Source organism: Aminobacterium mobile DSM 12262 (genome assembly GCF_000526395.1).
GTDB lineage: Bacteria > Synergistota > Synergistia > Synergistales > Aminobacteriaceae > Aminobacterium > Aminobacterium mobile.
The window spans coordinates 807,010-922,352 of record NZ_JAFZ01000001.1 but is presented as its reverse complement, the minus strand read 5'-3'; the positions used below and the strand labels follow the sequence as shown (position 1 = coordinate 922,352).

104 protein-coding genes, 1 tRNA gene, 1 other RNA gene, 1 pseudogene and 1 riboswitch (2 of these 108 only partly in view) are annotated in these 115,343 nt (G+C 45.3%); of the genes and pseudogenes, 34 read left to right on the top strand and 73 right to left on the bottom strand.

Annotated features, from left to right (window positions below):
• The 8 genes in view from K360_RS0104425 to K360_RS0104390 are tightly spaced (at most 14 nt apart) and all read right to left on the bottom strand, a layout consistent with a single transcriptional unit that may run on beyond the window.
• Window positions 1-1,548, bottom strand: the 5' portion of a protein-coding gene (locus K360_RS0104425) for a proton-conducting transporter transmembrane domain-containing protein (RefSeq protein ID WP_024821980.1). 18 nt of this gene lie to the left of the window's left edge; the window shows 1,548 of its 1,566 coding nt (coding positions 1-1,548); it begins with the start codon at window positions 1,546-1,548; its stop codon lies beyond the left edge, outside the window.
• On the bottom strand, window positions 1,545-1,892 hold the full coding sequence (locus tag K360_RS0104420) for a sodium:proton antiporter (RefSeq protein ID WP_024821979.1): 348 nt from the start codon (window positions 1,890-1,892) through the stop codon (window positions 1,545-1,547). Before K360_RS0104420 ends, K360_RS0104425 begins: the two co-directional genes overlap by 4 nt.
• On the bottom strand, window positions 1,882-2,364 hold the full coding sequence (locus tag K360_RS0104415) for an MnhB domain-containing protein (RefSeq protein ID WP_024821978.1): 483 nt from the start codon (window positions 2,362-2,364) through the stop codon (window positions 1,882-1,884). Before K360_RS0104415 ends, K360_RS0104420 begins: the two co-directional genes overlap by 11 nt.
• Window positions 2,361-2,633 (bottom strand): hydrogen gas-evolving membrane-bound hydrogenase subunit E, encoded by a 273-nt coding sequence (gene mbhE, locus K360_RS0104410; RefSeq protein WP_024821977.1) that lies wholly within the window; start codon window positions 2,631-2,633, stop codon window positions 2,361-2,363. The genes K360_RS0104415 and mbhE overlap by 4 nt, the downstream gene beginning before the upstream one ends.
• A complete protein-coding gene (locus K360_RS0104405) occupies window positions 2,630-2,893 on the bottom strand; it encodes a Na(+)/H(+) antiporter subunit B (RefSeq protein ID WP_024821976.1) in 264 nt (87 codons plus the stop codon). Before K360_RS0104405 ends, mbhE begins: the two co-directional genes overlap by 4 nt.
• A complete protein-coding gene (gene mnhG / locus K360_RS0104400) occupies window positions 2,886-3,266 on the bottom strand; it encodes a monovalent cation/H(+) antiporter subunit G (RefSeq protein ID WP_024821975.1) in 381 nt (126 codons plus the stop codon). Before mnhG ends, K360_RS0104405 begins: the two co-directional genes overlap by 8 nt.
• A gap of 1 nt (window position 3,267) precedes the next feature.
• Window positions 3,268-3,510 (bottom strand): monovalent cation/H+ antiporter complex subunit F, encoded by a 243-nt coding sequence (locus K360_RS0104395; RefSeq protein WP_034326581.1) that lies wholly within the window; start codon window positions 3,508-3,510, stop codon window positions 3,268-3,270.
• A 14-nt stretch (window positions 3,511-3,524) separates the two neighbouring features.
• Window positions 3,525-4,010, bottom strand: coding sequence for a Na+/H+ antiporter subunit E (locus K360_RS0104390; RefSeq protein ID WP_024821973.1), 486 nt, complete (start codon window positions 4,008-4,010; stop codon window positions 3,525-3,527).
• 424 nt (window positions 4,011-4,434) lie between these two features.
• Here K360_RS0104390 and K360_RS0104380 point away from each other — a divergent pair, with 424 nt between their 5' ends.
• Window positions 4,435-5,361 carry a DMT family transporter gene (locus K360_RS0104380; protein WP_024821971.1) on the top strand — a complete coding sequence of 309 codons (927 nt, stop codon included), beginning with the start codon at window positions 4,435-4,437 and terminating at the stop codon, window positions 5,359-5,361.
• Between the two features lie 2 nt (window positions 5,362-5,363).
• Here the strand turns inward: K360_RS0104380 and K360_RS0104375 are convergent, their stop codons facing one another.
• The 10 genes from K360_RS0104375 to K360_RS0104330 form a co-directional block, all read right to left on the bottom strand.
• Window positions 5,364-6,065, bottom strand: coding sequence for a hypothetical protein (locus K360_RS0104375; RefSeq protein ID WP_024821970.1), 702 nt, complete (start codon window positions 6,063-6,065; stop codon window positions 5,364-5,366).
• On the bottom strand, window positions 6,062-7,957 hold the full coding sequence (locus K360_RS0104370) for a YgiQ family radical SAM protein (protein WP_024821969.1): 1,896 nt from the start codon (window positions 7,955-7,957) through the stop codon (window positions 6,062-6,064). Before K360_RS0104370 ends, K360_RS0104375 begins: the two co-directional genes overlap by 4 nt.
• A 92-nt stretch (window positions 7,958-8,049) precedes the next feature.
• Window positions 8,050-9,102 carry a hypothetical protein gene (locus K360_RS0104365; RefSeq protein ID WP_024821968.1) on the bottom strand — a complete coding sequence of 351 codons (1,053 nt, stop codon included), beginning with the start codon at window positions 9,100-9,102 and terminating at the stop codon, window positions 8,050-8,052.
• A complete protein-coding gene (locus K360_RS0104360) occupies window positions 9,099-9,836 on the bottom strand; it encodes an SIR2 family NAD-dependent protein deacylase (RefSeq protein ID WP_024821967.1) in 738 nt (245 codons plus the stop codon). The genes K360_RS0104365 and K360_RS0104360 overlap by 4 nt, the downstream gene beginning before the upstream one ends.
• 42 nt (window positions 9,837-9,878) lie before the next feature.
• A complete protein-coding gene (gene corA, locus K360_RS0104355) occupies window positions 9,879-10,949 on the bottom strand; it encodes a magnesium/cobalt transporter CorA (RefSeq protein ID WP_024821966.1) in 1,071 nt (356 codons plus the stop codon).
• Window positions 10,950-10,983: 34 nt separating this feature from the next.
• On the bottom strand, window positions 10,984-11,508 hold the full coding sequence (locus K360_RS0104350) for a chromate transporter (RefSeq protein WP_034326260.1): 525 nt from the start codon (window positions 11,506-11,508) through the stop codon (window positions 10,984-10,986).
• Window positions 11,508-12,038: a chromate transporter gene (locus K360_RS0104345; protein ID WP_024821964.1), complete on the bottom strand. Its 531-nt coding sequence runs from the start codon at window positions 12,036-12,038 to the stop codon at window positions 11,508-11,510. Before K360_RS0104345 ends, K360_RS0104350 begins: the two co-directional genes overlap by 1 nt.
• A gap of 16 nt (window positions 12,039-12,054) precedes the next feature.
• On the bottom strand, window positions 12,055-12,468 hold the full coding sequence (locus tag K360_RS10510; protein WP_034326259.1) for a hypothetical protein: 414 nt from the start codon (window positions 12,466-12,468) through the stop codon (window positions 12,055-12,057).
• Window positions 12,469-12,539: 71 nt separating this feature from the next.
• Complete coding sequence (locus tag K360_RS0104335) at window positions 12,540-13,364, bottom strand: UDP-2,3-diacylglucosamine diphosphatase (RefSeq protein ID WP_024821962.1); 825 nt, start codon at window positions 13,362-13,364, stop codon at window positions 12,540-12,542.
• Window positions 13,365-13,503: 139 nt separating this feature from the next.
• Window positions 13,504-14,397 carry a DMT family transporter gene (locus K360_RS0104330; protein ID WP_024821961.1) on the bottom strand — a complete coding sequence of 298 codons (894 nt, stop codon included), beginning with the start codon at window positions 14,395-14,397 and terminating at the stop codon, window positions 13,504-13,506.
• A gap of 180 nt (window positions 14,398-14,577) precedes the next feature.
• Between K360_RS0104330 and K360_RS0104325 the strand changes: the two genes are divergently transcribed.
• The 3 genes from K360_RS0104325 (at window position 14,578) to K360_RS0104315 (ending at window position 18,685) form a co-directional block, all read left to right on the top strand.
• A complete protein-coding gene (locus K360_RS0104325; protein ID WP_024821960.1) occupies window positions 14,578-15,627 on the top strand; it encodes a hypothetical protein in 1,050 nt (349 codons plus the stop codon).
• 239 nt (window positions 15,628-15,866) lie between these two features.
• Complete coding sequence (trkA, locus tag K360_RS0104320) at window positions 15,867-17,231, top strand: Trk system potassium transporter TrkA (RefSeq protein ID WP_024821959.1); 1,365 nt, start codon at window positions 15,867-15,869, stop codon at window positions 17,229-17,231.
• A 2-nt stretch (window positions 17,232-17,233) separates the two neighbouring features.
• Entirely contained in the window at window positions 17,234-18,685 is a 1,452-nt protein-coding gene (locus K360_RS0104315) for a TrkH family potassium uptake protein (RefSeq protein ID WP_024821958.1), read from the top strand.
• 163 nt (window positions 18,686-18,848) lie between these two features.
• Here the strand turns inward: K360_RS0104315 and K360_RS0104310 are convergent, their stop codons facing one another.
• Window positions 18,849-20,324: a potassium/proton antiporter gene (locus K360_RS0104310; RefSeq protein WP_024821957.1), complete on the bottom strand. Its 1,476-nt coding sequence runs from the start codon at window positions 20,322-20,324 to the stop codon at window positions 18,849-18,851.
• Between the two features lie 493 nt (window positions 20,325-20,817).
• Between K360_RS0104310 and K360_RS0104305 the strand changes: the two genes are divergently transcribed.
• Complete coding sequence (locus K360_RS0104305) at window positions 20,818-22,266, top strand: META domain-containing protein (protein ID WP_024821956.1); 1,449 nt, start codon at window positions 20,818-20,820, stop codon at window positions 22,264-22,266.
• Between the two features lie 193 nt (window positions 22,267-22,459).
• Here K360_RS0104305 and K360_RS0104300 read toward each other — a convergent pair whose 3' ends face one another.
• Complete coding sequence (locus tag K360_RS0104300) at window positions 22,460-23,758, bottom strand: hemolysin family protein (protein WP_156923341.1); 1,299 nt, start codon at window positions 23,756-23,758, stop codon at window positions 22,460-22,462.
• Between the two features lie 214 nt (window positions 23,759-23,972).
• Window positions 23,973-24,117: riboswitch (FMN riboswitch) on the top strand.
• A gap of 104 nt (window positions 24,118-24,221) precedes the next feature.
• On the opposite strand from K360_RS0104300, the gene ribB reads away from it, so the two are divergent.
• The gene (ribB, locus tag K360_RS0104295) at window positions 24,222-24,866 is read left to right on the top strand and encodes a 3,4-dihydroxy-2-butanone-4-phosphate synthase (protein ID WP_024821954.1); all 645 of its coding nucleotides are present in this window, start codon (window positions 24,222-24,224) and stop codon (window positions 24,864-24,866) included.
• Here ribB and K360_RS11340 read toward each other — a convergent pair.
• Window positions 24,835-25,059, bottom strand: a complete 225-nt coding sequence (locus K360_RS11340) for a hypothetical protein (RefSeq protein WP_156923340.1) — start codon at window positions 25,057-25,059, stop codon at window positions 24,835-24,837. The two genes, ribB and K360_RS11340, sit on opposite strands and share 32 nt — an antisense overlap.
• Window positions 25,060-25,189: 130 nt before the next feature.
• Complete coding sequence (locus K360_RS0104290) at window positions 25,190-25,441, bottom strand: zinc ribbon domain-containing protein (protein ID WP_024821953.1); 252 nt, start codon at window positions 25,439-25,441, stop codon at window positions 25,190-25,192.
• Window positions 25,442-25,663: 222 nt separating this feature from the next.
• On the opposite strand from K360_RS0104290, the gene K360_RS0104285 reads away from it, so the two are divergent.
• A complete protein-coding gene (locus tag K360_RS0104285; protein WP_024821952.1) occupies window positions 25,664-27,058 on the top strand; it encodes an MATE family efflux transporter in 1,395 nt (464 codons plus the stop codon).
• A 70-nt stretch (window positions 27,059-27,128) separates the two neighbouring features.
• On the opposite strand, the gene K360_RS0104280 is transcribed toward K360_RS0104285, so the two are convergent.
• The 7 genes from K360_RS0104280 to K360_RS10490 all read right to left on the bottom strand — a co-directional run bounded on the left by K360_RS0104280 (window position 27,129) and on the right by K360_RS10490 (window position 35,644).
• Window positions 27,129-28,805: a SulP family inorganic anion transporter gene (locus K360_RS0104280; protein ID WP_024821951.1), complete on the bottom strand. Its 1,677-nt coding sequence runs from the start codon at window positions 28,803-28,805 to the stop codon at window positions 27,129-27,131.
• A gap of 341 nt (window positions 28,806-29,146) precedes the next feature.
• Window positions 29,147-29,305, bottom strand: a complete 159-nt coding sequence (locus K360_RS11405; RefSeq protein ID WP_169728660.1) for a hypothetical protein — start codon at window positions 29,303-29,305, stop codon at window positions 29,147-29,149.
• 465 nt (window positions 29,306-29,770) lie between these two features.
• Window positions 29,771-30,901 (bottom strand): outer membrane lipoprotein-sorting protein, encoded by a 1,131-nt coding sequence (locus tag K360_RS11460; protein WP_024821950.1) that lies wholly within the window; start codon window positions 30,899-30,901, stop codon window positions 29,771-29,773.
• Window positions 30,898-32,172, bottom strand: a complete 1,275-nt coding sequence (locus K360_RS0104265; RefSeq protein WP_024821949.1) for an ABC transporter permease — start codon at window positions 32,170-32,172, stop codon at window positions 30,898-30,900. The genes K360_RS11460 and K360_RS0104265 overlap by 4 nt, the downstream gene beginning before the upstream one ends.
• On the bottom strand, window positions 32,169-33,551 hold the full coding sequence (locus K360_RS0104260; protein WP_024821948.1) for an ABC transporter permease: 1,383 nt from the start codon (window positions 33,549-33,551) through the stop codon (window positions 32,169-32,171). The genes K360_RS0104265 and K360_RS0104260 overlap by 4 nt, the downstream gene beginning before the upstream one ends.
• The gene (locus K360_RS10495; RefSeq protein WP_024821947.1) at window positions 33,544-34,422 is read right to left on the bottom strand and encodes an ABC transporter ATP-binding protein; all 879 of its coding nucleotides are present in this window, start codon (window positions 34,420-34,422) and stop codon (window positions 33,544-33,546) included. Before K360_RS10495 ends, K360_RS0104260 begins: the two co-directional genes overlap by 8 nt.
• Before the next feature lie 16 nt (window positions 34,423-34,438).
• Window positions 34,439-35,644: a hypothetical protein gene (locus tag K360_RS10490; RefSeq protein ID WP_024821946.1), complete on the bottom strand. Its 1,206-nt coding sequence runs from the start codon at window positions 35,642-35,644 to the stop codon at window positions 34,439-34,441.
• A gap of 563 nt (window positions 35,645-36,207) precedes the next feature.
• Between K360_RS10490 and K360_RS0104245 the strand changes: the two genes are divergently transcribed.
• From K360_RS0104245 to K360_RS11455, 6 genes and pseudogenes are all read left to right on the top strand, one after another.
• Window positions 36,208-37,002: a potassium channel family protein gene (locus K360_RS0104245; protein ID WP_024821945.1), complete on the top strand. Its 795-nt coding sequence runs from the start codon at window positions 36,208-36,210 to the stop codon at window positions 37,000-37,002.
• Between the two features lie 170 nt (window positions 37,003-37,172).
• On the top strand, window positions 37,173-39,674 hold the full coding sequence (locus K360_RS0104240) for an ATP-binding protein (RefSeq protein ID WP_024821944.1): 2,502 nt from the start codon (window positions 37,173-37,175) through the stop codon (window positions 39,672-39,674).
• A 93-nt stretch (window positions 39,675-39,767) separates the two neighbouring features.
• Window positions 39,768-40,937 carry an FprA family A-type flavoprotein gene (locus K360_RS0104235; RefSeq protein WP_024821943.1) on the top strand — a complete coding sequence of 390 codons (1,170 nt, stop codon included), beginning with the start codon at window positions 39,768-39,770 and terminating at the stop codon, window positions 40,935-40,937.
• A 180-nt stretch (window positions 40,938-41,117) separates the two neighbouring features.
• Window positions 41,118-41,474: a DUF488 domain-containing protein gene (locus K360_RS0104230; protein ID WP_024821942.1), complete on the top strand. Its 357-nt coding sequence runs from the start codon at window positions 41,118-41,120 to the stop codon at window positions 41,472-41,474.
• A 1,006-nt stretch (window positions 41,475-42,480) separates the two neighbouring features.
• Entirely contained in the window at window positions 42,481-43,782 is a 1,302-nt protein-coding gene (locus tag K360_RS0104225; protein ID WP_024821941.1) for an MBL fold metallo-hydrolase, read from the top strand.
• Between the two features lie 132 nt (window positions 43,783-43,914).
• A pseudogene (locus K360_RS11455) lies at window positions 43,915-44,285 on the top strand (transposase); the annotation flags it as partial.
• A gap of 242 nt (window positions 44,286-44,527) precedes the next feature.
• Here K360_RS11455 and K360_RS0104215 read toward each other — a convergent pair.
• The 6 genes from K360_RS0104215 to K360_RS0104190 all read right to left on the bottom strand — a co-directional run bounded on the left by K360_RS0104215 (window position 44,528) and on the right by K360_RS0104190 (window position 55,751).
• Window positions 44,528-45,946 carry a UvrD-helicase domain-containing protein gene (locus K360_RS0104215; protein ID WP_024821940.1) on the bottom strand — a complete coding sequence of 473 codons (1,419 nt, stop codon included), beginning with the start codon at window positions 45,944-45,946 and terminating at the stop codon, window positions 44,528-44,530.
• Window positions 45,943-47,670: an ATP-dependent nuclease gene (locus tag K360_RS0104210; protein ID WP_024821939.1), complete on the bottom strand. Its 1,728-nt coding sequence runs from the start codon at window positions 47,668-47,670 to the stop codon at window positions 45,943-45,945. Before K360_RS0104210 ends, K360_RS0104215 begins: the two co-directional genes overlap by 4 nt.
• Window positions 47,671-47,953: 283 nt before the next feature.
• Window positions 47,954-48,436, bottom strand: a complete 483-nt coding sequence (locus K360_RS10965) for a gamma-glutamylcyclotransferase family protein (protein WP_024821938.1) — start codon at window positions 48,434-48,436, stop codon at window positions 47,954-47,956.
• Window positions 48,437-49,159 carry a hypothetical protein gene (locus K360_RS10960; protein ID WP_024821937.1) on the bottom strand — a complete coding sequence of 241 codons (723 nt, stop codon included), beginning with the start codon at window positions 49,157-49,159 and terminating at the stop codon, window positions 48,437-48,439.
• Window positions 49,156-52,560, bottom strand: a complete 3,405-nt coding sequence (locus K360_RS0104195; protein ID WP_024821936.1) for an Eco57I restriction-modification methylase domain-containing protein — start codon at window positions 52,558-52,560, stop codon at window positions 49,156-49,158. Before K360_RS0104195 ends, K360_RS10960 begins: the two co-directional genes overlap by 4 nt.
• A 2-nt stretch (window positions 52,561-52,562) precedes the next feature.
• Window positions 52,563-55,751: a helicase-related protein gene (locus K360_RS0104190; RefSeq protein WP_024821935.1), complete on the bottom strand. Its 3,189-nt coding sequence runs from the start codon at window positions 55,749-55,751 to the stop codon at window positions 52,563-52,565.
• Window positions 55,752-56,016: 265 nt separating this feature from the next.
• Between K360_RS0104190 and K360_RS11320 the strand changes: the two genes are divergently transcribed.
• The 3 genes from K360_RS11320 to K360_RS10475 all read left to right on the top strand — a co-directional run bounded on the left by K360_RS11320 (window position 56,017) and on the right by K360_RS10475 (window position 57,002).
• Complete coding sequence (locus tag K360_RS11320; protein WP_156923337.1) at window positions 56,017-56,154, top strand: hypothetical protein; 138 nt, start codon at window positions 56,017-56,019, stop codon at window positions 56,152-56,154.
• 183 nt (window positions 56,155-56,337) lie between these two features.
• Window positions 56,338-56,538 carry a type II toxin-antitoxin system HicA family toxin gene (locus tag K360_RS0104185; RefSeq protein WP_211235516.1) on the top strand — a complete coding sequence of 67 codons (201 nt, stop codon included), beginning with the start codon at window positions 56,338-56,340 and terminating at the stop codon, window positions 56,536-56,538.
• An 80-nt stretch (window positions 56,539-56,618) separates the two neighbouring features.
• Window positions 56,619-57,002, top strand: a complete 384-nt coding sequence (locus K360_RS10475; protein ID WP_245587081.1) for a type II toxin-antitoxin system HicB family antitoxin — start codon at window positions 56,619-56,621, stop codon at window positions 57,000-57,002.
• A gap of 19 nt (window positions 57,003-57,021) precedes the next feature.
• Here K360_RS10475 and K360_RS0104175 read toward each other — a convergent pair whose 3' ends face one another.
• The 6 genes from K360_RS0104175 to K360_RS0104140 all read right to left on the bottom strand — a co-directional run bounded on the left by K360_RS0104175 (window position 57,022) and on the right by K360_RS0104140 (window position 65,927).
• Window positions 57,022-57,873 (bottom strand): ATP-binding protein, encoded by an 852-nt coding sequence (locus tag K360_RS0104175; RefSeq protein ID WP_024821933.1) that lies wholly within the window; start codon window positions 57,871-57,873, stop codon window positions 57,022-57,024.
• Window positions 57,870-58,775, bottom strand: a complete 906-nt coding sequence (locus K360_RS0104170) for a helix-turn-helix domain-containing protein (RefSeq protein ID WP_024821932.1) — start codon at window positions 58,773-58,775, stop codon at window positions 57,870-57,872. Before K360_RS0104170 ends, K360_RS0104175 begins: the two co-directional genes overlap by 4 nt.
• Window positions 58,776-59,550: 775 nt before the next feature.
• A complete protein-coding gene (locus tag K360_RS0104160) occupies window positions 59,551-62,808 on the bottom strand; it encodes an AAA family ATPase (protein WP_024821931.1) in 3,258 nt (1,085 codons plus the stop codon).
• 11 nt (window positions 62,809-62,819) lie between these two features.
• Window positions 62,820-64,061 (bottom strand): exonuclease SbcCD subunit D C-terminal domain-containing protein, encoded by a 1,242-nt coding sequence (locus K360_RS0104155; protein WP_024821930.1) that lies wholly within the window; start codon window positions 64,059-64,061, stop codon window positions 62,820-62,822.
• A gap of 527 nt (window positions 64,062-64,588) precedes the next feature.
• Complete coding sequence (locus K360_RS0104145) at window positions 64,589-64,984, bottom strand: rhodanese-like domain-containing protein (protein WP_024821928.1); 396 nt, start codon at window positions 64,982-64,984, stop codon at window positions 64,589-64,591.
• A gap of 199 nt (window positions 64,985-65,183) precedes the next feature.
• Window positions 65,184-65,927: an SPL family radical SAM protein gene (locus K360_RS0104140; RefSeq protein WP_024821927.1), complete on the bottom strand. Its 744-nt coding sequence runs from the start codon at window positions 65,925-65,927 to the stop codon at window positions 65,184-65,186.
• A gap of 559 nt (window positions 65,928-66,486) precedes the next feature.
• Here K360_RS0104140 and K360_RS0104130 point away from each other — a divergent pair.
• The 4 genes from K360_RS0104130 to K360_RS0104115 are packed head-to-tail and all read left to right on the top strand — an operon-like array spanning window position 66,487 to window position 70,164.
• Window positions 66,487-67,095: a TetR/AcrR family transcriptional regulator gene (locus tag K360_RS0104130; RefSeq protein ID WP_024821925.1), complete on the top strand. Its 609-nt coding sequence runs from the start codon at window positions 66,487-66,489 to the stop codon at window positions 67,093-67,095.
• Window positions 67,092-68,243, top strand: coding sequence for an efflux RND transporter periplasmic adaptor subunit (locus K360_RS0104125; RefSeq protein ID WP_024821924.1), 1,152 nt, complete (start codon window positions 67,092-67,094; stop codon window positions 68,241-68,243). Before K360_RS0104130 ends, K360_RS0104125 begins: the two co-directional genes overlap by 4 nt.
• On the top strand, window positions 68,240-69,451 hold the full coding sequence (locus K360_RS0104120) for an ABC transporter permease (protein ID WP_024821923.1): 1,212 nt from the start codon (window positions 68,240-68,242) through the stop codon (window positions 69,449-69,451). The genes K360_RS0104125 and K360_RS0104120 overlap by 4 nt, the downstream gene beginning before the upstream one ends.
• A gap of 2 nt (window positions 69,452-69,453) precedes the next feature.
• Complete coding sequence (locus K360_RS0104115) at window positions 69,454-70,164, top strand: ABC transporter ATP-binding protein (RefSeq protein WP_024821922.1); 711 nt, start codon at window positions 69,454-69,456, stop codon at window positions 70,162-70,164.
• Between the two features lie 105 nt (window positions 70,165-70,269).
• On the opposite strand, the gene ssrA is transcribed toward K360_RS0104115, so the two are convergent.
• The 4 genes from ssrA to K360_RS0104090 all read right to left on the bottom strand — a co-directional run bounded on the left by ssrA (window position 70,270) and on the right by K360_RS0104090 (window position 71,954).
• Window positions 70,270-70,621: a transfer-messenger RNA gene (gene ssrA / locus K360_RS11190) on the bottom strand.
• On the bottom strand, window positions 70,622-71,098 hold the full coding sequence (gene smpB, locus K360_RS0104100; protein ID WP_034326553.1) for an SsrA-binding protein SmpB: 477 nt from the start codon (window positions 71,096-71,098) through the stop codon (window positions 70,622-70,624).
• Between the two features lie 93 nt (window positions 71,099-71,191).
• A tRNA-Pro gene (locus K360_RS0104095) sits at window positions 71,192-71,269 on the bottom strand.
• Between the two features lie 43 nt (window positions 71,270-71,312).
• Window positions 71,313-71,954 (bottom strand): hypothetical protein, encoded by a 642-nt coding sequence (locus K360_RS0104090; protein WP_024821919.1) that lies wholly within the window; start codon window positions 71,952-71,954, stop codon window positions 71,313-71,315.
• 133 nt (window positions 71,955-72,087) lie between these two features.
• Here K360_RS0104090 and K360_RS0104085 point away from each other — a divergent pair, with 133 nt between their 5' ends.
• Together K360_RS0104085 and K360_RS0104080 are read left to right on the top strand one after the other, a co-directional pair.
• On the top strand, window positions 72,088-72,645 hold the full coding sequence (locus tag K360_RS0104085) for a hydrolase (RefSeq protein ID WP_024821918.1): 558 nt from the start codon (window positions 72,088-72,090) through the stop codon (window positions 72,643-72,645).
• A 27-nt stretch (window positions 72,646-72,672) separates the two neighbouring features.
• Window positions 72,673-73,917 (top strand): NAD(P)-dependent malic enzyme, encoded by a 1,245-nt coding sequence (locus K360_RS0104080; RefSeq protein ID WP_024821917.1) that lies wholly within the window; start codon window positions 72,673-72,675, stop codon window positions 73,915-73,917.
• A gap of 50 nt (window positions 73,918-73,967) precedes the next feature.
• On the opposite strand, the gene K360_RS0104075 is transcribed toward K360_RS0104080, so the two are convergent.
• A complete protein-coding gene (locus tag K360_RS0104075) occupies window positions 73,968-75,029 on the bottom strand; it encodes an NAD(P)-dependent alcohol dehydrogenase (RefSeq protein WP_024821916.1) in 1,062 nt (353 codons plus the stop codon).
• Window positions 75,030-75,325: 296 nt separating this feature from the next.
• Here K360_RS0104075 and fabG point away from each other — a divergent pair, with 296 nt between their 5' ends.
• A complete protein-coding gene (gene fabG, locus K360_RS0104070) occupies window positions 75,326-76,111 on the top strand; it encodes a 3-oxoacyl-ACP reductase FabG (protein WP_024821915.1) in 786 nt (261 codons plus the stop codon).
• A gap of 101 nt (window positions 76,112-76,212) precedes the next feature.
• On the opposite strand, the gene K360_RS10955 is transcribed toward fabG, so the two are convergent.
• The 8 genes from K360_RS10955 to K360_RS0104030 are packed head-to-tail and all read right to left on the bottom strand — an operon-like array spanning window position 76,213 to window position 81,861.
• Window positions 76,213-76,734, bottom strand: coding sequence for a methylated-DNA--[protein]-cysteine S-methyltransferase (locus K360_RS10955; RefSeq protein ID WP_024821914.1), 522 nt, complete (start codon window positions 76,732-76,734; stop codon window positions 76,213-76,215).
• A gap of 9 nt (window positions 76,735-76,743) precedes the next feature.
• Window positions 76,744-77,307: a methyltransferase family protein gene (locus tag K360_RS0104060; protein ID WP_024821913.1), complete on the bottom strand. Its 564-nt coding sequence runs from the start codon at window positions 77,305-77,307 to the stop codon at window positions 76,744-76,746.
• Window positions 77,297-78,352 carry a lysylphosphatidylglycerol synthase transmembrane domain-containing protein gene (locus K360_RS0104055; RefSeq protein ID WP_024821912.1) on the bottom strand — a complete coding sequence of 352 codons (1,056 nt, stop codon included), beginning with the start codon at window positions 78,350-78,352 and terminating at the stop codon, window positions 77,297-77,299. Before K360_RS0104055 ends, K360_RS0104060 begins: the two co-directional genes overlap by 11 nt.
• A 48-nt stretch (window positions 78,353-78,400) precedes the next feature.
• Window positions 78,401-78,967, bottom strand: coding sequence for a D-glycero-alpha-D-manno-heptose-1,7-bisphosphate 7-phosphatase (locus K360_RS0104050; protein WP_024821911.1), 567 nt, complete (start codon window positions 78,965-78,967; stop codon window positions 78,401-78,403).
• A gap of 4 nt (window positions 78,968-78,971) precedes the next feature.
• A complete protein-coding gene (locus K360_RS0104045) occupies window positions 78,972-79,565 on the bottom strand; it encodes a hypothetical protein (RefSeq protein ID WP_024821910.1) in 594 nt (197 codons plus the stop codon).
• 16 nt (window positions 79,566-79,581) lie between these two features.
• Complete coding sequence (locus K360_RS0104040) at window positions 79,582-80,547, bottom strand: GDP-mannose 4,6-dehydratase (protein ID WP_024821909.1); 966 nt, start codon at window positions 80,545-80,547, stop codon at window positions 79,582-79,584.
• A gap of 14 nt (window positions 80,548-80,561) precedes the next feature.
• On the bottom strand, window positions 80,562-81,296 hold the full coding sequence (locus K360_RS0104035) for a nucleotidyltransferase family protein (protein WP_034326254.1): 735 nt from the start codon (window positions 81,294-81,296) through the stop codon (window positions 80,562-80,564).
• The gene (locus tag K360_RS0104030; RefSeq protein ID WP_024821907.1) at window positions 81,286-81,861 is read right to left on the bottom strand and encodes a D-sedoheptulose-7-phosphate isomerase; all 576 of its coding nucleotides are present in this window, start codon (window positions 81,859-81,861) and stop codon (window positions 81,286-81,288) included. The genes K360_RS0104035 and K360_RS0104030 overlap by 11 nt, the downstream gene beginning before the upstream one ends.
• 151 nt (window positions 81,862-82,012) lie before the next feature.
• Between K360_RS0104030 and fliD the strand changes: the two genes are divergently transcribed.
• On the top strand, window positions 82,013-84,052 hold the full coding sequence (fliD, locus tag K360_RS0104025) for a flagellar filament capping protein FliD (protein ID WP_024821906.1): 2,040 nt from the start codon (window positions 82,013-82,015) through the stop codon (window positions 84,050-84,052).
• Between the two features lie 122 nt (window positions 84,053-84,174).
• Here fliD and K360_RS0104020 read toward each other — a convergent pair whose 3' ends face one another.
• Window positions 84,175-84,867 (bottom strand): response regulator, encoded by a 693-nt coding sequence (locus K360_RS0104020; RefSeq protein ID WP_024821905.1) that lies wholly within the window; start codon window positions 84,865-84,867, stop codon window positions 84,175-84,177.
• A 156-nt stretch (window positions 84,868-85,023) separates the two neighbouring features.
• On the opposite strand from K360_RS0104020, the gene K360_RS0104015 reads away from it, so the two are divergent.
• Entirely contained in the window at window positions 85,024-85,785 is a 762-nt protein-coding gene (locus K360_RS0104015) for a tRNA 2-thiocytidine biosynthesis TtcA family protein (RefSeq protein ID WP_024821904.1), read from the top strand.
• Window positions 85,786-85,988: 203 nt separating this feature from the next.
• Here the strand turns inward: K360_RS0104015 and K360_RS0104010 are convergent, their stop codons facing one another.
• The 4 genes from K360_RS0104010 to K360_RS0103995 all read right to left on the bottom strand — a co-directional run bounded on the left by K360_RS0104010 (window position 85,989) and on the right by K360_RS0103995 (window position 89,544).
• Entirely contained in the window at window positions 85,989-86,936 is a 948-nt protein-coding gene (locus tag K360_RS0104010; RefSeq protein ID WP_024821903.1) for a SufB/SufD family protein, read from the bottom strand.
• Window positions 86,923-87,663, bottom strand: a complete 741-nt coding sequence (locus tag K360_RS0104005) for an ABC transporter ATP-binding protein (protein ID WP_024821902.1) — start codon at window positions 87,661-87,663, stop codon at window positions 86,923-86,925. Before K360_RS0104005 ends, K360_RS0104010 begins: the two co-directional genes overlap by 14 nt.
• 135 nt (window positions 87,664-87,798) lie before the next feature.
• On the bottom strand, window positions 87,799-89,199 hold the full coding sequence (locus K360_RS0104000; RefSeq protein WP_024821901.1) for a glucose-6-phosphate isomerase: 1,401 nt from the start codon (window positions 89,197-89,199) through the stop codon (window positions 87,799-87,801).
• 108 nt (window positions 89,200-89,307) lie between these two features.
• A complete protein-coding gene (locus K360_RS0103995) occupies window positions 89,308-89,544 on the bottom strand; it encodes a glutaredoxin domain-containing protein (RefSeq protein WP_024821900.1) in 237 nt (78 codons plus the stop codon).
• Between the two features lie 274 nt (window positions 89,545-89,818).
• Between K360_RS0103995 and K360_RS0103990 the strand changes: the two genes are divergently transcribed.
• From K360_RS0103990 to K360_RS0103980, 3 genes are read left to right on the top strand one after another with little or no spacing between them, the layout of a single operon-like run.
• Window positions 89,819-90,652 (top strand): sulfide/dihydroorotate dehydrogenase-like FAD/NAD-binding protein, encoded by an 834-nt coding sequence (locus tag K360_RS0103990; protein ID WP_024821899.1) that lies wholly within the window; start codon window positions 89,819-89,821, stop codon window positions 90,650-90,652.
• Between the two features lie 3 nt (window positions 90,653-90,655).
• Window positions 90,656-92,074, top strand: a complete 1,419-nt coding sequence (gltA, locus tag K360_RS0103985; RefSeq protein ID WP_156923336.1) for an NADPH-dependent glutamate synthase — start codon at window positions 90,656-90,658, stop codon at window positions 92,072-92,074.
• 30 nt (window positions 92,075-92,104) lie between these two features.
• Window positions 92,105-92,320: a hypothetical protein gene (locus K360_RS0103980; RefSeq protein WP_024821897.1), complete on the top strand. Its 216-nt coding sequence runs from the start codon at window positions 92,105-92,107 to the stop codon at window positions 92,318-92,320.
• Between the two features lie 109 nt (window positions 92,321-92,429).
• On the opposite strand, the gene fusA is transcribed toward K360_RS0103980, so the two are convergent.
• From fusA to miaB, 11 genes are all read right to left on the bottom strand, one after another.
• Complete coding sequence (gene fusA, locus K360_RS0103975; protein ID WP_024821896.1) at window positions 92,430-94,511, bottom strand: elongation factor G; 2,082 nt, start codon at window positions 94,509-94,511, stop codon at window positions 92,430-92,432.
• 164 nt (window positions 94,512-94,675) lie between these two features.
• Window positions 94,676-96,148: an Asp-tRNA(Asn)/Glu-tRNA(Gln) amidotransferase subunit GatB gene (gene gatB, locus K360_RS0103970; RefSeq protein ID WP_024821895.1), complete on the bottom strand. Its 1,473-nt coding sequence runs from the start codon at window positions 96,146-96,148 to the stop codon at window positions 94,676-94,678.
• Window positions 96,148-97,617 carry an Asp-tRNA(Asn)/Glu-tRNA(Gln) amidotransferase subunit GatA gene (gene gatA, locus K360_RS0103965; RefSeq protein WP_024821894.1) on the bottom strand — a complete coding sequence of 490 codons (1,470 nt, stop codon included), beginning with the start codon at window positions 97,615-97,617 and terminating at the stop codon, window positions 96,148-96,150. Before gatA ends, gatB begins: the two co-directional genes overlap by 1 nt.
• A 1-nt stretch (window position 97,618) precedes the next feature.
• The gene (gene gatC, locus K360_RS0103960) at window positions 97,619-97,915 is read right to left on the bottom strand and encodes an Asp-tRNA(Asn)/Glu-tRNA(Gln) amidotransferase subunit GatC (RefSeq protein ID WP_024821893.1); all 297 of its coding nucleotides are present in this window, start codon (window positions 97,913-97,915) and stop codon (window positions 97,619-97,621) included.
• Between the two features lie 8 nt (window positions 97,916-97,923).
• Complete coding sequence (ligA, locus tag K360_RS0103955; protein ID WP_024821892.1) at window positions 97,924-99,945, bottom strand: NAD-dependent DNA ligase LigA; 2,022 nt, start codon at window positions 99,943-99,945, stop codon at window positions 97,924-97,926.
• Window positions 99,946-99,959: 14 nt separating this feature from the next.
• Window positions 99,960-101,480, bottom strand: a complete 1,521-nt coding sequence (gene lysS, locus K360_RS0103950) for a lysine--tRNA ligase (RefSeq protein WP_024821891.1) — start codon at window positions 101,478-101,480, stop codon at window positions 99,960-99,962.
• Window positions 101,465-102,511 (bottom strand): tRNA dihydrouridine synthase, encoded by a 1,047-nt coding sequence (locus tag K360_RS0103945; protein WP_024821890.1) that lies wholly within the window; start codon window positions 102,509-102,511, stop codon window positions 101,465-101,467. The genes lysS and K360_RS0103945 overlap by 16 nt, the downstream gene beginning before the upstream one ends.
• A complete protein-coding gene (locus tag K360_RS0103940) occupies window positions 102,483-103,256 on the bottom strand; it encodes a type III pantothenate kinase (RefSeq protein WP_024821889.1) in 774 nt (257 codons plus the stop codon). The genes K360_RS0103945 and K360_RS0103940 overlap by 29 nt, the downstream gene beginning before the upstream one ends.
• A 57-nt stretch (window positions 103,257-103,313) precedes the next feature.
• Window positions 103,314-104,738, bottom strand: coding sequence for a ComEC/Rec2 family competence protein (locus K360_RS10465; RefSeq protein WP_024821888.1), 1,425 nt, complete (start codon window positions 104,736-104,738; stop codon window positions 103,314-103,316).
• Window positions 104,735-105,397 carry a helix-hairpin-helix domain-containing protein gene (locus K360_RS10460; protein ID WP_024821887.1) on the bottom strand — a complete coding sequence of 221 codons (663 nt, stop codon included), beginning with the start codon at window positions 105,395-105,397 and terminating at the stop codon, window positions 104,735-104,737. Before K360_RS10460 ends, K360_RS10465 begins: the two co-directional genes overlap by 4 nt.
• The gene (gene miaB / locus K360_RS0103925) at window positions 105,390-106,715 is read right to left on the bottom strand and encodes a tRNA (N6-isopentenyl adenosine(37)-C2)-methylthiotransferase MiaB (protein WP_024821886.1); all 1,326 of its coding nucleotides are present in this window, start codon (window positions 106,713-106,715) and stop codon (window positions 105,390-105,392) included. Before miaB ends, K360_RS10460 begins: the two co-directional genes overlap by 8 nt.
• A 295-nt stretch (window positions 106,716-107,010) precedes the next feature.
• On the opposite strand from miaB, the gene K360_RS0103920 reads away from it, so the two are divergent.
• The 6 genes from K360_RS0103920 to K360_RS0103895 all read left to right on the top strand — a co-directional run bounded on the left by K360_RS0103920 (window position 107,011) and on the right by K360_RS0103895 (window position 113,125).
• Entirely contained in the window at window positions 107,011-107,526 is a 516-nt protein-coding gene (locus K360_RS0103920; RefSeq protein WP_245587080.1) for an NADH-quinone oxidoreductase subunit NuoE family protein, read from the top strand.
• Entirely contained in the window at window positions 107,504-109,411 is a 1,908-nt protein-coding gene (locus K360_RS0103915) for an NADH-ubiquinone oxidoreductase-F iron-sulfur binding region domain-containing protein (protein WP_024821884.1), read from the top strand. The genes K360_RS0103920 and K360_RS0103915 overlap by 23 nt, the downstream gene beginning before the upstream one ends.
• Window positions 109,408-110,175 (top strand): 2Fe-2S iron-sulfur cluster-binding protein, encoded by a 768-nt coding sequence (locus tag K360_RS0103910; RefSeq protein ID WP_024821883.1) that lies wholly within the window; start codon window positions 109,408-109,410, stop codon window positions 110,173-110,175. The genes K360_RS0103915 and K360_RS0103910 overlap by 4 nt, the downstream gene beginning before the upstream one ends.
• A 45-nt stretch (window positions 110,176-110,220) precedes the next feature.
• Entirely contained in the window at window positions 110,221-110,700 is a 480-nt protein-coding gene (locus tag K360_RS0103905) for a 4Fe-4S dicluster domain-containing protein (protein ID WP_024821882.1), read from the top strand.
• A complete protein-coding gene (locus tag K360_RS0103900; RefSeq protein ID WP_024821881.1) occupies window positions 110,700-112,508 on the top strand; it encodes an aldehyde ferredoxin oxidoreductase family protein in 1,809 nt (602 codons plus the stop codon). Before K360_RS0103905 ends, K360_RS0103900 begins: the two co-directional genes overlap by 1 nt.
• 107 nt (window positions 112,509-112,615) lie before the next feature.
• Window positions 112,616-113,125, top strand: coding sequence for a hypothetical protein (locus K360_RS0103895; RefSeq protein ID WP_156923335.1), 510 nt, complete (start codon window positions 112,616-112,618; stop codon window positions 113,123-113,125).
• Window positions 113,126-113,279: 154 nt separating this feature from the next.
• Here the strand turns inward: K360_RS0103895 and K360_RS0103890 are convergent, their stop codons facing one another.
• The 3 genes from K360_RS0103890 to K360_RS0103880 form a co-directional block, all read right to left on the bottom strand.
• The gene (locus K360_RS0103890) at window positions 113,280-114,038 is read right to left on the bottom strand and encodes a transporter substrate-binding domain-containing protein (protein ID WP_024821879.1); all 759 of its coding nucleotides are present in this window, start codon (window positions 114,036-114,038) and stop codon (window positions 113,280-113,282) included.
• Between the two features lie 213 nt (window positions 114,039-114,251).
• A complete protein-coding gene (gene rd / locus K360_RS11185; protein WP_084043867.1) occupies window positions 114,252-114,413 on the bottom strand; it encodes a rubredoxin in 162 nt (53 codons plus the stop codon).
• Window positions 114,414-114,528: 115 nt separating this feature from the next.
• Window positions 114,529-115,343, bottom strand: the 3' portion of a protein-coding gene (locus tag K360_RS0103880; protein WP_024821878.1) for a M24 family metallopeptidase. The gene runs 292 nt beyond the window's last position; the window shows 815 of its 1,107 coding nt (coding positions 293-1,107); its start codon lies beyond the right edge, outside the window; the stop codon is at window positions 114,529-114,531.

Here is a 115,343-nt window from a genome sequence, read left to right as displayed (position 1 = left end):
AATAGCGCCTATATACCCGCTCTGATCCACCAAGGCTTTCGCTGCCGGTTCAACCAAGTTGGAGAGTACCCAGGACGGGAAGAGAGAAAGCCCAAGAATAACGATGGTCAAGAGAGCCATGCCCATAAGCATACTCGCAGGCACTTCAGAAACCGAAGCATAACATTTTTTCTCCGGTCCCAGGAAGGCAGTTTGAAAGACCTTAACAAAAGAAGCAAGAGTAAGGACAGACGTTACAAGAGCCGCTACGGCAAGGAAAGGATGGAGCGCAAATGTTGACTCGTAGATCAGCAACTTTGACACAAAACCGTTGAAGGGCGGTAGGCCCGAAATCGCTGCCGCCGCTATAACAAACATGAAGGTGGTATAGGGCATCCGCCTGGCCAAGCCCCCAAGTTTATCCAAATCTCGGGTTCCCGTAGCGTAATAAAGAGATCCGGCGGTAAGGAAGAGCAATCCTTTATACATTGTGTAGTTGAAGATGTGGTAGATGCCACCCTTCATTGCCATAAAACCGTAGTCTGCCATAGTCTGGGGATTGCCGAGAGATAATAAGCCCACACCGAGAGCCAGAAGCATGTACCCTACCTGGGAAATGGAATGATATCCCATAAGTCGCTTGACTTCGTGTTGTACCACAGCCATGGAGACCCCAAAGAACATGGACGCCATTCCGAGAACAATAATGACCCACGGTACAAAAGAGCTTCCCATGGTGGTTCCATAGAGGGTATAACAAACACGCATCAATCCATAGAGAGAGGCCTGGCTCACCGCCACTAAAAGGCACGTTACGCCTGCCGGAGCCTCCGCATATGCGTCTGGCATCCACATATGCATGGGGAAGGCACCACACTTCATGGCTAAGGCTACAACGAGAAAAGCCAGAACTAATTTTTCCACCACTCCAAGATGGAGCATACTAGCGATACCAGCCATATTAAGGGCATTGTAACGACCATAAAGAGAGCCTATGGCGATGAGAACCATCATAGCGGAAAGCTGGGATACTAACATATATTTAAAGCTGGCTTCCACTGATTCCGGACGGTCTCTCCAAAAAGCCACCAAGCCAAAGGATGCCACTGACGATATCTCCAAAAAGACAAAGAAGTTGAAGAGGTCGCCGGTAACCATCATCCCGAGCATTCCTGCTGTTTGAAGGAAATAAAGAGATGTAAAACGGCTCAGGCCAGAGAAGCGATCCATGAAATGGATCGAGTACATAGCCCCCGCAAAAGAGGCAATAGACCCGGCAAGGGCCATGAAGGCGCTGAAAGCATCTATCTCCAGAATAATTCTAACTGGGTAGGCCATTCCGGAAGGTAAGGCCAACGTAGCCGTCTCAGCACCCATGACGTATACCAGAACGCCATTAACCGTTACAGTCCTCCAAATCAGGAAAGCCACGATCATTGTGATAAACGAAATACTGACCATCCAAACGTTCCGCAGGGTCTTCCCGCCTAAAGAAAACAGAGGCGTTGCAAAGGCTCCAAGAAGGGGAATGGCCAGGATCATTGCTGGAAGGTGTTCTTGCCAACTCATCCTCGCAACCTCCGTATCTCGTCAATATTCAACGTCCCATAATGGCGATATAACAGCATGATCAAAGAGAGCATCAACGCCGTTGTCGCCAAGGCAATAACAATTGCTGTCAACGTAAGAGCCTGAGGTGTAGGAAGAACCATAACGCCCTCACCTGCTGCTAAAAACCTCACAGGAACTGTGCCACCAGTGCGGTATCCCAAAACTATAAGGAACATATTCGTTGCTGATTCAATAATGCTTATACCGATAGCAATTTTCACAAGGTTCTTCTCCGTCAGCACGGCTATCAGACCCATAAGGAAGAGAACTCCTACTATGAGGAATGGGGCATTACCGATCATGGCCGCTCTCCTCTCCTATCTCGTAGTTATCGAACAGGTGAATTCCTTTAAACATGTAGACGAGAATCAAGGAAAGCCCTCCTGTCACCTCTATACCTACAGCTATATCCATTAAGGCAATAGTTCCCGAAGGAGGGATAATGCCGTGTCCGCTCTTCGCAACTTCAGCAGCGGGAATCGCTACAAAGTTATAAAAGAAGGAGGCGGGCATTCCCATAAATCCCAACACTAAAAAACACAAGAGGCCGAAGCCAAGCATAGCATTGTAAACGCTCTCCTGAAGCCAGAGTTTAAGCGTATTCCAGCCATAAGCCACGAGTAAAAACGCAAGGAATGTGGCCACCACAGCTCCTCCCTGGAATCCGCCCCCAGGCGTTACATCACCATGTATGATAACGTACGCACCGAAGATCACCATAAACCAGGCGAATAAATCACATCCAGTCCGAACAACAACAGAGAGAGGCTTCATTTCTTTTTGCCCCCTTCCCTGAACAAGGCGGTAACTGAGCACACAGCTGTAAAAAGAACGGCTGCTTCTCCGATAGTATCAAAGCCTCGAAAATCGAAGACTATGGAGGTAACCACGTTCTCGGCCGATCGATCAACAAGAGCATGGTCAATAAAATAATTGTCCATAGCCACCTGTCCTGGATCACCGAAGGGATGGATGGAATCCAGGCCTCCCCAAACAAGCCCGCCGAGAATCAATGCCGCAACTATAAAAAGAGTTTTTTTCACCGGATGTCACCTCCGGTTTTGCTCCGCGCTTTTCCGCACCCTCTCAATGCAATGATATAAATTGCCGTATTCAGGCCGGCACCAATAGCCGCTTCGGCAATGGCCACATCTGGCGCATGCAGAAGATAAAACTCTACAGCCATGACCAGACTAAAAACGCCTAAAGAGATGACAGAAGAGAGAAGATCTCGAAACCATACGGCGAAAAAAGCGGATAAAGTGAGCAGTACAAGGACGGCAAGATGGAAAATCTCACTCACTGACAACACCACCTTTACGTTCTTCTTCTTCCGCAAGACGATCAACCACTGCCATTTTGGGGACAATTCCACTTCTGTGCGCAGCCCGGGCAATGGCATGGGCTCCTGTAGCATTCGTTATGAGCAGAACCATCACCGCCACTACGGCGTGGATGATCAAAACTGTAAACCGACTCCCCCCACCTTGGTGTATACGGAAAGCAGCATACGCTATAACGGCCAACGACGTAAAAATGCTTCCAAAGGTCGTGCACTTCGTCGCTCCATGAAGTCTCGTATATACATCTGGAAATCTATAGAGCGAAATAGCCCCTAGCGTATTAAAAAAAAGCCCGATAGTAATAAAAATTCCAACGAGGTATTTCTCCAGCACCCTACATCCCTCCTTCTATGAAACGGGCAATAAACATCGTTCCCACGAAGGAAAGAGCTGCATAAACGATGGCCACATCTATCATTACTACTGAATCGAAAACAGCTGACAGCAAGATCATAATGGCCACAACGAGAGTGTTCACCGTATCGAGGGCAACAGCTCTGTCTGGAATCGTCGGACCAGCGATAAGACGACCGAAAATAACAATAGCAAGAATTCCGAGCACCATAGCTCCCCACATTAATAGCTGGATACTCAATCCGCCAACCTCCTTGCCCACCGAGCGAAAGAACCGTACACTTGTTCCTCCTCTGGAGAAACATCCAATACATTAATCCAATGGATGTAATAAGCCCCATCATCATCTACATCCACCGTTAATGTTCCTGGAGTTAACGTTATGGAATCAGCCAGAATGGTTTTGGCCACGTCGCTCTTCAGCCCTGGGTTTAGTTTCACGATCCCGGGATGTATATCTCCTGTTATAACTCGAGTCGCCACGTCGATATTAGCCTTAATGAGCCCTATGGCAAAAGGAACTAAAAGATAATAAAGAAAGGTTAACCATTTTAGAGGATTCAGCGCTTTAAAACTGAGCGGCTTAGAAGGGCTCCACGTGTGAGACGCAAAAGCGAGGATCGTCGCCAGAATCGCACCAATCCCTATCTCAACTAAACTAATGCTTCCACCAGACCACACGAGCAGCAAATACATCAGAAAGGAAGCTATAAAAATAAACACCTATGACAACCCCCCTTTTACTTGATGGAGAACAGTTTTTTCCCTGTCTCAAGATTGATATATTTCGCGCATACATTATACTCCGTGAAACTTTTCTTTGTAAATAAAAGTTTATCCCATATATCCCCCTCATTCCTCGCCAACACTAGCATATAACAACGGACATGTAGGAGGAGCAGCTCAAGCTCAACACCATTTCCCTCACTTCTTACTATTACCTGCGTGGAACCGCACTCAAACACCTTACGTACTGGCATGTAACCCTTTATTATCAACACTAAACATGAGATAATGTATCAAGATTTTGTTTTTGAAACTTTAGTTCACTTATCCTATGTTTTTTCTTGTCAGTTTTACGTTGTGCCTACAAACTCAAAAGATGCGACTCGTATTTTTCGTTTAAAATAGATGAGGAGTGACATGTATGTCTTTATTAACTCGATATAAAGTTTTATTTGCTGATAGCGCACTGGTTCTCATTGCCCTCTTTTGGGGCGTTGGTTTTGTGGCAATGAAAGGTGCCTTAGACAGCTTCCCTCCATTTTACCTTCTCTCTGTGCGTTTCACAGCCTCTTTTTTCATTTTAGCCCTTCTTTTTCGCAAGAGACTTGAAACGCTCACAATAAAACAGATTCGTTCCGGCCTCCTCGTAGGCGTTTTTCTCTTCCTGGGGTTCGTGACTCAAACTATAGGGCTAGAGTATACTACAGCGGGAAAACAGGCTTTCATCACCTCTACCTATGTTGTTATGGTACCTTTTCTTTCATGGGCGATACGAAAAATCTTCCCCGGAACTCTAACTTTTGTTTCTTCGTTCATCTGTCTCGTAGGAATGGGACTCCTCTCACTTCAAGGAGATGGGGAGGCTCTTTTAAATCTTAACAGGGGAGACCTCCTTACCATAGCTTGTGCATTTTTCTTTGCCTGCCATATTCTGGCCATTGAATATTTTGCAGCCTCCATTGACCCTCTCGCTCTAACCGCCCTTCAAATCGGGACGACAGCCGTATTGAGTATCTTTTGCGCCCTCTTTTTCGAGACTTGGCCTGTAGCTGTAGCCCCAAGCGCTTGGGGAGACATTGCTTTCACTGTGCTTCTTTGTACTGTCTTCGCCCTATCTGTGCAAAACGCGGCTCAGCAATTTACCCCCTCGTCTCACGCTGCTATTTTACTGAGCCTTGAATCTGTTTTTGGAGCTCTTGCAGGCATTTTACTTTTGAACGAAACCTTTACAGCTCACATGACTGCCGGCTGTGTCCTTATTTTTATAGCCGTACTTCTCACTGAAGCGGCCCCTCTCATATTTCAACGTTTTATCGCTGCCTCAGGAAAGGAAACAGCGAAAAGCTAATGCTATTCTTTGCCAGCATGCACATCGTCGGACGACACGTCGTCTGAGGTTATGTGCTTCTTTTTAGGGGGCTCCGACGGTAGCTCGCCAAATATCTTAACTCTATCTGCCGGCATAGAGAATTTTATAGTCACTTTATTGCCCTGCACGCCTAGTTCCGCTTCCTCTACTTCTGCAGCAATGCCTGGGAGAACGTCAAACGTTTCTTGCATAGCATCTTTTGCCTCTCCCTCTATAGATTCTTTAAGTTCCTTCCCCTTCTTAATGACACTATCAGCTACAGGAATAGAAACCATGTTTTCCTTTGATGCCTCTTTGGGACGTATATAGTTTTTTAGCTCTCTCAACTCTTCTTCCCGTGTTTTTTGTCGAGGGAGCAACGGAGAATCTGACGGAGATACAATGGCGTTTTCTATATCTTCCAGCGAGGTGGGCGTCGGTGCTGATGGTGTAGGTAATGCAGGCGTTGCAGGAGCCACCTGAAGAGCATCGTGTTGGGTATTCGTTCCATTTTCGTCTAAACCCATCTCTAAAACAGGTGGCTTAACAGGATGCTGAGGAGGAGAAACAGGGGGGGCATCCTCAGAAAAAGATTCACCAACGTCCCCCTGAGTAGCCAGATACCATAAACTTCCACATAAAGAAATACTAAGCGCTCCTATGCATATCAACACAAAGCGATAGGTTTTTAAAGGCTTTCTCACGGTTTTCTGCGCCTCCTATCACCACGCCTCTGGCGGCGGACATTCTTAGCCCCTTTCGAAGATCGAGAGGACGTAACGGGAGTTTTAGGCTGTGCGTGATCTTCGGGAGGAACTAAACAATTTTTTCCCCACCCTATCAGGTCTTCCCGATGCGCGATCGCTAAGGCCTCGCGAACAAGTCGGTGATTTGATGGCTTCCGGTACTGCAAAAGGGCACGCTGCATTTTTCTTTCTTCATTTGTTCGGGGGACGTATACCTCTTCCCCCGTTAATGGGTCTATACCCGTGTAATACATACATGTAGAAAGGCTCCCGGGCGTCGGTATAAAATCCTGTACCTGTTCTGGCATAAAATCAAGATCTCGCACAAACTCGGCAAGTTCAATAGCCTCTTTCAAGCCCGCCCCTGGATGACTCGATATAAAGTACGGAACAAGGTACTGCTTCTTTCCCAACTTTTTGTTCATGGCCTCATATTGATTCATGAACTTTTTATAGACATTCCCGCTAGATTTTCTCATAAGACGAAGCACTGTATCTGATACATGTTCTGGCGCAACTTTCAGCTGCCCGCTAACGTGATACCGACAAAGCTCTTCCAAAAAGTTTCCTTTTTTATCCGCCAATAAATAATCGAAACGTATGCCCGACCGAATAAAGACTTTTTTCACTCGGGGAAGTGCTCGTATCTGACGCAGAAGATGGATATACCCCTCATGATCTGCCTTCATGTTTTTACACGGTTCAGGGGAAAGACACTGCTTATTTTTACATGTGCCCCGCTCCATCTGGCTCTGACATGATGGAGAGTTGAAATTTGCTGTAGGGCCGCCTACGTCATGGATATATCCTTTAAAATCCGGAAGAGTGGTCAATAATTTCGCCTCTCGCAAAATAGACTCCTCCGAGCGACTTTGTATCATTCTTCCTTGATGAGACGCTATAGCACAAAAAGCGCAGTCCCCAAAACAACCGCGATGAGTTGTGATACTGAACCGTACCTCCTGAATGGCAGGAACTCCCCCGTCTTTAGCGTACATAGGATGCCACGTGCGCATATAAGAAAGCTCATATACTTCGTCTAATTCTTGCGTCGTCATAGGTAACACCGGCGGATTCTGTACCACATAAAAGGTCTCGTGACGTTGAACGACAATCTTTCCGCGAATAGGATCTTGCTCCAGATATTGGATACGAAACGCATCGGCAAAAGCTTTTTTATCTCGAAACACATCCTCAAAGGATGGACACTCTTCATAATCCCAGAGCCGCTCAAGAGTACGAGTTTTATAGCATGTCCCGGCTATATCTTGTATTTCAGATACAGGCAATCCCTTTTCAAGGAGGGATGCTACCTGGATTATCTGCTTTTCACCCATGCCGTACACTAAAATATCTGCTTGACTATCGATCAGGATTGAGCGGCGAACAGTATCAGACCAATAATCATAATGGGCAAATCGCCGCAAACTTGCCTCGATACCCCCTATAACAATAGGAATATCACCCCAGAGCTCGCGGATGCGGTTGCAATATACGATTGTAGCCCGGTCCGGTCGGTATCCCCGTTTCCCGCCAGGAGAATAGCTATCTGTACTCCTGCTCTTTTTCGAGGCTGTCAGCTTATTGAGCATAGAGTCGAGGTTCCCTGCCGAAACCATAACGCCGAGGCGAGGACGGCCGAGACGCTCGAAATCTTTTACATTATGCCAATCTGGTTGAGGGATAATTCCTACACGATACCCCTCTCTCTCAAGAATCCTGGTTATAATGGCATGACCAAAGCTTGGATCATCTACGTATGCATCACCGCTGATGAAAAGGAAATCCAGTTCATCCCAACCCCGGGCCCGCATATCCTTCTTGGATACTGGCAAAAAAGTCTGAGTCAAAAAAGTTTCTCCTTTCAAACATAGAAACAAAAAAGTAGTAAGCGTATTCTACCACAGACTTTTCTCTACCTTGACATACGAGACAGGGTATACTAAACATCGTTTCTCTTAGGAATTTTTTCAAGAATCGCCCGTTCAATATTTTCTATTTCCTGCCGTTCCTCTGGAAGGATCGTCTGCATGATCTCTTTACGAAAAGCCATAGACAGTGTTGTTCGAGGCCGTTCCCGCTCACTTCTCGGCATTATCTCTCCCCCTGGAACTTCTCCCCAGGAAAACTTTTTACGGTTATAGTAAAGATCAAGGTCTACAAAACGCTTGCCAGCCTCTGTATATTCGAGACCCATTAAAGCCCGCTTTACAATTTTAGGTTCCCAAAAAGTCAGAATGCGGATACAGTAGACAGAAACGGGCATAAGGATGTGGGCGTAGTCTTTTCCCCATCCTTCCCCAATAATCATGCCTATTTCCAAAGCTTCAAGAGCCAATCTGAGCCGGCGGCTATGGAGCCAATATTGCAGGTCTGCATCGTAGAGACGAATTTCCATTACGTTCCAATCCCGGTATCCCAAACCTGCATTGAAATAGTGGAGAGCCCTATTATTCAATCTGCGGAAGAGTTCTTCAAAAGGCATATCTATATAAAGTATGTCTTCAAAAACATCCCCCTTCGTTAATGCAATGCTCTTTTTCAAGGATTTTTCTGTAAAACAGACAGGGACTCCACTATTCTCCGACACAAAAAGCAGTTCCGGCCCAATTTTCCCTAAACGTCCGCCAAAATCATTTTGTATCTCTTTAATGACAGTGCGATAGTCCCCAAAGACCCGAAAAAAGATGACTCGCGGGAGCCTCTCCACGCATTCGATCATTTCGGTAGCATTTTCGTTGATAATGCGCTCTAAGATTTTATCTGGGTGACTTGTCGTAACGAGGATGGTAGGAAGAGTTCTCGAGGTATCACGACTATTGCTTACATAAAGAGCCGTTTCTTCTTGCTTCACGAAAGCAACCGTCTCTTCAAAAGACATATTCTGCAAAGAAAGTATAGCGGTGCCAAAACGCTTCTGAAGCCACGTTATAATCCGATCTTTATCCCCTTTTAAGATCAGGACGGGAGCCCCTTTCCGAATGAGGTTAATCATAGAGCGCCCCCTCTTTCTCTAAAAATAATTCTGTGGAGATGGACTAATACTTCCACAAGATTTTCCCGCACTACAAAAGAAGCCACGTCGTCATAGAGAGTCGGTTCCTGATTAATAATAATAAGCGTCGCTTTATGTCGAACCGCCTCCACAGGGAACAGGTTGGCAGGCGACACGTTGAGAGACGAGCCGAGAACGATAAAGACATCGCTAGTGGCAGTAAGTTTCTGAGCTTCATTTAAAGGTTCTTCAGGCAAAGCTTCTCCAAAAAGGACAACGCTTGGGCGAAGAAACCCTCCACAAAGGGGGCACGATTTTTCGTGCAACAAAAGATCGGAAGAACCCTCATGAGAACACTTTCGGCACCTAGCTCGACGCAGACTTCCATGAAGCTCCGCTACCGCTTTCGAGCCGGCTTCCTGATGGAGGCCATCTACATTTTGCGTAATGACCGCCTTCAAAAGTCCTCTTTTCTCCCAGTCTGCCAGCACATAATGAGCACGATTAGGCGCCGCTTTCTTTAAAGCCTTGATTCTGCAACGATAAAAGTCGAGGAACGCTCCAGGATTGTTTTCCATTGCATGGACAGATGCAAGCGCCATTGGGTCGTACTGTGCCCAGAGCCCTTTGGAAGACCTGAAATCAGGAAGCCCCGACTCCGTACTCATTCCTGCCCCGGAGAAGGCCACAAGGGAACGCGCTGAGCTGATGGTATCAGCTAAATTCCCGTACATGTTTACTGACACCTCCCTAAAAACAAACAGCCCCTTCAGAAGTTAAAACCACTTTTTGCGCTTAAACCACATACCCATCCCACTTATAATAAGGCCCATAAGCAACCAAACAAATATGTATCCCCACTTCCAATCGAGTTCCGGCATATATTTAAAATTCATGCCATATACACCTACTATAAAGGTTAGGGGGATAAAAAGTGTGGAGATGACTGTTAAAACGCGCATCACTTCGTTCATTCGGTTGCTTAAAGAAGAGAGGTAGAGATCAAGCATACTGGCAATTGTTTCCCGAAATGTTTCCACCGTGTCTATAACTTGAATAACATGATCGTAAAGGTCTTCGAAATAGGCCAACGTTTCTGGTTGTATCAAACGATTGTCTGTTTTTCGCAGCGAATTGACCGCCTCTCTCAATGGCCATACGGCATGTCGCAACGTCAGAAGCTCTCTCTTCCTCAGATAGAGGTCGTGTATGGAATGGGCGTCAGGATTTTCGAGCAAAGCCTCTTCTATCTCCTCTATACTCTCCCCTATGCACTCCAGAATAACAAAATATCTATCGACAATAGCGTCCATAAGAGCGTAAAGGAGGTAATCTGCGCCAAGACGCCTAAACCGTCCAGCAGCACTGCGAATTCGCTCTCGGACAGGATCAAAAACATCTCCTGGCTCTTCCTGAAAAGATAGGATGAGGTTATTTCCCAGAATAAGGCTGACCTGCTCAACTCGTATTTTCAAAGAGACAGGGTCTATATCGAGCATTTTAAGGATGACATATACGAATGCGTCATGATCTTCGGCTTTAGGGCGCTGCTCCGTGTTTAGAATGTCTTCTAACACAAGATGGTGAATGGAAAACCTTTCGCCAATAGATTCCACAACTGGAATATCATGTATCCCCATTATATCGAGCCATACCTCTGTGTCTTCTACGACATTTTTATCAAATTCATCAAGGCTGGATAAAGATTTTTCTGTAAATATATTTTCGCTATACTGCATGAAACGCAACGACGTCTGTCTCGTTTTCTGCTCACCTACATGTACGAGGCTTCCTGGCGGAAGCCCTGTCTTTGCAGTTCTGGGGTTGTGTTTCCCTTTTACGGTCATAACCCTCCTCCTTAGCCTGAATATGGATTTGATCCTATCGAAAAACAACCAAGCCTATAAGGCCGAAAAGTACGAACATCAACGGGGGGCGGTCTTTAAAGAACTTCGTCTGAAAAAGCGCAAGGCCTACTGCGAAAAGAACGGCGCCTTTCCACTGAGATAAAGCGGTTTTCATAAGGGGAATAACGGCTAACGTCAAAAGAGCCCCTACTGCCGGCCGCAAAGAAGCCTTAAAATGTTCAACGCCCCGATCTGAGCTCTTCTTCATAATAAGAAGCACTATGAGCAATATTGTCAATGGCGCTAAAACCACAGAGAGAGTTGCAACAAAAGCTCCTATAATCCCTGCCTGCTGAACCCCCACGAAGGTCGCTGCATTAATAGCTATTGGACCTGGAGTAACCTGGGCTAACGCTAGAACCTGGCTAAACTCGCTAGGGGAAAGCCAGCCATAATTGACCACAAGCTCGTGTTCGATAAGGGGGATAGTAGAGATCCCTCCGCCAAAAGCCCCCACTCCAATGCGAGCAAAGGCTAAAGCCAATAACAGAAGCTTCATTATGCCTTCCCCTCCTTCCTAAACCATTGGACAACCACTCCTGCGGCAATGGCAAAGAGAGGGTGAACATGGAGGTACGTAATGAGAAGGATAACGAGAGCATATGGAAGTAAATTTACTATATCGGGGAAAATTATATTTTTTAACTGGCGCGCCACCACATTAAAAATCAGAGCGGCCACGGCACAGATAACTCCAAGGAAAAAAGCTTTTAGAGCCGGGGAATGCTGATGGGCAAGAACGAAATTAGAGAGCAGAAGAATTACAGTAAAAGGGGGGACCAACACTCCTAGAATCGCCATTACAGCCCCTGAAATTCCACAATAATGTTTCCCTATAAGGAAAGAGGAGGAAACAGCGATAGGTCCAGGCATGGCGGCAGAAAGGCTAACAATGTCGAGCAAGGTTTTTTCGTCCATATCCCCTCGTTTCCGTATTTCCGTTTCAGCCATTCCCAAGATTACAACTCCGCCCCCAAAGGTGACTGAGCTTATTTTGAAAAACATTTTAAAGAGTTGCCAGGGCGTCATAATACGTCAGCTCCTTCTAAAGATGACTCCTATCGTTCATGATGCTTTCCATGTCTATTGTATTATCTTCAAACAAAAGGTTTTCATACCCTAGTTCGGGGACGTTCACCTTCAAGTGCCACTCGAACCAAGCCGCCACAATGCGACGGTGACAAAACTCGCCAGGTTTTTCCCAGCATAAAAGGATAGCTTCAGCACCTATTTCATTGTAGACGGTCCATGGATCAAGTGCGTAAAGCACTTCCTTAAAATAGCTTCGCGCGCAAAGAAGGGGTGATAGCGCATTTTTTTTGCAATAGAGGAGTAAATCCCAAGAGGGGGCCAATGGTGAGTAGATTCTTCCATGAAACCATTTGGGAACTCCGCGACAAATCGCCACTGCATGAGGATTCGCAATAATATTTTTATGAGCAAAATAAGACGTCTTCATTTTTCTTTACCCTCGGCAGAGATATTATTACATCCTCTCGTTAATATACAAAGCAATTTTACATAATAGTATTAACTTTTGCAGCTGAGGAAAGGTAACGGTATCTCTGACAACGGGAAAAGGCTTGTTATTTTAGGAAGATCCAACGCCTGTTGGGCTGGAGTAAAAAATGGACGCCAATAAAAAGATCTTAAGGCTCCGCTTCGATCTTCCACGACGGCAGAACAACTTTCAAGCCAATCTCCCGTGTTGCAGTATAAAATGTCTTTGATCCGCCTCATGGCAGGATAATGAATATGCCCGCAAATAATGCCATCTAACCCTCGCAGCTCTGCTGCTCTCAAAACTTTGTTCTCGTAGCCGCTCATACGTTTCACTATGGATTTCACTCCCCGTTTGAGGCATCGAGAAAATGACCAGCGAGGTCTTTTCCCTGCAAAAGAAAAGAGTCCGCTAATCCCTTCGTTAAACCATAACGTCGCTTCATATGCGACATTTCCCGCTCTGGCAAGCCAATGAGTATGACTGGACACGCCATCATATTCATCTCCATGCACAACCAAATATTTCCGACCATCAGCAGCAATATGCACAACCTCTCTGCGTATGTGTATTCCGCCCAAAGTTGTTCCTTCATATTGGTCAAGGAAATCGTCATGATTGCCGGGAATATAGATGATCTCCATCTTTTCTGACAACTTTAAAAGCAGCTGAAGGATGTAATAAGCCGAGCGACTCTTCAGAGCGTCGTGTTTAAATTTCCATCCATCGAGAATGTCCCCCACTAAATAGAGACGTTCACAAATAATAGAAGAAAGGAAAGAGGCCAATTCTTCAACTTTGCTCCATCTGCTTCCCAAATGTGCGTCTGAAATAAAAACAGAGCGGTATTCCATAATGTCTCATCTTCTCCTTTTCGTCCGGAATAAAAAGGCAAGCTCATCCCTCTTCTAAAGCCTCGCTTCCGAGAAAACTTCTTATGAAGCATCACACTCCGAGAGACCTACTTATGAGGCTTCGCTCCGAGAAATCTCCTTATGCGGCCTCACTTCGAGAGACAATATATATGCCAAGCAAAATTAACGCTCCTCCGCTATAAACAGCCTTTCCCACTGCCTCTTCCCAAATCAGCCACGCCAGGAAAGAGCTGACCACCGGCTCTCCAAGAAGAGCTACAGACACGGCACCAGGATTGACATACCGAAGAGCCCAATTATAACTGCTATGCCCAAGTATTTGGGGGATCAGAGCCATTCCCCAGAAAGCGCCCCATACAGAGAGGTCAAAACCCCGTACCGGCACCCCTTTCACACATATAACACTCCAGAGACAGAGGGCAGCTATGCCATAACAAAGAGAGGTGTAGGTAAGCAACGAGATTTTTCGTCGTGCTATCCGGCCACACAGAAAATAGCATGTAGCCGTCCACGCCCCCAGAAGAGCTAAAAAGTCGCCCCATAGGGCCTGTTCGCCGAGGGAAAAATCCCCCAAACTGATAATCACTCCCCCTGCAAAAGCAATTGCTATGCCTATCTTTGTCTTTTTGCGCACTAAATCTTTTGTCACTATAGGAGAGAGTATAGCTGTCCAGACAGGAATTGTATCTACAATAACAACAGAGCTAGCTACTGAAGTATAAAACAGCGATGATATCCAAAATGCAAAGTGCAGCGCTAAAAATATTCCTGCCAAACAAAGAGCCCACCACTCCCTTGGTTGTAAAAGGGAGATTTCTTTTTTACAACGTAGCCCGGCCAGAGGACAGAGGATAAGGGAGGCCAACCCCACTCGGTATGCTGCGATGACAAGAGGGTGGACGCCATCTGCTAGCCTGGCAAAAATGGCTCCTGTAGATATGGCGGCTATTCCCAACGTTAAGACAATAAAAGGTGGAATGAATGGTTTTTCATTTTTTAAATGTATTGTCATAATACCCTCTTTGTGATTTGATATTAAGTACAGCCTATCACGATAAAAAGAATAGAAAAAGAGCTTTTTCAAAAAAGAGAGTAAATTTTACGATTTAGGTAGTTTTTACTTCCCTAAAACGAGAAAGAGTGGCATAGTATGGATATTTTGCAGAACAAGGTTGTGGAGGTGAGTTAAAGAGTGCTCTATTCCAAGTATCCTCCGGATCTGGTACGAGAAGCTCTCAATTTCAGCTCGCATATGGAACACCTGTTACGGTTAGATATTTTCGATTCAATAATTCACGATCCAACAGTATGGCTCCCTTCTTTTAGCCAAGAAGTAAAAATCCCCTCTATAGCTCATGTCAATGATCGCTTCATTGATTGGAAAGATTTTATAGTATCCCTCTATAAAAGCGCACTTTTAGCAGCAGAACAGAATAACGAAACTGGAGAAAATATAGCTCAGAGATGGCACCAAATTCTTTCTGCTATGGGGGAGGCTGCTTTGCCCTATCTATACGACACCCTTCCAGAACGGCAGTTTATGAAAATAGTACAAATGGAGGTAGTGACATCTAGTATTGCAAGCGCTGCTCCCCACCTGCCATGGGAACTTCTTCCCGGCTGGAGATGGGGACATTATGCAAGTATGTACATCGATATTCCTGAAAAGCATGGGGAGTTTTGGAGCATTCGAGAGGTGAAAACTGGATGGACTACCGCCCACATGGCATCTTTTCATGGCCGAGCCTTTACATCAGAAGCTCTTTTAACAACAAGGACAGAAAGTATTCCTTATGGATTAACCCTTGATACCACTCATAAGAAAGATCGGAACTGCACAATGGAAGATCTCTCTGTCGCTTCGGTATACTACTTGTCTGGCCACGTCTTTCCACAGATCCATAGCTATTTTAAGGCTCCCTTCGATAGCGAAAAAGAAACTCTAATAGAGGGCATTATCGGGAAAGGGACCAAACATCAGGATCCATCGTGGCTCAGTGGAACGCTGCGAAATTTATATCTTCTTTACGGAAAAGTTCCGTTGGAGAGGATTGGGCGCCTTGCCGCACTCCTCTTCAGAAGACTCCAGAATATTCTTTATCCAGAGCAGATCCTTCGATATACTGTTTCAGAAATGTCCCAGTTGTTCTTTCTTCATGCTGGGAGAAATGCAGCGGAAAAAGTTCTCTCTGTTTTTGAAGGGATGGTTCCCGAATCTCCATATTGGCTTATTCCCTCGTAGAAAAAACAGGGACGTTTTCTGCGTTGACATGTTGTCAGGTAAGCCATTCTCAGCGAGCTGGTGTCTGTCGCGTCGGCACATTGCCAGGGATGCCGTCTACGTCGAGGGGTTGTGGACAAAGAAATCTTTTATTTCGGCAATCAGATTTTTCTTGCGTTTCCTCGAGCCTCTGCTAGGATTATGATTGTTTTACACACATGAACAGAAAATAAAAATGCGGAAGCAGGGGTAATTTTATTATGCGCATTGTCATCGTCGGAGCAGGAGAAGTTGGCTACCACGTAGCAAAAAGTCTTTCAGCTGAAGGACACGATATTACCGTCATTGAAGAGGATGAAGAACGGGCACAAAAGGTAGACAACGAACTAGACGTTATTGCTATTCGTGGAAATGGATCTCGCCCATCAGTTCTTGCCGAGGCCGAAGTTGTCCCTGGGTGTTCAGTCGATATACTTGTCGCGTGTACGAACCGTGACGAAGTCAATATTATGGCGTGCTGGATTGCAAAAAGGGCCGGCGTTAAGCGAGTGATCTCAAGGGCTCGGGGCCTTGAATACACCGACAGCCCTGATTGGGCTCGAAGCCTGGGCATAGACGTAATGAGCTCTCCGGAAAGATCTGTAGCCCGCCAGATTATAGAGTTACTAACCGTCAGTTCTGCTATGGATGCAGCAGAACTATTTGAAGGGGTAGCAGGTATTTATGCCTTTCGCATAGCCCATGATTCCCCCCTCATTGGCGTGTCCCTAAAGGATCTCCGTTTTCATTACCCTCAAATAACCGCCATCATCGTATATGTGCAGCGAAACGGCGGTGGCTTTGTCCCTTACGGAGACAATATTTTGGAAGAAGGGGACCTCTGTTTTATAGCCACCCGCAAAGATCAAATATGGCGGTTGGAGGAAATGATTCAAGGGGAAAAGAGTACCCCTCTTCATCGAGTTATTATTATAGGCGGAGGGAAACTGGGCTATCAAGTTGCCCGCCGTCTGGAAAAACAGTATAAACATCTGGATATCCGCCTTATCGACCATAACAGAGAGAAATGCGAACGAATCGCTTCAGAGCTGGAGAAAACGCTGGTTCTTTGCGGAGACGGCGCAGATGAGATGTTGTTGCGTCAAGAGGGAATAGAGGGAGCTGATGGCTTAGTTGCCGCTACGGAAAGCGATGAAGCCAATATTCTCTTTGGTGTGGTAGGAAAAGCTCTTGGCGCCAAAAAGACTATCGCCGTTGTACGCAGACAGATGTACATGCGTCTGGACAACTATATTTCCGTAGATGCTATGGTCAATCCCAACCAGGCGTTAGCTTCAGTTATTATGAGCAACGTTCGCTACCCATCAGGGATGGGAACACTCTCTCTTCTCGAAAAGATAGACGCTGAAATGTTCGAAGCCATTATTCCCGAAACAAGTCCCGTTGTTGGTCTATCCATGGCGGAATTGGGGCTTCCCAAAGGGATTCTAGTAGCTCTTATCCAGCGTGAAAATGAAGTGTTCGTCCCCAAAGGAGAAACAACCCTCCAGGGAAATGATCTGGTAACTCTTTTTGCCTCATCTGAACTTATGCCCATAGCTGTGGAAAAACTTGGAGTGAAATAAGAATGCGACTTCGCCTTGTAGCAAGAGTATTAGCTCTTCTTTCCGCTATGATCTCTCTTTTTATGTTATGGCCGTTAAGTTGGGCTATTCTTGATAAAAGCCAAGATATACAAGCCTTTGCGTTTTCTATTGTGTCAGGTTTTTGTATTTCATTAATTCTCTATCTCTGGGGAAAACAAGAAAACTACCAGGATTTAGGAGTTAAAGAGGCCTTTGCCGTTGTTACTCTTTCGTGGGTAACAGCCTCCATAATTGGTGGGCTTCCTTACTATCTTTATGGGGCGGCTCCCACATTTACCGACGCGTTTTTCGAGGCTATTTCAGGCTTTTCAACAACCGGCGCTTCTATTTTTACAGATATTGAGGCATTACCTCGAGGAATCCTCTTCTGGCGCGACCTTACTCACTGGCTCGGAGGCATGGGAATCATCGTTCTGAGCTTAGCTGTTCTGCCCTTTATCGGCGTAGGAGGAATGGATCTTTACAAGGCTGAGGTTCCCGGCCCCATCCCTGAGAAAATGACACCTCGAATACAGCAAACAGCCCTGCTGCTCTGGGGCGTTTATGTTTTTCTTTCCATCCTCCAAACCATATTGCTCCTCTTTGGGGGTATGAATCTTTTTGATGCTTTGACCCACACTTTCGGCACTATGGCCACAGGGGGATTCTCGCCTAAAAACTCCAGTGTAGGCTATTACAACAGTCCATACATAGACTGGGTCATTACTATTTTTATGTTCCTTGCCGGATGCAACTTTGTGCTCCATTACCATTTTCTTCGGGGGAAATTGAATGCATGGTGGAAAGATGAAGAATTTCGTTTCTATTTCTGGGTCACTACAGGAAGCACCCTCGCCATTACGGCTCTCCTCCTGAGAAAAAGCATCTATACTAATATTTTTGATGCGTTGCGATATGCCGCCTTTCAAGTTGTAAGCGTTATAACCACCACCGGTTTTGTCACAGCTGATTATGAATTGTGGCCTGTTTTCACTCAGTTTTTGCTCCTTATATTAATGTTCATTGGCGGCTGTGCCGGGTCTACAGGCGGTGGAATCAAAAATCTTCGCATTATGGTTCTCGTCCGCCATGCTCGTACAGAACTATATCGGCTTCTCCATCCCCACGCCATTATTCAAACGAAAGTGGCTGGCCATACTATCCCCAAGGAAACAGTGGGGTCCATATCCGCTTTTTTCCTGCTTTATATAGGGTTATTTACACTGGCAAGTTTAATTATGACCTTATTGGGACTCGATTTGGTTTCGGCCATATCTGGAGTAGCTGCTACATTGGGGAATATAGGACCCGGCCTTGGCATGGTTGGCCCTACTAAAAATTACGCCGCCATTCCAGCTGCAGGGAAATGGGTTTTTTCTCTTTGCATGCTTTTGGGGCGATTAGAGCTTTATACCGTTCTTATCCTTCTCATTCCGGCAACGTGGCGCAAATAAAGAAAAGCTCCCGACACATACATGTCGAGAGCTTTATTTTTATTTCTCAACACAGTTTCTAGAAACCTCGAAACTTCTTTTTTCCTGCGTTTCCACAATTATTCCTCTGAAGCGTACATTTTGAGGAACATGAAGCCATAAAGATCGGAACACTTGCCTATGATTATTCCTCTGAAGCATGAGTTTTGAGGAGTATCTTTCTCGTCTGAAGAAGAGCCTCCTTTTCCCCCAGCACGAGCAACGTATCGTAGGGTTGCAATACTGTATGTCCCCTCGGCACGAGAAACTGGTTGTCTCGTCTCACAAGTAAAACAAGGGCATCTTTAGGCAATCCCAGATTCTCCAAAGGTTCACCCACCACATCAGCACTCGGTAGAATTTCAAACTCCCTCGTCTCGCTTCGAACATCATTTTCCGTTTTATCGAATTCCAAAGGGTATCGTGCCCGCAGAACTAACGGCTTATCCACCTTTAGGAAACGGGCAAGGGGCATTAACGTTTTTCCCTGTAATAGAACTGACGTCAAGACTATAAAAAACACTACATTAAATATTTCCTCAGATTTAGGATGCCCCATTAAAAGAGGGAACGTTGCCAATACAATGGGGACAGCCCCACGTAAACCGGTCCAAGCAGATAAGATACGCTCCTGGATAGAGAATTTACTCCCGATAAGGGTCAGAAATAAAGATACCGGCCGAGCCACAAACATGAGGAAAGCAGAGCATAGCAACCCTTCCCACGCTACTGCAGGAAGGTGAGAGGGGAACACCAGAAGGCCCAAGACTAAGAACATGATGATTTGCATAAGCCATCCCACGCTATCGTGAAACCGGATAAGACTTCGTTTATAAATAAAATCGCCATTTCCTAAAATAAGGCCACATAAATACACCGCCAGGAAGCCGTTCCCCCCCAATTTCTCTACCACTCCGTATGTAAGCAACACAATACTGACTCCCCAGAGAGGGTAAAGCCCCTCGTAATCTAGGCGGATTCGATTCATAACCCACGCCGCACCCTTCCCTATAATGAATCCCGCTACAACACCCATAGTTATCTGCATGGCAAAACGAGGCAACAACTCCCCCCAAGAGAGAGTATCTCTTGCCATAATCTGCAAAATACCTAGGGTTAGGAAAATAGCCATAGGGTCGTTACTACCAGACTCAAGCTCTAAAAAAGCTCTGAGATGGTCTTTTAAACTGACGCGCCTCGATCTGAGCACTGCAAAAACAGCAGCAGCATCAGTAGATGAAACGATGGAACCGAGCAAGAGCCCATCTTGGAGGGAAAATCCTAAAACAAAATGAATAAAGAGTCCCATAAAAAAGGCTGAAAGGGCAACTCCCACCGTAGCCATAAGAATGCCCCGTGTCAGAACAGGACGAATGCTCTCCCAGTTCGTGTCAAGCCCTCCAGCAAAGAGAATAAAAGCTAACGCTACAGTTCCTACCATATTGGCAGCAGCTGCGCTATCAAACTGTATACCGCCAGGACCGTCTGACCCAGCCAACATCCCTATTACGAGAAACATGAGAAGGGCGGGAAAACCAAAACGATCGGCGAGCTTACTCGAAAGAATACTTAAAACAAGAAGAACCGCCGTAACTAAAAAAGCTAAAGGAAGATCAAACACCTGCTACCACCTCAATTAAAACCGCGCTTTCCCTTCACCGCAGTCGTATTCTTCATGTGCCATCTAATAATATCTCTATACGTCCTGTCAAGGGACAGGAGGAATATCCCACCTGTCTGGCAAACCTATGGCTAGAGAGTTAGATTCGCCACAAGCCTGCCTGGCAATAAACATCTTTTTACCTGTGTTCTCACCTCTTTTCAAAAAAATCCTGAGCGAAGCTGTCAGACAATAAATAAATCTTTTACCTCTTGACATTTAGAGGGAAATTCCTTAGGATAATCGTGTTACTTATTATAAAAAATGTGTTACATACCCCGTAAAGAGAACGCCTATGGGTCTAAAATGTTGTTACTGTATTTGTTTTTTGCACAAAAAAGTTTGGTTCTCCGATTCTCCTCTGTACCTGTAGGGAAGCTACCCACCTAGCTTCCCTACTTTTTTTGCATTAAATATGTTAAACTTTTTTTACGTTCATACGAGGAGGTTCATCATGACAACAACCAAAAAAAATCTTTTCTTTTTAAGTATAGCTCTCTTCGTTCTCCTCTCTGTAACAATAGGAGCATCAGCTGAAGAGATGCCGGTCATTCAAGCAGAACATTTCTCTGGGGAATTGAAACTGTCTCTTGATGAAACTGCTTCCAAAGTGGATTTAACTCTTTTTTCTGACGCATCCACACTGCAGGCTAAAAACTACGTTATGACCATCTCTTCTTTAGAAAACCAGGCTGGACAACTTCCCCTCACCCTCCGTGGTGAATGGGAATCTCTTCGAGGGACAGTTAGCAATCCCGATGCTCTAGTCTATCAGCTTAACCCCGATTATCCCGATACTTCGTTTTTCTTTATCTCTAATGCTAAAGGACACCTGACCCTGCTAACGCCAAGCCAAGAAGAGATACCTTCGGATATGGGCGGGACCCTAAAAAAAGATCCTTCCGTTCTTATCAACAAAGAGGCAGAAGAACTATTGAAACTTCCCGCAACCTATCAGGGACTTCTTCCCGCAGCTGACGGACCAGGGATTGTTTATACGTTAACGGTTCGTCCAGACAGGCTCTATCAACTCGATATCACGTATATAGAGGCTGAAAAAGGAAAAGACGAAACCTTTGCTTCTCTAGGCTGGTGGTCTCTTTCCAAAAATGGAGGGATAATCACTCTCCATGAGAGCGACACTGAAACAATTCTCTTCGCCATAGATTCCCCTCAGAAAATAACCATGCTCGATTATGAAGGTAGGAGGTCTGTAACCTCCCTCAATTACACCCTTTCTAGAAAGACGCGAGTGGAAGAACACCTCTCCCCTATCCCTATGAAAGGGATGTTTTCCTATATGGCTGACGCAGCCTTTTTTACAGATTGCTTTACTGGCAAAATTTTCCCTGTAGCTATGGAAAAAGGATATTTATCCCTTGAACAAGCATATACCGCCCTTCCTCATGAAGCGGGCAAGCCTGTATATGCCGTTGTCGAGGCCCATCTAGCCATGCGTCCTGCCATGGAGGGCGACGAAATAGAAGAGATGCTTGTTATAGACCGATTTATAGAGGTACAGCCAAACCGAACATGCGATGAGGAAAGCTCCTCTCATCTTGAAGAGAGAGTGTGGAAACTCACACTCCTTCGTGGGGAAACAATTTCAACGCTTAGTCCCTCCGATAATCAGCCAATGACTCTCAGATTTGATGTACAGGCTCACCGTGTTACAGGCTACGCTGGTTGCAACAACTTTTTCGGTCCCTATTCCAGAACAGGCAAGGAGCTTTATATGGGGCCAATAGCAGCGACGAGACGATACTGTGAGTCGGCAATGGAGACAGAAAAACTCTATTTAGAATCCCTCGAGCTGGTTAGCGGGTTCAAAATAGTAGACAACAGGCTGGAGCTTTATCATGATGGAGCTCTCTTAGCGGTTTTTGAACCGTATAATCCGTAAAAACATGCAGGGAGGAGACCTTTTTCTTTCTCCTCCCTCTGTCACTGGGACATAATATTAGAACGAGACGAGCACTCACCAGAACGATTTGCTTATACTTCCCATTGCAAAGAGCTTCATAACTGTCAGGGCTCACTATGTTCATGCAACGAAAAGGACGAGCGCATATGAAGCGCGTCTCACCATGCTACTGCTACAAAATCACCACTCGCTCTTTATCTTCCTCGTCTGGTTCCTTGTAGTTGGGATCTCTAGAAATTCGGACCTTCTGGATCCTCTGTCCGGTGACCTTCACTACTTCAAAACGAAGAGGCCCCCATTCCAGAGTCGCTCCTACTGCCGGGAGCGTTTTAAATTGTTCGAAAAGCCAACCATTCAAAGTACTCGATTCGCTTTCCGGCGTATGGGAGAAATGCAAAAACGTCTCGAAGAGATCCTCTAAGTACGCGTCTCCACTGACTAGATATGTATTTTCCTCCACCTGAGTAAAATACTCTTTGAAATCGTCATGTTCGTCGTAAATTTCCCCTACCAACTCTTCAAGAATATCCTCAAGTGTGATAATACCCGACGTTCCACCATATTCATCTAAAACAACGGCGAGATGGGCCTTGTTTTGCTGTAACATTTTCAAGGCATCCATAAGGGTTGCACTCCCCGCAATGAGGAGGGGGCGAGACATGATACTACGAATATTCACAGACCCCTCGTTAATATACTGGTTCAAAAAATCTTTTTCGTTCAGGATTCCAATAATGTTATCAAAGGTTCCTTCATATACGGGAACCCGGGAATAATGATTTTTAAGCAATAAATTCTTCACGTTCTCAATAGGTTCGTTTACATTCACAGCAAAAAGATCGACCCGCGGCGTCTGGACTTCGCAAACTTCGATCTCAGAGAAGTTGATAGAACTCCCTATCAAATCTTTCTCGCTTTCCGGCAAAACTCCCTCTTCCCCCATGGTCTCCACAATACTCCATAGCTCATCGTGGGTAACGCTGGGCAAAAAAGCCGGTTTGTCTTTCCCTCGTAAAAGCTGGGAAAGACGGGTGGTTAACCACGTTAAGGGTGAAAGTAAGACAACAAAAAAATGGACGAGAGAGGCGGCACCTAAAGCAAAGTTTTCCGCTTTGTCTTTTACAAAAGCTTTAGGAAGAATTTCACCGAATAGAATAATGAGTACCGTCATGAGGAGCGTCGCATATACAGCCCCAATAGGCCCGAAAAGGACCGAAAGAATTCCAGTAGCAGCAGACGTCATAAGAATATCGACAATATTTCCCCCAATGAGGATGGCTGAAATGGTTTTATTGAAATCCTTCGCCAAGCCCAACGCTCGTTTGGACCCTCTCCGGCCCTCCTCTACAAAGCGTTTGAGCCGTATTTTATTGACACTTGAGTACGCTGTTTCACTCGCCGAAAAAAACGCCGAGAGGATGAACATAAAAATAAAAAATAACGCAAATAAAACCACAAAATTATCTATCACTACCAATAACCTCCATTTTAGGCTCCAACACTTCTTCTCTCTCGCAGTTGCTCTTTTTTATTTATTATACGACGCATTATCCATTATGTTCAGACTTGAAACATACACAGTATAATAACAGAATATTAATAAAAGATGGCAAGGAGTATTTGTGTAAATAGTATTATGATGTTATTTTATTGACTTCTTGTCTTATTGAAGCTACAGTGTTAAAGCCGGTTCTCAGGGCGGGGTGGAATTCCCCATCGGCGGTATACCAGTTCAAGCTGGAAAGCCCGCGCACATTTTTCTGAAAGAAAAATGTAGATCTGGTTAAATTCCAGAGCCGACGGTAATAGTCCGGATGAAAGAGGATCAGGCGATCTACTATCCTTCTCTGCTTGTTTGTGGAGAAAAGAAGAGGCCGCTGATAGAGTTCCCGCCCTGCTATTTCTATTTTTCTACTTAGGAGGATTTGTTGAGAATGGATAGTATGTTGCTTAACACCTATGGCTCTCCCCTTGAGCGAGTGGAGAAAGCGTTGGAGTCCCTTCGTGCTGGAAGTGGCGTGTTGGTTACAGACAATGAGAATAGAGAAAACGAAGGAGACCTTTTTTTCCCTGCCGAAAGTTTAACTGTGCCGCAGATGGCTATGCTTATTCGCGAATGTAGCGGCATCGTGTGTCTCTGCCTCACCCCCGAGAAAGTTCAATCCTTGGAACTTCCCATGATGGTAACTCATAACTCCAGTCGATTCCAGACTGCTTTCACCATCTCCATAGAAGCTGCGGAAGGGGTAACAACTGGCGTCTCAGCCGCAGATCGAGTGAGAACGATTAAAGCCGCAATAGCTGACGACGCTCAACCGTGTGATTTGCGACATCCGGGCCACGTGTTCCCACTGCGGGCTCAACAGGGAGGCGTTTTGGAACGAGACGGGCATACTGAGGCAAATGTAGATCTTATGAGGCTCGCCGGATTGAAACCGTACGGGGTACTATGCGAACTCACTAATAGCGACGGAACAATGGCTCGTTTGCCTGAAGTAGCGGCTTTTGCGAAGAAACATAATTTCCCCGTTGTAACTGTACAGGATATTATTTTGTACCGGAAAGAGAATGGAATGTAGCCGGCAACCACGGAACGAAACCTGTCATGGCGACGACTATCACTACGGCTCGCGGCAGTATTTTAGCCGGCAACAAAGGAACAAAGTGCTGCCAATAGCAAGGATAGAAGCAAGGGCGGGGCTCATCAAGGAGATACAGAGAGGAACCATCAGAAACCCCGCTCAACGAACATCTGCTGATGAGATTGTTCATACAAGACACTGCAGAGAAGGGCCTAAGAAACCTCGCAATCAACGTTTGCTGTGAGGAGAGGCCGTCAGAAGAAAGAATTGAGACGACTTCTCCACTTTGATTGCGTGTCAGCGTCTTAGCTTTATCGCTTCTACTTCTTCCATCGCTTCAATGTAGGAAGGAACTCGCTTAGCATTCTTTGGGCTTCTTCTTCATCGAAACCTGACTTTAGCATATGGGGAATACAAATATTGATCATTTCTTCCATCGTCACGTGAGGTTGAGTGAATTCACCATTCTTATAACAATAGATGCAATAGTCGTGAGATACGGTGCCATCCCCCTCTGTTCCACGAAGGGAGTTTTCAAGGGGCATACCACAACTCTGGCAATATTCCTGCATTTTTAAAACCTCCTTAACCAACAGAATCTTTTTAAAGAATAACAAATTTTGTTAGCAAAAAGAAGTGGAATATAGAAGTACATTTTCATTAAAGTATACATATTTTTATTCATTTTTTGTGCTATATTATAGAAGTATCTTCCGCGAAATGAACATGCGCAAATATGGTAACTGTCCAAGTGTTGTTGTTTTTCCTGAAAGGGTGCATTAAAAGTGAAGTACATGTTAGATCCTCTGCGCGGGAATATCTTTCCTGTGTTCTTTTATTATTCCTTCTTAACAGTTATAGGAATGATTGCCGTGTCCTCAGCCAGTGCTGTGGATGCTGCTTTTCTTGGCAATAAAGTAGGAGAAATGGCCTTGGCCACCGTTAACTTATCTCTCCCCTTCGTTATATTATCAGGAGGGATTGCCTACATGATGGCCATAGGAGCTTCTGTTAACTGTGGGAAATATCTTGGCGAAGGAGATCCTGATACAGCTTCTTCTATCTTTACGAAAACGTTACTGGCTACTTTTGTTATCGCCGCAAGTATCTCTGTAATAGGAAGATTGGGAATAGATACTCTGGTAACCATCCTTGGCGCAAGTCCTGAAATCGCTCCCTGGGTTAAAAAGTACCTTTCTATGCTTTTGCTTTTTATTCCGTTTCTTACCTGCGGTATTTGCCTTTCTTACTTTGTACGGGTGGATGGACGACCTCTTCTTGCCGCTGCGTCTATGGTTACTGGAGCCGGTATTAATATCTCTCTTGACTGGCTTTTTGTTATCAAGCTTAATACTGGCGTGCAGGGGGCCGCTCTCGCCACAGGATTGTCGCAAGTAGCCTTATTCAGCATATTATTGCCGCACTTCCTTTTAAAAAAGGGAAAGTTGCGGTTCAAAAAAAATGGTGGATCCTGGAAAGAAATTCTTTTTGCCGCATATAACGGCTTCTCTGAGTTTGCTAACGAAATATCCGCCGGCATTCTCACTTTTATCTTCAACTGGATCATGATCAAGAGAATGGGAATCTCTGGTGTGGCTGCTTATACTATTGTAAACTACATACTCTATCTGGGCTCCATGGCCTGTTATGGCATTGGCGATGCTATACAGCCTATTATCAGTAAAAATTTTGGGGCAGAAAAATCAAACCGCATCTCTTCCTTTCTCCTTGTTGCCTGGGGAACCGTTTTTTTAATAGGGATCGGAATTATAGCTCTACTCGTTTTAGTTCCCGATAGGATGATCGACCTCTTTACCAATGGAGAGGCTGGAGAAACAACCCGTATCGCCAAGGAGTTTATCGCGTATTTCTGGCCGGCATTTTTGCTTATTGGCGTAAATATAGTTTTTTCATCATACTTTACGGCCATGCAAAAGCCGCTTCATTCAGCGGTTGTTGCCATATCGAGAAGTCTTGCACTGCCAGCTATCTTTTTGATGGTGCTCCCTCTTTGTTTGGGAACGAAGGGGATTTATATGGCCATTCCCTTTGCCGAAGTAGGAACTTTTCTAATGTCTCTAAAGCTCTTTGCCCCGAACAAGCCTCTTCAGCTTGTGCGGATAGACCGCCTCTACAAACGACAAGAGCTCTTTATAAAAAAAGAGATATCTTCGTCCCAATATCAGTAAGAAAGAAGGGCCTTTCCGCCTCATCACTCACTGGCGGAAAGGCCCTAAAGATATAAAAATTATCGCACTATCATTCCTCTTGGGGTTTCGTCGTCATCTTCAGGAGGTTCTTCGCTCGTTTTAATGCGTCATCCATACTTTTACAGAAATTATCTCGCCCAACTTCAAATATCAATCCTGACCGTTGAAAAGCCTTTAAAGGCTGGGAATGGACTTCCGAAAAAATCAAATAAATTCCCTTTTTCCTGCACTGCTTATATAAAGACCTCAGAGTATGTATCCCGGTGGCATCTACCGCCAATACATTTCGCGCCCTGATAATAAGAGCTGCGGCCGGTTCCTCCATATTGCGGATAGCGTTCTTAAATCTGTGGATCATCCCGAAGAAAAAAGGCCCATTGATTTCAAAAATCTCTACTCCTTCTGGAACATCCCGTGGTGCAATAGCATAAAACTCTTCTTCCGCAACAGTCTTCCCTTGCACCCTTTCTGTAATGACGTTGACATCTGTATTCTCCGACATTCTCCAAATGAAAAGAAGAGCCGCTAAAACAACTCCAACCTGAACTGCTACCGTAAGGTCGACAAGGACAGTCAGAGCAAAGGTCAGTATTAATACGCACGCGTCGCTTTTCGGGCCTTTACAGATAGACACAAAATTGTGCAATTCGCTCATGTTATAGCTAACAACCACAAGAATTCCTGCGAGTGCGGCGAGAGGTATCAGCTTTGCCACTGGTGCAAAAAGTAGAAGCAACAAAGACAGAACAACTGCGTGAATGACCCCGGCAACTGGAGTTTTAGCTCCGCTCTTAACATTCGTCGCTGTACGAGCAATAGCCCCTGTAGCAGGGATGCCTCCGAAAATAACGCTTCCTACATTTGCTATCCCCTGAGCGATAAGTTCAGCGTTAGGTCTGTGACGATCACCTATCATCCCATCGGCCACAGTTGCAGACAAAAGAGATTCTATAGCCGCTAGAAGCGCCACAGTAAAGGCCGGCTTGGCGAGATCTCCTATCTGAGAGAACTCGATTTTGGGGAAGGACGGCGCTGGCAACATACGGGGAAGTTCCCCGAACGTGCTTCCGATAGTCTCTACGTTCAAAGCACATACATGAGCCACAAGAGTAGCCACGACCATACCTATCAGCATAGCTGGCAGTTTGGGCCGAAATCGCTGTATTAAGAGGATAACTACTATGGTTCCTATCCCCACAAGCACTGTTCCAAAGCTCATAGTATTGAGGGACTCGAAATAGACCTGCCATTTCTCTAGAAAGGCAGCGGGAACTTTCTCTATTTTTAAACCTAATAAATCGCGAATTTGTGTGGAAAAAATAACAACGGCAATGCCTGTGGTAAATCCAGTGGTGACTGGAAAGGGAATAAACTTGATGAGACCGCCCATTCTAAAAAGGCCTAATAAAATAAGGATAATACCTGCCATTAACGTACATAAAGCCAAACCTGAATACCCATATTGAAGTGTTATGCTTGAAATAAGAACAACAAAAGCCCCTGTCGGGCCTCCTATCTGCACCTTACTTCCTCCAAAAAGCGAAATCAGAAAACCAGCAACAATGGCAGTAAAAAGACCTCGCTCTGGTGGAAGACCACTTGCTATCGCAAACGCCATAGCCAGTGGCAACGCAACAACGCCTACAGTCATTCCAGCGAAAAGGTCCGCAAGGGCTTTTTCACGGGAATACGCCTTGATCTCCGTTAATAACTTTGGTGTGTACACATCAATCTTCCTTTGCTCAATATTTTAATATTTTTAGGAATAAATGGGGGGTACTCCGAGTGTTAAAAAGCAACTCTTGTTAGTTTATCATTGATCTTAAGAAAATCAATTTAAATTAACGAAAAGGTTATAGCGCATATATTCTATTTATGGGCAGGCAAAAATTGTACTTCGCATAAAACATGGAAGGGTCGCTTTCGAGGCGCAAATGACAGGAACGCAAACGAAAGGCACAAAGGCATAATATTCGCCCTCATAAAAAAACAGACCTCCCACGAGAGAGGTCTGTAATCTACGTAATTGGGAGAGACAAAAGTGTCTCTCTGAATCAACTTCCGAGCCTAGACAGAAGCGGTACTTCGAAGGGCTTTAAGCCCGCGGGAAGTACGGAGCATAATCCGCTCTACAGCCCAGCCGTTGCGAAGTTCTGCTGTTTCCAAACGACCTTCCGGGGTCATCCAGAAAGGAACTTCATTAACATAAACAAGCTTCTTACTCATACAATTACCTTACCTTTCCTAACAAATTCCGAAAAAAGCGACACATGAAGTATGACGTTTCGGTACCGCCCTAACTACATGACGGGACGTGTCGCAAAAAAAAACGCTATATCTTTTCCAGATGGCTTTTAAACCACCCGATCACAACCTTGTTATTATAGCACATAAATTTATTATTACAATCTAAATTAAAATTTATAAATCTTCAGAGAGTTATTCCAATTTTTGGATATCCCAATAGAAAGTTTCTGAAGAGCTGGGCTATTATACATGATATAGCACACATCGCGCTGATAAAATGCCCCATATCAATACATGGAGGCCAACCAGCTCAAAGCCAAGAGGGGGAATTTAAAGAGCCACTTCGTCGGTAACAAAAATATCCATGGAGCCGTTATAATCGCAATTGTAAGAGTAATTGTAAGAGCAATTCTGTACCGTTGGTATATGGCTGGTATATGAAACCTATTGGCGCAAAGAGGCTTTGGAGAAGATGTAGTCAGGTATTTCAACGTCAAATTCGATAGTATCTATAATATATTCTGTGCCTTCACCAGAAGCCAGCGCATCCTTAACTGTCGCCCTTTTAGGGTACCATCGCTCTTGAACCTGAAATATTTCGTTAATGGTGAAGGTCTTTAAAAGCTTGCCACTTTTGGCGAAACGATCCTCTCGTAAAGGAAGAAAGTTCTCTTTATCCACCCACATCTTTCGCGAATAATAGGAAACTCCTTCTTTTTTGGCCGTAAGCTCAAGTAGGTAACAATCTCGCTCGCCTAATTTGTCTTCGCCTGTTCGCTCTTTACCCACCTTTCCCTCCCCCACAAGCTCCACATTGTACATGTTGCTGAGTTTGGGATCTTCCATATAATCTTCGTAGGATATGTCAGACCCCATCATGGAGCGCCGAAGCATATGCCCCGCTATTTTTATGATGCGATCGGTTGACGGGGTGTACATCCAAAGCTCATCTTCGAGTTTGAGCATTTTCGTCCCTTTTTCACGGGGAGGCGAAAGGAATTCGCTAAAGGCCTTTTCAGTGCCCTGCACCCATGAAAGCACTTGTAATGTGCGGGAGCCGCGCTGTCCCTTCACAATCATAGTACTTGTCACCTTCCGATTCTTGGCAACGTAATTTTCGTCAACTTTTTCAAGAATCCCCTCGCCTGTAAGGGGAATGAGGTCCGGAAGGGGCCTCTGGAGATCTTTAGCGTCGGTAAAAGCAGCGACACCGACAGTCTCAACAACGCTACATTGAGCAGACGACAACACTGCTAACAGCACCGCCACAGCGATAAAAACTATAATCAGCACCCTTTTCAACGAAGCAACCAGCGCAAACTTTCCGATGTGGCCGCTCGAATGCGACGCAAACTTGAGCGCTGATACAGACGTGCCTTCAGGCGAAAAGGCTGTAACTGCCGATATAAGCATAGCTATGTTATACGCAGCTATGTTCGCAGCTACATGTCCCACCGTTTTATGCATTGCTATACCTGCCACCGCTACGTGTAGCGCCGCACACACCGCCATATTATGAGGGTAAGCTTCAGCCAAGGGGATCCCCCATTCCCTAAACATATTCTTCCTCTTCATACTTCTAACTCCTTAATGAGCTGGGCTGTCTGTCTTTTATAGATGCCAATACCGGCAAACATGGCCCCTGTCACCGACGCAAACACTCCCGGGAAAAAACCGATAATATAGCTTGCCGGCGTAACCTGAGCCCGTATGATATTGGAGATAAGCATACTCGATTTCGGCATCATCTCCCCAAAATTTATGCCTGTGTACTGCATGTAATACGAAACGACGAGGCCCAAAGCGGTCCCTAAGACGGAACCGGCAATTCCGACAAAGAAAGACTCAAGGATCATTGAACGGTAAAGCCGCCCCTTGGATTCCCCCATGGCAAGACGAACGCCTATCTCTCCGTACCGCCGCAACCCGTTCATCAAGCCTGAATTCCAGAGAACAATGGACATGGCCAAGACGAAAATGCCAACAATTACGGCTTCCATGGCTTCAGCATAATTCAAATATTCCTCAAAATTATTCTGCTGGCCAAGAGACACCATCACAGGAGAAAACTCATCATCTGCCATTGTAAAAGTCTTGTTGAACCGCTGCGCAACATTGCCCATTCGTCTGCCGGAATAGAGCATGTCGTGGGTGTATCCCACAATCTCACCTGCGCTGTCAGTCATATCGAGGGCATTTTGCACGTCTCTGATATCTGCTATGATCGTGCCCCTATCCATAGGAATCATGCCAAAATAGACGGTTCCGGCAATCTTAAAATTGTACGTTGCCATAGCGCCATACATGGTTGAACTAATAAGCGTCACCGTGCTGCCAATATGAAGACCCATTTTTTGAGCAAATTCATCGCTTATCAATATTTCATTCGGACCTCTTGGGTAGGAACCCCGCACCATGGCCTTCTCTATGTTAAAGAGGTTTTTTTCTGGCGTATCTTCGCTAAAGAGGTCAATTCCAAGGCCCATGACAGGCGCCTGAGCCAGAGTTTCTCCCCTCTCGTCAGGGACATCGAGAAGACCGCCAAAGCGTATCCGTTGGGCCCAAATCATCTCTTTTTCATTCTCTTTCAACCATACAAGCAGCGCATCGGCCCCGATAATCGCCAAATCGTTGGGAACTTGATCGGCAAGGTCTCTATACGCCTGAGTCATAACCTTGACATGGCCCGTATCGAATTTCGCCGTTGAGCTGATGAGGTCGCCCATAGCTCCCTGCATGAAACAGTAAAGAAAAACTGTGAGGAAAACGCCGGCACTCACCATTAGCACGGGGAAGAGACTACGTGAACGATCTCGGATCAGCCCTTTTAGAAGGAAAGAGATCATGATATTTTCCCTTTCAGCGCCTCTGTAGGCTGGAGTTTCGCTATTTTGCTCGAAGGGAGGAAACTAATGGCTGCGACAACGACCATCATTAAGAGTATCGTCGTGAGAACGAGCTCTAAGGAGTACACGGGAAAGAGCTTGTCGGAAAGGGCGAAACCGTATCCCTCCACCATCTGGGGGATGGCAATCCCCTTTTTCGACACATACGTTAAAAGAGGCATACCAAAGATGAGGGCAACGACGATAGCCATGGCTCCCTGAATTACACCTTCCAGCGTAAAGACAAAAATAACCTGCATTCTCGTCATGCCCAAGGCAATCAAGGTACCAATCTCCTTTCTTCGCCTGAAGAGAGAGAGGACCTGAGTATCGAAAATGGCGAGCATGCCAAGAAAGAGGAGAATAGAATAGATAATAACGCTTGAAATTCTCTTCGTCTTTATCATTTCCGTGAGGTCCCTCATCAAAAAAGCCTGGCTTTTAAAAGGCCACTCCTGAGAGGAACCTGAACTTTCAGTTTCAGGGCTCACAACATGGGATCTTGCGCCGATGGGTGGCTCCTTATGGGGGAACTTGGTCCCTTCCCCAACAGCTTCGGAGCTCACAACCACGAGGGTCGCTTCATTTTTCAAGGCCGTCATGTGCTGCAACGTCTGAAGGGGTACCCAAATAATTCCGTTGTCGATAGACGGAACCCGAGTATCCATAATGTAAACAACCTGGCCCTCGGTTGCATCGAAGGTCCCGTGAGCATCTCTCCAGCGTATAGTCAGATAATCGCCGATAGCGATATTTTTGCTCTTCGCCATTCTCTTTCCGATGAGGATTGGCAGTTCGTAAATATCGGCGGTATTTACTCTGAAAGAACCACCGGCGCCACTCGCTCTATCAGAGCCATTTGTATTATTTGGGCTAACAGAACCAGTAACGCCATTCATTCTACCTGCGCCGTTTATGCTAGCGGAAGCAACTGAAATGTGAAGATAGCGCGTGGGAATATGGAGAATGGTCTGGGCAGGATCGATCCCCCGAAGTTGAACCGACTGAGCACGTCCAGCAGGGTAGATTGTGGCCTGGCGAATAAGAATAGGTGTCGCCCTTCTCTCTTCGATCAGGGAAAACAGATTTTCTGGAATAACACCGTGTCCATTATCAATGGATAGAGCGTCGTAAGGGTCGTAATCTTTATGCCAGTATTGTCCGCCTGCGATTTCGTCTTCAATCATCGCTCTGGACGTCTGGGCGAGCATACCTGTATAAAGCCCCTGGAAACCGACGATCACAACAATGGTCATCGCAAGCACAGCCACGTTGAGCCATGTTCGAAGTCCCGCTTCCTTTATATTGCGATAGGCTAACGTAACGCCAACGCTAAACATGTCTGCTCTCTCCTTTGGAACGAGGCGCACGGTGATCATTGGAAACATCACAAGCCACAGAAGCTGATGCTGATCCTACGTTGGGTCCCGATAAAGCTCCATCACGGGACGTGAGGTTATCTCTGGGAACAACCTCGCCAGTGTTGAGCGACATAGAACTCTGCGAGGAAACCTCAGAGCTGGAAACGGCAATGATTTCGTCTCGCGCTACGTGCCCGTCAAAGAGATGAATTTTACGTCTCAAGTATTTCATGACCTTCTCGTCGTGAGTTGCAAAAATAAAAGTGGTTTCAAGTTCCTTGTTGAGCCGCACCATCATTTCCAGAATGTTGTAGGAATTCTCGCTATCAAGATTGGCCGTAGGCTCGTCTGCCAGAATCAACGCCGGACGTTTCACCACAGCCCTGGCCACTGCCACCCTCTGACACTCTCCTCCTGAAAGCTGCGCCGGCTTGGAATTTACCTTATCTGTCAATCTCAGCCATTCTAGAGCATCGTAAACTTTCTGCCTTCTCTCTTTAGGCGGCATCTTCAAAAGCAGCAATGGAAATTCTATATTCTCGTAGACGCTATAGACTGGAAACAAGTTGTACGTCTGGAAAATAAAACCAATATGATGGTTGCGCAACGCCGCAGATTCCTTGTGAGAAAGGTTTTCTACGTTTTTATTGATAACCACCACATTTCCTTCCGTTGGAGCGTCGAGAGCCCCAATAATGTTCAAAAGAGTCGTCTTTCCAGATCCGCTGGGACCGATTAATCCGCAGAATTCCCCCTTCTCGAATTCGAGGGTTACATTACTCAGCGCCGTAAAGAAATGGCTGCCCATAGGATATCTTTTTGTCAGATTTTTTATGGTTACGATAGACATGAACAGGCCCCCTTCCCTAATAGTTGTACACAAAGGTGAGAACAACCCCGGTTCCCGAATAGACGCTGTTAGCATCGTCGCCGTTGTGAAAAGCCGTTACGTTAATAAGCCAGTCATCGTATGTGCGCTGCCAGCTTACGTTGGGGTAGAATTCTTTTTTTTGCCAGTCGTAGTATGTCAGGATGGTTACGGTGTCGAGAATGCCAGTGCTGAAGTCTATGGAAAGGGCGGATATTTCATCGTCATTTTCATGATTCCATATGTCACTGCCGGGCGATCGTATAAAATGTTCTGCCAAAACGTGGACGCCGGAACCAACATCAAAGGTGTAGTCGGCTCCAAGGGTAAGACATGTGGTGGAAAGAGTGTGTTTGGAGTCTTTTTTGAGGCGGCTCATGACGAACTCAAACCAAAGACCGATCCCCACGTCGAAACTTCCATCGAGTGCGTAACGCTGCTCCAGACCGTCTTCCAAGGTTACTCTGCGGGGAAAAGCAAAAGTGTTTGAGTTCCACCACTCCCGGTCGACACGCCTATTGTGATATGTAAAGGCCATCTCCCCATTGGCTACTGGGAACTGGTAGCGTAGGCCAAACTCCGGATCGCCATTTCCGTATAAGCCCCACACCCATATATTCGAATTGTTGGGGAAATAATAGCGTCCAAGAAGGGCGTTGACCCCGTCAGTTAGGCTCAAAGGGTCGCGGGGGTCTATCTGGTCGAACCATTTTAAAGAACGAAGGATCTGAGCCGGTCCGAAATTGATTCGCTGGAGGCCGAGGCGCACTTCATACCTCTCGCCGGAGAGACGCACCCAGGAGCGATACAAATCGGCATGGAATTTGTCTTCCAACTCTTTGAAGGAACCGAAGGTTGAGAGGGTGCGGATGTTGAAAGAGACGAGAGCGTCAAGGGTCTGGGCTGTTTGCGTTGTTTGCGTGCCTCTGTTTAAGTCTGTTTCGGAGTCTGCGGCGGTATCAGTTTCAGCGCCCGTTTCAGCGCCCGCGCCAAAACTTATTGTTATTTCGGGAATGTATCGGATACCCAACGAACTGTCTGTGTCGTCGTTGTATGCCCCCCAGAGAGAGACCTGCCCCGAGTGAGAGAACACGGTGGCATAACTCACAACAGGCGCCCATATGCAAAGGGCAAAAGAAACAAAAACAAAGGCAAACAACAGCTCACGGGTACATCTGGATTGACAGCCCATTATTATATTCATGCCTATGGTTAACCTCCTATCACTTGAACTCTACTTTTCGCAAGGTTAACGTTGGGCGAGATGAATAAATTGTTTATATAAGAATACCATCTGAGAATTTATTTATGCAAATTTTGTTTGTTTTTTATTTTAGAAGGTGGAAATCTTGACGAACAGGCGTAATGGCGGGGGAGATTTTTCACACAACACGAAACGTTTCCTAGCTATAGTATTTTTCTTATTCAGGTTTTAATATAAAATATAAAAAGGGCGAAGATACGTAGTTTAGAATCTCAAGGCTTTCAATAATCCCAGCGAGAGTTTAGGCATTACATGCGAAGATACATAGTCTCGAATCCGAAGGTTTTCCACAGTCCCGATGTGTATTCAGGCATCGCGGGCAAAGATACATAGTTTCGAATCCGAAGAATGTTGCTTTGCGGCCAATTGGCCTCGAGTCCAGAGCCGTATCCTTAAAGTTGAGGTGCCATAATTATGACAAACACAGTAAATGTGACAGTCGCAACAAATGCAACGAATTCCAAGGGTATTGAAACTTTTACGGGATAGGCGGTTCGTTTACTATGGATAACAGCAAAAGGAATAACGTAAATATTTACGAAATATCCCTTGGCATACTGGCAATTCTCTCTGTCGTTTTGCTTATCATTCAAGAACGAACAACACTTCCCCTTCACGAAGAAAAATTATTGGACGACATTGATTTCATAATCTGGTGTGTTTTCGTTGCAGATTATTTTCTCCACTTGTTTTTGACAAAAGATAAAAAGGACTACGTCAAAGAGCATGTAATAGAACTCACGGCAATTTTACCCTTTAACGCCCTTTTCAAAGGCGTTCGAGCCATTCGCCTCTTCCAACTCTTCCGTGTACCCTCCTCTTTTCTCTTTTTAAGAATTGTTAAATTGTTAGCCTACTTTGGCCGAACCCATCGTTATCTTTCCCGCTTTCTGAGGCGGAACAACTTCCAATACGTTCTCTTCATCACCATTTCCATGGTATTATTTGGAGCGATAGCTATCCGCTATTTCGAAAACATAAATTTCCACGACGCCCTCTGGTGGTCTTTTGTTACAACTACAATAGGGTATGGTGATATGGTTCCTACAACTACAGGAGGACGAGTTATAGCAACTATATTAATGTTGGTGGGAATTGGCTTCATAAGTATTCTTACCGGAACTATCGCCTCTTTTTTCATTGCTCCCGACAAAGAGCAAGAATCGAATAATGATTTTATAAATGTAACCATACATAAGCTCGAGAACTTCGATAATCTAACCCTCAGGGAAGTTCAAGATATTTGCCAAGTTTTAATGAGCTTAAAATCCAATGTCGTAAAAAATAAGCTACGTTAATAAATATAGCTCTAAAAATCTGGGGCAAACATATATAGAAGCGAAAGTCTCTGCCAAAAGTTCAGACTATAGTCAGGTCTCCACAAGAATTCTGAATAAAAACAGGATACGCCATGAAGACCATGTGGCCTCCTTTTACGTGGATTTATTAAGCAATGGGAGGGATGATGATGGAAAACTTCGAACTCATGGGGAAATTTTACCTCGGGAACGAGATAGATCCCGCAACAGGGAAAAAGAGCAACACACTCGTGCTCTACGACTCGAAAGACCTGACCACCCATGGGATGATCATCGGAATGACGGGAAGCGGCAAAACGGGCCTTGGAATAGCACTCTTGGAAGAAGCCCTTATGGACAACATTCCAATTCTCGCTATCGACCCTAAAGGAGACATTACAAACCTTCTTCTATCCTTCCCCGAGCAAAAGGCCGAAGAGTTCTTGCCGTGGATCAACAGGGAAGACGCAGCGGCACAGGGACTTTCTATCGCAGACTATGCCTCCCTGGAAGCCGCGAAATGGGCGAAGGGGCTTGCCGACTGGAGAATTGACGGAGCGAGAATTAAAAAAATGAGGGAATCCGTCGACTTCACCATCTATACGCCTGGGAGCAGCGCAGGTGTGAAAGTGAACGTGCTTGGTTCCTTCAGATGCCCTGGGGATAGAATCACGAGCGATAACGAGCTTTTCTTAGAAAAGATTCAAAATACCGCCTCCACTCTCCTCTCTCTTCTCAACATTGAATCTGACCCTCTCTCTGGACGGGAACACCTTCTTCTGTCAAAAATATTTGAACAAAGCTGGAGAGAAGGCAAAGATGTCGATCTGCCGCTGATTATCAGCTGGATTCAGAACCCTCCATTCCCTCACATTGGCATTATGCCTACCGATACCTTTTATCCACCGAGCGAACGATTTAAACTGGCTCTCGCTCTGAACCAGATCCTCGCGTCTCCAGCGTTCAACCAGTGGATGACAGGGGTTCCTCTAGAAATAGGAAGCCTCCTCCACACTCGGGAGGGGAAACCACGAGCTTCTATTTTTACCGTCTCCCACCTTTCCGATAACGAGAGAATGTTCTTTATCTCCATGCTTCTAAACGAAATTGTTAGCTGGATGAGGTTGCAGACAGGGACCTCGAGCCTTCGAGCCATTCTTTATATCGACGAAGTCTTCGGATATATGCCTCCTGTAAAAGAACCTCCCTCTAAAAAACCTCTCATCACCCTTCTCAAGCAGGCTCGAGCCTTCGGTATCGGCGTGGTTTTAGCTACTCAAAACCCTGTAGATCTAGACTATAAGGGCCTTTCAAATATTGGAACGTGGTTTATCGGACGCCTTCAAACACAGCGCGACAAAGACCGTGTTCTCGAAGGAATGGAACGACTCGAAAGCGCCTCAGGATGTGACCGGGAATTTCTCGACAAGGCCATTACAACCCTGAAAAAGAGGGAGTTCCTTCTTAATAATATCCACGAAAACAGCCCCTCCGTCTTCACGACCCGCTGGGCCATGTCGTACCTGCGAGGACCTCTGTCACGGGAGCACATTAAAATACTTATGGAAGGAAGAGCGCCGGCATCTGGGGCGGGGGCGGAAACGTCAGAGCCGGCGTCAATGCCAGCTCTGACAACATTAGCTAAAGCAGCGACTGAAGCAACTCCGACAGAACCTGCCACAGGGCCAGCAGAGCAAATTTCGGCAACATCCGTACCACCAGCGGCAACGTCAGCAACACCAACAACGCCACGAACGTCGATCAAACCAGCCATATCCCCGAATATCCCCGAATTCTTCGTCGATACTCCGACGGGAGGCGGTTCCTGGGTCTATAAACCTTTTATTATAGGAATCGGCGACATCTACTACTCCAGCGCCAGCCTCGAAATCGACACTCACATAACATACACGCTGGGGACAGAAGCACCTGACACCTTTGACCCTGATTGGGAAAGAGGTTTCGACCTCGACATCGCTCCAGAAGAGCTGCGAACAACAGCCGCTGGGGGCATACCTTTCCTTAAACTTCCCAAAACTCTGGCTGAACCACGCAACTACGCTACATGGGGGAAAGCCTTCCAACGATGGATCAGACAGAACAAACCTCTCGTCATCTATAAGAACCAACCCTTGAAAATAGTCAGCCTGCCGGAAGAAAGTGAAGCCGACTTTACCATACGAATTGACGAAGCCTTGCGGGAAAAAAGAGATATTGAAATCGAAAAGATACGGAAAAAATACGACAGCAAAATGGCCACTCTGCAAAAACAGCTCATTGCGGCGGAACAGGCCATTGAGAGAGAAAGCGAACAGGCGAAACACCGGAATATGGAGACAGTTATCTCTTTCGGATCGGCTTTAGCAAGCGCATTGTTCGGCAGAAAAAGCCTCACGGCGACATCCACCTACAGAATGGGATCTGCCCTCTCCAAAGCGGGACGGCTTAAAAAAGAAAAAATGGATGTGGCAAGAGCTGAAGAGAGATTGCAATTTTTACAGAATCAAATGACAGGCCTCGAAACACGGCTCAACGAAGAAATTGATATTCTCACGAGAAACATGGAGAAATACAAAGAAGCGACACGGGAATCTCTGGTGCGCCCTAAGAGTACGGATATTACCATCAAGGCCTTCGGTCTTGCGTGGATTCCGGTGAGAATCAGAGAGTGACGACGAAATGAAACGTACAGAGGCCGTGCAGGCAGCAAGTTTTGACGCCACCGGTGTCAGTGCGGCCTTCTTCTCAACAAGGAGGGAAAGCGCATGAAGCCAAGAAAAGTAAGCGAGAGAGTTCAATGGATGGGAGCAATTGACTGGAACAGGCGGCTTTTCGACTCACTCATTCCTCTTCCCGACGGAACAAGTTATAACGCCTACCTGTTGCGCGGTTCCGAAAAAACGACTCTTATTGACACTGTAGACCCCGCAAAGGTGGATATTTTGCTTGAACAGCTGCGTGACATTCCGCAAATTGACTACCTCATATCGCTCCATGCAGAACAGGATCATTCAGGTTCCATACCCACAATTTTAGAGGCGTATCCCCACGCCCAACTCATATGCTCTCAGAAAGCGCAGGAACTGCTTATCGATCATCTCCACGTAGCGAAAGAACGGATCAAGATTGTAAATGACGGCGAAAAACTCTCGCTGGGAGACTGCACGCTCGCCTTTATTTACACTCCGTGGGTTCACTGGCCCGAAACGATGGTGGCCTATCTGGAGGAAGAAAACATCCTTTTCTCCTGTGATTTCTTTGGATCACACCTTGCCACGTCAGACCTTTACGCTGGCGACGATCCCTACGTGTGCGAAGCTGCCAAGCGGTACTATGCGGAAATAATGATGCCCTTCAGATCGATTATCAAGAAGAACATGGAAAAGATTGGCGACCTCGATGTTAAACTCATCGCACCGAGCCACGGGCCAATCTACAACAAGCCTCAGTGCATCCTCGACTACTACCGTAACTGGATTTCAGATACAGTTGCCAACAAAGTAGTGATTCCTTACATATCAATGCATGGCAGCACCGAAAAGATGGTAGAGTATCTCGTCAGTTCCCTGGCAGAGCGGGATATTAAGGTGGAAAAGTTCGAATTATCGTCAACAGATATAGGAAAACTCGCCATGGCCCTCGTTGACGCCGCCACCATTGTCATTGGAACACCTACAGTCCATTTCGGGCCTCATCCCATCGTCTTTTCTGTAACCCAACTCGCCAATGCCCTCAAGCCTAAAGTGAAATATGCGGCTATTATCGGGTCATATGGCTGGGGAACCAAGGCTGTGGAACAGATCGCCGGGCTCATCCCCAACCTTAAGGTTGACGTGTTAGATACGGTCATGTGCAAGGGATATCCTCGGAAAGAAGATTTCGAGGCATTAGACAGGCTCGCCAACAAGATAAAGGAGAAACACGCTCTCCTTTAAGTTAAAGCCGGAACAGACGAAGGGGTCGCTGTGAGTTGGGGCACTGCTACACGCTTAGGCGAGACTACAAATTGAGGCGCCACTGGTGTTAGTGCAGCCTCTTCTCAATAAGGAATCAAGTTCGCCCGCCTGGCCATAATCGTCAGTGGCTTAGAGTTCTTGCCAACGAGGAGGGGAAAAATGCCTATAACGCTGAAACGAATTTACGATGAAGCGGATTCCAGCGATGGACACCGCATTTTGGTCGATCGTCTATGGCCCAGAGGAGTATCAAAAGAGAAAGCAAAAGTAGATGAATGGATGAAGGAGGTTGCCCCATCAAACGAGCTTCGAAAGCTTTTTCATGGCGGGGGACTCTCGTGGGCTGAGTTCGAAAAGCAATATCAGGAAGAGTTGGAAACACACATTGAGGAGCTCCGAGCCCTTGCAGAGATAGCGAAAACACTCAAAGTAACGCTGCTCTACAGCTCTAAGAATAATGAGCAGAACAACGCAACGGTGCTGAAAGAGTTTCTTGAAGGCATGGAGGCTACGTAAAGACACGCATACCTCTAACATGTATTCGCCACAACGGAAGAGGGCCAACGCATATTAGGGTATACAAAGATACGTACATATCCCCCCTGACACCGAGCAAATAGATTTTGCGCTGAAAGCGATCGGCGGCAAAAAATACGCTCAAGTCGAGTTTCGTGGTTTTCCCCCTTCCCTTCAGATTTAGCTTTTCCAAATCCATCCAAAATACAGCAGGGTTCAGCACCGATTCAAGATAGTAGCGACGGGCCTTAGTGTCCGCCACTGTGCGTCAAAACGTGGAAGAGATATTCGGTTTTTCCAGGTCGACGCTTCTCAGGGGAACTGATATGTGGCATATTAAAAAAACTGTCGCGATGACCCGTTCTAGAGAGTCTACTTTGGGGGTGACATCGAGGTTCCAGCTGATGCGTGCGAAACGGTCTGAAGCCCGATGTATTTCATGTAAAAACTTCATGCCGCCAACACTCTTCCAATAACTATTGATGGTCAGTTGCTCATTAAAGGGACAAGTTGGTCATGACTCATATATGTGCGATCGTGGTAAGTTACAGGTTTGCCGCAAAACTTCCTTTTCGCATGGATATATTGATCTGGTTTGAAGGCTGATTGTATAGGTTGGGTAAGAAATTGCTGTGTCGTATGCTTTTATGACAATGGAAGAGGTCTGTACTAAACTAAAGTTGGCATAATTTTATATATATTTATACAAAAAGGGATTGTCAAGTTGTGAGGATGATATAGGTGTTATCACACATCTAGCCACATCCCTTCCTCATTTTTTAAAGCTTTATTTTTTATAATTGAGTTTATATTTTATTTAATAAAAATTTTTATAATAATTTTTAATTTACAGTGTATAATCTAGTAAACATTAAAAATAAATGTTTAAGATTCTTATGTTTTTATGTCGAAATTTTTGTATTTTACTAAACTAGCTTAGAAAAAAATTAAAGTATGACACTAACAAAATCAGTAGAAGTATCAATGACGAGGGAGGATATGAAATATGGGAATATTACTAGAAAGATGTTTCCATCCTATAGGGCAAGGAGCCTTCTACACAGAAAAATTCTTTGATTTTGATAGAGATAGAAATAATTTCTTTAACGTTGTTTATGACTGTGGTACAGAAACTAGTCAAAAAACTATAGTGTCAGAAATAAAAAGCTGTTTCACTTTCAAAGAACAAATAGACGCTGTTTTCATTTCTCATTTACATAATGACCACGTTAACGGCCTAAAATATCTAATAGATTATTGTGATGTCAAAAATATTTTTCTTCCTCTGTTAACTGAGGAAGAAAAGATAGAAGCCCTTCTTCATAATGCTATATATAGTAGGAATAACGTATTTATTCAAAATTTAATCTCTGCACAAGATGTCAACCGCATACCCGACTTTAAAGGGAAAGTTTATTTTATTGGGTATGAAGATGAGCGTTTTAGTGATGAAGGTTCTTCTTTTAGACTTGACCCTGACGATAACCGCTTCAATAGAGAAAGCTCATCTAAGAAGAACGGACAAAAAGAACCAATTTTAAAATCAGGAACAGAAATAACAACATGTCTGGGAAACGAATGGACTTTTTCACCATTTAATTATAAAGCACGCGATAAAAGTACGTTGCTAATAAAAGAGTTAAATGACAGAGGGATCTCCCTGGAATCTGCAGATGACTTTAAAAAAATGTGGAAAGATATTAAAACACAAAAAAAATTAAGAAACGCTTATAAGAATCTAAATAGGGAACTTAATTCGAATTCCATGACACTTTATTCTGGACCGAAACATGAACCTTTTTATATGAATTACATTAAAAAGGGATCCTTTTATTATAAACACTGGATGGACTATGAAAGCTCTTTAAGTTTTTTACGTTTTTTACATCTTTATGATAATTATTTACCTTACTATTATCGAGAGTATTTTAAATGTCCATTCTTAGAAATTATTGATGATGTCCCATGTTTTTTGAACCGTTGGAATAAAATTAAAGACCAGCCACCTCTTGGATGCCTTTATCTTGGTGATTATGACGCTAATAATTGGGAAGAGCTAAACAATAAATATAAAAACTACTGGGGAAAAATTGGCATGATACAAGTTCCACATCATGGTTCACCGCACAATTACAATTTTAAGTTAAATAAAAAAGAGGCAGACATTTTTATTATATCGGCTGGAGGAAATAATAAATATGGACACCCTGATCCTTCAATTTTTAATTCTCTATTGAATGATCGTAAATTCCCTTTTTTAATTTCAGAAAATAAAAATAGCGAAATTAGAATTTTGGGTGAGTTCTAGTTTTCATATTTTCACAGTAGCCACCAATATAAAAAATGTTATAACCTGTTCTTTACAAAAAAGCGCACCTCCAAATGCTGGTTTCTATGTGTCTTTGGAGGTGCGCTTTATTATTACGTTTTCCTTCTTTAGCGTATAGCGACGCTGAGGCGTCTGCCCTTCGAGCGATATCGGAGAGAAGAGGCATCTGTAGAGGAAGCCATGATAGGAATGTACCTGGCAGGAGTTTCAGTAAGACGTGTGAAAGACACCACGGAAGCCCTTTGGAGAAGCAAAGTCAGTCCCTTCACCGTAGCGCTATGAACCAGAAAATTTATGGGCACATTGGAAACTAGAGAAACTGTCCTTTACAGGGAGGATACCCGTATGTTTACCTTGATGGGATCTGGCTGAAAAGAAGCTGGCTCGGCTTTCTCCGTTGCCTGAAGGAACGTGGATTAAAGGGAGTCCATCCCTTTATCTCCGACAAATGTGTGGGACTTGTGGAAGCCTTGGGGGAAATGAGCCGAAATTCGGCACTAGTCCCAAGAAAACACGGTAAAAAGAAGCAATAAAGGTAGTATCAATATTCTTTCGCGAATTTCTTTCCAGACCAAAGAATTCACAATTCGTTAGGAGGGGGATTTTTCCTTCACCTCATTTTGTCAATGCTATGTAGTGAGGTCTTGCCATCTCTAACATAAAAGCTAAATTCCTATCTAGAAGTCATGGGAACTTCCCCCAGATTCTTCTCCGAATCTTTTTGTTAATGTACTCTAAATGATATATTATTACTATTATTAGTAATAATATAAACCATTTTAGTGGCCCTTGTAATCGCAACATAAAAATCTTTGGCGCATAGCGGTTGACGCATATCAACCAAAACACACTCAAATTCTAATCCTTTGGATAAAACGGTACGAGAAGCTAAGAACCTAAATTTCGAATATTTTCTTTGTAATTTAGGATTTCGTCTAATTTCTTCTGTAGCCTTTAACACAGAAATGTTATGTATTTTACTATATCGCAATCCTCTTTTCATTTCAGCTATTAATTCTTTTCTATAGATATAAAATTTGCATTGACTCTCAAACCATTCGATTATTGAAATTATTATATCCTGAGATTTCTTTTGGCATAATTCAGTTATCAAAAATCCTAGATCTTTGTGTTTCTTAATTTTTGAAAAATCGAGATCCCTCTTTTCTAAATGTTTAAAATAAGAAGATAATTCCGAAGAAACGTGAGTAGCAGATTGCGCTAAAAAAGCTAACACTCTATATCCAAGTTCTGCTCCACGTAGAGAATCAAAAGAATATGCATATTCAAATAGATCTCTACACTCTTGAGCTTCGTCATTTTGGAAAAGACCTCTTGTCATCCTAGAAAATTCAACCTGTTGAGATAACCACTGTGTTATGAACGTAACACTATTAAATGGTGATGTGCATTCCCATATCTTCTTCCATGATAAAGCATCTTTGGAGATTATTTCAACAACATTATCAATGTTTCTAAGATTTAATGTAACGGTATCCCCATTCAAAACTGATAACATTTTAGAACGAACTTTTGTCAGCCACTTACCCAAAGCAGGATTACTCTTTTCCCATCTCCAAGGTTTTGTTGATAATTCAATAATTGGAAAATCAATCAATTTCCAATCTACTAGTTGACCAGCCCATCCAAAAATAGCTTGCATCGGATCTCCAAGCACAATTATTGGGATAAAACTAGAAATAGTTGTAAAAATTTCATGTTGAATTTGAAGGCAATCTTGATATTCATCGACAATAACTTTTGAATATGATGCTGAAAGAACATTCTGCGCCCATTCTTTTCCAAATATTATTTTTGCTCCCGCATATAGTTGCTTATAGTCTTCATCGCATGGTTCTTCCTCTATCTGTGTAAAGTGAGCAGTTGATGGATAAGCAAAGCACCAATACATACAAAACCCGGCAATTGTCAATACTTTATATTTAGAATTAGGAATTTCTCTTTTTCTCATTCTCTTGCGAACGGCTTCAACACCAGCGTTTGTATGGGTCAAAACAAGACATCTACCCCTAGTTCGTTTTACGATATCTACAATAATTTCAGTTTTTCCATGTCCAGCAGGGGCAACAATCGCAGCAGACGGCATATGCTCCAAGTCTTGTAATTCAGTTATATTTGTCATTTTTTCCTTATCCAATCTACTAATGCATCAACTGTCTGTTTTAGATTCGTTTTACTATCAAGCTCAGACCAATGTGAAAAAACAATATTTCCAATTTCCTGTCCAAGTCCAATCCTCTTATACCAATTTTCTTTTTTAGCAATAGTTCCAAGTTGTTTTCTTTGAGTTTTAGTAGTGCTTTTAATTTCAATAGTGTCTTCGATTTTTACAAACGAAAGATCTTGAAGTTTCGTCTTTATGCGTTGAATACCTTTATCTTCAATTGCAACAGATAGCAAATTTTTAAGCATCGTATTACAACTGTCACAAAAAATTTGTTCCTCAATAGAATTACCTGTTGCCCAAGAATAGATAGGAATATCATATTTTTTACAGGCAATATTTTTCTCGGATTCTTGATCTTCTCTGTCAGAATCCATGAAAACACATACATCGTAACCACAACCCATAAGCTTTTGGGCTGTTGTTAAAACATCGGATCCAGACCCATTCGCTGTAGTGACCCCTTCATAGGCCATTCTGAAATTATCAGTGTTACTTAAATAATCATCTAAAGCTCTAATAAATCCAACTTCGGTTTTTCCCTCACAAACAATTATCCGTTTGCTCAAAAAAGACTCAGGATTAGTCCTAATGATTCGTTGCATCGCATCTATATTTTCTTCATCTAGTAATGAAAAAACACTTGTTCTTCCTGAGTTAGAATGAACAATAAGCAACTCATTCACACTACACTCCGCAACAACAACAGGAGAATGTGTTGTCATAAGTACTTGTCCATTATCCTCATGAGTTGAGCGAAACTCATTTATTAAACTACGAAGTCTAAATGGCTCTAGCCCAGTCTCTATTTCATCTACTAATAATACTGTCCCATCTTCAAAAGCATTGATGTTAAGTCCCATAGACAATAGACGTTGGCTTCCAGTCCCTCTTTGTCTCAAAGGAACATTGTTATCAAACAACGCCGCAGAAGATGATATCGATCCACTATTCATTATTAGCCGGCTTATTACTTCTCCTTCAAAACTGACTCCATAGCGACGTCCTACATCTAAAACCTGTTCTGAAACAACATTTAACTCCCTTAATTCAGAATGGCTTGCAGCCTCTCTTAGCGTAGTAAGTAGAGCCTCCTTAATAGGAACTTGAGCAGTTCCATATTTTTGTAATGCTGAATATCTTCCCCACACGAGGTCACGACCACAGTTTTCACCCACTGACCCAAAACTCATACTTTGCCTATCTCTAGTTGAAATAGGTTTGGGATCTAGACGATTACATATGACACTCCAATGTGGTTCCAAATCCTCACCGATGGACAACTGTATAGATAAGCAAGGAGACTCTCCTTCCGCTGGTTCATCATTTCCTGGTTCATCAATTCCTGGTTCATCAATTCCTGGTTCATCAATTCCTGGTTCATCAATTAGATTCTTTCTAAGATAGAGTCCAAATTTTTCTTCCGATAATAAAAAAACTGGAATTTCAGTTACTGTAACTTCAATCTTTATCGGTTTAGTCAAATCTCCATTATAGAAATCTGTATCTGCAACATTTATGTTCCAATTCGGCCACAATGCCCATTCTATTGCCCTGAATAGGGTCGTTTTTGTACTATCACCAGCTCCAATAAAACACGCTATTCGTGTATTATCGGGAAATAAAAAATCACACGATTCAATTCCTCGGAAATGGTCCACTTTTAGTCGGACAATCCGCATCAGCACAACCCCCTTCTGTGTAATGGAATTTTCAATGAAAACACGCTTGATTTGTAACCAATTTCTCCATTCTTGGGTTCTGAGTAGAAATGAGAAGTCATCTTCAAATTTTAAAGGGACTGTTTTCTTAATATAGTTTTTCTTTAGCACAGTAAAATAGAAAGAAATTTTCAGGATGTGAAGTAAAAAGTTAAAACAAAAGAACTAGCACTATTTTTTCATTTAAGGTTTTGTTGAACGCTATATTGTAACCATTTACATTAAAGAGACTAACCATATTGTTTTAAGTACTTCTCGCCTTATTTTTTAATTCTTCAATATATTCAGGATCTATACCCCAAAATTCAGCAGCTGAAATAATTTGATTCAAGTACTTTCTACTTGGTGGAATATGAGAAGAGGAAGGTTCCTGAACCTGATAGGCATAAGCCATTATTTGTTTTCTTTCATATCCATCCATACAAACTGTTAATTCTTTTCTGATGTAACAATTCTTTTCCATATTCTTTTTCCTATTTGGATCATACCCTTCACGTTTATCAAGTAACTCTAATTCTCTTTCATCTAACTGGTATACTACGCCCCAAACTCTTGACCCCACCGATTCAACTATATCTGCAACTCCACCACCCCGTTTAGTAGATTTCCGCGTAAATGCTAGTTTGTAGTTTTCTAAAAGAGCTTTGCATAAAAAGCAAGAAGAAGGGCAACGATTTTGCATTTGTTCTTTATCCAAATTGGAGCCATACGCAAAGTAAACAATCATTTATTTACCCTCACAATTCTTTATTATTACCTCCATTTTTTTAAGGAAATTATGCCAAAGTCCTCTCTTTTCATTCCACTCAGATCTCTTTAGATCTTCGCAGTAATTTTCCAAGACTTTCCTCATCTCCCATAAAAATTTTGTTGCGTTAATTTTTTTTCCCTCAACGGATATTAATTCGCCGTCACGACAAATCTTCCATCCGTCCGTTGTTTCTGCTTGGTGTAAAATGCCACATCGCACTCCTACATAAAAACTTTCACGAAGACAATCATTGTTAAGCTGAAAGTCTTTGTTTTCTTTAAAGAAATCTAGAAAGACATCTCTAGTCTGCCCCCTAGTATCTGGCAATCCTTTTCGAAAACTTTGAAGGGCTTCGATCATCAAACAACAAATTGCCATAGTACAAAAACCATGTTTTAGAGGACGATATTTATTTAATAAGAAGTCGCTTTTGCAATCGCTTTTGCAATCGCTTTTGCAATCGCTTTTGCAATCGCTTTTGAAGTCTTCGTTCATTTCCATATCCATTGGAATAATAAACCGTTCCATAAAACGATTCCTAATAAAACTAACAAGTTTATCTTTATTTCGCTCATTATAGTGATCTATAAACTCTTTAATTGTACAATTTTTAGCTAAACTTATTGGATACAAGTCTTTCGAAACATTGTCAAAAAGCCTTTTTTCTACCACAACCTCACTAATTGAATCTTTGCTCATTTCATGTTCCCCCTTTCAACTATGGCTATTTCTTCAGGAGTAAGATCGTAGAGCTGATAAACAAGCTGATCAATTTGTTTTTCCAAAAGACTTACATCTGAATTGGAGTCCTGTTCTTTGTGTGTCAATATTTGAATAAATAAAACTTCAATTTCATCAATGACTTGAATATTTTTAGCTGTTCGTGGGGGAACTGGTAGAGGATCAAGAGCCTGTACGCTAACAATAACATCCCCTGTTCCTGTTTTAGGAGCTTTATTAAACAATAACTGGTTTCCAAGTGTACTATTAATATAAGCGCAGAGAAATTTTAAATTAGAACCAGTCATAATACATGCACTATCTTGTGCATATATGTTGTTAACATCATAACCAAACCGCAACACGGAACCAATCCTTTTCCACACAATCTTTTCTTTTTCAAATTCTGGGTAGTAAGAGCAAGCGCGCAAATTCCACCAATTTTTACCTTTATCATCACGTTTCCGCGCTTTTTCTTCAAATTTTAAAAGGTGATTGAAAATTGCAGGATATAAGTTAGGTACATCTATATCAAAGTCTGTGGCTATTAGCCATTTCCCGGCCCATTCATAACTATACCGTTTAATATCTCTTCCCCTTAATATCGGCTTTAGTATTTCTGCACTCTTGGGATCTTCAGCAACAAGCCGATCACGGGTAGCCGTATCGATAATAAAAGCTTCGTTAAGACCGGTTAACACTCCACGATAGATTTTTACATCCCATTCCTTTAAAGGTGTACCTACTCTTTCTATTTTCTCTCTTAGCTTTAGCTCTGCGTTACTACCTATAAACCATGTATCCTCGCTAAGGTTCTTTAACGTCACACCATTTCTTTGTAAAGCTGACAAAATATTAAGATGAGAGTTATCTTTACAGGAAAGAGTTACTGCTTGCAAACAATTTTTATTTCCACTTTTTTGAATCACGAATATATTTGTATCTACTGTTGCCGATTTAAAAATATCCGGGCCCAGATCTATTAATTGCAAAGGGTTGTATTCTCCAAAAAATCGTCGGATTTTTTCCCCGTAGGCAGCACGCATCCATTTGTTGGAAGTGATAAAAACAAGGTGTCCCCTTTTTTTAAGTATATCCATACCTTTTTCATAGAAAAGACAGTATATGTCACCATTGGAATCATGAACTTCAAAGTTTTGATTTTTATAGGCTTTTTGTAGCGGGTTGCCTCGTAATTTTTGGAGTTGAATATAAGGAGGGTTGGCAATTACAACATCAAATCCTCCGTTTCGGCTAAAGATTTCAGAGAAATTAATTTTATAATCCATTGTAACTAGATAGCCAAGGCTTCGAGGAGTATTTTTAAAGAGCCCCAAGATACCTTCATCTATTTGATTGCGTAATTCCTGTTTTTTCCTCGGGTCAACTTCACCAAAAAATTGTTCTTTTAGCTTTTCTACTTTTTCAAGTCCTATTGGTGTGTATGGATAGGCTAATAAAGAATCCCCACAAACAATCTTATAGTCAAGGTTAGGAAGAGGTTTGATATCATCCATATTATCCTCATCCACAATGAGAGAGAGCCAGAGACGCAATTTAGCTATTTCTACAGCACCTGGATCAATGTCTACGCCATAAAGAGAATGTTCAATGCAATGACGTTTAAACGCATAATCCCCGCGAGAAGAAGAACCCTGTTTTATGAAAGTAGAGAGTACATTTCGTGTTCTAACAATCTCATTCATCATTCCTACAGGGAAAGCTCCTGAACCTACCGCTGGATCACACACTGTAATATCCGCAAGTTTTTGATCGATCAGGTTAGCGTTATCGCGAATAATTTGGGGTATTTTATATGAGTAAGTGCGCGTTTCTCTACCTTCATTCACAACACGAGCTTCATTTTCAGTAACCTGTTCACCAATATAAATAAGTGTTTCAATCTCCTCTTTGTTTATTTGAGGCATTACGACTCCATCAACATTTAATTTCAATTGCTGGTTCCCCAAGACACTCATCTGGGTTCCGCATATTTCTTGACTAGAAGAATTATTTTCGTTCAACTCTGTACAAAGATAATTAATGAGACTTTGTTGGCACATGTAATGGACAATTTCACGAGGTGTATAATAGACGCCAAACTTTTTATTGAACTTAGATTCTTCGCCCTTTTTGCCATTTTTCAATGTTTTTCTGAACTCATCAAAGTTATCTGGCCGAATAGCATTAAATTTTTCATATGTCTTGCCCAATAATTCTGGATCAATAGCTACTTCCTTTTCTAATGGCTCATCCTCTCTAACTGTAAAGTTGTAGCGATCGAAAATATCTAAAATTCCATCACCAATGTCTCCTTCCCTCGTTACATGGGTATTTGAAAAAAGCGTATTTGAAAGTTTTATATCAACATCTACCCAGTCATAACCACCTATAGGATCAAATAAACCACCATTAAGAAAGGGGATTTTACAATTAAACCGGCTATAATAATGATCATCATGTCTTCGATCGTTACGCAAAGCCTCATAGAAAAGAGGCTCCATTATATCGTTAAAAAAATTATCATAATCTCCATGCTTTTTATCAAATAATTCACGTAGAAAGTGCTTCGACCCAGTGCCCCAATCCTCGCCCCGAGGGACTCCGAACCATCCTTTTTTTTGCAAGAAATATAAAAAAGTAATTTGGCCTAGCAGCTTTTTTGCAAAATTTACTGTATCGATGTCATGAGCGTCAAAATTCGATTTAACTTGTTCCTCTTCTCTTACAACTCGATCAAGTTCTTCTTTAGTTCGAATAAAAAGATCACGATATTTAATAAAAAATTCTTCCGTAACAGTCTCTATATCAAAAGCGTTTTCCAACTCTTGAAGAGTGGGATTATGTTCATCATCATCTAAAATATCTATAAGTCTGCTCTGTACTGTATGACTTTTTTCATTAGCACCTACAAGGAATGACCAACGTTTGGCTGAAGTAATTTCCTCTCTTATCCTTATGTTTCCAGAGGGTGTTTCTTCAAATTTATAATCCATCTTTACCAAAGAAAAGCGCCAATCTTCTTCGTCTGGAGAAATGTAAGCAACTAAGGCTGCATCTTTTAGGCTGTCACCTCTGCTTCCGTTCAGATACCACGCAATAAAATTACGTTGCATTGTCCTAGCGCGTTCTAAGGAAGTATCTTTCTTTAAAGTAACAACAAGAATGTCGATACTATGTTTTCTATCACTATATTTGCCTATTCGTTCAAATTTTTTGATGTATTGTTTATAGGCGTCAGGAATATAATTACCTTGATAAGTAAAAGGAGCTTCCTCTATTCTATTTAGAAGATTTTTGATAAAAACTATAAAATTATCTTTGTTAAACGCATTTTCAAACGTTGTTTTTAGAATTTCCCGAGCTTGTTCGTTATTCACGTTTATTCACCTGCCAAGTATAAAGACAATATTACTTCCCGTTTCCCCAGAACAGTAGATTTATCTTCTGCATAATGACTCTCAAGCAATCGTTCAGAAATATTAGACTGAAGTACCGCCAAAACTTTAAATGGATTTAGGCTTTCGTTTTTCAGATTCTGTAATGCCTTCCATGTATTTTTTATAGTTTGTTTAGGTAAGCCACCTTCTGCTAATTGTGTAATTATTCTTGCAATGTAAGCTTCTTGATCTTCAGTAAATCTTTGAGTACTATGCAACGTCGCTTTTAATACTTGAATAATTTTAGTTGAATTATCTCTTCCCCTGCTCTGTGGCTTAACAACCTCATCTGTTGTAGCTGCAACAAAAGCAGTTTTGTTTTTATCTAGCAAATCATAAAAATCACGTGGAATATCCTTCTTTTTTTCATCTGGAGTGCTTTCTAACAATTTAGCTGCTGCCATAAAATCTAATTCCCTAGCTTCTTCTTTATCTCGAGAAACAAAAAATTTCTGCAATTTTCCTCGACAAAAATAAGTTATAAGAGATCTATCAAATTCGGCATTTCGCTTTGCAGTGCGAGCTTTTTTAGGCAGGTGCTTTATCTTTTCAAAAAGGTCAGGGGATCCTTCTCTGATTTCGCGAATAACTTGCAGATATTTAAGTTCACTTTCTTCATTTTCCTCTTCGCCCTCCAAAGTTTTCGACGAGGTTAAGCGGTCAAACAACTCATGGGATCCTACAGGCTCACCTTCAGTTAAAAGTTCTGCATCACCGCCAAGAAGTGTCAAAAAAGCATTAATCTTGCATTCCGCAGCTTCTTTGAGCTTGATTTGGTCGTTAGATTGCGTTGTAGGGAAAAAATTAAAAGTGTAAATAGAGTTAAAGGGGGTATCAACCCTATTAATTCGGCCAACTCTCTGCATCATTCGCGTTGGATTCCAAGGAATATCATAATTAATAACAACGTTCGACCTATGTAAATTGACACCCTCAGAGAGGACCTCTGTCGATATCAATATACGATAATCATCTTTTCTAACACGGGCACGAGCGTCAAAATTCGCTATTACTTTATCTCGAACGTTTTCCCCAGAATCACCGGTAAATAAAAGAATTTCTCCAGAATATTCTTCATTAAGATTTTCATACAGATAGTTAGCTGTTTCTTTAGATTCTGTGAAAATGATAAGATGGTTTTTTTTCAAAACTTTATTTGTTGATAATTCTTCTTTGAATTTTAAAAGCTTCGGATCTCTATCTATCTGTTCCCACAATTTTTTAATTCTTATAAGAATATCGCGATCATGTTCCAAATCTACTTTAAGTTGCTCACTAAAATCGTTACTGTCATACCCATCTGCCTTGCCTTCATCAATCAATTTTTGGATAGCTACATCATCATCATTTTCTAATAGTTCAAAAATTTTATTTATATGTTTCTTACTGACATAGACATGACCATTGTTTAATTCCTTCAAGAACATCTCATAGGAATGAAGAAATCTCTGCCCAGTATTTCTAAAGGCAAAAAAACTGCTTTCCAAACGCTTAACGAGGAGAATTTTCATAAAACGTCCCATATTACGCTGAGATTGCTTCTCTAGCTGACTAAGTTTACCTTTGTAATAGAGTAAGGGCATATATCGAGCGTATCTAAATTGATTGGCAATTAGATTTATAGTTTCATTAAAGACTTTGTCTTCTTTCTCGTCAAGTTCATAAAAGAGAGGCTCCGGCTTGGACACTTTAGGGAATTTCAGCCCTTGTTGTTCTATATCCCGAGGGAAGTAATTTACTATTTCTGTTCGTGTACGACGAACCATGAGATACTTCAAAACTTTGTCTCGTATTTCCCGAGCATTCTCTTTTACTGTTTCTATATATTCTTCATAATCTTCTTTCCGATCCAATTTTTTTAGTTTTTTATCAAGATTAGTAAAGAACGCTTCTAAATCAGGTACATTAGGAATCGTGCTTTTTTTCGTTTTCTGGAATAGTTTGAGCAGGCTGAGTATATCCTTAGGAGAGTTATTGTAAGGGGTTGCTGTAACTAAAATAACTCTTTTCCCCCGACAAATTTCTGCAAGTTTTTCATACGTTACCGTTGCTTCAGTTCTAAAGCGATGAGCCTCATCAATAATAATATTTGTATATTTATCAGTGCCTCTTTGAAGTAAATCATCCAGCTTCCCTATAGATTCATAATCGGCAGATACCTTAAAATCAGAAAAGACATTGGGCCACGACCCAGGGTTGGATTTTTCTATAAGTACAGGGGGAGCAATAACAAGAGTTCTGCCATCTAATTGACCTGCAAGCATGGCAGAAATATATGTTTTACCAAGACCTACGACATCGGAGATAAAAACGCCTCCATATTGCAGCAAAATCTTCTTGGCGTTCAAAACAGCTTGTTCTTGGTATTCGAGTCTTTTAAAGCCTTCTGGTAAATACTTTACAAAGACTTCGTCAGTTTGATTAAGTTCATCTTTGAAGTATTCATAAAGAAATTTTAGATACAACTGATAGGGTGTAATGTTTTTAGTCAGCCACGTTTTATTTTGAACAGTTTGAACATATTTTTCGTTAACATCAACAGAATCAGCCCATAATTGGTCAAACTTCTTTTTCGCAAAATCATAATCACTTCTGTTTTTGAGCTCTACGTTAAATTCTAAATTATCAACTAAGCCTGCTTGAGTAAAGTTGCTTGATCCTGTAATTACACGTCCCGTATCTCTATCGTCTTCTTTAAATGTCATTATATAGAGTTTGGCATGAATGTTTTGTGATGGATAGGCCCGAATCTCAAGTTTGCCTATTTTAATCCATTCTATAAATTTCTGTACCCCCTCTTCTACCTTCCTGTTATCTTGACATCCGTCCATTTCTTTTTGTACAAGATTTTCAAATTCCTGCTTGGTTTCAGCATGTGAGAAATCAAACAGTTGCTGCGTTGATTTATTGGCTTCCTCCATCATGTCGAAAGTTCGCCTATTTGTGTTGATGCCAATAAGGATTCTTATTTTCTGGGTACTTTCCAAGGAAGGATAAATTGCGTAGAAACCACTTGAATAAAAGTAGCCAACTAAACAATCAAAGAAATCTGTGCTTTTAATCACTATTTTAAATCGTTCTTTAAGGCTTTGATCTTTTTCATTGGTAATAAACGAAAGATCAGAATCCATTTCTACTCCCCTCTATTCTTCTTAGATACATAAAATAGGAAAAAGAAAGTATGTCGGTCAAATTAAGGTGTAATGCATATAAAAATAAGTTTTCTTAAATTCAGGAGAGACATTAACAAACTATAAAAATTTATACCACTATTAAAACCAATAAAATTGTACCATCTTTCTGTTTTTGGTGTTGAGTTTAATAAATATACGTAAATACATACGGGTTCACTTTACAAACATGAGGTTACTGGATATCCAGCCCAAGGAGGCTTCGATGAACAATTTTTCGCCAGTCCCAAAAGCTTTTTATGTATGTATACGCCAATGTGCGCCAGAGCGTGGAAGAGATATTCGCTTTCCAGATCGACAATTCCCAGGGCATCTGCAATTGAAATATGGTCACGTTCCCTAACTCTAGCTCAAATTAAATTTACATTATGTCAGAACTATAGTCCTCTCAAAGGTAGGAATATAGCAAATCATGCCTCATTTTGGTACGTATTAAAAAGTATCAAAATGTATTGTAAAGTATTAATATGTATTGACAATACGTGTTGATGCATTGCAATAAGAGTACCAAAAAGGTGGCTGTGGATTGGGTCGTACGATATCATCAAGAGAAAACATTGCCATACTGAAAGCAAAAGGATGGGAGAAGGTTGCTTCCATTGGAGATCCTGTCCAATTAAAACACCCTCACAAAAAAGGGAACGTTACGGTAAAACATCCAGAGAAAGATATTTCAGGAGCCTTACTAAAAAGTATTGAGAAACAAGCAGGAATACGACTCAAGTAATGATTCCTTCCCCAGAGGAGGAATAAGACAATGGCAGACCGCTATATTTACTCAGCACTTTTCACTATGAAGAAAATCAAGTGGGAGTAACATCCCCCGATTTGCCTGGGTGCGTTACGGTAAGTAAAGACGAAACAGATGCTATCAAATGCGCAAAAGAGGCGTTGGGGCTACATATCTACGGCATGGAAGTCGATGGGGAACCAATCCCCACTCCATCATCTATTAAAAGAAAGGGCGCTGCTTATGTTCTTATCGAGGTTTGGATGCCACTCATTCGCGCGTCTATAAAAGAGTACAGCGTAAAAAAGACGCTTGCAATACCCGCATGGATGGATCGTGCCGCCAAAGAAGCGGGAATCAAAAATTATAGTTTGATGCTTCAAGTTGCAATTGCGCAAGAACTCGGTATAGATATTAAAGCTGAAACGCCATTTTCACACCCCGCCCCCACCATTGCATGATTTAAAACAAACCATACCGCTACTTCCCAACAGGAAGGCGCTGCTGCACATTTTTGCGTGTTCTGAAATCCCGGGCCTTGATAAACAGAGGCTGCGCCATCTCTGCCAACCGTGAAACAATCCGCTGCCCTCTTTCCCCCAACATCTTCTCAAGCTGCGACATAGAGCACGCATTCGTGGTAATGATCGTCTGTTTCCCCGACCTGTATCGCGCGTCGATAACAGAAAAAAGCCTCTCGCTTACCCAGCTTGTAGACCGCTGCGCCCCCAAATCGTCGAGAGCCACGCAATCCGCATCCTTCACCACCTGTTGAATCGCGTCTGCGGTTCCTTCATTGTAGCCTGACCGAATTTCGTCGAGCAAATCCACCACCGGAACGAATAGAGCCGCCTTCCCTCGACTGACCGTTTTTTGCACCATAGCGATGGCAAGATGGGTCTTCCCCACGCCAGTTCCTCCACCCAGAATTAAGGAGGCGCCGTCTTCCACACTCGCCATTGCCAACCCCTTCGCCGTCCTGATCATGGGGTCTCCGGCCGTTATGAACGTACCGAAAGTGCAGCGTTTCATGGCCTCTGGGATCTTGCTCGCCCGAATGAGTTGTTCCGTTTCTCGCTGCCGTTTTTCCCTCTGGCGATTCACACAATTCCCCACCTCAGCTACAATAATCTGCCGTCTAAAGATTTTTTTCACTGAAATCGACCATCGGAGCCCCTTATATTTACACAATGTGATTCCCGGACATTTGGCACAGAACCGTTGCTGCTCTTCAGCCTGTATGAAATCTCCCATGGAGCCATATAAATCCGATTTCGTTATAGATGGATTTTTGAAAAGTCGCCGCACATACGAGAGAACTCGTTTTGTCATGGCAACTCACCTCCGTATTTTTCAATCAAGGCCTCCTGCCGCCTGGCCTCCCACTCTTTCAAGTCGGCCGATCGTTGCTTTTCATATGGATCTTCAGATGTGGAAACCTCTTGAGTTTCAGACTCGCCCTTTCGCCTCGATGTTTGATATTTCAAGCTTTCGTAAATGTATTCAAGAGTCAGGCTGTGGAGCGGACGGTTCAGCTTTTCATATCGTGCCACCGCCCTTGCGATCTCATGGTTCACACGTGCGGGTACATGAATTTTCTCGAGGACTTTGAGTGCGGAAAGTTCTTGTGGGGTAATTTCCTTCCTTCCCGTTTTGAGTAGGAAATACTCCACCGTTGCACGCATTACTTGAGGAACTTCTTCCAGTTCCACTGTCGCTTTAGGAATATATTGCGTGGAAGCGGTTGGTTGGGATTTTGCGTTTGATGTTCCGTACAAGCCACCTGAAGGACGCGCTTCTGGAGAGAATTTTTCTCTCTTCTCTGAAAGAGAAGTATCTAGTTCAAGTGATTCTAGTTCCGCCACTGCCTTTGGCGCACCCCCCTGGTGTACGTCATGCGCCCTTGTAGGAGATGCATTTCTCGCTCGGTGGCCAATGAGTGTATATTCCGAAGAGAGCTGACGCTTATTTTTGTATCGAGGAGTTCTCCTCAAATATTTTTTCGATTGCAGTCGTTTTAAGCTCTCTTGAGTGGAGCGCACGGAACACCTCGCATATGCGGCAATTGTTGCCACTTTAGGAAAACATTTTCTCTCATACGTAGACGCAAAGCTGCAAAGAACGGCGTAAACGGTTTTGTCGATAGGAGAAAGGTCTTTATCACGAATGACGCACCGGTCTACACACGTCCACCAAAAATCACGAGTGTCGTTTAGAAGTGTCTGGTCTGCCACAAAACTTCCCCTCTTTCTAATGAATTGCCACGTAACTGAGACAATGCAGCCACGAGAAACTCTCCGTGAGCTTGAAATATTTCCGGCGTTCAAGCAGTTCAGGCGGTTTAAGCAATTCGAATCTACATTCGGCCTGTGATTCAATTTGATGTTGGATCTGAAGCTCGGGCCTATATCTGCCCGAACTGTGGCTCGACATGCTGCTCAAAAAATTCCCGACGCTCAAACTCGCCAATATTTTTAAAAAATAGAGTCTCTCTATATGTATAAGTGTGCTCGTGGCATTGAAAAAACAAAAAGTGAAAAGTTTTTGGAGTTTTGAGTGGGAAAAGTAATCATGAAAGGAAGTTTTCTCTTTGGGGATTTCAGTACAAAAATTTAAAGCATGGGGAAGCCTGAAAAGGAAACTTCTCTTTGAAGTTTTCGAGGCAAGCGACATTTAGAAAATTATTTCGCAGGTAAGGGCGAAGAGGTACGGGAATTTTTCTGCGCTTATATTTTGAGCAGAATGGTTTCCCTGAATAAAAGCGATACTTTGCAGTTCGTATATTTCTTTTTATGAGCAGCAAGGGAATTTGTGGCTTATATACGATCAGCAAAAAGTTTTGTGGCTCGTAGAAGCCATTTCATGAGCAGCAAAAACTAAAAAAGAAGGAACAGCCCCTTATCGAGATCCACTCCTTCTCTTTTGTTTTTTAACTTCAAGCAGACCGGTAACGCCTGCATTATCTACTAAAAAGCCACTTCGGCCTCTTCCATAGCCTTTATAGCAGCCCTACGCGCCCTCGCAACATCCCGGGCCCGTCAGTCTGCTCTTCCCACCCGACACCGGCTCCACCTCAATCTGCGTGCTGATCCTCTCTCGCAGCGCGGATACATGTGAAATCACGCCGATCAGCTTTCCTTCCTGCTGCAAGCCAGCTAAGGTTTCGAGAGCGGTTTCCAAGGCATCTTCATCTAACGTTCCAAACCCTTCGTCCAGAAAGAGAGAATCGACCCTCACCTTCTGACTCGCCATCTTCGAGAGTCCAAGGGCCAGGTTAAGGCTCACAATAAAGGTTTCTCCACCAGAGAGGTTTTTCGTCGATCTGACCTCCCCCGCCTGGTAGTTGTCGATAACATCAAGCTCCAGCGGTTGTTCCTCATTTTGTATCAAAAGGTAGCGATCTGTCATTTTGGCAAGCTGCCGATTGGCATGAGACACCATCAATTTGAAGGTCTGCCCCTGCGCAAAATTCCGATACTTTTTGCCATCTGACGACCCTATCAGGCTATGCAGTTTAGCCCACCGATTGCACTTTTTTTTCTGCTCTTCAATAGCCCCCTGCTTCTCTTTCATGCGCTCTTTGGCCTGGCTGTTCAAGGCAAGCTGCTGCTTCAACCCCGCAATAACGTCACGAAGAAGCCTCAGTTTTTCTTCCCACTCCCTAAATTGGGGCTCAAGCTCTTCACGCCCCTCATCTGTCACCTTTTTGGCAATTTCAGCCGCCAAACGCTCTTTGCGGTCTTCCTCTTTGGCCTTGAGTTCCGTCTGCCGGTTGTCGAGGCTCCTTGCCCTGTTTGCCAGCGCCGCCCGTTCCGAAGATGTAAGGCGAGCCTGCAGGAACCGCGCCTCGTCGCAGAACCCACCCGCATGCAAAGAGATATGAAACGCCGATTCGAGCTCGTCAAGCAGCGACGCTCTCTCCCCAATCTTCGTACTGAGCGACTCTATGCTTGCCTTCGTTGCGGTCAGCATCTGTTGCGCTAGGTTAAGCCGATTTCGTGCCTCTCTCTCAGCCTCCTCAGCCTTGGCAATCTGTTGGCTCATACGCTCTTCTTCTTTGTCGGGGTCTTTATCTCCGTAGAGATTCTGGCGCTCAGCCATTGCGCTCGTATATCCATCTTGAGCCGACTGTAAGGCCTGCTTTTTCTCTGCCAAATCCATCTTCTGCGTCTCAATTTCACCATCAAGCTTACCCAACGTCTTTTCAAGCTGAAAGAGCTCTCTTTCTACTTTTTCCTTCTCATCGACATGGGTCTGCAATGCTTCAAGCCGTTCGTGCAACGCCCCACGCAATGAAGAGATGTCTGTCTCTGATGTGAGATCGACGCCGAGGGGGTGCAGTTTCTCTGATATAGTTACCTTTAAGCGCTCATAGTCGTCTCTCATCTTTTGTAGCGTCTCATTCAAGTCTGAGAGATCTTTTTCTGCCCTTTCCTTCTCTTGTGTAACGAGCCGAACATCGCTTTCCAACTCTTTTAGTTTGCTCGTGGACTCCCGCTCAGCTGCTTCACGCTCTTTTACGTCCTCGCCCAAAGCTTCTGCCGCTTCTATAAGCCCCGTCAGCTCATTGATCCTTTTCTGCGTTCCATCGGGGAGAGGAATATTCCCCTCAGCATAGGGATGGGCCGTAGCTCCACAGAGTGGGCACGGTTTGCCGTCCTCAAGTTGGGCTCTGTAATCTTCAAGTTGCGCTATCTTTTTGAGGAGGTTCATTTCACGCAGCAGGGCTTCTTTTTCGGCGCGATATTCTCGAAGTAACCGCCCTGCCAAGAGAGTTTCAAGCTCTTTTTGCGTCTCTTCGTGAGCCTTGACAGTCTCTTCAACCTGCTTTTTGAGAACGTCATTCTTTCTGACACACTCCGCCAGCCTTTCGCAACAGGTGACACGGTCTGCCTGAACTTGTCGTACCTCCGCCTCTTTCTGGGTCACGGCCTTCTTTTTGTCAAGAAGATAGGTCAACTGCTCTTCTATTCCCGTCAAACCGCTTACCAGCCACTCATCTTCGGAGTGGGTCTCAAGGTATTCATGAACACCTTTCAACTTTTCACCGGCTCTACTGTGTTCCGCTTCCTTTACCCCCCTCTCCTTCTCCTTTGCCTCAATCGCCTCGGCAATCCCCGTACACTTCTTGGTGCACGATTCCACGTCTTCCCCTTTCAGGGCGAGATTTTGGTCGAGCAAACGCACATTTTTAATAAGAGGAACCTCTTGGTTCAGCTCTTCTTTGGCCTTTTGGGTCTGCTGCTCTGCTTTTTTCAAGCTCTCTTCACACTCTTTAAAGGAACCCTCAAGCCCGGGAAGCTCCTCTTCCAGCTTTTCCAACGAGGCGCTATCATCGCTCTGAACCTTCCGAACCTCTGCCAGTCTGGCATATTCGCCGTCAAGTTCGGCCGCTTTCTGGGCATGGTCAAGGCGCTCTCGCTCCGGTTGGAACTTTTCCATTTCGGATGCGAGCTTTGCGGATTCCTCAGCGAGAGAAGCGATCTCTCCATGAAGTGTTTCTATATCCTTCAGCCACAAAAGGGCGCGCTCCGTCTCCTCCCGTTGAGCGGCGAGGGTGGTCTCTTCTTCTCGTTTTTCGGCTATCTCGTGCCCAATCTCGCATTCCCGCTCGGGAGTGAGAAGTTCAATGCCAGAAGCCTCGGCTTCCAGCAGGCCTAACGCATCTTTTTCGCTACTATGACGCTTCTGGACACGTCGTGAAATTTCAGAATAAATCTCGGTGCCAGTTATCTGTTCAAGTATTTCTGACTTCTGCTCCGGGTTGGCCTTCAGGAAGGTATCGAAGCTGCCCTGCGCAAGGAGAACCGACCTGGTGAAACGGTCGAAATCCATTCCAATTTTATCTACAATAACGCCCGGAACCAGGCTTTTTTTCGACTCGATAACTGTGCCTGGCCCATCGTCTTTCACTTCGCTGATCTCATGATGTGCATCGACGAGGTTTCCATCAATCTTACCGTGGGCGCGATGCTGCTCCCAGAAACAACGAAAACGCCCTGCCTGAGATTCGAAAACAACCTCTGCAAAGCACTCCGCCGTCTGACGAGACATGATTTCGTTGCCGCTCTTTGTGATCCGCCCGAGTCGAGGAGTTGCCCCGTACAAAGCCAGGCAGATTGCGTCAAGGATGGTGGATTTGCCGGCGCCCGTCGGCCCCGTGATCGCAAAGATGCCGTGCGTCATATACGCTGGATCTGTAAAATCGATTCGCCACTCTCCGTAGAGAGAGTTCAGGTTTTTAAATCGGAGTTCAAGAATTTTCATGTCCAGCCCTCTTATTCCGCATTAACGTCGTCTTCATAAAGAGACCTGACTATTTCGTTGTACGCTGTGACAAGCTCTTCCCGCTCTTCCTGAGGAACATCGTGATCGTCGAGGCAGCGTTCAAAAATGTCGTTCACTGTCAGATCGTCGAGGGTCTCGTTTTCCTCAAGAGCCAGAGTGGCATTTTCCATAACCTGCCTGTTTTTTATTCGCCTAATTTCCATGGAACTGCCCAAGATGGCCTCTTCCATGACCTCCCGCAGATTCCCCACGATGCTCGTGCCCGTATAGTCGATCTCAAGCCACGCAAAGCTGCCCTGTCCCTTAAGTTCCTCAATTCTCGACTCTATTTCATCAAGGGAACCCACGATGCGTTCCAAAGGCTGAAAGCACGGAACCTGAATGTCCCGAACGTCTGGCATCGTGCTGTTGAAGTCAACAATAATCACCCTTTTATTTTGACGGGCCTCACCGTAGCCCATAGGGATGGGAGAGCCACAGTAACGGAGGTGATCAGTATTTCCCACACGCTGAGGGACGTGGAGATGTCCCAGCGCAAAATAGTCGATGGATGGAGGGAAGCGGTCGGCCGCCACATGAGCCAGAGAACCGACGTATAACTCTCTGACACCGTCTCCGTCCACCGTTGCGCCCCCGACCGTAAAAAGGTGCCCCATAGCGATGATAGGAATGTCTATGTCGCTACTCTCCTTGAGTTCGGCGCGCTTTTGCTCTGCGATGTGGCAGACGACTTCATAGTGATTTGCAACGCCTTCGATGAGCTTGTCATTCTTGTCTTTAATTGTTTCGCCAGCCTCGACAACGCGAATATCTTTATCCCGAAGGTACGGAACCGCACAGACGATGGCTTCCGGCTTTTGGGTCCTATCTCTCAGTACGATAATTTCGTCTTCAGGGTTATCTGTTATGGAACCCACAACGTGGACGTTCAGGGCCTTGAGAATCTCTTTGGGGGCATTCAGAAAGGAGGGGGAATCGTGGTTTCCCGCAATGATGACAACGTGCCGGCAGCAGGAACGGGAGACTGTGCAGAGAAAGTTGTAGTAAAGCTCCTGAGCGCGGTTGCTGGGGGTGCTCGTGTCAAAAACATCTCCGGCGACAAGCAGTGCATCGACATTTTCGGCTTCGATAGTTGTGCCGAGCCAGTCTAGAAATTGGGCAAACTCGTCGTAGCGTTTGCGCCCGTAAAGGGAGCGTCCCAGGTGCCAGTCTGATGTATGGAGAATCTTCATTGGGCTTCCTCCTGTGAAGTAATTGAAATAGTCTCTTCTGCTGATGCGGCTGAAACTGCTGACAAAGCCGTCGCGGCCAAGGTAGCTGAAGCTGCCAGAGTAATCGAGTCAGTCGAATATGCCACCACAAACAGTACTAAAGAAACCGCCAGCACCGCCCCAACGGGACCAGCCACGGTTTCTCTTTGAATTATAGCTGAGGATTTTACATTCTCAGCCTCTTCTTACGCATATTTTTGTCCAGGCCGCCACAGGCACGAGCACGTGATAAAGGCATAATCACATGGCAAAGACGTAAACACGCACCAAATATGCAAATTAATATATATTGTACCTCAAGTTATTTCCGGCGAGGCAGAAAGATGGGCTATAAACAAATAAAAAAGGAATGAGCCCGATGGTACCCAAGCGCCTAAGCACCGAAGTGTCGAACCCATTCCTCTCAAATTACTTAGCTATTGATTAACATTGAGGTGCTGAACAATGTGTTTATTCATTTCTCCCACGGAGAAATATATCTAAATGCCTCAAGACGAACACGTCTCTGTTTGTATGTCACAGCAATGTGCTTCTAAAGGTAGGTAGGTCAAATCACATTGCATACCACCCTTTAGAGAGCACGCATTATAACCTAACAACCTCATAAGAGACACGACTTGCCCTGCAGATTGACCTGAATAGCAACAGACAACCACCTTTTTATCTTTCGGAATTTCATCCAGATGATCTCCTACCTCACTCCAAAAAACATTGATAGCGCCTTCCAGATGTTCTTTTTCAAAATCCTCTGGCTTCCGAATATCAAGAATATAAACATCTTCTCTACTCATAAGCTCTTTCAACTGGTCGCAACTGATAAGATTATTGCATCCTTTTTTAAGATCTTGAAAATAAACCGCAACTGCCTCTTCGATGGTCTTCAAAACAAAACCTCCTTTTATAAGTACTTAGATAACGATAATCAATATCAATAATAATTTAAAAAAAAAGAGATTTCAATAACAAAAACATTTTATATATAAAGAACGGATTGCCTATGCAATTCTGACCAAATGAGTGCGAACACCCAAACAGCAAAAGTGCCTGTAGTAAGTACACGCAACTACTATGATCGGGCATTCCTTAGAAAACTACCGAGCACTCAATACCCAAACGGAAGCAATCTGACTTGATTTGCTGGCTTACCCGAGCGAAAAATTCCTCCGTCATATACTCTTCCAAACTGTATTTTTTGTAGACAAAATCCGCATAGTGGTAGTTCATGCGATCCACCAAAATGTAGTCAACAGCCTCTGTCAGCAGATTAATCAGTTTTTCCGCACCTGGAAGAATCGGGGCAATCATTGCATAGGTCCGGATTCCCTGCCGATGTAATTCAATAAGAGCGTTGATTCGCTCTGGTATAGATGGCGCGGCAGGCTCAAACAATTTTCTTATATCGTCATTTGCAGTTGTTATAGTAAGCCCTACTTCCACGTTTTTTGCTTCTTTGAGTATATCCATATCTCTAAGAACCAAAGGAGATCGGGTCTGGATCACCACGGGCCAATCTTCGCGAAACAATATCTGCAAGCATTGCCTGGTGAGCTCGTACCGTTTCTCTAAGGGCTGATATGGGTCACAGACACCGCTGATCCAAACTGTCGCCTTCTTTTTCTTGCGTATTTCTTTTTGCAGCAACTCTGCAGCATTGACCTTCACGTCAACGAACGTACCCCATGGTTCCTTGTGACCAGTGAACTTTTTCATATACCGGGCATAGCAGTATGTACAGGCATGTTGGCAGCCGACATAGGGGTTAATGACATAAGGGTAAATTTTTGAGGCTGAAAGAATGCTCTTGGCGTGTATCTCCCGAATAATCATGAAAACCTTCTTACGTGCGTGGATTCTGCACTACTGGTAGGGAATCTACCGTCGAGATCTTCCAAGTTTAGAACATGCGCCCATACCTTATCTTTAGAATCCATATTGCCCCACCCCTCGTTTGCAAAAGACGCCTAACAAAAAAACGCTATTGCAAAGATTATCGCACGACCTTAATCAACAACAAAGCTCTATCCGGTGAGACGAGGGGATTTGAGAAAGCTGAATCAAAAAATAATCGCGCAACACCACAATAAACCTAATAATATTGCCATAAAGCTCGACTGAAAGTCCACATATCGACACCAACTCTTGAAGCCAAGAACGGTTCGATCTCACAAAAATCGAAAGTTTTACTTTGGGAAGCAAAAGCAAAAGGCTATACACCGTGCTCAAAATGCTATGCCGCTGACTGAAAGAAATGGAAATGTGCTGAAAAAGGTGCGGAGCAGATCGCAAAGAAGGCCACCCTCCAGCAACAATAGGTTTAAAAAACGCTTGACAAATCCCCCCTTCATGATAAAAAATAGTAATTAATTACTTTTTTATGGAGGTTTACATGAGCTCATCAAGCAAATATCTTTCGGGAGAGAAACGACGGGTGATGACGGTAGAAGCGGTGATCGAGTTGGCTGGCGAACAAAATCCGAGCGAAATTACCACAGCCGCCATAGCCAAACACATGGGATTGACTCAAGGTGCACTTTTTCGTTATTTCCCCAACAAGGATGCCATCTTACGAGCAGTTATGGAATGGGTAGCCGAGCGATTAATGTCTCGCATCGACAAGGCGGTACACGCAAAAGCCTCTCCTCTCGCCGCTCTTGAAAGCATGTTTATGGCACATGTGGACTTTATAACAGAGCATCCTGGTATTCCACGTATGCTATTTTGTGAATTGCAACGTTCTGAAGAAACCGTTCCCAAGCAGATGGCACAAACGCTTACCATGCGTTATAAAGAGCGCCTCAATCATTTCTTTGAACAAGGTAAAAACTGTGGAGAGCTTGACGGGAAGCTTGATAGCGAAGCTGCAGCTACACTTTTCGTAGGCTCTATTCAAGGGTTGGTCATGCAATCGTTAATAGCTGGAGATGTGAGCCATATGCGCCGCAATGCACCAAAAGTTTTTGGCATCTACCAGCGAGGCATTAGGAATACACTATGAAAAAATTGCCTTTCCAAATACGCACACTGGCACTGATAGCTGTACTTGTGCCTCTATTTGCGCTTTTTGTCTATGTGGCCTTGCGTTCGGGGCCACTTGCTCCAGTATCAATTGTGTTGGCCACAGTCGAGAATAAGAGCCTCTCTCCTGCTCTATTCGGTATTGGAACCATTGAGGCTCGTTACACCTACAAGATTGGCCCAACGTTCGCGGGCCGGGTCGAACGTTTGGATGTACACGTAGGTGAACATGTCAAGGCGGGACAAGCGCTTGGCGAAATGGATCCGGTGGATCTTGATGAGCGTATTAAGGCTCAAAATGCCACCCTGAAGCGAGCAACGGCTCTCTTAAGTGAAACGCAGGTACGTAAGGATTATGCCAAAACACAGGCTTTACGTTACGAGCAGTTACTTAAAGCGGGTTTCGCCAGTGAGGAGATAGCAGACACTAAACGACAAGAGCTGTTGGTTGCGGAAACAGCGCTAACTGCAGCACGTGAGGAGCTTTCCCGTGTACGTGCCGAGCGGGAGGCACTAGAGGCGCAGCGCAGTAATTTGTCTCTGATTGCACCAGTTGACGGATTGATTATTTCACGTAATGCCGATCCAGGAACCACCGTAGTTGCTGGTCAAGCTGTCGTGGAATTGATCGACCCGTACTCACTGTGGGTCAACGTCCGCTTCGATCAAATTCGTGCGCGAGGTCTTGCCGCCGGTTTATCAGCCCAGATCACATTGCGTTCCCAGGCAGGTGAACTGCAAACAGGGCGTGTTCTGCGAGTCGAGCCATTGGCAGATGTGGTAACTGAGGAAGTATTGGCCAAAGTTGTATTCGACCACATTCCCGATCCTATGCCGCCAATCGGCGAACTGGCCGAAGTCACGATTACATTACCAACGCTTGCGGAAACTCCAGTTGTCCCTAACGCCGCCATTCATCATATTGATGGCAAATTAGGCGTGTGGCAAGTCATAAATGGTGACCTTCGTTTTACTCCAGTTTCACTAGGAATCGCTGATTTGGAGGGCCTCGTACAGGTACAAGAAGGGCTCAAGATTGGTGACCAGGTAGTGATCTATAGCGAAAACGCATTGAACGAACGCCGCCGAATTCGCATCGTTGATCATATCCCGGGGGTAACGCAATGATCAGTTTGGCAGGGCGAGATATCATGCACTCTTGGGGAAAGTTCGTCTTTACCGCCATGGGACTTGGACTCCTGATTGGCGTTACATTATCCATGGCCGGCATCTATCGTGGCATGGTGGATGACGCTAAGGTGCTGCTCGACAACAGCGGTGCTGATCTCTGGGTAGTACAGAAAGACACGCTTGGTCCTTATGCTGAATCATCAAGCATCTACGACGACATCTGGCGCGAGATACGAGGCATGCCGGGAGTGAAACAGACAGCGAACATCACCTATTTCACTATGCAGGTGCGCAAAAGCAAAGAAGAAAGAGATGTGCGCGTCATGGTTACCGGCGTCACACCTGGAGAAGCAGGAACGCCGGGCTGGCCACCCTATCTTGTAGCAGGACGTCAGATCACTCGGAGCCATTACGAGGCCGTTGCTGATATCGCCTCGGGATTTAAACTTGGTGAACATATCCAGATCCGTCGTAACCAATACACCGTGGTCGGCCTGACCAGGAGGATGGTTTCTTCTAATGGTGATCCGATGGTGTTTATCCCGCTTAAAGATGCCCAAGAAGCCCAGTTTTTAAAAGACAATGACGCCATCCGAGAACAGCGCCGACGCACAGCTGAAAATCCAGCTTTTAACCAGCCTGGAATGCCTGGTTTACTTGATACGGTTATTGCCTCGCAAAGTACCAACCCCTACGTCAATGCGATTTTAGTTCGGATTGAAACAGGCCATGCTCCAGAAGAAGTGGCTGAATCGATCCGACGCTGGAAGCGCTTGACGGTCTACACTCGAGATCAGATGGAGGAAATTCTTGTCGGCAAGCTGATCGCCACCTCGGCAAAGCAAATTGCGATGTTCCTTGTGATTCTTTCGATTGTGAGCTCGGTTATTGTCGCCTTCATCATCTACACGCTGACACTTGGGAAAATAAGAGAAATCGCAGTGTTGAAACTGATCGGCACAAAGAATCGCACCATTATCGGTTTGATCGTACAACAGTCCATCGCGCTGGGCTTGATCGGTTTTGTGGTTGGGAAGATCTCGGCGACCCTGTTGATGGCACCTATTTTCCCCAAATATGTGCTGCTAGAGCCTCTCGATTCAGTCCTTGGTTTTATCGCCGTGATTATGATCTGCATTCTGTCGAGCATTATAGCCATTCGTGTCGCTCTTAAGGTCGATCCGGCTGAAGCCATAGGAGGTTAAATATGACGGGTAAAGGCGTTCGCATCTCGGGGTTAAGAAAACGCTATGGGAGTGGCGATACTGCTGTAGACGCATTGAAGATGGTAAACATGCATGTTGCGCCAGGCGAAGTTGTTGGGCTGATTGGACCTTCAGGTTCCGGCAAGAGCACGTTGCTTAAATGTTTAGGGGCTGTGATAGAGCCGACTGCCGGGCAAATGATGCTCGGGGATGATGTTATTTATCACGATGGCTGGAAAATCAAAGATCTTCGCGCGCTACGTCGAGACCGTATCGGCTTTGTATTTCAAGCGCCATATCTGATTCCTTTCCTAGATGTTACCGACAACGTTGCCCTGCTGCCTATGCTGGCGGGGAAACCTAACGCCGAAGCGCGTCAACAAGCAATAGAATTGTTAAAAGCGCTTGATGTGGAGCACCGCGCCAAGGCCATGCCCTCTCAACTCTCTGGCGGAGAACAACAACGAGTAGCCATTGCACGCGGCTTGGTCAATCGCCCGCCGGTAATATTGGCCGATGAACCGACTGCCCCACTTGATAGCGAGCGTGCGCTGGCGGTCATCAGAATCTTGAACGATATGGCCCAAAGGTTCGAGACTGCCGTTATTGTGGTTACCCACGATGAAAAAATAATCCCCACCTTTAAGCGCATTTATCACATCCGTGACGGAGTAACCTATGAAGAGGAAGGTCAAGGGCGCAGCTTTGAGTGAAAGCTTCCCAAGGAAGCCATTTAACTACCAGGCGGTGCAGAGAGAAGAAAGAGAAAACCCGCCACCCTGGGAATACCCCAAAGAGACGGGTTTGTCTTTTATAATTGGTGGAGGCGGGGGGAATCGAACCCCCGTCCGACAAGGGCCAGCCATGGAAGCCCTACGAGTGTAGTTCCTGATTTAGTGTCGGATGCAGACTCCCAGGAACAGGATTCTGCGCTCCCAAGCCCCCTTGTCTTTCTCGCAAAGCCAGAGACACTCTCCGCGAGGCATTCACCTTATTGTGACGCCTTTCAGCAGACCGGTGACTGATCTACTGAAGACGTGGCTGAACTAAGCAGCCAGTGCGTAATTATTATTGTTGACGTTTATTGTTGTTCCGCCGTTTAGCGAGGTTGCGGAGTCCTCGACTCGCTCTTCCAGACCCTCCATCTTGCCGTCGAAACCAGTCGCCCCCTTAATCTCTTCCATCACGCCTGATAGCCCGGGCCATCGCCCGTTTTGCATCTTTCTCAGCAATGGCATCACGCTTATCGTGTTCGGCCTTACCCTTCGCCAAAGCCAGTTCAACTTTAGCATGCCGTCCATTTTTCATATAGAGAGACAAGGGTACGAGGGTTAAACCTTTTTCGCGAACCTTACTATTTAACCGAACAATCTCAGCTCTATGCACCAATAGCTTTCGATCTCGTTCAGGTTCATGGTTATAGTAACTTCCTTTTTCGTAAGGGGAAATATGCACTCCTATAAGCCAAAGTTCTCCGTTGCGGATCATAGCAAAACTGTCTTTTAAATTTACTCTACCCGCACGCACAGACTTTATTTCGGTACCTGTAAGTACAATACCGCACTCAAAAGTATCGAGGATAAAGTAATCATGGCGTGCCTTTCTATTAACCGCAATTTTATCGATAGCCAAAATATTTCCCTCCATTGCGGATTTTAGCAAAATAGTCAGCATTAGTCAATTTAAATTTTTCCCTTAAAAAAAATCCTGGCCATATCAGCCAGGATCTATTTTTATTTATGGTCGGGGCGAGAGGATTCGAACCTCCGACCTCCTGGTCCCGAACCAGGCGCGCTTACCAGACTGCGCTACGCCCCGAACGGCGAGATTGTATCACGCAGAGATCAGCCAGTCAAACCCCTTATCGAGCCCGATCGTCTTCACCATTCGGGCCATTTGAAGCCTCCTGAGACCCCTTGCGGAGGTTCCTCCAGTTCAAGCGACCGCCTGGATGTGTCTCCTCTCCTATAGGGATTTCTGTCCATCCCCATGGGGTTACCATAACAAAGCGGAACACGATCCCCTGATTGAAAAGAGCCTTAATATGGGCCGAATAACGAAGAAGGTCGCTAATCATATAGCTATCGCTCACAAGCCAGACACGCTGACACACCTCACGGCCAAAAAGAGAGGCATAGTCAATAGCCATGCGAATTCCATCCTCAAACTGAGCTGGCCCTAATGCCAACACTACCGCATCACAATGTCCCGAAGGTTTTCGCGTAGACGGAATCAAGTCGGCGAACTGATCTATCCATTCGAGGCGGGAGTACAAATTATCCATATCCACCTCGAAGGGTTCCTCTAGGTACGGCATCAAAATATCTCTTTCGCTTTCTTTACATTCCTCTCCAGACAGAATATCTTCCATCCAAAGCTGTATGTCTGTTATAAACTTCAGCAGATAGGCCGGATATCCCTTACCAGACATGGCTACCAAAACATCGCGCACCGTCCACTGTTCAGATCCGTTGTTATTTTTTTCGCCCTGAGGCTTTGTCATTCGAGTACCTCCAAAAGTACAAATCAAACGTTATTGAGGAGAAGCATAACATAAAGTGTGTCTGATTACACGAGTTATATTACAATATTTTTTATGGTACAAGAGAAAAATTCCAATATTAAGGAGGAATAAGATGAATCTCTCTAAACTATCCTGTCAGGAAACCCTCTTCCTATTCATAGATATCCAGGAACGACTTCTTCCAGCTATATCCAACGATCGTGAGGTGAAAGCCAATACTCTCCGTCTCCTTCAGACGGCTGCTGTATTCAAGATCCCCCTCGTCTATACGGAACAATACCCGAAAGGGCTCGGCAGAACAGACAGTGATATTTTGGAAGTCCTTGAAGGTCACGCTCCCGCTTTCGAAAAAACTCACTTTTCTTGCTGCGATGAAGAAGGTTTTGTGAAAGAATTAGAGTGGCATAAACGGAAACAAGTTGTCCTTTGGGGTATAGAAAGTCATATCTGCGTTTTAGCCACAGCTATGGACTTATTGAGGAATGGATTCTCGGTTTGGCTTGCAGCCGATGCCTGCGGCAGTAGAAAGAATGATAATCATGAGATGGCTTTGCAGACTATGATTCAGGCAGGTGCTCTTGTTGTTCCTACAGAGACCGTGATTTATCAGCTGATGAAGAGGTCTGGAACTCCGGAATTCAAGGCTCTTTTGCCTTTATTCAAAGAATAAAAGACGCCCACTGAGGGGGGGATTGTTGTGTCTGTCGATAGACAGAAAGCATTGGAGCTTCATCGAAGAGCTCGCGGGAAAGTAAAGACGTACCCGACTATCAACATTCGGAACGAGGACGATCTGGCTATAGCCTATGCGCAAGGAAGCGTTTACCCTGCTTTAGAGATTCAGGAAGATCATGACCGAACCTATGAATATACAGGGAGAGGGAACAGGCTCGCCATTATTTCTGACGGAACGGCCGTGCTAGGCATGGGCGATATTGGGCCACATGCGGCCCTTCCTGTTATGGAAGGGAAAAGCCTTCTCTTCAAAAACTTTGGAGATATTAGCGCCATTCCTATGTGTATCGAAACTCATAAAACAGACGAGATTATAGAGTTTGCCCGCCACATAGCCCCTTCTTTTGGAGCTATTGACATTGAAGATATCTCAAGCCCTGCCACTTTCGATATTGTAAAAGCGCTGCAATCCATTGAGATCCCTGTCTTTTCCGACGATCAGCAGGGCACGGCAGCTGTAGTCCTGGCCGCTCTCACCAATGCGCTGGCCGTGGTGGGTAAAAAAATAACTGAAATCAAAGTGGTTATACAAGGAGCTGGCGCTGCGGGAATAGCGGTGGCAGATATGCTTCTTTACGTGGGTGTTCCCAACGTAATAGTTCTGAACAGCAAGGGAATTCTTGGGGCAAACAATCCTTTTATGAATCACATACAGCAAAATATGTCAGAGCGCACCAATCCTGAAAAACTTCGTGGCGGGCTGGAAGAGGCCATAAAAGGTTCTGACGTGTATGTCGGCCTTTCCTCTCGAGGAACACTCCCACCCAGTTTCATCAAAACCATGAACAAAAAACCCATTATTTTCGCCTTGTCCATGCCTACGCCGGAGATCACGTGGGAGGAAGCTGAGGCTGCCGGGGCATCTATTATCGCTATGGGATTGACGACAGCAGCCTATAACGCCATGCCAAACCTCTATATTTACCCAGGCCTTGTACGGGGATTGCTGGACGTTCGCGCTACAGGGCTGAATAAAAATATTCTCATCGCAGCTGCTCAAGCTGTAGCAAGCGAAGTAGACAAACGGCGTCTGAACGAGCGACACCTTCTGCCAGACCTGTTCTCAGACGAAACGGCCCCGCGGGTGGCGGAAGCTGTAGCGCAGGCCGCCATAACGGAAGGGTTGGCACGAAAACCCGTCCCCCCAAAAAAGATTTACGACGATACATGGCAGCGACTTTTCGGAGGATACTTACTTCGGATGTAAAAAAAGAGTGGGGGCCAATAAACGCCCCCACTTTCAGTATAAATTCAGTTCTAATCTTCCAGAACTACGATAGGCTTAATGAGATCTTTTGGTTTATCCTTCATAAGGAGAAGGGCTTCCTCCATTTTATCGAAACTCTTAAACTCATGAGTAAGCAACAGGGACGGATCTAACCGACCATGTTCAACGAGGGAGGCCAAACGCTCCATACGAACCCGTCCTCCAGGGCACAGGCCGCCTCTGATAGTTTTGTGGGCCATGCCACATCCCCACTCCAACCGAGGGATTAACAGGTCTTCCCCTTCTCCATAATAGTTAACATTAGAAATGACAGAGCCAGGTTTTGCCATCTTAACGCCCTTCTTGATCATATCAATTCCAGGGGCGGCTACAACAACTCTGTCCACGCCTTCTCCATTGGTGAGCTCCATAATCTGTTCTACAATATCTCCATTTCGGTAATTAATAATGTCTGTAGCGCCATAGGCTTTGGCAACTTCTACGCACTTGGGCCGGCTTCCTACCGCAAAAATACGTCCAGCGCCAGCAAGGGCGGATCCAGCTACTGCCATAAGCCCCACTGGCCCAATGCCTAAAACGGCAACGCTCATTCCAAACCCAATCTGCGCCAGCTCTACTCCATGAAATCCGGTGGTTACCATATCAGTAATCATAACAGCAGCTTTGGAGGAAACGCTATCAGGTAGCAATGCAAGATTCATATCAGCATCGTTTACATGGAAGAACTCCGCAAAAACTCCATCTTTGAAGTTAGAAAATTTCCATCCGGCAAGAAGACCATTCGAGTGCTGAGGAAAGCCTCTCTGTACAGCAATGGAACGCCAATCAGGAGTAATGGCAGGAACAATAACCCTGTCTCCAGGCTTGAAATCCTTGACTTCCGCCCCAACCTCCGTCACAACCCCAACTGCTTCGTGCCCGAGTATCATATCTCTTCTGTCTCCAATCGCACCCTCAAAAACGGTGTGGATATCTGATGTACACGGAGAAACAGCGATAGGACGGACTATAGCGTCATAAGGACCGGCAACTGGCTTGTCCTTATCAATCCAACCTGTTTTACCAATTCCCAACATAGCAAACCCCTTCATAACGTAATCCTCCTTCCTAGATTTAACACCTCTCAACTTCATGAAATCGTTACTACATTCACACAACCCCATGTGTCATTATAACAAAAAAATATATATTGGCAATAAAAATAAATATTTTTATTATCTTTTTATATAAAATGTTTTCTTTGTTCTATATTCTATGCTCAATTTTTTCTACGCTGTGCATTGGAATTTTTGTGATTTGTATTGTATTTTCCTTTAACTTTTATTCAAATTTATGCTATACTTTTATATGTGAATAAATTATCAAAACTATGGAAGGAGCGATTTTAGTGGAGCGTCTTCTCGAAGGGGCATTCGCGGTTGTCACTGGAGCTAGCAAAGGTATTGGAAAAGGGATAGCAAAAACCTTTTTAAATCATGGAGCTACTGTTATCATCACAGGTCGGACAGAAAAAGATCTCCAGAACACAGTTAAAGAGCTATCGAATTTCGGCGCTATCTCCTATATAGTCGCTGATATAAGTAAAGCCGCTGATATTAAGAATATGGTAGATACTGCAATAGAAAGGCATGGGAAAATAGACATTCTCTGCAGCAATGCAGGAATATTCCCCATGTCCCTTATAGAGAACATGTCAGAAGAGGAATGGGATTATATCAATACAGTTAATGTGAAGGGGATGTTCTTGGCTGTTAAAGAGTGTATTCCCTATATGAAAAAGCAGGGGGGCGGCAATATTGTTATTACATCTTCCATTACAGGCCCCGTTACTGGATATACTGGATGGAGTCACTATGGGGCAACTAAAGCCGCCCAGCTCGGATTTATGCGGTCTGCCGCAATAGAGCTTGCCCGATACGGCATCAGGATCAATGCCGTGCAGCCAGGGAACATTGAGACTGAAGGGCTGCTCAGTATGGGAGAGGAATACTATAACACCATGAAGAAATCTATTCCTCTCGGATTTTTAGGAAAACCTGAAGATATAGGAAACGCCATGGTCTTTTTAGCCTCTGACCTGGCGAAATTTATTACAGGGCAGACTATTGTCGTTGATGGAGGGCAAATTTTACCAGAATCCTCCGATGCTATGGAAGTACCCATTGAGAAATAAATAGTAGCATTTAACGGCCAAATCTCGCTGTTGCGGCGCGACTATGAAAATACCTACTGAGAAATAAATAACCTTACGTTTTCAGCCACTGTTCTCCGTTATCAGGACGAGCAGTGGCTGTTTTTCAAACCAGGCACCATTTCATATTGAAGGAGGCGGCGTTTTAAATCCGTGCCGCTGGGGCCGGCGTACCCACCGAGTCTTCCATCTTTACGTATAACTCGATGGCAGGGGACAAAAAGAGGCCAGGGATTTCGCCGGAGAGCATTTCCTGCCGCACGAGCGCCATAAGAATTTCCTGCCAAGGAAGCTATCTCCTGGTAGGTTCTCACCTCTCCCCTTGGAATACATGATGTTATCTCCAATACTCTCATGCTAAAGGTTCCTAGAGGGGCGATTTGGCAGAGGTTAATGTAGAAGGGGTTCCCCTCCCAAAAAGCTTTCCATGCCTCAGTTATCCATGCAGGTGGTACAGCGTGAGAAAAAACCGACTCTTTTTTGCCGTTAGGCGAAAGAGAAATAACACCATCATCACACCACTCCACTATCCAGTTCCCTAGAGGAGAAGCGAGGAGACTCCACTGTTTTCCCGGTATCTCTCCATATCTTTGCACAACCTTCATGACTCTTTATCACCACCGGAAACGAGATAATAAAACCACTGTTCCAGCTATTGTTACCCAAAGAGAGTGTCGCTCACTTTTCCACACCGTCGCCCAGTTATATGGTCCTCTTAAGCGATCCTCCGGCCATGCGACAGGGAAAAAACGCCCTGTCTCTTGGCAATATTCGTCATATCGCTCACCAAACTTGTCTCGAAGAAAGCTCTCTTCATAGGGCACAATCCAGATTCCATATATGAGCGCAAAAGAGAAGAGGAAGAGCGCCACAACCCAAGGCCCTGCTAATACGGCCCATCCCAGACCTATAAGGCCGTTCCCTACGTAAAGGGGATTTCGTACCAGAGCGTAGGGCCCCCACGTAACGAGCTGGTCGGCTTTGACTTGTTCTCCACGATATTTCTGAATACATCCCACAGCCCAAAATCGTAAGAATTGCCCTATCGCCACAAGCAGAAGGGAAGGAAGAACTCTTCCCCAAACAGGTCGAGCCCCTAAGAGGATGAGGAGATACAGTCCTGTCCACAGCCCCCCTCGTAAATGGAAAACTTTGGCGCGAAATGAGTTATGCGTCATGATGAGAACACTTCTCGCTTTCTTCTTTAAATATTTGCTCGCTCGTGCCCCAACCTAGCAATCGGATAGCCACAATAGTACCCATCCCTATAGCCAGGTATTCTGTAAAAAAACGCCATAGAATTGCCATAATGCCTGCAATATTCCATGGAACCAACAATCCAAAAAGAGCCGCTCCTCCACCTTCGGCTACACCGCTCGCTCCCGGAGTCGGGATAAAGTAAAGGACGAACATGAACACGGCCTGAGTCATAAAGGCCTGGAGATAATTTACCGGCAGGCCTACAGCCCAAATGAGACAGGGGAGGACAGAGAAAAGGCAGACCAGGTGCAGCGCCGAGAAAAATATGGCTTGAAGAAAGTAAGGAAGGCCCGACGAGAAGAACAGCCTAAAATTCTCGTTGTAATTATCGATCTCGTGATTCACTCGACGAACAATGCAAAGCACTTTTCGAGGTCTAACCAGACCAATTTTTTTCAGCCAAAGAGTCAGTATTTGCCCCCACTTTTTCATAAGTTTTGGGCGAGTCAAGCTGAGAACTACCAAGAGCCAAGATACTGTTACAAAAATAGCCACATAGGTAAATATGCTCTTTAAAAAAAGACCCTCTCCCAAAAAATCAGGGACAAGAATGAGGGAGATGGGCACCACAATTCCAAGCAACAAAAGGGTTAATAGAGTGCGGGTAAGGGTAATTGCGACTCCTTTGCCAATAGGCATCTTATGTTTGTAAAGCACAAAAACCTGAAAGGGGCCGCCCCCGCTCTGCATTGGCGTGACTGCACAGCCGAAGTAGTGAAGCCATGTAAGTATAACCCCAAGGCGAAAAGTCACTTTTTCAGACGCAGCTCTGGCGATAGCACAAAACCGTAACGCATCAAAACACCATGCGCAAAATACGAGGGCGAGAGCCATAAGCAGCGCTATTTTCTTTGCGGAAAGGAGCATTTTAACTGTCTCCTCGTCCACACTTGAAAGAAGGACTATAGCGCTCACGCCGAAAGTCAATGTTAAAAAGATGACAAGTCCTTTTCGTAATGTCAAAAGTTACACACCTCTCATGGGGTCCTTTTTCATACCCCTCTTTGAATCTCACTCGCAGAGATACTGTATATAGAGGGCAGCCTCGTACAGTCCATCCACGACTGTTCCTGTTGGCAGGTCTCCGTTACTCTTCTCTTCCATCGTTCTGCCATATCCAGTTCGAACCAATATGAAAGGACATCCTACATTTTGAGATAAAAGCAGATCCGGTTCGTTATCTCCCACAACCCAACTCAAGGAAAGGTTCAATGCCAAGTCCCTCACCGCCTGCATAACCAGGCCAGGGGACGGCTTCCGACAAAGACACTGTTTCTTATACGGAGGAGTCCCAAAAAGGGGATGGTGGGGGCAATAATAATATCCATCAATGGAGGCACCTTCATCCTCAAGCATACGTTCAATTTCTTTATGACAAGCCTGAACGAAGGGTTCATCAAAATATCCTCTGGCAACGCCGCTCTGATTAGAAATAACTACAATGCTAAAACCTATATCTCTTAAAATTTTTAAAGCATCAACAGCATGAGGCACAAGCTTAATTTGACTCATTTCAGACAGATACGGAACATGCTCTATTAAAGTGCCATCCCTGTCCAGAAAAACCGCCGGCTTCATAAGATTATTGTATGGCACTGCGAGCTAAGGAAAGAAGTCCCTCTATGTACGGTGACAGTCCGTCAAGAAGAGGTATAACTTCATTCCGGATAATATATGCTAGTTCCAGCATCTGCGCCTTCTCCAAAGCTAGAGATGCCTTTTTCAACGCCCCCTCAAGGTGTGCCCAGGTCTCTTTAAGCTTTCCATCTCCAAGATCTTTATCCTCAGCGCCGAGCAAGAATTGAGAGTTCCGCATAGTATGCAGCAACCACCCAATTCCCTCTATCCCCTGCTGGAGGCTCTTTAACGCCTTATCCGTTTCTTCTCCCTCGAGAAACTCCACGATGCGTTCCATGCCATTCAACAGGGCAGGGAAATAAGATTCTGCACTCTCCAGAGATTCCAATACACATTGGCGAATGGAGGTACTTAAAAAATCAACTGTCTCCACCCCTTGACAGGAAAGAAAAACGTCCTCTTCAACCTCTTCTCCGTCCACTTTAATAGAGTGAAGAATCCGCCCCTTGTCCAGAAGCCGTTGCTGTACCTCTTTCAATAGGAGCTCTTTATCATCTAAATTCAGCTCTAGTTCTTTTCCGTCAATGGTTATTATCAATATTTGTTTCCTCCCTCTAACGCCCGCAAGGTAAAACGCCTTTCCACCAATCGATCATATCCACAACTGTTTCTTCGAGCTTCCGGCAAGGAAACCAGCCTGTATCTTTCTTTATTTTGGAAAGGTCATTCCAATAAATAAGCTCGTCAACAGCTCGAACCAGTTCTGGGTCTTCCACAACGTGGACATTTTTCTCACAACCCTGTAACACCACGTCAAGGAGGTGCTGCATAGAAACGGCTTCAGCGCCAGAAATATTATACGCTTCTCCGCTTTTCCCTTTTTTCTGCAAGGCCAGAAAGCCTTCTACCGCGTCTCGCACATCAAGGAAAGCCCGCTTCGTATAAAGATTCCCCACTCTGAACTTCGGAGGAATAAGGTCCAAATCTATCTGGGCTCGGCGCATGGTAAAATCGGAAACGACCTCTCCCCTCCGTCGCCTTCCAACGCAATTCCCGATCCGCATCCGGATAATGTCAAGGCCATGAGTCTTAAAGTAGGTATACCCTAACAAATCTTGACCAGCCTTAGACATACCATACACATGAGCTGGGCGGAACGGCTGATCCTCCGTAACTGGCGCCTCAGATGGATCAATGAAGCCGTAAGCAGCCGTGGAAGAAGCGAGCAGAACCCTCGCCTCATGAAGATCGAGCTTGAGCATTGTTTCGAAGAGATTGAGAGTTCCTATTATATTAGACTCTACTGTATATTCAGGTTGTTTGTAGGAAGCCATGGGATAGCTCTGAGCCGCCAAATGGTAAATTACGTGCGGACGAACAATATTCAAGGCTTCTTCCAGATGATCCCGTTGCCGGAGATCAATATTGAAAAGACCTTTCGCATGCTGGCGAGGGACGCTCATATCGTTGGTGGGGCGAAAATAAGAGCCCCAGACCTCGAAGCCCTGACGTGCCAGAAATTCCGAAAGATGGCTTCCTATAAAACCGCCAATTCCCGTAATAAAAATTTTTGTAGACATTCACAACACCTTCTTTAAGCCTTCAGAGAGGCTACAAAACGAGGAATTTCTTCTTGTGCTCTCTGATAATCTTCTGGAACTCCAATGTCGATAAAATATCCTCTGGACTGGAGAGAATGAACTGGCTGCTTTTTTCGCAAGAGCGTCGGCAAAACCTGTTTCTCCCAAGAAAGACGCCCTTCTGGAAGAGATTCTACCACGTGTTTCTTGACTACATATACTCCACCGTTCACAAACCATTCTCCTCTTTCATCGGCAGGAATAGTAACATCCCCAAAGCGCAATACTTTCCCCGCCCCATCGATCTCCACTGGATCCATCCTCTCTATAGACGGCCCTTTTCTAAGCCCTATAAGCACATGAGACCCACGTTCTCGGCTTGTAGAGAACATAGACGGAATATCCACATCCAGAATTGTATCTCCGTTCAGGAAAAGGAAATCATCGTGGTGTATCTGCGGAAGAGCGAAACGCAAAGCCCCCCCTTTATCCAGAGGTGCTGGCTCGAGGCTGTAATTTATAGAGAGCCCCCAGGCCCTTCCATCTCCACAGTATTCCATAATTTGCTCGGCTTTATAGCCTAAAAGCAAAAGACATTCACCAATCCCTCTGCGCGAAAGGAAAGAAAGCAACCAATGAAGAAAAGGTTTACCCTGAATAGGAGCAAGGGCCTTTGGGCAGTCCGAAACAACAGATCGCAGACGAGTGCCGAGACCTCCTGCCAGAATTACAGCCAATTCATGGTTCATGAGGGAATAAAGCCTCCTCTACTAATTTGCATAGAATATGTCCCCATGTGATATGGAGTTCCTGAATGCGGGGAGTGTGTGGGGAAGGAGCCGCTAACAGGACAGAGGAAAAAGGCACCATGTCTCCACCCTTCTCGCCAGTCATTCCAATAGTTTCGAGGTTATTTTCACGCCCCCACTTCATGGCTCTTACCACATTGGAACTTCGGCCGCTGGTAGAGATGCCCACTAACACATCTCCCGGCTCAGCCAAGCCTTCAAGTTGCCTCACAAAAATCTCCTCGTACCCAAAGTCGTTGGCAACTGCCGTCATAATGCTTGTATCTACCGTCAAAGCCATAGCTGGCAAAGCCCTGCGGTTCCTCTCAAAACGGCCAACCAGCTCTGCCGCTAAATGTTGAGCGTCAGCAGCAGATCCTCCGTTGCCACAAAGAAATATTGTTCCACCATGGGAGAGAGATTGTATGAGGATATTAGCTGCTTTTTCAACCTTTTCGGATAGAGCCAATGCCGCCTTTTTAACGCATATAGCCTCTTGCAGCTCTTTTTGTATAACTCCAATCATGGGACCAGCCCCTTCAAAACCTTCTTAAAACGTTATTCTACCACGATGAGAGGAGAAACCCCGAATATGTGGTGCAAAAATTCTATCAAGACATTCACCTCTTTGTCCGATAATTAATATAAAGGATCATACAGAGTAAGGAGGATACGCTATGGCTAGTTCGAACGATCCACTCTTTACAATGCCTGGAGTTGCTACAGGTATAGATTGGGGAGCAATGCTCGATAAAGTTATGGAAAAGGCGAAGAAGCCCGGAGAGGTGTGGCTCCAGCAAAAAGATACACTGGAACTCAAAATTGGGCTCTACAAAGAGCTCTCCGCCTCTATTAAACAAGCAAGTACGGCGTTATCCCCCCTAAAACTTGAGAGCACTTACAGCAGCAAACAGGCTGAATTTATTGTTCTAAGCGGAGGGGCCAACAGTAACGCAATTGTTACGGCAGAGGTTTCGTCTAAAGCAGCTATCAGTCGCCACGAGATCGAAATATTACAAAAAGCGACGCGGGAGACTCGATTCAGCTCTCAAATTAAAGGGACCATGGCTGATGCCGGACTTACAGCAGACGAGACCTTTTATATTTCTATTGGAGGGAAACGAGCCCAAATAGATGTCTCATCCTCGGATTCCCTCCAAAAAGTAGTGGATAAAATTAACAAGGCTACAGATATAACACTAGATGCAGATGGACAGCCCAAAGGAGAAGCTTTGGGGATAACGGCTCGTATTGTAGATAACAGGATTATCCTGGAGAGCCCCGAAACGGGGTTGGGTGAGAAAACTTTTTCATCCACAATCACACGAGGGGCTGACGGGGACCCCGACCTTCTGGATTTTTCTTTCGATAAACAGGCCCCTGCCAACGGCAAGCTTGTTGTGGCTCAAGGTGAAACGACCTATGTGGAAGGTACAGATTTCACAGTGGAGCAAGGAAGTAACAAAATAACGTGGATTGATGGCGGGAATAAACCGGCAGAAGGGTCAAAATACAAGGTATCGTATACAGTTAACGCTAACGTCTACACACTTGATCAGGGAGATAGCGCCCAGGTTTTGAATGTACTTGGACTTAATGCCAATGATGTCGACCACTATATTGCCGCTCAGGATGCCGAATTCATAGTGGATGGGATGAAGATTACCCGTTCGAGCAATACTGTGAATGACGTTCTTGAAGGGGTAACCCTCTCTATCAACGGGCCTGGTAAAGTGACCATGGACATATCTCTTGATGCGGAAAAAGCCGTTACGTCAACTCAAGAGTTCGTCAAAGCCTATAATGAAATTATGGACTGGATTAATATCCGCCTCTCCGAGGAGCTTGTTAAAAATCCTAAGTCTGATTTTGAGCGCAAATGGGGAAAGCTCCATGGAGACTCCACCCTTTGGCAAATTAAAAGTCAATTGCGCTACGATTTAGGAAACCCGGCCCTCATTCCCTTTACAAAGAGGACAGGCAGTCAGGCTGTTTTAGGGACTCTTAAAGAAGAAGGTCTCACCAACGATACATCCTTCACTCTCTCTGTGGGAGACCGCGGCGTAGCTATTGCAGTGAAGCCGGAGGATACCCTCCAAGACGTAGCCGACCGCATCAATAATGCTCATGACTTACGATATAACTCTGAAGGAGAACCATACTCCCCTCCCCTGGCCACAGCTCGGGTGAGCGAGGATCGACTTGTCATCGCTGCCGGAAGCGGGAAACAGGCGTCCGTCTCCGACCTCAGTGGAGTGTTGGGAGTTTTAGGGATGAACGATCCCTATACCCGCCTTTCCCAGTTAGGTATTTCCACAGAAAAGGCCAACTTTGGTAAAAGCGGTAAGTTAGAGTTTAATACAGATAAATTTATGGAAGCCATGAAAAGGGACCCTGAGGCAGTTCAGACCTTCATGACCACCGTCATGAAGCGATTAGACGCCACTATGGAAGGATGTGTCAGCTCCTCCACAGTCGCCGTAGGGGGGACATCGAAACCTAAGGGAAGAATCCCGAGCCAAATCAAGTTCTGGGAAGATCAGATCTCTTCTCTTGACAAACGCATCTCAAACTTCGATAAACAGCTCGCCGTTAGGCAGAAGCGCATTTACAAACAATACACTGATGCTGAAAAAAGGCTGGCTCAGCTTCAACAGCAGCTTTCGTGGATATCTGGGATCTCTTCTCAGCTTGGGATGCAACAAAACAACAAATAAAGGAATAGGATAAAAAGCAAAAAGGACAAAGGAGAGGCAAATGAAGCGCACCTCTACATGCTGGATTCCATGTCCAGCTTTTGGGGCGCTGAACAAAAAGCCTCTCCTTTTTATGAATTTTTTTATTTTTCTCCTATACTGCCACCAATGATTTGGCGTAATGATTCCGGTTGCAGCTGGGCAAACCCAATTCTCCACGCAAGAATAGCCGCTTGCGTGCGGTCCCGTAAGTCTAGTTTCTTAAGAACGTGACTTACATGGTTCTTCACTGTTTTTTCTGAAAGCACCATCTTAGAAGCCACTTCAGCATTACTCAACCCTTGAGACAGCCAGTATAATATCTCTTTTTCTCGGGGTGTCAGTTCATAAAGCTGGTCGTTCTCCTCTTTACGCCGTGAGAAAGAAGTGAGCAGCTTTCCTGCAACGCGAGGATCTACGTAAGGCTGGTTTCTGTTGGCCGATCGGATAGCCGACAAAAGTTCTACTCGCCCAGACGCTTTCAAAACAAATCCCAAAACTCCAGCTGAAGAAAGAGCCGACAGGCTATCTTCATCATCGTAAGCGCTCACAGCCACGTACTTAATATTATGGGGATAACTGTTCAGCTCCCTCACGAGCTGAATCCCATCGATTTTGGGCATATTAATGTCGAAGAGAAGCACATCTGGCTCCCTGTCTCGGACCACCTTCAGCGCCTCTTCCCCATCTCCAGCTTCACCGATCACCTCTATATCCGACTCCAGCTCTAACAACTTTTTGACGCCATCTCGAAAGAGTCGATGGTCATCCGCGATAACCAGGCGTATCGGATCCATAGCTCCACCTCCACGTACTCTTTTAAAATCATTTCACCATAGCTATGGTATAGTTTAGTTGTTTTCGCAAAACTATACCGTACTTCTATCTTCCATACAGTTGGGACTTCAGCCCTAATTATAACTTATTTTATAAAGAGAGGCACAAATTTACAGATGATTCAAGGAATAAAGGATAAAGAACTAAAAATACAACCGACTATCAGGAAAAGAATCGGCAAAGCGCTAGGGGATTACTCCATGATCAACGATGGGGATAAAATAATGGTGGGACTCTCTGGAGGAAAAGACAGTCTCATGTTGCTCACAGCCCTCGCGTTGTTCAGGAAACGATCACCTCGCCATTTCGACCTCGCCGCTTGCACAGTAGATATTTCCGGGGGACATTTAGACACCAAGCCTCTAACCAACTTTTGCCACTCTTTAGAAGTAGATCATTTTATCACTCTCTACCCTATATCGGAAATAATAAAAAACAGGGACGAAAAATCTCCCTGCAGTTTTTGTGCAAACCTTAGACGAGGAATTATCAGTTCCGTAGCTCAAGATAAAGGATATAACGTTCTGGCTTTAGGGCACAATCTTGACGATGTGGCAGAGACTGTGCTTATGAACTTATTTCAAACTGGCCGATTCAAATGTTTTCAACCTCGCTTCTGGCAAAGTCGAACAAACGTCTGGGTCATCAGGCCCCTCATCTACGTAGGTGAGGAAGAGTTGCGCAGTGAAGCGGTGCGACTCAATCTGCCTGTCGTTCAAGAAGTTTGTCCTTTTTCTCTAGATACTCAGAGAAGCCGCACCCGCTCTCTCATTGGGGAGCTTGAGAAAGAAGCTCCGTGGATCAAAGTCAATATTCTTCACGCCCTCTCCTCAATACGTTCTTCCGACATATGGCAAAAGGAAAAAGAGGAAGACTGATAGAGCCCCCCCGAGACCTGTTGAGGTGAGTTGGAGCAAAAGGGGAAGGCAGATAGCGAAACACTTGGTCCGTAATTTTGTGCCACGCTTACAAAATGGAGAATAGGGGAAGGCTGAGTACGAGTCGCCAAGAAGACAAAGAAAAGGGAGGAGCTCACATACGAAGCTTCTCCCTCATCTATTATTTTTTTAATCGGGTGTCTCTACTTCAACAAACCAGAGACAATCATGTCTATAGCTTCGTCCGCCGAAAGCCCTTTCGCCATAAGTCCGACTATTTTATCGTCGGCAATTCGACCTATAGCTGCCTCATGGGTCACTTCCGCTTCCGGGTGAGATGCTCGCACCACAGGAGAAGCATCGGCCACAGCGTGACCTTGAATCACTTCCGTGCAATCAACATGGCCTTTCGCACCTGAAGCCGCCCCATCAATCATGCCAAGGAAACTCCCTCTACTGTGATCCTTCAAAACGGTACGAGTCTTAATAAGCGCCGAACTATTCTGTCCAGACAATTTTACAACATCCTGAATTTTAACTTGATCATCATGTTTCCCATAGACCTTTGAGGTAAGCTCTACATGGCTCCCCTCTCCAACAGCATCTATATCGATCTTAATATCAAGGGTACCGATCTGCCCTTCTACTAACGTAAAATCATTTACGTACCGGCCGCCATTCTGAACTGTCACTTTCGTTACAGGCCGAACGTCCATCTGGCTCTTCGGTCCGTGAAAATGGAGCTCTCTATAAGCAACATCCGCTCCCTCCCCTACCTCCACAAGGCCTTCCATGGCGTGAAGGAATTTTTCTGCATGAGGGAACACACAGTGAGCTAAAAACTCCACCTTCGCCCCGCGGCCTACTACAATATGACTTACGATAACCTGCCGCCCATCTTTGCGGACATCGCCAAAACAGAGATGAACAGGCTCTTTCACCTGCGTCCCTTCTTCTATCTCAATAAAGGCCTTTACTCCATCGTCTGTTTCGTAAGCCTCAATATGGACTCCTTCTATTTCATGATAGTCAACAACTTTATTCGCTTGAATAAAGGCATACGCTCCTTTGCGATGGTTGAAATAGCCATGGTTGGGAGATTGGGCAGCAATAGAAAGGATCTCTTGAAACTCTTCGCTAATCTTTGCCACGGCGAATCACCTGCTCTTCACATCCGTCACAAGGGCGGCACTGAGACATAAAATAGCGTTTTACAGCTGAGGCACTGCCTTCCAATATAATTCGGCCATCGCACATAAGGTATGATCGGTCACAACCTGCCGCCACATCTTCCCGGTGGGTAATCACCATTACGCCACTTCCACCATCTGCCAAGAGACGCAAAAGCCCCATAACCTCCCGCAAAGCGAGCAAATCCACCCCTGAATCCGGTTCATCCAAAATAGCCAGTTGAGGTTTCATTAAATAAATGGAGGCAAGTTCTATGCGTTTCCGCTCCCCCCCTGAAAGGCTCTTATCTATACAGCGATCCAGAAAAGAAGAATTCATTTGAATAAAAGACATGGCTTCTTCCAGATCTCGTTCTGAACAACTTTTTGCTCCCGTGCGAAGATAGTCTCGAATTGTAATACCCTCATATCTTGCTGGGAGCTGCCACGCCAACGTTATACCTGCTCTGGCACGCTCGGTAATAGCCCACTGGGTAATATCCTGGCCCTGGAAAAAAATAGTCCCTTTAGCCGGAATATAGTCTGGCACCCCCATCAGCGCATAGGCGAGGGTCGACTTCCCTGCTCCATTTCGACCTAATACACCTGTCACTTCTCCAGCCTCTACGCGGAGGCTTAAATCCCTCAGTATCGTCGCATTTCCCCGACGAACTGTTATGGAATGTACGTTCAGGAGAGACGTATCCATACTTCCCCAATCCCTTCTATTCAGCTTTACTTATTCTTCCTTTTACATAATCTACAGTCTGCAAGCCCACCAGGATTCCCATCCAGCCGGGGTTAAGTTTTTATGTTTTATATAGTCTCTAATCTGCCCTGTATTCTAACACTTTTCCTGCGATGGGATGGCGATCGTACGTTGAGAAAGCAATGCGGAAAAACCGCGGGCTTCTTCTGCGAAAGACTGATAGCCTGGCCTCTCCATCAAACCGTATGTATAATGTTTCCCTTGCTCTACTCCTGGCTGATCGAAAGGATTTACATCCATCACCCCGCCAGTAAGAGCTGTGGCAAACTCGAAGAAATAGATAAGCCCTCCAAGATGCTTCGCATCAAGTTTCGGTATCTCCACCCAAAGAACCGGACGCCCTGCCTTAATGAGGGCGGAAGCTGTGGAGAGCTGCTCTACATCCCGTAGCCGATTCATTGACTGATTGAAAAGATATGAAAGAGAAGACAGGCTTTTATCTTTAGAGAGAGGAATTGTAATATCCTCATCCACATGCTTCACATGTACTAATACATATAATTTGTCATCTGGCCCTTCCGTGTATAACTGAAGCTGGGAATGTTGATCGATAGTTCCAAGAGCCTTAATGGGGGTAGACCCTCTTCCTGCCTTCCCCAGGCTCTCCCCCCAAAGTTGAGCGAACCAGTCACTGAACATGGCGAGTCCGTCAAGATATGGAATAAAAGCAATCATATTCCTTCCTCTGAGATAATGAAGCCAAGTGAGTCCCGCAAAAACCCAGGCTGGATTCTGTTCCATTCCCTCCAGATCGACGAGAGACTGCGCCATTTCGCGGGCCCCGCAAAGAAGGGCTGGCACATCTATTCCAAGAGCAGCGGCAGAAAGCAACCCCACCGGGGAAAGAACAGAGTAACGGCCTCCAACAGTGGAAGGAAGCTCTAACGTAAGACAGCCTTGCTCCAGAGCAAAATCCTTCAGCAGACTCTCTTTCAGATCGGTAATCACTACTGTCTGCCTGGCTGCTTCTTCTTTTCCCACAGCCCTTTCCAAACGTTCCCAGGAAAAGAGGAAGTTTGCCATAGTCTCAGCAGTAGAGCCCGACTTGCTTGCTACAATCAAAGCAGTACGTTTAGGATCCACACACTTCCACATAGTCATGTTCTCAAGAGAATCTACATTATCGGAAATATAGAAACGAGGCCTCCCTTTTTCATGACAAATTTCGTTCCAATACGGGGGCAAAAGAGCAGAATGAAGCATTTGATTCCCTAACGCTGATCCGCCAATCCCTATCTGTATCAACGCATCAAAAGAAGCGAGGGATCTTCCCACTTTCATTACCTCTGTAGGATCAGAGTAAGGTAAAAGGAGCCATCCCGTGCCCTGCAAACCGTCACGAGATCGCTCCTTTATCTGTTGAGCCGCCTGTCTAAGGCGAGACGAAAGGTTCTGAAGTTCCTGAAACGTTGCTCCTCCCGAAACAAGATGGGAACCTAGAGCAGCTCCTAAATGGAGCTGAAGCAAGGGTTTCATTTTATGACCTCCCTATATCTGAACTCTGTAAGAATTTTATACTCTTTCTCACCTCAAAGCTATGGGAAAGTATAAAAGACAGATATGGGAGAGTTGAAGAAATGCAAGCTATGCCTTTAGTTTTTCAATTTCTTCGTCGATAGCCTGTCGGTCAAACCCCACAATATACTTCTCATCAAACTGCACCACTGGAACTCCCATCTGGCCAGTCTTTCGTACCATATCCATAGCCGCCTCCCTATTTTGGGAGACATCAATTACTTCAAAAATCATCCCTTTTGAAGTAAGATATTCTTTGGCTTTTGTGCACCAGGGGCATGTGGGAGTGGAATATACTTTAATCATTTTGTTTTCCTCCTTTTCTTGAAGGATATACCCTCTATAGGTATATTACATCCCTCCCCCTGATTCGTCAATTCTTGCATTTGGATAAAGTAGGGGGTAATGTTTTTCCTTGTGCAAAATAGCAAAAAACTTGAGGTATAGTAGGAAGGATTCGTGGCATAATTTATATTGACAAAATAAATATAACATATAAGGTATCGAGATGAGAGTGGATAACACAACCCCAAATAAATTTACCCCCAGTACATCTTCGATACAACGAGGAGGAAACAAAGTGTACAAAATAGTCTCCAAAAAGCTTGTCGTACCGAAGGAGTTCGACGTATGGGTCGAGGCTCCAAGGGTAGCGCGACATGTCCAGCCCGGACAGTTCGTTATTATTAGAACGAACCCAAAAGGTGAGCGGATTCCTCTCACAGTAGCTGATTTTGACAGAGAGAAAGGGCTCATCAGGATGATCTTCCAGATTGTAGGGAAGACGACAGCAGAGTTTGCCGAATTGAACGAGGGAGATTCTCTCTCTGATATTCTCGGACCTCTGGGCACTCCTAGCGAGATCAAGCATTATGGAACAGTGCTTGGCATTGGTGGCGGAGTAGGAATTGCGGCTCTCTTCCCCATTATCCGCGCTTTGAAGGAAGCGGGAAACAAGGTTATTACCATCCTTGGCGGACGGAATAAAGACCTTGTAATCATGAAGGAAGAGTGCGAGCAAGTCTCTGATGAACTCATTATCACTACCGATGATGGCTCTGCAGGAATGAAGGGTGTGGTTACTGATGCCATGGCTCTCTTGTCAGAGCGTGGCGAGAAGATCGACCAGGCTTGGGCCGTTGGTCCTTCTATCATGATGAAATTCGCTTCTTTCAAAGCGAAAGAATTGAACATTCCCATTTTCGTCTCACTCAACCCCATCATGATCGATGGAACTGGTATGTGCGGTGGCTGCAGAGTAACAATCAACGACCAGATCCGATTTGCCTGTGTCGACGGGCCAGAGTTCGATGGTTGGGGCGTGAACTGGAACGAGTTCATGAACCGTCTGCGACAGTACAAAGACGAGGAAAAAATGTCTTTGGAAAAATTTCAGGCTGAAATGGGTGAATAGGAAATGGCGTTGAATATTGCTCCTAAAAGACTGCCCGTTCCCGAGCAATCACCAGAGGAACGGATTAAGAATTTTAATGATGTTGTTATAGGTTATAGCATTGAAGAGGCTGTAGCAGAAAGCTCTCGGTGCCTTCAGTGCAAGAATGCTCCGTGTATTAAAGGGTGCCCAGTCTCCATTAATATCCCAGCTTTCCTTAAAGCTATTAGAGAAAAAAATCTGGAAGAATCGTATGAGATTATTACCCAGTACACAAACCTTCCTGCAGTGTGCGGACGTGTCTGCCCTCAGGAAAAGCAGTGTGAAGGCGTTTGCACTGTAGGGAAAATAAAGGGATATGATCCTGTCTCTATCGGTAAAATGGAGCGTTTTATAGCCGACTGGAAAGCTGAGCATGGCAGCAAAGAGCCACCTAAGGTCGTACCTCAGACGAAAGGGAAAGTGGCGGTTGTAGGTTCTGGCCCTTCCAGTTTGACAGTTGCTGGCGATTTGGCAAAAATGGGATATAAAGTAACTGTTTTTGAGGCATTGCATGCCGCAGGCGGAGTTCTCATGTATGGCATTCCTGAGTTCCGTCTTCCTAAAGCTATCGTACGCCGTGAGATTGAGAACATTAAGGCTTTAGGCGTAGAGATTCAGACGAATACCGTCGTAGGACGGAGCGTTACCATTGAAGAAATTCGTGATAATTACGATGCCATGTACATTGCATCCGGAGCAGGAACTCCTCATTTCATGGGAATTGCTGGAACAAGCTTGAATGGCGTGTATTCTGCCAGTGAGTACTTGACCCGAATCAATTTAATGCATGGATATGAATTTCCTAAATACGACACCCCTGTGAAAGAGTCAGAGAAAGTGGTTGTCGTAGGTGGCGGAAACGTGGCTATGGATGCTGCCCGTTCCGCTCTTCGTCTCGGCGCGAAGAACGTGCAGGTGGTTTATCGCCGCTCTCTTGAAGAGCTTCCTGCCCGTATTGAAGAGTACCATCACGCCGTAGAGGAAGGCGTCGTATTCAACTGGCTTACAAACCCTGTAGAGTACGTAGGAGACGACAAGGGCAACCTGGTGGGAGTCAAGTGTATCCGCATGGAACTTGGCGAACCTGACGCTTCTGGCCGTCGCCGTCCTCAGCCCGTTGCCGGCAGTGAGTTTACCCTTGAGGCCGATACTATTATTGAAGCTATTGGACAAGGCCCCAATAAAGTCTTGCTCAACGCTTTCCCTGAACTGAAGCTCAATAAGAAGGGATACATTGAAGCCGATGAAGAGACAGGGCAAGCAGACCCAGACTGGGTTTTTGCTGGTGGAGATATTGTTACCGGAGCCGCAACCGTCATATTGGCCATGGGCGCAGGAAAGAAAGCGGCTGTAGCCATCGACGAATATATTTCCACAAAAAAAGCAGGAGAAAAAAAGTAACGTCAGCATATACAAAGGAGGGACGCTAAGATGTCTATAGACGAGAGAAAAGCGGCTAAATGGGAAATGTTTCGTAAAGAAACTTTAGAAATAGCAGCAAAGCGCCTGAACGCCGATTTTGATCGCTATATTGGTTCCTTAACTGAACGGGCATGGAAACATGTCATGTCAGAAGGTGTTCTTAGCCCTGAAAAAGCAGAGGCGACTATGTGGAAGTTCTTCTCGGAAGATCAGAAGAACCGTTAGCTCTGTGTCTTGGCATACCTCCGCACATTTATTAATGTACATAAACCAGAAGGGGCCTCGTTGAGGCCCCTTCTGGTTTATTTCTACATTCCATATTCTATGCTTCTTATTATTCTTCTTCCTCTTCCTGCTTGTGCTCAGCAATAACCTTTTTCGCAACATCCCCCGGAACTTCCTCATAATGGTCGTACTCCATAGAGAATGTTCCTCGACCAGATGTCATGGAGCGAAGGACAATAGCGTATTTAAACATCTCCGCAAGAGGAACCTGGGCTCTCACGACCTGCAAGCGTCCGTGGCTGTCTATACCTAATATTCGGCCGCGACGACTGTTAAGGTCGCCCATAACATCACCAAGGTACTCTTCGGGAACTATAACTTCCACAACCATAATGGGTTCAAGAAGTACTGGGTTCGCTTCAAGAATTCCTTTCTTGAAAGACATGGATGCTGCAATTTTAAAGGCCATTTCAGAGCTATCCACTTCGTGATAGGAACCAAAGAAAAGCTCGGCCTGAAAATCTACCGTGGGGAATCCCGCTAAAGGACCTTTCGACAGAGCTTCTCTAAGCCCCTTCTCCACTGCGGGGATATACCCTTTGGGCACAGCACCGCCTACAATTTTATCTTCAAAAACAAACCCGGCTCCTCTCTCTAGGGGCAAGTAACGAATATGGACGTCTCCATACTGCCCACGGCCGCCAGTCTGCTTTTTATATTTCCCCTGAGCTTCAGCTTTTTTCCGTATTGTCTCTCTATAAGGAACCTGGGGCGTTTTCGTTTCGAGTTCAACTCCGTAACGCTCACGTATGCGAGAAAGAACAATATCTATATGCATGTCGCCCATACCCGACAAAACGTTATCGCCAGTTTCCGGGTTCTTTTCGAAGGTAAGGACTGGATCTTCCTCAAGAATTTTATGAAGGGCGTTGGAAAGTTTATCCTCATCAGCGCGGCTCTTGGCCAACACTGCAACGCTATAAACAGGTTTAGGGAAATTAATGGGGGGGAACTGGATATTCTGGCTTTTTACGCTTACTGTGTCGCCAACTTGGGTGCTATGAAGTTTCGGAATGGCTACAATATCACCCACAATAATTTCTTTTTCGTCTGTTCCATCTTTCCCCTTCATGAATTTAAAAGAGCTGATGCGCTCTTCTTCATCTCTATTCACGTCATAAAGAATTCCATCGCTGGCCAAGTGGCCTGAAAAAACTCTGATATACGAGAGCTTACCGACATAAGGGTCTACCATTACTTTAAAGCAAAGTCCTGAAAAGGGCGTATCCAGACTTGCCTGTATTTCTACTTCTTCTTCCCCTACCATAGCCTTTCTGTGATGAGACTCGAGGGGGGAGGGAAGCATATCCGCTAGAAAATCAAGGAGCTGGTGAGCACCGATATTGGCCGTTCCAGAGCCAGGGAGGATGGGGAAAATGTGCCGTTCTCGTATTGCCTTTCTTGCAGCAGCCATAAGTTCATCGCTGGATATTTCTTCCCCTTCCAGATACTTCATCATGAGTTCGTCGTCGGCTTCCACAATCGACTCTACAAGAGACTCTCTCAAAGAAGCCACTTCGTCAGCCATCTCTGAGGGAACATCACTTTCAGAGAAAGAACCTGAACCGTCATTTTTATAAAGGTACGCTTTCTGCTTCAGTATATCTACAAGACCATTGAAAGAAAGCTCTTCTCCCACTGGGAGAAAAAAAGGAGCTGCTTTTTCGCTCAACTGTTCTTTTATATCCGCTACAGTTCTAGAAAAATCAGAATTTTCACGATCGAGCTTACTTACAAAGAAAACTACAGGGATCTCAAAATCTTCTGCAAACTCAAAGGCCTTTCCAGTCTGCACTTCTACACCATGGAGACCGCTTACGACTGTTAATGCCGCGTCAGATACTCGCATAGCGGAACGCATCTCGCCTATAAAGTCAGCGAAACCTGGTGTGTCGAGAAGATAGAGTCTCTTGTTCTTACGATCCAAGGTTACCAGAGCGGTGTTGATAGAAATCTGCCGTTTCTGCTCTTCTGCACCAAAATCTGCAACGGTGTTGCCGCCTTCGATGGTCCCCATTCGGGAGATATCGCCGTTGGAAAAGAGCATAGCCTCCACCAAGGACGTCTTGCCGGCTCCACCGTGAGCTACAATGGCAATACTTCTGATGTCTTCAGGTTTGCGCGTTCCCATACCCTACTACCTCCTCAAATATGCCCCCTACTGCCACAGCGTTCAATGGCCAGCATTCAGGCTGTTTTATAGTCTTGAAATGATACTGTCTTATCTTACGCATAGCCGATTCGATAGTCAATAAAACAAAGGGCAGGGAACACATACCCTGCCCAAACACAACGCTATATTCCAAGCAATTTCTCAAGAGCCGAAACAACATCCTTCGGATCCGCCTGCCCTCGAGCTTCTTTCATAACAAGCCCTTGGAGAAACTTCTTTTTCTTGCCCTTTTTGTCCTCTCCGCTTCGGATAACTTCCACCACATCACTATTGTTATCCAACACAGATTGAACCATCTCTTCAAGCTGAGCCCCTGTTATGCCGCCTTCCTGAACACCACAGGCCTCCATCGCCTTCTCCAAAGAGAGACGCCGGTCCACCATCGTGTCGAGAACTTCTCGAGCTGCCGTTGTAGAAATTTTATTATCATCAACTTTAGCGATAATCTTCGCTAAAATTTCAGGAGCTACAGGGAAATCAGCAAGCTCTATTTTCTTGTCGTTCAAAATTCTAAGCACTTCTGTCCTGACCCAATTCGCTGCTCGGGCAGGAGTCGCTCCAGCACGAACACAGGCTTCATAGAAGTCGGCAAGGGCCACATGTTCTGAAAGAATCATAGCGTCAACATCCGAAAGCTCATATTCTTTTTTGAACCGCTCCACTTTTTCCCATGGAAGCTCGGGCAATGTGCTCTTGATCTTCTCCACAAAACCTTTGGGAAGAATGAGAGGTGGCAAGTCAGGCTCAGGGAAATAGCGATAATCATGAGCCTCTTCCTTGCTTCTCGTCGCCATTGTCACTCCATCTACGTCGTTCCAATGGCGGGTCTCCTGAACAATAGTCTTCCCTTCAGCCAAAAGCTGGCTTTGACGTTTAAATTCATATTCCAAGGCCCGTTCCAAAGCCCGCAGGGAGTTGAGGTTCTTTACCTCGGCTCTATCGCCCCAACGACCGTCGGAACACTTCACCGATATGTTGGCGTCTACCCGCAACGAGCCCTTCTCCATATCGCCATCAGACACTTCAAGATATCTCACAAGTTGTCTGAGTCTTGATACATACTCTTTAGCCTCTGCTGCCGAACGAAGATCTGGTTCAGAAACTATTTCCGCTAGAGGAACGCCTCCCCTGTTATAGTCCACGAAAGACTGATCGGCTCCAGCCAGTCGGCCGTCTGTAGCTTCATGCACAAGCTTTCCGGCGTCTTCCTCCAGATGGAGACGTGTGATCCGTATCTTATGAGGGCCGCCTTCCTCAGTCGTTATCTCAACATACCCCTTCTCCGCTATGGGAAGGTCGTACTGGCTAATCTGATAGGCTTTAGGTAGGTCTGCATAAAAATAGTTTTTACGATGGAACCGCGTGGCTTCCCGTATTGTGCAATTTAAGGCCAGACCAGCCCTTACTCCATATTCCACAGCTTTCCCGTTCAAGGAGGGAAGAGAACCAGGCAACCCAAGACAAGCTGGGCATACATTCGTGTTAGGAACCGCCCCAATATAATCCGTAGAGCAAGAGCAGAATATTTTTGTCTTCGTAGCGAGCTGCACGTGAATTTCAAGACCGATAACCGGGGTAAAAGTTAGTTTAGACATTAACGAGCACCTCCCTTGGCAATAGGAGCCGCACCAAAGGTTTTTTCATGAACAGATGCAATAGACAGAAGGCTCTCTTCCGCCCATCGCGGAGCTATGAACTGCATGCCTATGGGAAGACCTTCCGACGTATACCCTCCATTGAGGGAAAGAGCTGGAAGACCTGCCAAGTTCACTGGCAACGTAAAGACATCTGTAAGGTACATTTGGATTGGGTCATCTTCAAAGGAGCCCTTCTTGAAAGCAGAGGTCGGTGCTGTTGGCAACAAGACAGTGTCCACACTGCCAAATGCCGACTTAAATTCCTGGGTAATCAGCTGGCGAACCTTCTGAGCCACAAGATAGTAGGCATCATAATATCCCGAACTTAAGACATACGTGCCTACAAGAATCCGGCGTTTTACTTCAGGGCCAAAGCCTTCAGCCCTTGTTTTCATGTAGAGGTCGATAAGAGAGTCAGCCTCTGTAGAAAGACCGTAGCGGACGCCGTCAAATCTCGCTAAGTTGGAACTGGCTTCAGCCGGCGCTAAAATATAGTAGCAGGCAAGCCCATACCCGATCGTAGTGGGGAGGGATATTTCCACTATCTCCGCCCCTGATTCTTTGCAGAAAGCCAAAGTTGTATCGAAGGTCGCGCGAATGTCCGGATGCAATGCATATCCTTCAAGCTCTTTAACCACGCCTATTTTTTTACCAGCTAATGACTCTGCGCAAAGAGCGCCCGTGTAGTCTGGCCGAGGGCGTCGGCTACAGGTGGAATCTCTTTCGTCGCTCTTTCCTATGGTATTGAGAATAAGAGCTATATCTTCCGCTGTTCGCGTAAAGGGGCCGATCTGGTCAAGGGAGGAAGCAAACGCTATGAGCCCCCATCGGCTTACAAGGCCGTAGGTAGGTTTAAACCCATATACTCCGCAAAAAGAGGCAGGCTGACGAATAGACCCTCCTGTATCGCTTCCCAGGGCAAAAGGCACATACCCAGCCGCCACAGCCGCGGCACTTCCCCCAGAGCTTCCTCCTGGAACTCTCTCGTAATCCCACGGATTAGATGTTGGGCCGTAAATAGAGTTTTCTGTTGTGCCTCCCATGGCAAATTCATCGAGATTTGCTTTCCCCAAAAGCACGGCTCCCGCCTCGTTCAGAAAGTCAAAAACAGCTGCATTATAGGGGGGCTTCCACTGGCCAAGAATCTTGCTGGCACAAGTGGTAGGAATACCTCGAGTACACATATTGTCTTTCAAAACGAAGGGAACCCCTGCCAAAGGAGCCAGTTCTTTCCCCGCAGCCCGTGCCTCATCTATTTCTTTTGCCTTACATCGTCCCTCTTCTTCCGTGACCGTCAAAAGAGCAGATATGTGAGTCTCCAGAGACCGCGCCCGGTTCAGACACGCTTCAAAGACGTCGCTGGCAGAAAAATCGCCCGACGAAATACCTGAAGCAATTCGAGCAGCTGAAAGTTCATAGAGTTCCATCTTACTCCTCCTCTACTATCCGGGGGACTCTGAAAAAGTCTCCATGACGATAAGGAGCTTCGTTAAGAGCCTCTTCTCTCACGGAGCTGTCTATCTCTACATCTTCTCTCCAGGGAATCTCTTCATCTACCTTTAAGGCAAATGCATCTATACCCTGAAGATCCAGTTCGCTAAGTCGATTGAAGTAAGCCATAATTTTTTCAAAATGCTGATGCATGGCTTTAACCTCTTCTTCGCTGATCTCCAATCGGGCGAGCGCAGCTACATGCCTGATATCTTCTGCCTCGACAGCCATCATCAATCCTCCTATTTATCACCCACGTATGGGTGTATCATCTTCAAAAACTCATCTTCATCAATTACCGTAACCCCAAGTTCCCGCGCTTTTTGGAGCTTGCTGCCTGCCCCTGGCCCTGCCACAACTATAGAAGTTTTTCGACTGACACTCGAAGAAAAATCTCCGCCAAGTTTTTTAACAATACCTTCGGCATTGTCTCTCGTCATGGACTGAAGTTCACCTGTAAAGACAAAACGCTTCCCTTCAAAAGGGACAGGGCCCTCCTCTACCTCTTCCGCAACAGCCATAGTGACGCCCGCTTCTTCAAGGTGACGGAGCATCTCTTCGTTAGCCTTGTCATGAAAAAAAGCCCGGATAGACGCAGCTATCTTAGGACCTACCCCATCGATAGTGGAAAGCTCCTCTTCCGGCGTATTTCTGAGTTTCTCAATACTTCTAAAGTTATTCGCCAAAATATCGGCTACTTTCTGTCCTACAAGGCGAATGCCAAGGGCCGTCATAACCTGCGACAATGATCGGCTTTTAGATTTTTCAATAGCCTGAAGCAAATTTTCTACCGACTTGTTTCCCATGCGATTTAACGTCAGGAGATCGTCGCGGCGGAGAGCAAATAAATCGGCCATATTTCGGACCATCTGCCGTTCCACAAGCTGCGCTATCAATTTCGTTCCAAGCCCTCGAATGTCCATAGCAGCTCTCGACGCAAAATGAGCTATGCCTTCCCGGAGCTGGGCAGGACAAGACGCTCGGTTCGGACATCGCAGGGCCACCTCGCCGGGGATCCGCACCACAGGAGAACCGCAGGCTGGACAGGTTTCAGGCATGTTAAAAACTTTCTCTGAACCGTCCCTATCCTCTAAAACTACGCTAACAACTTCAGGTATTATCTCTCCTGCCTTACGAACCCGTACCCTATCGCCAACTCGAACATCTTTTCGCCGTATCTCATCTTCATTATGAAGACTCGCTCGCTTGACTATGCTCCCTGCCAAATGTACAGGTTCCAGATGGGCGACAGGAGTAAGAGTCCCTGTTCGCCCCACTGATACCTCGATTTCCAAGATACGACTCACTTTTTCTTCTGGCGGATATTTAAAGGCAACGGCCCATCGAGGAGCTTTCGCCGTTGTGCCTAAATCCTTCCAAAGACCCACCTGATTGACCTTTACCACCACTCCGTCGGTAGCATAAGGAAGATGGAAACGATTTTCTCGCCACTTTTCTATGAAGCCATCTACATCTTTTCGATCTTTACACACACACCAGGCCTTCTGTACGGGAAAACCTAAGCGGAGCAGCCACCCTAAAATTTGTGACTGGTTCTCAAGGCCGTAGGCTTCTGGATCAATGAGGTGGTAAAGAAAAATCGAGAGTTTTCGTGACGCCGTAACAGAAGGATCCAGCTGCCTCAAACTTCCAGCCGCAGCATTTCTGGGGTTGGCAAAAAGAGGCTCCTCCGCCTCCTCTCGCTCCTCGTTCAAAGCAGCAAACTGTTCCCTCGTCATTAACACCTCGCCACGGACTTCCAGACGCCCGGGAATTGCTTCTCGTAATTTAAGGGGGAGAGAGCGAATTGTCCGCAAATTAGCCGTTACATCTTCGCCAATCCGGCCATCTCCACGAGTTGCCCCTCGAACAAAAACTCCATCTTCGTAAAGAAGAGAAACGGCAAGACCGTCTATCTTAAGTTCACAAATATACTCCAGACCGGCAAGCCCCAGCGCTTCAGAAACTCGATCAAAGAAAGGCCATAGCTCCTCTTTCGATAGCGCGTTATCGAGACTTAAAAGTGGAGATTCATGAACTACTTTTTCAAACCGGTCAAGAGCAGCCCCTCCCACTCTGTGTGTAGGAGAGTCTGGATCGTCGAACTCTGGAAACAGCTCTTCTAGATGGACCAGCTCTTTAATGAGGCTGTCATACACATCGTCTTCAACAACAGGGCTGTCAAGTACATAATAAAGATATGCGTGATGATTAAGTTCGTCACGAAGGGCTTCTATTCGTTTCCTCGCTTCTTCACGATCCACCAAAAGAGCCTCCTTTATGCTTTCGGGCGCATGGTGGGGAAAAGAATGACATCCCTTATAGACTTGGAATCCGTCAGGAACATAACAAGTCTGTCGATACCAATCCCAAGGCCGCCAGTGGGAGGCAAACCATATTCTATTGCATTAATAAAATCTTCGTCAAAGACGTGAGCTTCTTCGTCCCCCGCTTCCTTCTTCCGCAGCTGATCGAGGAATCGCTCCCGTTGGTCTATAGGATCGTTGAGCTCACTGAAGGCATTGGCTACTTCAGACCCACAGATGAAAAGTTCAAAACGATGAGTGTAATCAGGGTTCTCGGGATCGCGCTTCGCCAATGGGGAAATTTCAGTAGGATGCCCTATAACAAAAGTAGGTTGAATCAGTTTGTCTTCAACAAAAGTCTCGAACATTTCGTTCAAGACCCCAAAACGGCTCTCCGTCCCCTTCAACTCTACTCCATGGGCAGTCCCTATCCGCCGTGCGTCTTCATCGTTCGTAATAGTATTAAAGTCCACGCCAGCATATTCCTTCACTAAATCAAGCATTGTAGCCCTTCGGAAAGGCTTGCCGAAATCCAATTCTACGCCCTGATAATTCACTGTCATATCTCCTACGGCAAGAGCGGCATTGTGAATAATTTCTTCCGTAAGATCCATCATGTCATTATAATCGGCATAGGCCCAATACACTTCCATAGCGGTGAATTCGGGGTTGTGCATTGTGTCGATTCCTTCGTTCCTGAAATTTTTACCAATTTCAAAAACTCGGCCATACATACCCACAATTAACCGCTTTAAGAAAAGCTCCGTAGCTATCCTCAGGTACATTTCCACTCCTAAAGCGTTATGGAAGGTTTTAAAGGGACGAGCATTCGCACCCCCAGCCAAGAGAGAGAGGATGGGCGTTTCCACTTCAAGGGTTTCATGATCTGTCAACGTTTTTCTTATAGAGGCAATAATCGCTGATCGTTTCCTGAAGTTTTCCCGCACATCTGGGTTCACCATAAGGTCAAGGTAGCGCTGACGGTAGCGAACCTCCGTATCTTTAAGCCCATGCCATTTTTCCGGAAGCGGGCGAAGGGATTTAGAGAGCAGCGTACATTTTGTAACCAATAAGGTCAATTCTCCGCGACGAGTTCTAAAGGGATACCCTACGATTCCTACAAAATCTCCGCTATCTACCCATTTCTTAGCAAACTCGTAGGATTCCTCTCCCATTGCATTAAGCTGGAAATAAAGCTGCATCGTATCCGTTTCATCTTGCAGATTGGCAAACATGGCCTTCCCATGCTTGCGCAAAGTCATAATTCGACCAGCTACCTTGAGACGTACTTCTTCGTCACTCTGGTCTATCTCCAAATGGTCAAAACGTTTACGTACCGCACTTAAAATATCCTCTCGATTCCACCGCTCGACGAGGTACGGATTATATCCTTCTTCCTCTTTTAACCTTTCAAGTTTGTCTTTCCGCTGACGGAATATTTCCTCTTCGGGAAGAGCTGTCTGATCTGTCTTCGTATCTACATTGGCCGACACATTACTTCTCTCCTTTCAAGATAGTGCCCGCAGCTGCCCATCAGTTGTTTCATTTCCTTCCAGCCATGAATGCCGGCGCTCTCCCGTCGGAATTCAGCTATTCCTGGGGTTCCTTTAAACATACCTGAGAGAAGCCGCTTTACTAATATTTCAGCCAGTCTTGGACTGGTCTCTTCTGCAATATGATCCCCCAATTCAACCATCATGGATATTTTTAAATCAATGGAGGGACATAACAATCTATTATCCACCGAAAAGCCCAAAGCTGCCAGTGTTTGAGGGAAGATAAAGGGATCTTTCAGTGCTCCTCGGGCAATAAAAACCGTAACACACCCTGCTTCGAGATACTTTTCTACGTCTTCTACCGAAAAAACATCTCCACTCGCGCTTATATACCCGGGGAAAGAATGGGCTATTTCAGCTATTTTTTCTCTATTTGCCGTTCCAGAATATCGCTGTGCAGGAGTCCGACCATGGAGACATATATTATCAGCACCTGCACGAAGAAGTTCCTCACAAAAATAAGATGTCGAATATGGTAAAAACTCGGGACATATTCTTATTTTTACCCACACTGGCAGGCCCATTTTTTTCAGTTCCTCCACCATGGATACAGCCTTGTCGGGGAACTCAAGTAATCGGGAACCCGCCCCTTTTTTCAACACTTTCGGCATAGGGCATGCCATATTAATGCCTAGGGCTGCGAAGCGGTCTGGAGCATTATGAAGGGCCTTCTCTGCTCCTCGAACTAACGTTTCCACATCCCCTGCAAAAAGCTGTAAGATTGTGGGCTGCTCGCCAGGACAAATAGAGAGCATACGAGACGTCTTCTCATTCTCCCGTATCAGTCCGGAACAACTCACCATTTCTGTATGGACAGCCGCGGCTCCAATTTTTTTAAAAAAGAGCCTGAGCGGCGGAATTGTTACGCCAGCTAGAGGGGCCAAAATAAGAGGAGAATCCAGGGGAATTCCTCCTATAGTTCGTAGTCCTCCAAAGGTTTTATTCTTTACTTGGCACGTTTCTTTCATATATAATACGCAATCCTTCCAAAGTAAGCCACGGATCAACTTTCCCTATCACTTCTGATATTTTTCCTATAGCTTCTGAATGGCCTCCAGTAGCAACTACGAGACACGTCTCACCCAACGCCTCCCATATCTTGCGGGCTAAGAAATCGACAAGTCCGGCATTCCCATAAATGATCCCCGACTGAATAGATTCCATCGTATTGTTCCCAATAACACAAGAAGGCGCTTCGAGAGATACTTGGGGCAGTTTCGCAGTACGGCCAAAGAGAGCCTCCATTCCGGAAATAAGCCCCGGTGAAATTGTTCCGCCAAGATAGGCGCCATCTTTCGACAAAACATCAAGAGTAATGGCCGTACCGAAATCCACCACAATCAAGGGCGCTCCATAACGAGCCTTTCCTGCCACCGCATTCACAAGACGGTCGGCACCTACTTCCAGAGGCGCTCCATAACGAACTTCCATGCCGAGATCTAATTTTGAAGAGACCTTGACACAATCTAAATGAAAATAATTATAAATTCCCTCTCGTATGGCCACATCCAAAGCTGGAACAACGCTCGATAATATAGCTCCTTTTATATTCTCTGGTTTAATTCCAGCTATGTTCAGCAAGTTAAGGAGATAAATGCCTATCTCATCAGAGGTATGACGTTCTGAAATAAGCCGCCAGTGAGCCAAAAGCTCCTCCCCTTTATATATACCCACTACCGTTGTGGTATTTCCTACATCCAGGACTAACAGCATGCCACTGCCTCCTCCCAAATATCTATGTGTCTCTCGGTTTTTTCTTTTAATAATATTTTATCTCCATAACAGTATGGAAAAAAGTTGCCATGATAAAGCGACTGACATCGTTCTCTTCCATGAAAGGGAAAGAGCCCGACCTGTGATCATGGGAAGCATCCCAAAGGCCAATATGTCCCATAACGGATTCCAGGTCGCTCTCCACGGGACAAGGGTTGCCAGAAAATCAGCAACATATTCCCAGAGGATAAAAAGCCCCTCAGCTCCATATGCCACCCATCTTCCTCCCGGAATACCCGCAAGGGCTGGTAAAGCCATAAGGGACGCGAAAGGATAAAGAAAACCAAATACAGGTCCGGCTATAGGGTTGATCAAAAGGCCAGCTAACGGAACTGATCCAAAGATCGTGGCTACCAAAGGGAGAGTGGTCCCCCAAATCAAAGGCCCTACAGAAAGCAGCCAACCACGAGTAAGATTACGTTCCAGAGCCGCAGCAATAATATAGGCTGCAAGCACAGATAACCGCCACCCCAGATCCCAAAACCACCACGGCCGCCAGAGCAGTAATAGGAGGCCTGCCAGGGATACTGAATTTAAAGGGCGTACCGGACGGCCACGAACGTGACCTAAAAGAGCTATCTGCATCATTAATGCTGCCCTCACAGCACTTGCGGCAGCTCCTGTTAAAAAAACATAAAGCCACAAAAATAGAGACGTCCCCCAAACGTGTCCCTTACTGCGACGAAGAAGGAGAGAGATCCCCCCGGCAAAAATAGCTACATGGAATCCGGAAACAGCCAGCAGATGGCTCGTTCCCCACCGCTCATGGAAAGATTTTAGTTCTGGATCTTTCATGCCTGTCCATGCTGCCAAAAGATACGCTCGCGTACGGGGTGGCAATGTCAACAGGATACGCTTCGAAATAAGATTTCGCCACCGAGCCACATGAAACCAAGAACACCGCCCAACAACGGTAAGACGAGCAGGCATTATCTCTCCCACAGCTCCCCGAGCCCGCCAATAGAGATCTTCCCTAAAAGAGCCCTTATCTGAATGGGGCAAGGAAAGAATTCGTCCCTCCATCTCCACTTTCTGGCCAGCGACAAGTTCTTTTCGAGGGGAGACCTTTGCTAAAAAGATCCCTTTCGGAGTTTTCACAAGCGCCGCTCTCCGTCCTCCCCAGGAACGTTCTGAGACTATATACCCCTTCCATTTGCCATATTCCTGCGGTAAGAACGTAGTGGAAATTGGTACTCGTCGGCAAATAACAAGGGAGGCTAGAGCCGTAATAGCCATAATCCCACCAAAAAAAGCCCAATATCCCGGAGACCTGTCAACAGTCCAACAAAGAATAAGAGCTCCCGCAGAAAGCACGGACAAAAGGGGGAGAAGGGGCAGAGATACACCAAGATCCTGTGCAATAAGAGCCACACAAACTCCAGCAAAGGGGCAAAGAACTGGAGCTCTCCCAAGAACTGTCATGGAGAAACCGTTACAAGGGGACGAATTTTCTCGAACTTCACCGGCCCTATACCTCGAACTCGTAATAAATCCTCTACACATGTAAAAAGTCCACTTGCCTCTCGATAGGCAATTATGGATGCTGCAGTGCTGGGGCCTACTCCAGGCAACACTGTTAATTCCTGTTCTGAGGCCCGATTAATATCGATTTTCTTCTGATTAGAAGGAGCTAATTCCCCCAAAGAAGCCGCAGGTGTCTGCTCTTCCTCCGTTTTTTCACTTTGAGAGGGAATATGGATATGCATTCCATCTTCAAGGCGAGTTGCCAAATTAACTTTTTCAGGATCTGCCGCCGATGAAAAGCCACCTGCCAGGTCTACCACATGGTAAAAACGAGAGCCTGGCGCTACGTGATAAACTCCAGGTTTCTGAACGCAGCCCGTGATATAAACAACCCACTCTTCCCCCGGAACAGCGGAATGCACTCCTTCGAGATCCTCTCGATCTGTAAGATTCCGTACATCTTTTTTCTCTACTGAAAGGGGAAGTGGCCCCGCAACTACTGTGGGAGCACCGGCCTGCCAACGTCCTGAAAAAGTAACGATTAACAAGCCTGCAAGGAGGAGACAGAGTATTCCTCCCGCAAAAAAAAGTAGAGCCTTCCCTTGATCTCTAGTCAACGACGTCCAGCACCTCTCCGTAAAGACACCAATTTTCTGCCCCGGTAATAACCACCTTAGCAAAGTGACCTATAAGGTTTTGGGGCCCTTCGATGATAACCACTTTATCGGAAGGAGTTCGACCTTGCACTAACCCCGCCCCTTTCGGAGCTTTATCGTCTATGAGAAGCACATATTCTTTCCCCACACAGCCACGGTTAATGTCTGCGGCTATAGAAGATTGAAGATCGTTTACCATATTCAACCGCTCCATTTTTACCTCTTGTGGAATCTGGTCTTCCATATCAGCGGCAACAGTCCCCTCCCGTGGAGAATAGGCCGCCGTATGAACGAGATCGTAACGGAATTCCTTCAGAGCAGCGATAGACGCTTGAAAATCCTCTTCCGTCTCCCCTGGGAACCCCACAATCAAATCGCTCGTCAAGCCTACTTCTGGAAGGGCTGAACGAATAAGAGAGACCGTTTCACGATATTGGGCAAGAGAATACTTTCTGTTCATAAGCTGCAAAACACGGTCGCTCCCCGACTGGATAGGTAAATTAATCGACGGACATATTTTTGCAGGATTTTCCGCCATAACATCCACAATGTCTTTTGTGAAATCCTTTGGATGGGATGTGACAAAGCGAATGAGGGGCAAGGTTTCTATGGCCGCCACATCTCGCAGAAGAGACGAGAAGGTGTATCCGTTCTTAAAATCCTGACCATAGCTGTTTACATTCTGTCCCAAAAGAGTCACTTCCTTGACGCCATCTGAGACAAGTCCACGAACTTCTTCCAGTATAGCCTGAGGAGGTCTGGAAACAAAACGGCCTCTCACGTAGGGAACTATGCAGTACGTACAAAAATTATCACAGCCATGAGCTATGGTTACATAGGCCTTCCAGGGATTAACCCGTTCTATCGGCGGGACGTTCAAATCCACAAAAGCCCGTGGATCCTCGTCGAGAAGAACAACTCTTTCTCCCTTCATAACCCGGGCCACACCATCAGGCAACTCCCCTATATGACGAGGCCCCCCCACAAGACGCACCCATGGGAAACGCGCCATCATAGCGGAACCTAGACGCTGGGCAATACATCCAGTTACAGCTACATAAGGTTTCTGTTGAGAGTCCCACTGCTCGCCATATCGCCCCAGTTCGCTCCAAACCTTATGCTCCGCTTTAGCCCGTATGCTACAACCATTAAAAATCACCAGATCAGCCTTTTCTTCAGGAACTTCCACCCATCCCTGCTGAATTAAGGCCGTTCGCAACTTATCGCCGTCGTAAACATTCATTTGACAGCCGTAAACTTTTAAAGTAAAACCGTACACAAAAACTCCTCCCGAAGAAGCTATTCTTATTTTTCTACATCTGTCCAATTGAAAAATCATAACATGTTTTTGTCAACTGTGCTTTTCCAAAAAATCCTTTTTTTTTCTTTAAAAGGAAGGAATAATCTACCCCACTATGAGTTGACCTTGTTGTACAAGGAAGAGAGTGCCCTCAAAACTTCCTGTTTTACACTATTCTGCGTAAAAACAACCAACAAAAAATATATGACAAAACCCCCAGTAGTTGTACAATATATAAAGAGTTGTCAGAAAGTTGGCGAAGGGGGGACTTTCATTGACAGATCTAAATGTAGTGTTGCCTTCTGACGACACCAACCGGGGCGAGAGAGACACTGATGTCATACTCTCTTCCTATCCCAGAGAACCTCGTTTTCTGCTGCCTATTCTGCAAGACATACAAAAAGCTTTTCGTTATCTGCCTATCTCTGCCATGAAAAAAACAGCAGCGTATCTCAATATTCCAGAAAGCCGTGTTTATAGTATGGGGACTTTCTACAAAGCCTTCAGCTTGACTCCCCGAGGGGAAAAGACTATCCGAATTTGTGGCGGAACAGCCTGTCACTTGCGAGGGGGAGCTTTCATTCTCCGCGAAGTGGAAAAAAGATTGAATATTTCAGTAGGAGAGACAACGCCAGACAGACGCTTTACATTAGAGACAGTAAACTGCCTTGGCGCTTGTGCTTTGGCGCCTGTCATTATGGTCAATGAAAAAGTCTACGGGCAAATGACGCCTGCCTTAGTCGCAACCATGCTGGAGGAGATGGACCATGAAATTCCTTCAACCTGCTGATCTTGAGAGCTACTGCCAATTGCTGCAACAACAAAAAAAAGAAAAGTGCACAATGCCATGTGTACGTATATGTTTTGGAACCGGCTGTCTGGCCAACGGGAGTCAAAAAGTATATGAAGCCTTCAAAAAAGAGGCTTTGGAGAGGGGATTATGTCTCCAGGTGGATATTTCTGTTAACTCCACTGGTTGCCACGGATTCTGCGAGCACGGCCCCCTCGTCTCTGTGGAGCCTGGAAATATTTTTTACCAGAAAGTTCGCCCGGAAGACGTTCCGGAAATCGTGGAAGAAACAATTCTGAAAGGGAATGTTGTTAAGCATCTGCTCTACCGAGATCCTAATACCAAGAAATTCGCTATTTCTGATAAAGATGTTCCTTTCTATGCTCATCAAACTCGTATCGCCCTTCGTCATTCAGGAGCAATCAACCCCGAAAAAATTGACGATTATATTGCCGTCGGGGGCTATAAAGGCCTCGCCAAAGCGCTGTCCATAACTCCACTGCATATTGTGCAAACTATCATAGATTCCGGACTGAGGGGGCGTGGCGGAGGGGGATTTCTCACAGGAAGAAAATGGCAAGCCGCCCGAAACGCAGAAGATCCCTTTCGTTATGTTGTAGCCAATGGAGATGAAGGGGATCCGGGAGCTTTTATGGACCGAAGCCTTATGGAAGGAGACCCATACTGCATTATAGAAGGTATGACTATTGGCGCCTTTGCCATTGGAGCACAGAAAGGGTTTATATATGTGCGAAACGAGTACCCTCTCGCTGTAAAGCACTTGGGAATGGCCATACGCGACGCAAGAGAAGCAGGATTGCTGGGTGAAAATATTCTGGGATCGGGCTTCTCTTTCGACGTAGAACTCTACCGGGGAGGGGGAGCTTTTGTATGTGGAGAATCTACAGCCCTCATGGCCTCTATCGAAGGACGTGTAGGTGTTCCCCGAGTTAAATACATCCGATCCACTGAAAAAGGGCTTTGGGATCACCCCACCGTGCTGAATAATGTGGAGACATGGGCAAATGTCCCAGCCATTATAGATAAAGGCGCATCCTGGTTCCGCCAATATGGAACGGAGGCAAGTCCTGGAACCAAAATTTTTTCCCTCGTTGGAAAAATAAAAAATAGCGGGCTTGTAGAGGTCCCCATGGGAACCCCCCTCCGCTCCATTATTTTCAATATAGGCGGAGGCATTCTCAAAAATCGCTCCCTCAAAGCCGTCCAGACAGGCGGCCCTTCTGGAGGGTGCATTCCAGAATCCCTATTGGACCTCCCTGTAGACTTCGATCGCCTTGCAGGGGTGGGGTCTATGATGGGATCTGGCGGAATGATCGTTATGGACGATCACACATGTATGGTAGATGTAGCCAGATACTTTATTGATTTTTTAGTTACAGAGTCTTGCGGGAAATGTGCCCCTTGCCGAGAGGGGCTTGTGGAAATGCAAACCATCCTCCATCGCCTCACAGAAGGACGAGGAGAAAAGGGAGATACGTCGCGTCTCAAAACCATTGCCCAGTTTCTGCCTGACACGGCCTTGTGCGGACTGGGAAAGACTGCATCCAACCCAGTTTTATCTACCCTTCGGTACTTTCCCGAAGAATATGAAGAGCATGAAAATCAACACTTTTGCCGGGCTGGTGTCTGTAGCAGAATGTATACCCCTTCAATCATACGAAGCAAATGTATTGGATGTGGGGCCTGCCAGGCAAATTGCGTAGCTTCAGCTATTACGGGTAAAGATCGGGACATTCGAGTTATCCATGCTGATAAATGCATTACGTGCGGCACTTGTCTGGACATGTGCCGGTTTAATGCCATACACATATCCCCCGTACACGAAGAGTGTGCAGCCACAACAAAAGGGAGGGATAAATCATGATCTCCGTAACGTTTAATGGGGCCCCCTTCCATGTCGCTCCTGGAACCACTATCCTTGAGGCAGCAACCATGGCTCATATCCCTATCCCCACCCTCTGCTTTCATCCGGGGCTTCCTCCTGATGGGAACTGCCGCCTCTGTTCAGTAGAGGTCATTCATCGTGGACGAAGAAACGTAGTAATGGCCTGTTCCTACCCCATTACCACAGAAAGGTTGGAGATTTATACCGATACGGAAAAAATTCGGAACCTGCGGCGTTTCGTCCTGTCTCTCTTTATAAAAAAAGCTCCTCATACGCCAGATCTACTGGCTCTTTGTTCTCAATACGATCTTGAAGTGCCTCAAGAAACAACAGAAGCAGCGACTCCTAACTGTATCCTATGCGGCCTTTGCGTCCGGGCCTGCGAAACAGAAGGTGTGGGATGCCTGGACTTCAGCCATCGTGGCCACTTACGAGAAGTGGGCCCCGCCTTCCATGCATCTCCTGAAGACTGCACAGGATGTGGTGCTTGTGCAGAAGTTTGTCCTACCGGTTTTATAAAAAAGATAGATACGCAGGAAATGCGCACGCTATGGGGCAAAACCTTTCAGCTCGTCCAATGTCAATCATGTGGTAAGGCTTTCGCTACACAAGAGCAGATACAAGCAGCAACATGCCTGCAAATGAATCAAAAGCTACAGGAACATGTTGGAATATATTGTCCTTCATGCCTTCGAAAAATGGAAGCAAGGGCTATGGCCCTTCTCGAAACAGCAAAAGAATAACGGGGATTCCGTGCTGATCATTTTTGAATGGAGGGGGAAAAGAAAATGATGAAAGTACTGCTCATTTCGCCAGATCGTTGTATTGGATGTGGCAGTTGTGAAGTAGCCTGCTCCTTGTCACAAGAAGGGGAATGTCGTCCAGCCTTGGCTCGAATCAAAGTCTTTCGATTCGACCTCGGAGTACATGTCCCGTTGACCTGTTTGCAATGCGAAGATGCTCCGTGCGCTTCTGTTTGCAGAACAGGCGCTCTGGAAAAAGATCCTCAATCTGGGGTCATCAAGGTACACTCTGAACGGTGTATTGGATGTCGTATGTGTGTGATAGCCTGTCCCTTCGGCAATATTTCCTATAGTCCTGAAGGGAAAAGTGCTTTTAAATGCACGGAATGTGAAGGCGATCCTCAGTGCGTACGATTCTGTCCCACCGAAGCTCTTCAGTACGTACCAGCGGAAAAGGATAATCTGGAAAAGAAACGGGCCTATGCTGCCAAATTTGCAGCGATAGAAGAAGAGGTGAGACAATAATGTACGGATGGATGGGGAAAGTATTGCGCATTGACCTCTCTCGCAGAACCTATTCTTTCGAGCCTCTCCAGGTAGAAGACGCCCATAACTACATTGGAGCGAGGGGGTTAGGAACTAAATATTACATAGATGAAGTGCCCCCTTCAATAGACCCTCTCAGCCCAGAGAACAAATTGATTTTCGCAACCGGCCCCCTTACCGGCACACTCTCTACGTCCTCAGGCCGATATGATGTGGTGACTAAGGGTCCTCTCACAGGAACCATCGCCGCCTCTAATTCTGGCGGTTTCTGGGGTCCCGAGCTCAAATATGCAGGTTTCGATATGATCATTCTGGAGGGGAGAGCTTCTGCTCCTGTCTACATCTATATTTATAACGATAACATAGAAATTCGAGACGCAGCGAAACATTGGGGGAAAGATGTTCATACAGTTACTGACGATCTTCTCAACGAGACCGACTCGGAAGCCAAAGTAGCCTGTATCGGCCCTGCCGGAGAAAATCTCGTAAAGTTCGCCTGCATTATGAACGAAAAGGATAGGGCTGCAGGCCGCTCGGGAGTTGGCGCGGTTATGGGTTCTAAAATGGTGAAGGCTATTGTCGTGAGAGGAACGAAAGGCGTACAGGTTGCCCATAGAGACAGAGTCTTTGAAACTGTCGCGGCAGCTCGAAAAAAACTTAAGGATCACCCTGTCACTTCTGGAGGCTTGCCCACTTTTGGCACCAATGTTCTCGTAGGCATCATCAATTCTGCTGGTGGCTTGCCTACCCGAAACTTTCAGGAGGCCGTTTTTGAAGGGGCCGATCGCGTAAGTGCCGAAACTTTCAATAAGGAAAATCTTATTACCAATAAAGGATGCATGGGATGTGCTGTTGGATGCGGGCGAGTCGCCAAAAGCGGGGGCGCCTACATCGGCCAAGGTGAAGGTCCTGAATATGAAAGCACATGGTCTTTTGGTCCGGCGTGTGGAATTGACGATTTGGATGCCATAGTAAAAGCTAATTTTATCTGCAATGAACTGGGGATGGACACTATCACTCTGGGATCAACAATAGCTTGTGCCATGGAACTTTACGAGATGGGAGTCCTCTCACGAGATCAGACTGGCTGGGATCTTCGCTTCGGCAATGCGGAAGCCATGGTTCGCCTTACCGAGGATACGGCATATCGGCGAGGGTTTGGAGACGAAATAGCAGAAGGGTCATGGAGGCTTGCTGAAAAATATGGACATCCAGAACTTTCCATGACTGTAAAAAAGCAAGAGATGCCAGCATACGACCCCCGCGCTCTTCAAGGAATGGGCTTAGAGTACGCCACTTCTAATCGAGGCGGCTGTCACGTTCGAGGCTATCTGACATCCCCGGAAATTCTCGGCGCTCCCGAAAAAATAGACCCTGAAGAAACAGAGAACAAACCCGTATGGTTGAAAGCTTTTCAAGATCTCACAGCAGCTCTGGATTCTTCTGGCATGTGCCTTTTTACTACCTTCGCCCTTGGTGCCGGAGATATAGCCCCTCAACTCGCCGCCGTGACTGGCGTAGATTACACGGAAGAAACCTTTATGAAAGCCGGCGAAAGGATCTGGAACCTCGAGCGAATTTTCAATTTGAAGGCAGGCCTTTCCGAAACAGACGATACTCTTCCACCGCGGCTCCTCTATGATCCTATCCCTGAAGGTCCCATGAAAGGGCGCGTCAATCGTCTTCATGAAATGCTCCCACTCTACTATGAAACAAGAGGCTGGGACGAAAACGGGGTCCCTACAGAGAGGAAAGTCAAAGAGCTTGGCTTAGCAAGATATCTGTAGAGCACTTGTGATTCACGGAGGGGCCTTCGGGCCCCTTTTTTCATTTCCTAAATTACCGTACAATGTATTTGAGTATATGCGAAACTATAAGAAAGTAGGGGTTCGCCATGAAAATTTTGTTCATAGCTCCATCCGCCAGGAGGATGTGGGAAACGATACTACTACTCTTTCTCTCCATTTTTCTTTTCGTCGGAAAAGGATGGGCTCTGCCATCTGCCCTTCCAGACTTGGATGGATGGACAAGCGGTTCTCTTTTTTCGAAAGAACTAGTAGATTCTTCTAAGAGTCATGGCATATGGCTTCAGCGGACATACCTTGCTCCCGGCGGGAGACGTTTGGAAATAAATCTTCTCTCCGGCCCTGGCGCAGGAGACCTTTACATACCGCAAAAAGACGTTGAAAAAGATGATCGCCCTCTTGGATTCGGCGCCACATATCGCACTCTCACTGTGGGGAAATACAGGGCATTGCTTGAAGTCTATCCACATGTAGGGCCCGCTCTTTCCGTGCAGCTTCCTCAGCAAACCACATTGAACCTTGAAAGTAAAAATCTCACAGAGGCGGAGCTTTTAGATATTGCTCAACATATCATCTCAGAAATAGAGAACGATTTATAAAGCCACCATACATGTTCACAATTCAAAAACAGTGGATTTTTTCTGCATGAAAAAGCCCCCGACAGCTTCTGCCAGGGGCTTTACCTTTGTCTTTCAATGCACGCTTGTGTAAAGAAAACTTTATTCTCTCTTCTATGCGCCTACTCCGTTACCACTACTCTTCTACCCACTTTTTCTCCAGTTCATCAAGGGCACCAGACTCTTTGAGATCTGCGAGGACCTTGTTGACAGCCTCTGCAAACGTCGGATCGTCTTTCCGCATGGCAAGAGCCATACCTTTATCGATTCGAAGCTGCATAACAACTTTAAGCTTCCCTATAAAATCTTTATTCTCTTTTAAATTTTCCTTCGTCACTGTTCCGTCTATAACTGCGAAATCGGCCCGCCCAAGAAGAACTTCACGAAAAGCATCGTCAGTCTTAGAGAATCTCTTGACTTCTTTCAAATCAAGCTTCGATACGTATTCATCCTGGATAGTCCCCATCTGAACCGTAGCTATCTTCCCTAAAAGGTCTTCTTCTTTAGTGATGTTTTCAACTTCTGTCTTCACTGTTACAGCGGAAGGGGTAATATAATAAACATCGGAAAAAGCCACTCTTTTAGCTCGCTCCGGCGTAGCGCTCATCCCGGCAGCTATAATGTCGATCTTCTTTGTCAAAAGAGAGGGAATAAGAGAATCGAAAGAAGCGTCAACTATCTTTACTTCTTTTCCCAATTTCTCTGCGATCATATTGATCAGATCAATATCAAAGCCAACAACCTCGTTCTGAACATTGCGGAACTCGAAGGGCCGGAATGTGGACTCTGTCCCCACAACTATTACATCTTTATCCAATACAGACTCAGCCATAGCACCTGAAGTTCCCACAAAAAGCAACAGCAGCGAAAGACACATTACAAACCATTTTTTCATTATTATTGATCCTCCTCTTTTAAACACTAGTTCCATGAAATAAAAAATAGTAACCAATGTTCATTACTGGATCATTATAAAGATATGGAGGAAGATGTCAAGAAAAAAAGAGAGGGAAAATGTTTAGCTCCCTAAAAGTTGGCACACAACACAACGTTTGGGGGCGTATTTCATATCCCTCTCTTTTCCCTTTTCTTTAAACAAGCCGAAAAACTATTCTTCTGGCTCGAACATATCCTTCCCTACAGCACAAACGGGACACACCCAATCTTCAGGAAGATCTTCGAAAGCTGTTCCCGGTTCAATTCCGCCATCAGGGTCTCCCTCTGCAGGGTCATACACATACCCACATACTGTGCAGACATATTTTTCCATATGGTCCCCCTCCTTAAAAATGGAGTTTCAGAATTCACGTTCATTATATCTATGGCCTTATTAAAAAAGCAACTTGGAATAAGTCCATCCCTCCCCAAACTCCATTCTTTTCGAACTAAAGAACTGCTAATTCTTGCTGAAGATCGCCAGATATCCGCTCTGCTCCTGTTTCTGTAATAAGGTAATCGTCTTCAATACGCATACCGCCAACGCCAGGGAAGTAGACGCCAGGCTCTACTGTTACCACATCGCCAACCTGAAGAATATCATGAGAGAGAGGAGATAGCCTTGGATTTTCATGAATTTCAAGGCCAAGAGCATGGCCGAGGCCATGAGAGAATTGCTCCCCATACCCCTCTTCGACAATAATTCGACGTGCGATAGCATCAATATCTCGTCCACTCACGCCAGGTTTCAAGGCCAGTGCAGCTTCTCTGTGAGCTCGAAGCAACAGGCTCTCGATTTCTCTGGCCTTCTCATTGGGAGCTCCCAAACAAAAGTTCCTTGTAATGTCAGAAAGATACCCGTTCACCATGGCTCCAAAATCTACAGTCACCCAATCCCCGCTCTGAAAGGCCTTGTCGGTAGGTGCTCCATGGGGCAGTGCGCTACGAGCGCCAGAAGCCACTATAAAGTTATGGTTCCCCCACCCGCCCTCTGCTCCAAGTTTCTTAACTGTATATTCAAGAAGGGCCTCGAACTCTTTTTCTGTCATGCCCAAAGACACGTGCCCCAAAACCTCCCGATATGCATCGCTGGCAATCTGTCCAGCCTTTCGAATAGAGTCTACCTCTGAGGAATCTTTTGTTCTGCGTAGAAGAGGCAGGATAGAGGAGGTATCATACCACTCTACAAGAGACATAATAGCGCTCATTTTCTCAAAATTTCTAATGGAGACTATATCTTTTTCCACACCGATTCGATGACATT

Coding starts and splice junctions, on each gene's coding strand:
- K360_RS0104420 (WP_024821979.1), bottom strand. CDS start 1,892: ATGATCGGTAATGCCCCATTCCTCATAGTAGGAGTTCTCTTCCTTATG.
- K360_RS0104415 (WP_024821978.1), bottom strand. CDS start 2,364: ATGAAGCCTCTCTCTGTTGTTGTTCGGACTGGATGTGATTTATTCGCC.
- K360_RS0104395 (WP_034326581.1), bottom strand. CDS start 3,510: ATGTGGGGAGCTATGGTGCTCGGAATTCTTGCTATTGTTATTTTCGGT.
- K360_RS0104380 (WP_024821971.1), top strand. CDS start 4,435: ATGTCTTTATTAACTCGATATAAAGTTTTATTTGCTGATAGCGCACTG.
- K360_RS0104365 (WP_024821968.1), bottom strand. CDS start 9,102: ATGATTAACCTCATTCGGAAAGGGGCTCCCGTCCTGATCTTAAAAGGG.
- K360_RS0104360 (WP_024821967.1), bottom strand. CDS start 9,836: ATGTACGGGAATTTAGCTGATACCATCAGCTCAGCGCGTTCCCTTGTG.
- corA (WP_024821966.1), bottom strand. CDS start 10,949: ATGACCGTAAAAGGGAAACACAACCCCAGAACTGCAAAGACAGGGCTT.
- K360_RS0104350 (WP_034326260.1), bottom strand. CDS start 11,508: ATGAAGCTTCTGTTATTGGCTTTAGCCTTTGCTCGCATTGGAGTGGGG.
- K360_RS0104345 (WP_024821964.1), bottom strand. CDS start 12,038: ATGACGCCCTGGCAACTCTTTAAAATGTTTTTCAAAATAAGCTCAGTC.
- K360_RS10510 (WP_034326259.1), bottom strand. CDS start 12,468: ATGAAGACGTCTTATTTTGCTCATAAAAATATTATTGCGAATCCTCAT.
- K360_RS0104335 (WP_024821962.1), bottom strand. CDS start 13,364: ATGGAATACCGCTCTGTTTTTATTTCAGACGCACATTTGGGAAGCAGA.
- K360_RS0104330 (WP_024821961.1), bottom strand. CDS start 14,397: ATGACAATACATTTAAAAAATGAAAAACCATTCATTCCACCTTTTATT.
- trkA (WP_024821959.1), top strand. CDS start 15,867: ATGCGCATTGTCATCGTCGGAGCAGGAGAAGTTGGCTACCACGTAGCA.
- K360_RS0104315 (WP_024821958.1), top strand. CDS start 17,234: ATGCGACTTCGCCTTGTAGCAAGAGTATTAGCTCTTCTTTCCGCTATG.
- K360_RS0104305 (WP_024821956.1), top strand. CDS start 20,818: ATGACAACAACCAAAAAAAATCTTTTCTTTTTAAGTATAGCTCTCTTC.
- ribB (WP_024821954.1), top strand. CDS start 24,222: ATGGATAGTATGTTGCTTAACACCTATGGCTCTCCCCTTGAGCGAGTG.
- K360_RS11340 (WP_156923340.1), bottom strand. CDS start 25,059: ATGAACAATCTCATCAGCAGATGTTCGTTGAGCGGGGTTTCTGATGGT.
- K360_RS0104290 (WP_024821953.1), bottom strand. CDS start 25,441: ATGCAGGAATATTGCCAGAGTTGTGGTATGCCCCTTGAAAACTCCCTT.
- K360_RS0104285 (WP_024821952.1), top strand. CDS start 25,664: ATGTTAGATCCTCTGCGCGGGAATATCTTTCCTGTGTTCTTTTATTAT.
- K360_RS11405 (WP_169728660.1), bottom strand. CDS start 29,305: ATGAGTAAGAAGCTTGTTTATGTTAATGAAGTTCCTTTCTGGATGACC.
- K360_RS11460 (WP_024821950.1), bottom strand. CDS start 30,901: ATGAAGAGGAAGAATATGTTTAGGGAATGGGGGATCCCCTTGGCTGAA.
- K360_RS0104265 (WP_024821949.1), bottom strand. CDS start 32,172: ATGATCTCTTTCCTTCTAAAAGGGCTGATCCGAGATCGTTCACGTAGT.
- K360_RS0104260 (WP_024821948.1), bottom strand. CDS start 33,551: ATGTTTAGCGTTGGCGTTACGTTAGCCTATCGCAATATAAAGGAAGCG.
- K360_RS10495 (WP_024821947.1), bottom strand. CDS start 34,422: ATGTCTATCGTAACCATAAAAAATCTGACAAAAAGATATCCTATGGGC.
- K360_RS10490 (WP_024821946.1), bottom strand. CDS start 35,644: ATGAATATAATAATGGGCTGTCAATCCAGATGTACCCGTGAGCTGTTG.
- K360_RS0104245 (WP_024821945.1), top strand. CDS start 36,208: ATGGATAACAGCAAAAGGAATAACGTAAATATTTACGAAATATCCCTT.
- K360_RS0104240 (WP_024821944.1), top strand. CDS start 37,173: ATGGAAAACTTCGAACTCATGGGGAAATTTTACCTCGGGAACGAGATA.
- K360_RS0104235 (WP_024821943.1), top strand. CDS start 39,768: ATGAAGCCAAGAAAAGTAAGCGAGAGAGTTCAATGGATGGGAGCAATT.
- K360_RS0104230 (WP_024821942.1), top strand. CDS start 41,118: ATGCCTATAACGCTGAAACGAATTTACGATGAAGCGGATTCCAGCGAT.
- K360_RS0104225 (WP_024821941.1), top strand. CDS start 42,481: ATGGGAATATTACTAGAAAGATGTTTCCATCCTATAGGGCAAGGAGCC.
- K360_RS0104215 (WP_024821940.1), bottom strand. CDS start 45,946: ATGACAAATATAACTGAATTACAAGACTTGGAGCATATGCCGTCTGCT.
- K360_RS0104210 (WP_024821939.1), bottom strand. CDS start 47,670: ATGCGGATTGTCCGACTAAAAGTGGACCATTTCCGAGGAATTGAATCG.
- K360_RS10965 (WP_024821938.1), bottom strand. CDS start 48,436: ATGATTGTTTACTTTGCGTATGGCTCCAATTTGGATAAAGAACAAATG.
- K360_RS10960 (WP_024821937.1), bottom strand. CDS start 49,159: ATGAGCAAAGATTCAATTAGTGAGGTTGTGGTAGAAAAAAGGCTTTTT.
- K360_RS0104190 (WP_024821935.1), bottom strand. CDS start 55,751: ATGGATTCTGATCTTTCGTTTATTACCAATGAAAAAGATCAAAGCCTT.
- K360_RS11320 (WP_156923337.1), top strand. CDS start 56,017: ATGAACAATTTTTCGCCAGTCCCAAAAGCTTTTTATGTATGTATACGC.
- K360_RS0104175 (WP_024821933.1), bottom strand. CDS start 57,873: ATGACAAAACGAGTTCTCTCGTATGTGCGGCGACTTTTCAAAAATCCA.
- K360_RS0104160 (WP_024821931.1), bottom strand. CDS start 62,808: ATGAAAATTCTTGAACTCCGATTTAAAAACCTGAACTCTCTCTACGGA.
- K360_RS0104155 (WP_024821930.1), bottom strand. CDS start 64,061: ATGAAGATTCTCCATACATCAGACTGGCACCTGGGACGCTCCCTTTAC.
- K360_RS0104140 (WP_024821927.1), bottom strand. CDS start 65,927: ATGATTATTCGGGAGATACACGCCAAGAGCATTCTTTCAGCCTCAAAA.
- K360_RS0104130 (WP_024821925.1), top strand. CDS start 66,487: ATGAGCTCATCAAGCAAATATCTTTCGGGAGAGAAACGACGGGTGATG.
- K360_RS0104125 (WP_024821924.1), top strand. CDS start 67,092: ATGAAAAAATTGCCTTTCCAAATACGCACACTGGCACTGATAGCTGTA.
- K360_RS0104120 (WP_024821923.1), top strand. CDS start 68,240: ATGATCAGTTTGGCAGGGCGAGATATCATGCACTCTTGGGGAAAGTTC.
- K360_RS0104115 (WP_024821922.1), top strand. CDS start 69,454: ATGACGGGTAAAGGCGTTCGCATCTCGGGGTTAAGAAAACGCTATGGG.
- smpB (WP_034326553.1), bottom strand. CDS start 71,098: ATGGAGGGAAATATTTTGGCTATCGATAAAATTGCGGTTAATAGAAAG.
- K360_RS0104090 (WP_024821919.1), bottom strand. CDS start 71,954: ATGACAAAGCCTCAGGGCGAAAAAAATAACAACGGATCTGAACAGTGG.
- K360_RS0104085 (WP_024821918.1), top strand. CDS start 72,088: ATGAATCTCTCTAAACTATCCTGTCAGGAAACCCTCTTCCTATTCATA.
- K360_RS0104075 (WP_024821916.1), bottom strand. CDS start 75,029: ATGAAGGGGTTTGCTATGTTGGGAATTGGTAAAACAGGTTGGATTGAT.
- K360_RS10955 (WP_024821914.1), bottom strand. CDS start 76,734: ATGAAGGTTGTGCAAAGATATGGAGAGATACCGGGAAAACAGTGGAGT.
- K360_RS0104060 (WP_024821913.1), bottom strand. CDS start 77,307: ATGACGCATAACTCATTTCGCGCCAAAGTTTTCCATTTACGAGGGGGG.
- K360_RS0104050 (WP_024821911.1), bottom strand. CDS start 78,967: ATGAAGCCGGCGGTTTTTCTGGACAGGGATGGCACTTTAATAGAGCAT.
- K360_RS0104040 (WP_024821909.1), bottom strand. CDS start 80,547: ATGTCTACAAAAATTTTTATTACGGGAATTGGCGGTTTTATAGGAAGC.
- K360_RS0104035 (WP_034326254.1), bottom strand. CDS start 81,296: ATGAACCATGAATTGGCTGTAATTCTGGCAGGAGGTCTCGGCACTCGT.
- K360_RS0104030 (WP_024821907.1), bottom strand. CDS start 81,861: ATGATTGGAGTTATACAAAAAGAGCTGCAAGAGGCTATATGCGTTAAA.
- fliD (WP_024821906.1), top strand. CDS start 82,013: ATGGCTAGTTCGAACGATCCACTCTTTACAATGCCTGGAGTTGCTACA.
- K360_RS0104020 (WP_024821905.1), bottom strand. CDS start 84,867: ATGGATCCGATACGCCTGGTTATCGCGGATGACCATCGACTCTTTCGA.
- K360_RS0104015 (WP_024821904.1), top strand. CDS start 85,024: ATGATTCAAGGAATAAAGGATAAAGAACTAAAAATACAACCGACTATC.
- K360_RS0104005 (WP_024821902.1), bottom strand. CDS start 87,663: ATGGATACGTCTCTCCTGAACGTACATTCCATAACAGTTCGTCGGGGA.
- K360_RS0104000 (WP_024821901.1), bottom strand. CDS start 89,199: ATGAAACCCTTGCTTCAGCTCCATTTAGGAGCTGCTCTAGGTTCCCAT.
- K360_RS0103995 (WP_024821900.1), bottom strand. CDS start 89,544: ATGATTAAAGTATATTCCACTCCCACATGCCCCTGGTGCACAAAAGCC.
- gltA (WP_156923336.1), top strand. CDS start 90,656: ATGGCGTTGAATATTGCTCCTAAAAGACTGCCCGTTCCCGAGCAATCA.
- K360_RS0103980 (WP_024821897.1), top strand. CDS start 92,105: ATGTCTATAGACGAGAGAAAAGCGGCTAAATGGGAAATGTTTCGTAAA.
- fusA (WP_024821896.1), bottom strand. CDS start 94,511: ATGGGAACGCGCAAACCTGAAGACATCAGAAGTATTGCCATTGTAGCT.
- gatB (WP_024821895.1), bottom strand. CDS start 96,148: ATGTCTAAACTAACTTTTACCCCGGTTATCGGTCTTGAAATTCACGTG.
- gatA (WP_024821894.1), bottom strand. CDS start 97,617: ATGGAACTCTATGAACTTTCAGCTGCTCGAATTGCTTCAGGTATTTCG.
- gatC (WP_024821893.1), bottom strand. CDS start 97,915: ATGATGGCTGTCGAGGCAGAAGATATCAGGCATGTAGCTGCGCTCGCC.
- K360_RS0103945 (WP_024821890.1), bottom strand. CDS start 102,511: ATGAAAGAAACGTGCCAAGTAAAGAATAAAACCTTTGGAGGACTACGA.
- K360_RS0103940 (WP_024821889.1), bottom strand. CDS start 103,256: ATGCTGTTAGTCCTGGATGTAGGAAATACCACAACGGTAGTGGGTATA.
- K360_RS10465 (WP_024821888.1), bottom strand. CDS start 104,738: ATGACAGTTCTTGGGAGAGCTCCAGTTCTTTGCCCCTTTGCTGGAGTT.
- K360_RS0103915 (WP_024821884.1), top strand. CDS start 107,504: ATGAAATTCCTTCAACCTGCTGATCTTGAGAGCTACTGCCAATTGCTG.
- K360_RS0103910 (WP_024821883.1), top strand. CDS start 109,408: ATGATCTCCGTAACGTTTAATGGGGCCCCCTTCCATGTCGCTCCTGGA.
- K360_RS0103905 (WP_024821882.1), top strand. CDS start 110,221: ATGATGAAAGTACTGCTCATTTCGCCAGATCGTTGTATTGGATGTGGC.
- K360_RS0103900 (WP_024821881.1), top strand. CDS start 110,700: ATGTACGGATGGATGGGGAAAGTATTGCGCATTGACCTCTCTCGCAGA.
- K360_RS0103895 (WP_156923335.1), top strand. CDS start 112,616: ATGAAAATTTTGTTCATAGCTCCATCCGCCAGGAGGATGTGGGAAACG.
- K360_RS0103890 (WP_024821879.1), bottom strand. CDS start 114,038: ATGAAAAAATGGTTTGTAATGTGTCTTTCGCTGCTGTTGCTTTTTGTG.
- rd (WP_084043867.1), bottom strand. CDS start 114,413: ATGGAAAAATATGTCTGCACAGTATGTGGGTATGTGTATGACCCTGCA.